Annotated in this window: 102 protein-coding genes and 1 riboswitch (2 of these 103 cut by a window edge); of the genes, 52 read left to right on the top strand and 50 right to left on the bottom strand. The window is 68.4% G+C overall.

Annotated features, from left to right (window positions below):
• From GDJ08_RS00240 to GDJ08_RS00275, 8 genes are all read right to left on the bottom strand, one after another.
• Window positions 1–105, bottom strand: the beginning of a protein-coding gene (locus GDJ08_RS00240) for a TadA family conjugal transfer-associated ATPase (RefSeq protein ID WP_153164025.1). 1,248 nt of this gene lie to the left of the window's left edge; only the first 105 of its 1,353 coding nucleotides appear in the window; its start codon is at window positions 103–105; its stop codon lies beyond the left edge, outside the window.
• On the bottom strand, window positions 90–1,364 hold the full coding sequence (locus GDJ08_RS00245) for a CpaE/TadZ family protein (protein WP_229296403.1): 1,275 nt from the start codon (window positions 1,362–1,364) through the stop codon (window positions 90–92). Before GDJ08_RS00245 ends, GDJ08_RS00240 begins: the two co-directional genes overlap by 16 nt.
• Before the next feature lie 23 nt (window positions 1,365–1,387).
• Window positions 1,388–2,743, bottom strand: a complete 1,356-nt coding sequence (locus GDJ08_RS00250; protein WP_136004901.1) for a type II and III secretion system protein family protein — start codon at window positions 2,741–2,743, stop codon at window positions 1,388–1,390.
• Between the two features lie 20 nt (window positions 2,744–2,763).
• On the bottom strand, window positions 2,764–3,792 hold the full coding sequence (cpaB, locus tag GDJ08_RS00255) for a Flp pilus assembly protein CpaB (RefSeq protein WP_153164026.1): 1,029 nt from the start codon (window positions 3,790–3,792) through the stop codon (window positions 2,764–2,766).
• Window positions 3,793–3,814: 22 nt separating this feature from the next.
• Entirely contained in the window at window positions 3,815–4,231 is a 417-nt protein-coding gene (locus GDJ08_RS00260) for a hypothetical protein (protein WP_051008608.1), read from the bottom strand.
• A 68-nt stretch (window positions 4,232–4,299) separates the two neighbouring features.
• On the bottom strand, window positions 4,300–4,845 hold the full coding sequence (locus GDJ08_RS00265) for an A24 family peptidase (RefSeq protein WP_017356196.1): 546 nt from the start codon (window positions 4,843–4,845) through the stop codon (window positions 4,300–4,302).
• A gap of 104 nt (window positions 4,846–4,949) precedes the next feature.
• Window positions 4,950–5,129, bottom strand: a complete 180-nt coding sequence (locus GDJ08_RS00270) for a Flp family type IVb pilin (RefSeq protein WP_017356197.1) — start codon at window positions 5,127–5,129, stop codon at window positions 4,950–4,952.
• A gap of 317 nt (window positions 5,130–5,446) precedes the next feature.
• Window positions 5,447–5,698 (bottom strand): hypothetical protein, encoded by a 252-nt coding sequence (locus GDJ08_RS00275; protein WP_153164027.1) that lies wholly within the window; start codon window positions 5,696–5,698, stop codon window positions 5,447–5,449.
• 90 nt (window positions 5,699–5,788) lie between these two features.
• Between GDJ08_RS00275 and GDJ08_RS00280 the strand changes: the two genes are divergently transcribed.
• The 3 genes from GDJ08_RS00280 to GDJ08_RS00290 all read left to right on the top strand — a co-directional run bounded on the left by GDJ08_RS00280 (window position 5,789) and on the right by GDJ08_RS00290 (window position 12,507).
• Window positions 5,789–6,775, top strand: coding sequence for an AraC family transcriptional regulator (locus GDJ08_RS00280; protein WP_136004895.1), 987 nt, complete (start codon window positions 5,789–5,791; stop codon window positions 6,773–6,775).
• A 250-nt stretch (window positions 6,776–7,025) separates the two neighbouring features.
• A complete protein-coding gene (locus GDJ08_RS00285; RefSeq protein WP_153164028.1) occupies window positions 7,026–11,588 on the top strand; it encodes a YadA-like family protein in 4,563 nt (1,520 codons plus the stop codon).
• Between the two features lie 88 nt (window positions 11,589–11,676).
• Window positions 11,677–12,507, top strand: coding sequence for an OmpA family protein (locus tag GDJ08_RS00290; RefSeq protein ID WP_153164029.1), 831 nt, complete (start codon window positions 11,677–11,679; stop codon window positions 12,505–12,507).
• Between the two features lie 176 nt (window positions 12,508–12,683).
• Here the strand turns inward: GDJ08_RS00290 and GDJ08_RS00295 are convergent, their stop codons facing one another.
• Together GDJ08_RS00295 and GDJ08_RS00300 are read right to left on the bottom strand one after the other, a co-directional pair.
• Complete coding sequence (locus tag GDJ08_RS00295; protein WP_026070789.1) at window positions 12,684–13,076, bottom strand: OsmC family protein; 393 nt, start codon at window positions 13,074–13,076, stop codon at window positions 12,684–12,686.
• A gap of 247 nt (window positions 13,077–13,323) precedes the next feature.
• On the bottom strand, window positions 13,324–15,108 hold the full coding sequence (locus tag GDJ08_RS00300) for an FAD-binding oxidoreductase (protein WP_153164030.1): 1,785 nt from the start codon (window positions 15,106–15,108) through the stop codon (window positions 13,324–13,326).
• A gap of 189 nt (window positions 15,109–15,297) precedes the next feature.
• On the opposite strand from GDJ08_RS00300, the gene GDJ08_RS00305 reads away from it, so the two are divergent.
• Genes GDJ08_RS00305 through GDJ08_RS00315 form a run of 3 tightly spaced genes read left to right on the top strand, consistent with a single transcriptional unit; the run spans window position 15,298 to window position 18,613 of the window.
• Window positions 15,298–17,820: a heavy metal translocating P-type ATPase gene (locus tag GDJ08_RS00305; protein WP_153164031.1), complete on the top strand. Its 2,523-nt coding sequence runs from the start codon at window positions 15,298–15,300 to the stop codon at window positions 17,818–17,820.
• 23 nt (window positions 17,821–17,843) lie between these two features.
• Window positions 17,844–18,338 carry a Cu(I)-responsive transcriptional regulator gene (gene cueR / locus GDJ08_RS00310; protein ID WP_153164032.1) on the top strand — a complete coding sequence of 165 codons (495 nt, stop codon included), beginning with the start codon at window positions 17,844–17,846 and terminating at the stop codon, window positions 18,336–18,338.
• A gap of 59 nt (window positions 18,339–18,397) precedes the next feature.
• Complete coding sequence (locus tag GDJ08_RS00315) at window positions 18,398–18,613, top strand: heavy-metal-associated domain-containing protein (protein WP_153164033.1); 216 nt, start codon at window positions 18,398–18,400, stop codon at window positions 18,611–18,613.
• 120 nt (window positions 18,614–18,733) lie between these two features.
• On the opposite strand, the gene pnuC is transcribed toward GDJ08_RS00315, so the two are convergent.
• The 4 genes from pnuC to GDJ08_RS00335 all read right to left on the bottom strand — a co-directional run bounded on the left by pnuC (window position 18,734) and on the right by GDJ08_RS00335 (window position 24,306).
• The gene (gene pnuC / locus GDJ08_RS00320) at window positions 18,734–19,312 is read right to left on the bottom strand and encodes a nicotinamide riboside transporter PnuC (protein ID WP_037591263.1); all 579 of its coding nucleotides are present in this window, start codon (window positions 19,310–19,312) and stop codon (window positions 18,734–18,736) included.
• An 8-nt stretch (window positions 19,313–19,320) separates the two neighbouring features.
• On the bottom strand, window positions 19,321–21,492 hold the full coding sequence (locus GDJ08_RS00325) for a TonB-dependent siderophore receptor (protein WP_153164034.1): 2,172 nt from the start codon (window positions 21,490–21,492) through the stop codon (window positions 19,321–19,323).
• 70 nt (window positions 21,493–21,562) lie between these two features.
• Window positions 21,563–21,659, bottom strand: a riboswitch (TPP riboswitch).
• Window positions 21,660–21,698: 39 nt separating this feature from the next.
• Window positions 21,699–22,832, bottom strand: a complete 1,134-nt coding sequence (locus tag GDJ08_RS00330) for a phosphotransferase enzyme family protein (RefSeq protein ID WP_153164035.1) — start codon at window positions 22,830–22,832, stop codon at window positions 21,699–21,701.
• Between the two features lie 91 nt (window positions 22,833–22,923).
• On the bottom strand, window positions 22,924–24,306 hold the full coding sequence (locus GDJ08_RS00335) for an aminotransferase-like domain-containing protein (protein ID WP_153164036.1): 1,383 nt from the start codon (window positions 24,304–24,306) through the stop codon (window positions 22,924–22,926).
• Window positions 24,307–24,497: 191 nt separating this feature from the next.
• Here GDJ08_RS00335 and cyoA point away from each other — a divergent pair, with 191 nt between their 5' ends.
• Genes cyoA through GDJ08_RS00370 form a run of 7 tightly spaced genes read left to right on the top strand, consistent with a single transcriptional unit; the run spans window position 24,498 to window position 30,992 of the window.
• Window positions 24,498–25,472: a ubiquinol oxidase subunit II gene (gene cyoA, locus GDJ08_RS00340; protein WP_153164037.1), complete on the top strand. Its 975-nt coding sequence runs from the start codon at window positions 24,498–24,500 to the stop codon at window positions 25,470–25,472.
• 2 nt (window positions 25,473–25,474) lie between these two features.
• Entirely contained in the window at window positions 25,475–27,454 is a 1,980-nt protein-coding gene (cyoB, locus tag GDJ08_RS00345; protein ID WP_017356211.1) for a cytochrome o ubiquinol oxidase subunit I, read from the top strand.
• A complete protein-coding gene (gene cyoC / locus GDJ08_RS00350; RefSeq protein WP_017356212.1) occupies window positions 27,451–28,089 on the top strand; it encodes a cytochrome o ubiquinol oxidase subunit III in 639 nt (212 codons plus the stop codon). Before cyoB ends, cyoC begins: the two co-directional genes overlap by 4 nt.
• Window positions 28,086–28,424, top strand: a complete 339-nt coding sequence (gene cyoD / locus GDJ08_RS00355; protein ID WP_017356213.1) for a cytochrome o ubiquinol oxidase subunit IV — start codon at window positions 28,086–28,088, stop codon at window positions 28,422–28,424. The genes cyoC and cyoD overlap by 4 nt, the downstream gene beginning before the upstream one ends.
• Window positions 28,421–28,903, top strand: a complete 483-nt coding sequence (locus GDJ08_RS00360; RefSeq protein ID WP_165699743.1) for a copper chaperone PCu(A)C — start codon at window positions 28,421–28,423, stop codon at window positions 28,901–28,903. The genes cyoD and GDJ08_RS00360 overlap by 4 nt, the downstream gene beginning before the upstream one ends.
• Window positions 28,900–29,469, top strand: a complete 570-nt coding sequence (locus GDJ08_RS00365; protein WP_229296405.1) for an SCO family protein — start codon at window positions 28,900–28,902, stop codon at window positions 29,467–29,469. Before GDJ08_RS00360 ends, GDJ08_RS00365 begins: the two co-directional genes overlap by 4 nt.
• Complete coding sequence (locus GDJ08_RS00370; protein ID WP_153164039.1) at window positions 29,466–30,992, top strand: MFS transporter; 1,527 nt, start codon at window positions 29,466–29,468, stop codon at window positions 30,990–30,992. Before GDJ08_RS00365 ends, GDJ08_RS00370 begins: the two co-directional genes overlap by 4 nt.
• Here the strand turns inward: GDJ08_RS00370 and GDJ08_RS00375 are convergent.
• The gene (locus tag GDJ08_RS00375; RefSeq protein WP_153164040.1) at window positions 30,952–31,785 is read right to left on the bottom strand and encodes a class I SAM-dependent methyltransferase; all 834 of its coding nucleotides are present in this window, start codon (window positions 31,783–31,785) and stop codon (window positions 30,952–30,954) included. The two genes, GDJ08_RS00370 and GDJ08_RS00375, sit on opposite strands and share 41 nt — an antisense overlap.
• Window positions 31,786–31,861: 76 nt before the next feature.
• Here GDJ08_RS00375 and GDJ08_RS00380 point away from each other — a divergent pair, with 76 nt between their 5' ends.
• The gene (locus GDJ08_RS00380) at window positions 31,862–32,257 is read left to right on the top strand and encodes a MerR family transcriptional regulator (protein WP_017356448.1); all 396 of its coding nucleotides are present in this window, start codon (window positions 31,862–31,864) and stop codon (window positions 32,255–32,257) included.
• 81 nt (window positions 32,258–32,338) lie between these two features.
• On the opposite strand, the gene GDJ08_RS00385 is transcribed toward GDJ08_RS00380, so the two are convergent.
• Window positions 32,339–33,688 (bottom strand): Nramp family divalent metal transporter, encoded by a 1,350-nt coding sequence (locus GDJ08_RS00385; RefSeq protein WP_153164041.1) that lies wholly within the window; start codon window positions 33,686–33,688, stop codon window positions 32,339–32,341.
• Window positions 33,689–33,850: 162 nt separating this feature from the next.
• Between GDJ08_RS00385 and GDJ08_RS00390 the strand changes: the two genes are divergently transcribed.
• The 3 genes from GDJ08_RS00390 (at window position 33,851) to GDJ08_RS00400 (ending at window position 36,771) form a co-directional block, all read left to right on the top strand.
• Complete coding sequence (locus GDJ08_RS00390) at window positions 33,851–34,624, top strand: hypothetical protein (RefSeq protein ID WP_153164042.1); 774 nt, start codon at window positions 33,851–33,853, stop codon at window positions 34,622–34,624.
• A gap of 108 nt (window positions 34,625–34,732) precedes the next feature.
• On the top strand, window positions 34,733–35,710 hold the full coding sequence (locus tag GDJ08_RS00395; RefSeq protein WP_017356451.1) for a zinc-binding dehydrogenase: 978 nt from the start codon (window positions 34,733–34,735) through the stop codon (window positions 35,708–35,710).
• A gap of 143 nt (window positions 35,711–35,853) precedes the next feature.
• Complete coding sequence (locus GDJ08_RS00400) at window positions 35,854–36,771, top strand: M14 family metallopeptidase (RefSeq protein WP_017356452.1); 918 nt, start codon at window positions 35,854–35,856, stop codon at window positions 36,769–36,771.
• 50 nt (window positions 36,772–36,821) lie between these two features.
• On the opposite strand, the gene GDJ08_RS00405 is transcribed toward GDJ08_RS00400, so the two are convergent.
• Complete coding sequence (locus GDJ08_RS00405) at window positions 36,822–37,688, bottom strand: LysR family transcriptional regulator (RefSeq protein WP_136004991.1); 867 nt, start codon at window positions 37,686–37,688, stop codon at window positions 36,822–36,824.
• Window positions 37,689–37,859: 171 nt separating this feature from the next.
• Between GDJ08_RS00405 and GDJ08_RS00410 the strand changes: the two genes are divergently transcribed.
• Window positions 37,860–38,231, top strand: a complete 372-nt coding sequence (locus GDJ08_RS00410; RefSeq protein WP_017356454.1) for a DMT family transporter — start codon at window positions 37,860–37,862, stop codon at window positions 38,229–38,231.
• Entirely contained in the window at window positions 38,228–38,548 is a 321-nt protein-coding gene (locus GDJ08_RS00415) for a DMT family transporter (protein ID WP_153164043.1), read from the top strand. Before GDJ08_RS00410 ends, GDJ08_RS00415 begins: the two co-directional genes overlap by 4 nt.
• Before the next feature lie 6 nt (window positions 38,549–38,554).
• Here GDJ08_RS00415 and GDJ08_RS00420 read toward each other — a convergent pair whose 3' ends face one another.
• Both GDJ08_RS00420 and GDJ08_RS00425 read right to left on the bottom strand, forming a co-directional pair.
• On the bottom strand, window positions 38,555–39,379 hold the full coding sequence (locus tag GDJ08_RS00420) for an isocitrate lyase/PEP mutase family protein (RefSeq protein WP_153164044.1): 825 nt from the start codon (window positions 39,377–39,379) through the stop codon (window positions 38,555–38,557).
• A gap of 135 nt (window positions 39,380–39,514) precedes the next feature.
• Entirely contained in the window at window positions 39,515–40,441 is a 927-nt protein-coding gene (locus GDJ08_RS00425) for a LysR family transcriptional regulator (RefSeq protein WP_017356457.1), read from the bottom strand.
• Between the two features lie 99 nt (window positions 40,442–40,540).
• Here GDJ08_RS00425 and GDJ08_RS00430 point away from each other — a divergent pair, with 99 nt between their 5' ends.
• Window positions 40,541–41,302, top strand: a complete 762-nt coding sequence (locus tag GDJ08_RS00430; protein ID WP_153164045.1) for an SDR family NAD(P)-dependent oxidoreductase — start codon at window positions 40,541–40,543, stop codon at window positions 41,300–41,302.
• A 121-nt stretch (window positions 41,303–41,423) separates the two neighbouring features.
• Complete coding sequence (locus GDJ08_RS00435) at window positions 41,424–41,735, top strand: DUF3817 domain-containing protein (protein WP_026070831.1); 312 nt, start codon at window positions 41,424–41,426, stop codon at window positions 41,733–41,735.
• Window positions 41,736–41,773: 38 nt separating this feature from the next.
• Here GDJ08_RS00435 and GDJ08_RS00440 read toward each other — a convergent pair whose 3' ends face one another.
• The 5 genes from GDJ08_RS00440 to atpC form a co-directional block, all read right to left on the bottom strand.
• Window positions 41,774–42,109, bottom strand: coding sequence for a thioredoxin family protein (locus GDJ08_RS00440; RefSeq protein WP_017356460.1), 336 nt, complete (start codon window positions 42,107–42,109; stop codon window positions 41,774–41,776).
• Window positions 42,078–42,560, bottom strand: coding sequence for a flavodoxin (locus GDJ08_RS00445; RefSeq protein WP_017356461.1), 483 nt, complete (start codon window positions 42,558–42,560; stop codon window positions 42,078–42,080). Before GDJ08_RS00445 ends, GDJ08_RS00440 begins: the two co-directional genes overlap by 32 nt.
• Window positions 42,561–42,569: 9 nt before the next feature.
• Window positions 42,570–43,610 carry a ribonucleotide-diphosphate reductase subunit beta gene (locus tag GDJ08_RS00450; protein WP_017356462.1) on the bottom strand — a complete coding sequence of 347 codons (1,041 nt, stop codon included), beginning with the start codon at window positions 43,608–43,610 and terminating at the stop codon, window positions 42,570–42,572.
• Between the two features lie 91 nt (window positions 43,611–43,701).
• Complete coding sequence (locus GDJ08_RS00455; protein WP_165699744.1) at window positions 43,702–46,080, bottom strand: ribonucleoside-diphosphate reductase subunit alpha; 2,379 nt, start codon at window positions 46,078–46,080, stop codon at window positions 43,702–43,704.
• A 317-nt stretch (window positions 46,081–46,397) separates the two neighbouring features.
• The gene (gene atpC, locus GDJ08_RS00460) at window positions 46,398–46,859 is read right to left on the bottom strand and encodes an ATP synthase F1 subunit epsilon (protein WP_017356464.1); all 462 of its coding nucleotides are present in this window, start codon (window positions 46,857–46,859) and stop codon (window positions 46,398–46,400) included.
• 214 nt (window positions 46,860–47,073) lie between these two features.
• Between atpC and GDJ08_RS00465 the strand changes: the two genes are divergently transcribed.
• From GDJ08_RS00465 to GDJ08_RS00500, 8 genes are all read left to right on the top strand, one after another.
• Window positions 47,074–48,273 (top strand): MFS transporter, encoded by a 1,200-nt coding sequence (locus GDJ08_RS00465; protein ID WP_153164047.1) that lies wholly within the window; start codon window positions 47,074–47,076, stop codon window positions 48,271–48,273.
• Complete coding sequence (locus tag GDJ08_RS00470; protein WP_153164048.1) at window positions 48,270–49,445, top strand: isochorismate synthase; 1,176 nt, start codon at window positions 48,270–48,272, stop codon at window positions 49,443–49,445. The genes GDJ08_RS00465 and GDJ08_RS00470 overlap by 4 nt, the downstream gene beginning before the upstream one ends.
• Window positions 49,446–49,462: 17 nt before the next feature.
• Window positions 49,463–51,115 (top strand): (2,3-dihydroxybenzoyl)adenylate synthase, encoded by a 1,653-nt coding sequence (locus GDJ08_RS00475; protein WP_136004845.1) that lies wholly within the window; start codon window positions 49,463–49,465, stop codon window positions 51,113–51,115.
• On the top strand, window positions 51,115–51,750 hold the full coding sequence (locus GDJ08_RS00480; protein ID WP_026070973.1) for an isochorismatase family protein: 636 nt from the start codon (window positions 51,115–51,117) through the stop codon (window positions 51,748–51,750). Before GDJ08_RS00475 ends, GDJ08_RS00480 begins: the two co-directional genes overlap by 1 nt.
• On the top strand, window positions 51,747–52,001 hold the full coding sequence (locus GDJ08_RS00485) for a phosphopantetheine-binding protein (RefSeq protein ID WP_017357301.1): 255 nt from the start codon (window positions 51,747–51,749) through the stop codon (window positions 51,999–52,001). Before GDJ08_RS00480 ends, GDJ08_RS00485 begins: the two co-directional genes overlap by 4 nt.
• On the top strand, window positions 51,998–55,909 hold the full coding sequence (locus GDJ08_RS00490; RefSeq protein ID WP_153164049.1) for a non-ribosomal peptide synthetase: 3,912 nt from the start codon (window positions 51,998–52,000) through the stop codon (window positions 55,907–55,909). Before GDJ08_RS00485 ends, GDJ08_RS00490 begins: the two co-directional genes overlap by 4 nt.
• Window positions 55,906–56,670, top strand: a complete 765-nt coding sequence (locus tag GDJ08_RS00495) for a 2,3-dihydro-2,3-dihydroxybenzoate dehydrogenase (RefSeq protein WP_153164050.1) — start codon at window positions 55,906–55,908, stop codon at window positions 56,668–56,670. The genes GDJ08_RS00490 and GDJ08_RS00495 overlap by 4 nt, the downstream gene beginning before the upstream one ends.
• A gap of 191 nt (window positions 56,671–56,861) precedes the next feature.
• The gene (locus GDJ08_RS00500; RefSeq protein WP_153164051.1) at window positions 56,862–57,815 is read left to right on the top strand and encodes a DUF2971 domain-containing protein; all 954 of its coding nucleotides are present in this window, start codon (window positions 56,862–56,864) and stop codon (window positions 57,813–57,815) included.
• A gap of 57 nt (window positions 57,816–57,872) precedes the next feature.
• On the opposite strand, the gene GDJ08_RS00505 is transcribed toward GDJ08_RS00500, so the two are convergent.
• From GDJ08_RS00505 to GDJ08_RS00520, 4 genes are read right to left on the bottom strand one after another with little or no spacing between them, the layout of a single operon-like run.
• Complete coding sequence (locus GDJ08_RS00505) at window positions 57,873–58,526, bottom strand: DUF2894 domain-containing protein (RefSeq protein ID WP_153164052.1); 654 nt, start codon at window positions 58,524–58,526, stop codon at window positions 57,873–57,875.
• Complete coding sequence (locus tag GDJ08_RS00510) at window positions 58,516–59,157, bottom strand: OmpA family protein (RefSeq protein WP_153164053.1); 642 nt, start codon at window positions 59,155–59,157, stop codon at window positions 58,516–58,518. Before GDJ08_RS00510 ends, GDJ08_RS00505 begins: the two co-directional genes overlap by 11 nt.
• A complete protein-coding gene (locus GDJ08_RS00515) occupies window positions 59,154–61,589 on the bottom strand; it encodes a DUF802 domain-containing protein (protein ID WP_153164054.1) in 2,436 nt (811 codons plus the stop codon). Before GDJ08_RS00515 ends, GDJ08_RS00510 begins: the two co-directional genes overlap by 4 nt.
• Before the next feature lie 10 nt (window positions 61,590–61,599).
• A complete protein-coding gene (locus tag GDJ08_RS00520) occupies window positions 61,600–62,292 on the bottom strand; it encodes a DUF3348 domain-containing protein (protein ID WP_136004835.1) in 693 nt (230 codons plus the stop codon).
• A 164-nt stretch (window positions 62,293–62,456) separates the two neighbouring features.
• Between GDJ08_RS00520 and GDJ08_RS00525 the strand changes: the two genes are divergently transcribed.
• Complete coding sequence (locus GDJ08_RS00525; RefSeq protein WP_136004834.1) at window positions 62,457–63,203, top strand: helix-turn-helix domain-containing protein; 747 nt, start codon at window positions 62,457–62,459, stop codon at window positions 63,201–63,203.
• A gap of 19 nt (window positions 63,204–63,222) precedes the next feature.
• Here GDJ08_RS00525 and GDJ08_RS00530 read toward each other — a convergent pair whose 3' ends face one another.
• Together GDJ08_RS00530 and GDJ08_RS00535 are read right to left on the bottom strand one after the other, a co-directional pair.
• Window positions 63,223–64,752, bottom strand: coding sequence for a flavodoxin domain-containing protein (locus GDJ08_RS00530; protein WP_229296407.1), 1,530 nt, complete (start codon window positions 64,750–64,752; stop codon window positions 63,223–63,225).
• Between the two features lie 5 nt (window positions 64,753–64,757).
• Window positions 64,758–65,186, bottom strand: coding sequence for a PAS domain-containing protein (locus GDJ08_RS00535; protein WP_136004830.1), 429 nt, complete (start codon window positions 65,184–65,186; stop codon window positions 64,758–64,760).
• Between the two features lie 281 nt (window positions 65,187–65,467).
• Here GDJ08_RS00535 and GDJ08_RS00540 point away from each other — a divergent pair, with 281 nt between their 5' ends.
• Window positions 65,468–66,934: a helix-turn-helix domain-containing protein gene (locus GDJ08_RS00540; protein ID WP_153164056.1), complete on the top strand. Its 1,467-nt coding sequence runs from the start codon at window positions 65,468–65,470 to the stop codon at window positions 66,932–66,934.
• 7 nt (window positions 66,935–66,941) lie between these two features.
• Here the strand turns inward: GDJ08_RS00540 and GDJ08_RS00545 are convergent, their stop codons facing one another.
• The 10 genes from GDJ08_RS00545 to GDJ08_RS00590 all read right to left on the bottom strand — a co-directional run bounded on the left by GDJ08_RS00545 (window position 66,942) and on the right by GDJ08_RS00590 (window position 72,743).
• Entirely contained in the window at window positions 66,942–68,699 is a 1,758-nt protein-coding gene (locus GDJ08_RS00545; RefSeq protein ID WP_017356495.1) for a hypothetical protein, read from the bottom strand.
• Window positions 68,696–69,238: a hypothetical protein gene (locus GDJ08_RS00550; protein ID WP_153164057.1), complete on the bottom strand. Its 543-nt coding sequence runs from the start codon at window positions 69,236–69,238 to the stop codon at window positions 68,696–68,698. The genes GDJ08_RS00545 and GDJ08_RS00550 overlap by 4 nt, the downstream gene beginning before the upstream one ends.
• Window positions 69,235–70,287, bottom strand: a complete 1,053-nt coding sequence (locus GDJ08_RS00555) for a hypothetical protein (protein ID WP_153164058.1) — start codon at window positions 70,285–70,287, stop codon at window positions 69,235–69,237. Before GDJ08_RS00555 ends, GDJ08_RS00550 begins: the two co-directional genes overlap by 4 nt.
• 17 nt (window positions 70,288–70,304) lie before the next feature.
• The gene (locus GDJ08_RS00560; protein ID WP_136004821.1) at window positions 70,305–70,652 is read right to left on the bottom strand and encodes a hypothetical protein; all 348 of its coding nucleotides are present in this window, start codon (window positions 70,650–70,652) and stop codon (window positions 70,305–70,307) included.
• An 18-nt stretch (window positions 70,653–70,670) separates the two neighbouring features.
• Entirely contained in the window at window positions 70,671–71,225 is a 555-nt protein-coding gene (locus GDJ08_RS00565) for a RebB family R body protein (RefSeq protein WP_153164059.1), read from the bottom strand.
• Window positions 71,222–71,458 carry a RebB family R body protein gene (locus tag GDJ08_RS00570; protein WP_017357379.1) on the bottom strand — a complete coding sequence of 79 codons (237 nt, stop codon included), beginning with the start codon at window positions 71,456–71,458 and terminating at the stop codon, window positions 71,222–71,224. Before GDJ08_RS00570 ends, GDJ08_RS00565 begins: the two co-directional genes overlap by 4 nt.
• 65 nt (window positions 71,459–71,523) lie before the next feature.
• Window positions 71,524–71,796: a RebB family R body protein gene (locus tag GDJ08_RS00575; protein ID WP_017357378.1), complete on the bottom strand. Its 273-nt coding sequence runs from the start codon at window positions 71,794–71,796 to the stop codon at window positions 71,524–71,526.
• Window positions 71,797–71,852: 56 nt separating this feature from the next.
• The gene (locus GDJ08_RS00580) at window positions 71,853–72,119 is read right to left on the bottom strand and encodes a RebB family R body protein (RefSeq protein ID WP_017357377.1); all 267 of its coding nucleotides are present in this window, start codon (window positions 72,117–72,119) and stop codon (window positions 71,853–71,855) included.
• Window positions 72,120–72,147: 28 nt separating this feature from the next.
• Window positions 72,148–72,417 carry a RebB family R body protein gene (locus GDJ08_RS00585; protein ID WP_017357376.1) on the bottom strand — a complete coding sequence of 90 codons (270 nt, stop codon included), beginning with the start codon at window positions 72,415–72,417 and terminating at the stop codon, window positions 72,148–72,150.
• Window positions 72,418–72,455: 38 nt separating this feature from the next.
• Window positions 72,456–72,743, bottom strand: a complete 288-nt coding sequence (locus GDJ08_RS00590; RefSeq protein ID WP_026070992.1) for a RebB family R body protein — start codon at window positions 72,741–72,743, stop codon at window positions 72,456–72,458.
• 332 nt (window positions 72,744–73,075) lie between these two features.
• On the opposite strand from GDJ08_RS00590, the gene GDJ08_RS00595 reads away from it, so the two are divergent.
• The 10 genes from GDJ08_RS00595 (at window position 73,076) to GDJ08_RS00640 (ending at window position 84,196) form a co-directional block, all read left to right on the top strand.
• Window positions 73,076–74,140, top strand: a complete 1,065-nt coding sequence (locus GDJ08_RS00595) for a hypothetical protein (RefSeq protein WP_153164060.1) — start codon at window positions 73,076–73,078, stop codon at window positions 74,138–74,140.
• A 33-nt stretch (window positions 74,141–74,173) separates the two neighbouring features.
• Window positions 74,174–75,295, top strand: coding sequence for an alpha/beta hydrolase fold domain-containing protein (locus GDJ08_RS00600; RefSeq protein WP_153164061.1), 1,122 nt, complete (start codon window positions 74,174–74,176; stop codon window positions 75,293–75,295).
• A gap of 123 nt (window positions 75,296–75,418) precedes the next feature.
• The gene (locus GDJ08_RS00605) at window positions 75,419–75,832 is read left to right on the top strand and encodes a host attachment family protein (protein WP_017357372.1); all 414 of its coding nucleotides are present in this window, start codon (window positions 75,419–75,421) and stop codon (window positions 75,830–75,832) included.
• Window positions 75,833–75,838: 6 nt separating this feature from the next.
• Window positions 75,839–76,165 carry a thioredoxin family protein gene (locus tag GDJ08_RS00610; RefSeq protein WP_136004815.1) on the top strand — a complete coding sequence of 109 codons (327 nt, stop codon included), beginning with the start codon at window positions 75,839–75,841 and terminating at the stop codon, window positions 76,163–76,165.
• A 69-nt stretch (window positions 76,166–76,234) separates the two neighbouring features.
• Window positions 76,235–76,576, top strand: a complete 342-nt coding sequence (locus GDJ08_RS00615) for a type II toxin-antitoxin system prevent-host-death family antitoxin (RefSeq protein WP_017357370.1) — start codon at window positions 76,235–76,237, stop codon at window positions 76,574–76,576.
• Window positions 76,577–76,579: 3 nt separating this feature from the next.
• A complete protein-coding gene (locus tag GDJ08_RS00620) occupies window positions 76,580–77,209 on the top strand; it encodes an ATPase (RefSeq protein WP_153164062.1) in 630 nt (209 codons plus the stop codon).
• A gap of 220 nt (window positions 77,210–77,429) precedes the next feature.
• Complete coding sequence (locus GDJ08_RS00625; RefSeq protein WP_153164063.1) at window positions 77,430–79,784, top strand: GH92 family glycosyl hydrolase; 2,355 nt, start codon at window positions 77,430–77,432, stop codon at window positions 79,782–79,784.
• A gap of 69 nt (window positions 79,785–79,853) precedes the next feature.
• Entirely contained in the window at window positions 79,854–82,163 is a 2,310-nt protein-coding gene (locus GDJ08_RS00630) for a CocE/NonD family hydrolase (RefSeq protein WP_229296408.1), read from the top strand.
• 63 nt (window positions 82,164–82,226) lie between these two features.
• Complete coding sequence (locus tag GDJ08_RS00635; protein ID WP_153164065.1) at window positions 82,227–83,591, top strand: XAC2610-related protein; 1,365 nt, start codon at window positions 82,227–82,229, stop codon at window positions 83,589–83,591.
• Window positions 83,592–83,659: 68 nt separating this feature from the next.
• Complete coding sequence (locus GDJ08_RS00640) at window positions 83,660–84,196, top strand: hypothetical protein (RefSeq protein ID WP_153164066.1); 537 nt, start codon at window positions 83,660–83,662, stop codon at window positions 84,194–84,196.
• Here GDJ08_RS00640 and pip read toward each other — a convergent pair.
• Both pip and GDJ08_RS00650 read right to left on the bottom strand, forming a co-directional pair.
• Window positions 84,180–85,151 (bottom strand): prolyl aminopeptidase, encoded by a 972-nt coding sequence (pip, locus tag GDJ08_RS00645; protein ID WP_017356259.1) that lies wholly within the window; start codon window positions 85,149–85,151, stop codon window positions 84,180–84,182. The two genes, GDJ08_RS00640 and pip, sit on opposite strands and share 17 nt — an antisense overlap.
• A 249-nt stretch (window positions 85,152–85,400) precedes the next feature.
• Complete coding sequence (locus GDJ08_RS00650) at window positions 85,401–86,012, bottom strand: TetR/AcrR family transcriptional regulator (protein WP_136004809.1); 612 nt, start codon at window positions 86,010–86,012, stop codon at window positions 85,401–85,403.
• Between the two features lie 133 nt (window positions 86,013–86,145).
• On the opposite strand from GDJ08_RS00650, the gene GDJ08_RS00655 reads away from it, so the two are divergent.
• From GDJ08_RS00655 to GDJ08_RS20085, 5 genes are all read left to right on the top strand, one after another.
• On the top strand, window positions 86,146–87,351 hold the full coding sequence (locus GDJ08_RS00655; RefSeq protein WP_153164067.1) for an MFS transporter: 1,206 nt from the start codon (window positions 86,146–86,148) through the stop codon (window positions 87,349–87,351).
• A 37-nt stretch (window positions 87,352–87,388) separates the two neighbouring features.
• Window positions 87,389–88,585 carry an MFS transporter gene (locus GDJ08_RS00660; RefSeq protein ID WP_153164068.1) on the top strand — a complete coding sequence of 399 codons (1,197 nt, stop codon included), beginning with the start codon at window positions 87,389–87,391 and terminating at the stop codon, window positions 88,583–88,585.
• Between the two features lie 182 nt (window positions 88,586–88,767).
• Entirely contained in the window at window positions 88,768–90,087 is a 1,320-nt protein-coding gene (locus GDJ08_RS00665; protein WP_153164069.1) for a hypothetical protein, read from the top strand.
• Between the two features lie 62 nt (window positions 90,088–90,149).
• A complete protein-coding gene (locus tag GDJ08_RS00670) occupies window positions 90,150–92,069 on the top strand; it encodes a phospholipase D-like domain-containing protein (RefSeq protein ID WP_153164070.1) in 1,920 nt (639 codons plus the stop codon).
• Window positions 92,066–94,708 carry a helicase-related protein gene (locus GDJ08_RS20085; protein ID WP_153164071.1) on the top strand — a complete coding sequence of 881 codons (2,643 nt, stop codon included), beginning with the start codon at window positions 92,066–92,068 and terminating at the stop codon, window positions 94,706–94,708. The genes GDJ08_RS00670 and GDJ08_RS20085 overlap by 4 nt, the downstream gene beginning before the upstream one ends.
• Before the next feature lie 18 nt (window positions 94,709–94,726).
• Here the strand turns inward: GDJ08_RS20085 and GDJ08_RS00680 are convergent, their stop codons facing one another.
• The 4 genes from GDJ08_RS00680 to GDJ08_RS00695 form a co-directional block, all read right to left on the bottom strand.
• Entirely contained in the window at window positions 94,727–94,975 is a 249-nt protein-coding gene (locus GDJ08_RS00680) for a hypothetical protein (protein ID WP_017356252.1), read from the bottom strand.
• On the bottom strand, window positions 94,972–96,318 hold the full coding sequence (locus GDJ08_RS00685) for a TFIIB-type zinc ribbon-containing protein (RefSeq protein ID WP_153164072.1): 1,347 nt from the start codon (window positions 96,316–96,318) through the stop codon (window positions 94,972–94,974). Before GDJ08_RS00685 ends, GDJ08_RS00680 begins: the two co-directional genes overlap by 4 nt.
• Before the next feature lie 21 nt (window positions 96,319–96,339).
• Window positions 96,340–97,479, bottom strand: a complete 1,140-nt coding sequence (locus tag GDJ08_RS00690; RefSeq protein ID WP_136004799.1) for an SPFH domain-containing protein — start codon at window positions 97,477–97,479, stop codon at window positions 96,340–96,342.
• Between the two features lie 153 nt (window positions 97,480–97,632).
• Window positions 97,633–99,693, bottom strand: coding sequence for a TonB-dependent receptor domain-containing protein (locus tag GDJ08_RS00695; protein WP_206147275.1), 2,061 nt, complete (start codon window positions 99,691–99,693; stop codon window positions 97,633–97,635).
• A gap of 247 nt (window positions 99,694–99,940) precedes the next feature.
• On the opposite strand from GDJ08_RS00695, the gene GDJ08_RS00700 reads away from it, so the two are divergent.
• Window positions 99,941–100,501, top strand: a complete 561-nt coding sequence (locus GDJ08_RS00700) for a M48 family metalloprotease (RefSeq protein WP_026070795.1) — start codon at window positions 99,941–99,943, stop codon at window positions 100,499–100,501.
• 134 nt (window positions 100,502–100,635) lie between these two features.
• Complete coding sequence (locus GDJ08_RS00705; RefSeq protein WP_229296409.1) at window positions 100,636–101,082, top strand: DUF6713 family protein; 447 nt, start codon at window positions 100,636–100,638, stop codon at window positions 101,080–101,082.
• Here GDJ08_RS00705 and GDJ08_RS00710 read toward each other — a convergent pair.
• Window positions 101,028–102,584: an EAL domain-containing protein gene (locus GDJ08_RS00710; RefSeq protein ID WP_165699745.1), complete on the bottom strand. Its 1,557-nt coding sequence runs from the start codon at window positions 102,582–102,584 to the stop codon at window positions 101,028–101,030. The genes GDJ08_RS00705 and GDJ08_RS00710 overlap by 55 nt on opposite strands.
• Before the next feature lie 320 nt (window positions 102,585–102,904).
• Here GDJ08_RS00710 and GDJ08_RS00715 point away from each other — a divergent pair, with 320 nt between their 5' ends.
• The 3 genes from GDJ08_RS00715 to GDJ08_RS00725 all read left to right on the top strand — a co-directional run bounded on the left by GDJ08_RS00715 (window position 102,905) and on the right by GDJ08_RS00725 (window position 108,396).
• Complete coding sequence (locus tag GDJ08_RS00715; RefSeq protein ID WP_017356245.1) at window positions 102,905–105,235, top strand: TonB-dependent receptor; 2,331 nt, start codon at window positions 102,905–102,907, stop codon at window positions 105,233–105,235.
• 92 nt (window positions 105,236–105,327) lie between these two features.
• Complete coding sequence (locus GDJ08_RS00720) at window positions 105,328–106,983, top strand: acetolactate synthase large subunit (RefSeq protein WP_136004795.1); 1,656 nt, start codon at window positions 105,328–105,330, stop codon at window positions 106,981–106,983.
• 30 nt (window positions 106,984–107,013) lie between these two features.
• On the top strand, window positions 107,014–108,396 hold the full coding sequence (locus GDJ08_RS00725) for an aldehyde dehydrogenase family protein (protein ID WP_136004793.1): 1,383 nt from the start codon (window positions 107,014–107,016) through the stop codon (window positions 108,394–108,396).
• Window positions 108,397–108,470: 74 nt separating this feature from the next.
• On the opposite strand, the gene GDJ08_RS00730 is transcribed toward GDJ08_RS00725, so the two are convergent.
• Both GDJ08_RS00730 and GDJ08_RS00735 read right to left on the bottom strand, forming a co-directional pair.
• A complete protein-coding gene (locus tag GDJ08_RS00730) occupies window positions 108,471–110,111 on the bottom strand; it encodes a fatty acid--CoA ligase (protein WP_153164074.1) in 1,641 nt (546 codons plus the stop codon).
• A gap of 24 nt (window positions 110,112–110,135) precedes the next feature.
• Window positions 110,136–111,980, bottom strand: coding sequence for a 3-hydroxybutyrate oligomer hydrolase family protein (locus GDJ08_RS00735; protein ID WP_153164075.1), 1,845 nt, complete (start codon window positions 111,978–111,980; stop codon window positions 110,136–110,138).
• An 88-nt stretch (window positions 111,981–112,068) separates the two neighbouring features.
• Between GDJ08_RS00735 and GDJ08_RS00740 the strand changes: the two genes are divergently transcribed.
• Window positions 112,069–112,743 (top strand): response regulator transcription factor, encoded by a 675-nt coding sequence (locus GDJ08_RS00740; RefSeq protein WP_136004788.1) that lies wholly within the window; start codon window positions 112,069–112,071, stop codon window positions 112,741–112,743.
• 24 nt (window positions 112,744–112,767) lie between these two features.
• Here the strand turns inward: GDJ08_RS00740 and GDJ08_RS00745 are convergent, their stop codons facing one another.
• Window positions 112,768–113,330, bottom strand: partial view of a hybrid sensor histidine kinase/response regulator gene (locus GDJ08_RS00745; protein WP_153164076.1) — the 3' portion only. The gene runs 2,773 nt beyond the window's last position; the window shows 563 of its 3,336 coding nt (coding positions 2,774–3,336); its start codon lies off the right edge, out of view — the gene reads right to left on this strand; the stop codon is at window positions 112,768–112,770.

Below are 113,330 nucleotides of genomic sequence, written 5' to 3' on the forward strand. Positions count from 1 at the left end.
CTGGTACTCCTCGGACTGCTCGAACGGCAGCACCGCCGCGCCCGGATCGGCGGGCGGATCGTGGCGCGCGGCGGGTACCGCGAACGGGGTCACTTTGTCTTCCATTGGCTACCACTCAGACGAAGGGCGAGGTGTTCCCGCCAACTGCGTGCCGCAGGGGCAGCGGCGGGATCCAGTCGGGATAGCAGCGGGGCCAGGGCGCGTAGATACGGATCGCGTGGAGCCTCCTGCAGCAGCAGCCGGCCGTGGCTGGCCGCCGAGCGCAGGCGGGCGCGGTCGGGCAGGGTGGCCAGCAGTGGCAGGCCGAAGCGGGTGGCGATCTGTGCCGGGCTGATGCCACTGGCATCGTCGAAGCGGTTGATCACCAGTTGCAGACGCTTGTCGCGTGCACCGACGCGCTCGAGCTGGGTCAGGGCCTGATCGAGGGAGACCAGGGTGCCGATCGCCTGATCGGCAACCAGCCAGATGTCGTCGGCGCTGTTGAGCAGCGACACCGGAATCTGGCGCACGCAGGCGCCGCCGAGGTCGCACAGCAGGGTGTCGAAGATGCCACGCAGCCGCTGCATCAGTACGGCCGGATCGGCCATCGGCGTGCCGTCGGTGCCGGCCGCCTGACCGAGCAGCGCCAGGCCGGCCGGGTGACGCGTCATGGCCGTGCGGGCAAGCGTGGCATCGATGCGGCTGGCATGGCGCAGGGCATCGTCGTAATGGAAGCTGCTGTCCAGGTTGAGGTACAGCGCCAGGTCGCCGGCCGGTTGCGCGAGGTCGAGCAGCAGCAGATGGTTCGCCACGGGCGGCGGATCCTCCTCCTGTGCCAGCAACGGACTGTGAGCCTGCTGGGCGAGCACGCCCAGATGCGCGGCCAACGTGCTGCAACCGACGCCGGCGCGGACGCCCAGCAGCAGGACCATGCGCGCCTTGTGCGCGACTGCCGCAGGGGCGCGAACCGATGCATCCGTGGCGCTGGCGCGGCGCAGCACCGCCTCGATCTCGTGCGGCGGGGCATCCAGGTCGATCAGATCGCGCAGCCCGGCGCGCAGGGCTGCCACCACCCCGGCGAGCTGGTCGCTTGCCGTGGAGCCCACCGCCACCAGGGGCAGCTCCGGTGCCTGTGCCTGCACCTGGCGCACCAGTGCGGCGGAGAAGGCGGCCTGCTCGTGGCGGAAGTCCAGCAGCAGCACACAACCGGTATCACGCAGGGGTTCAAGCGCGGCGGCAGGCGCGCCACTGTCCTGCCACTGCACGTCGGCGGCGGCGGGCAGCAGCGGCGTCAGCCGCGACACCAGGTCACGATCCCGCGCGTACAGCACCAGCTTCATGGCCGACTCCCGGGGGTGAACCAGATGCATGGTGGCGGTGGACATGGCGGGGGGCGTCCTGGCATGGCTCAGCGTGAGAAGCCGGGGAGCTGGTCCGACGACGCCGGCCCCAGAAGCCACGCGCCCCAGACCGGCTGGTTCGGCGCCGCTTCACGCTGGCCGGGCAGGGGCAGCTCGGTGCCCTTGGCCAGTGGCTGGACCAGCCGCGGCGTGACGATGATGACCAGTTCCTTCTCCTCACGTTTGTAATTGAGGTTGCGGAAGAACGACCCGATGATCGGAAGATCGCCGAGCAGAGGCACTTTGTCCACGTTTGAGCTGACCGCATTGCTCACCAGACCGCCGATGACGAACGACTCCCCGTCGCCGAGTTCCACCGTGGTGTCGGCGCGACGGGTGGTGATGGAGGGAATCAGCACGCCGTTATAGGCGATGCCGGTGCTGTAGTTGAGGTCGCTGGCTTCCGGCGCGACCTTCAGCGCGATACGATCGGCGCTGAGCACGGTTGGCGTGACGGTCAGGCCGATGCCGAACGGTTTGAAGGTGACCGTGGTGGTGCCCAGCCCCTGCGGTTCGAGAATCGGCAGTTCGCCGCCGGCCAGGAAGCTGGCGCTCTGCCCGGACAATGCCACCAGCGTGGGTTCGGCCAGCACGCGCGCCATGCCGTTGCTCTGCAGCAGGTCCAGGTTGGCCAACCAGCCGTGGGTGAGTGAACTGGCGACCAGGTTGAATGCCGACGACAGCGGATTGAGCGTTACCGTGGTCTCGCCGCCGTTGCCTGAGCCGCCGTCGTCAGTGGTGGGCGGAATGCCGCCGGGGCGGGTGAGCCCGTAGGTGAAACCACCATTGCTGTTGTAGAAGCTCACACCGACCTGGCGCAGTGTGGTGCGGTTGAACTCCACGACCTTGACCTCGACCTGCACCACACCGCCGCTGGCGATGGTGGCGACATCGGCGAGCTGTCCTTCCTTGCCGATGGCCATTGCGGCGGCCTTGCGGCTCTGTGCGTGGTCCAGCATCGACGGGCTCACCCCCTGCAGCAGGCCCTGGTCGTCCTGTACGGTCAACCGGGTGCCGGCGCCGTCACCCAGCGCGCCCTGCACGGCGCTGCGCACGTCGATCTGCATGCGCTGCGGCTCGCTGTTGTCGCGTCGCCACAGCAGCAGCGTGGTCGTTCCCGGGGCCTTGCCGACCAGCAGCGCCTGACGCGGGCCGCGCAGCATCACGATATCGGCCACGCCGGGATCGGCGATGGCCACGCGTTCCAGGTCGGTCGGCAGTGTCCACGGCCGCTGCTCGCGGGTCTGCAGCACCAGGTCGGCGTTGGCGTGAGCGGAGGGTGCCAGCATCAGCGCCAGCAGCAGCCACCCGCCCGGGATTCGGGCGTGGAACAGACGGCACGCAGGGGTGGGGCGTTGGGTCATGGGCTGTCTCGGCAGGTGGCTCATGGCGAGCCGCTGGGGGAGGCGGCGTCGCCGCGGATGATCTCCACGCCGCGGTCCAGGCGCGGTGCGCTGCGGCGGGGCGCGCTGCCCGTCGATGCCACCGGCACCGGGCGGGCGCTGCTACGGCCGGCCAGCGCGGCGCTGTCGATACCGGCGTAGGCGTCGTTCTCGGGCGACTGCAGTGCGAGCCGCTGCTCGGGGGTCAGCTCGCGGCGCGGGGCGAGCACCCCTGCAGGTTGCGCGAACAGCGCCAGGTCCGGCTGGCCGACGTCCGCCGGATTGCGCAGGGCCAGGAACAGTTTGCCCTGCTGCGCGCCCAGCAGCAGGCGGCTGGCATCCGCCACCGGCACCGCCAGTACCGCGCTGCGCGCCGCCGCGGTGCTCGAGGCGTCGTTGGCACGGCTGCTGGACGGGCGCTGGGTGATGTCCTGCGCGCGGCTGTCGGCAGGCGAGGGTGTGTCGGTGGTAGCAGACGCGGGGGCGGGCGTGCCGAGATCGTCCGCACCATAGCTGAGCACGCGCAGGCGCGAGAGCAGCAGGCGTGCCTGTGCATCGCCGTCGTCGCGGACACCGGGCGTCGAGCGGAGATTGAGGAAGACATCGACAAAGTCGCCGGGCTGGATGCGGTTGCCCGCAGCCACCAGTTCGTCCACCGGTACTGCGAGCGCGCGCTCGCCCGGATTGAGGCGCAGCGCGTAGCCCTGTGCGATGACCAGGCCATCGAGAGCGGTGCCGGCGGCGATGTCGCGGGTCGGCACGGCGCCAACGACGTCGGCCACGGTGGTGAACCCGCCGGCTACCGGCTGCGCGCGGCCGGCCACGCGCAGGTCCTTGGCCGCGATCGGCAGGCCGGCGGGCAGGGCGTTGACGGCCTCCACCACCGGCCAGGTCTGCGCCTCGGCGGCACGTGTCTGCGCGGGTGCGGCCGGCGCCTCGCCTGCACGCCGGCTGACGCTGAAGGCGACCACCGCCAGGATTGCCGCCAACGCGATCAGCAACACGGCGGCAATGCGGGTCAACTTGAGCATGCGGCGTCTCCTGGAAGTGACATCAGTTGCTGCCCTGGTCCAGCTGGGCCACGGCGGTACTGGTGATGGGCCGGGATACGACCCAGCCATAGACAGTGCCGGTACCCGGCAGGAACGGATTGGCGCGGTAGTCGTAACTGACCCGTACCTGGATGCATTGCGCGCTGGGCAGGTCGGCGCATGGCGCCGGGGCGGACACGATGATCGGCGGCGCGGCGCTGGTGGCGCAGTCCGGATTCTGACCGGCGTAGGCCAGCAGCCACTGCATGGAGCGGCGAGCGGCCACACAGGCAGCCAGTCGGCGCTGGTCCGGCGCGGCGTAGCGCAGCGACGCGCGCGCGCCCTCGGCCGATGCCATCGACAGGGTCTGCTGCACAGCCATCAGCATCACTCCGGAGTAGGTGATCAGCAGCAGCGGCAACAGCCCGAACATCAGCATCAGCGCGAACTCGAGCGTGGCGATCCCGCCTTGGCGGCGCCGGCTGCCGGGCGGATTGCGCGCGGTCGTCACGGCGACACCGCATAGGTGTTCCGGACAACCCAGAGCAGGGCGCCCAGCGACAGATAGGCTGCAAACGGGATTCCCACGCGGCCCTGCCGGGCGCGGCGGATCTGGTCGGCGGCGGGGTGATGCTCTAGGTGCTGCAGGGTGGTATCGCGCAGAAACTGCAGGCGCAGCGGGATCATCGGGCGCACACGGCGAACGGCATAGATGCACAGCGCGTGTCCGCCCGCGCACAGGCTGGCGATGATCCAGACCGGCAGCAGCGCGGTCCAGCCGAGCAGGAGGCCGAGCACCGCGAAGTATTTGACGTCGCCGGCGCCCATCCAGCCGATGGCGTAGAACGGCAACAGCGCGACCAGACCTGCCACAGCGCCCAGTACATGGGCAGTGGGCGCGCCGGTCCGCGTGACCGCCCACTGCACGCACAGCCAGGCCACCGCGGCGGCCGCAGCGAGCAGCAGGGCGCGGTTGGAGACGCGCCGGGCGTACAGGTCGCTGATGGCGACCTGTACGCCGAGCAGCAGCGCCAGTAGGGGAAGAAACGACATGGGCACAATCCCCCTGTGCGGTATCAACATGGACCGCGGGCCAGACGCCACCGTTGCCGCCGGGAAAACGGCAGTCAGGGCAGACCGACGCGCGCTGTTACCGGTCAGGCCGCAGCGGAATCGACCAGTGCGGTCAGGCGGGTGAACAGATTGGTGAAGAAGGCGGTGATCTGGGCGCGGCCGGTAACAACGAGTACGCCGGCGATGACCGCGGCGAGCAGGCCGTATTCCAGTGCGGTGACGCCGTCTTCCTCGACCAGGAACTTGCGGATGGATGCGTTCATGACGGTTATCTCCATTTACCTATCAGGGCCCGGATGGGCAGCAGCTGCCTTGCGATGTAGAAGGTCGTTCCGACTCCGCGGAGGGCCTTCCGCTGGCCTGCGCACGTCCTGGCGCAGGGGAGCGACCCATGCGGGTCGCCGATGCCGGCCGGACTATCCCGGCTGCAACCGTGCCTGGCGGAACGCAAGCGCCTGCAAGGCGCAGCCCGGATGCCGCAGCCGCTGCTGGCTGCCGGCGGAAGCAACGACTACGGTTGCCTGCCTGTCCATGACGTTCCCCCGTGATGCGATGGCGCCGCGCGTGGCGTCATCGAAATTCAACGAAATGCTCGGCGAATGCGAAGGGCTGTGATGCACAAAATCGGCACGGATAATCCGAACTTTAGCCCCGCGTTGCCGGTGACTGAACCGTTCTGCGTTGGCTCCCATTTAATATCCGGAAGGTGAATGAATTGTCGAGATAATGTGATGGCCGGGTGAAAGCGACGTAATTCGCGGAATTTCCGGCCATCGATTTTGTCTTCGTGTGTGGGGATTGATGCATACTCGTCGAAAATGCGCAGCAGCATTTTGCAGTATGCGAGGAGCGCGGGCAGTTCTTGGAGACGGGAAACCGGTGATGCGCGATGCACACCGGGCCAACGGGGGGCATCACTGTCATGGTCGATGGTGTAGTGGGCGACATGGGCGACAACCTCAGGGCGTTCGACCTGGCCACGCTGGGCGGTGTGCTGCGGGTGTGCGACGTCGAGATGGTGCTGCTCGATGGCAATGGTCCCCGCGCCAGCGTCGATGCGGTGGTGCATGACGAGGCACTGTTCTGCACGCTGGCCTGCGGCTTTCACTTTCGTGGGCGTTTCATGTTGCCGCCCGACTGGTGTCTGCTTGGGTATGTCCACGACACCGATGAAGGGGTGAGCTGGTGCCACGGTGTTCCGTTGGCGTCCGGGATGGCGCTGACCGTGTTGCCGGAGGGCATCAGCGAGTTCACGTTCAGTGCCGGCACGCGCCTGACGTTGCTGCTGGCGCCGATGCAGCGGGTGCAGCGAAAACTGACCCAGCTGAGCCTTCTCAGCACGCCACCGGCAGGCCAGGCATTGTCGCTGTTCCATCCAGCCGGCGGGGTCGGTGTGCACCGGCTGGTGCAGCAGTACCGGCACCTGGAGGAATCGCTGGGTGGGCAGGGCGTGGCACTGGCCGATGACGCAGTGGAAACGCTGCTGCACGCGCATGTGCAGGCGTTGCTGGCCGCCGGCCCGGGCGATCGGCCCACCTGCAGCCGGGCGCGGCGCACGCATTATCTGATCGCGCAGCGCGCCGAGCATTTCATGCGTCTCAATCTGCGTCGCTATATCTACATGAATGAAATCTGCGACGCGGCCGGCGTCAGCGAACGCGCACTGCGCTATGCATTTGAAGACCTGTTTGGTACCTCGCCGAACCGGTATCTGTCGATGCTGCGTCTTTGCGCGGCGTGCCGTGGCCTGTCGATGGCCGATTCCAGTCGCAAGTCGGTCAAGGCGATCGCGCTGAGCTGCGGACTGTGGGATCTGTCCCGTTTTGCCGACAATTATCGTCGTGTCTTCGGTGAGCTGCCCCGCGACACCCTGATGCGGGCCCCGGCGCAGATCGGCAGCCCGGCCTGAGTCATCGGCGGGCCGCCGGCCGCCGTCCCCCGCTCACCCACGCAAGCCGCCGCCCTGCAAGGGATTCCGGTGGCTTTCTGCCGTATTTGCGCATTCGCCTGCCGGTTTTCCCCGTTGCTTTGCCGGAACCCGCTGTTGGCGTGCCGGAATGAAGTGCGCGGCGCTCGACGCGGCGACTGTAATGGGTCCCACGTGCCCAGAGGCATGGACGCCGCAGTCCGCATCGATCGTCAAACGGGGGAATACCGTCATGAATCGCATCTTTCGTCTGGTCTGGAACCATCAACTGAAGGCCCTGGTGGTCGTCTCGGAAATCGCCACCTCGCGTGGCAGTCTGGCGGCGGGCCCGGTCCGCGTGCACCTTCGCGTGCCGCTGTCGGCCCTGTCGATCGGCCTGGCGCTTGCGCTGTGCAGCGGCGGCGCATGGGCCGGCGAAAGCCAGACACTCAACGATCTCCAGGCACTGGCCGCCAAGTACGCGCCACTGCCGGTCAAGATCGACGCCGAGGCCGCGCTGGCAGCCGTCACGCATACCCGCGACACCTCGCCTGCGCTCAGCGCCCAGGCCAATGTGAATCTCGCCCTCGGCACCCGCAACGTCGCCGCACCGGATGCTGCCAAGGTGGAGCTGTCCCTGCCCAGGCGCATCGCGCTGCCTGGCAGCGGCGACACGCTGGCCGGGTTGGGCGTGGATGTACGCGTTGACACGCCGGTGGCGAAGGCCACGCTTGGCGTCGCGCCGACGGTCCCGGTGCCGCACCAGGGGCTGGGGGTGCAGGTTGATGCCGCCGCGGGCGTGCAGGCGGCAGGCGTAACGGCGGCTCCCCAGGCGCAGGTCGATGTACAGGCCACGGCCGCCGCAGGCCTGGCACCGCGCGCTGGCGCGGCGGCTGTGACCGCGGCGGTCAACAGCGCTGCCACTGTGAAGGCGTCAACGCCGGTGGCCACTGTCGATGCCGACGTCACGGTGGAGGTGGATGCCCTGGCGCAGGCGGACGCCCCCCCTGCGCATGACACGGTGGCCGCCTCGCTGGCCGCCACCGCCGCGGGCGGCGTCAAGGTGGCTGCACTGGGCCACGGGGTGGATGCGGCCGACCGCAATCCCAAGCTCGTGGACGTCTCGGCCGCCGCGCGACAGACCAGCTCGATGACGCTTGCCCCGACCGGCCTGCTCGGCGGGGTGGGCGATCTGCTCAACGGTGTGGGCACCACCGTCGGCGGCGTCCTCGATGGTGTCGGTGGCACCGTGGGTGACCTGCTGGGCGGCGTGGGCAACACGGTGGGCGGGATTCTCCAGCCGGTGGTGGGCACCGTGCTGCCGGCCCCGACCGCGCTCCCGCCGGGCAGCCCGAAGGGACCGGCGCCCGCCGACCCCAATGCCGGCCTGGTCATCGGTACCGGCGGGCTGGTCGGTTCGCTGTCGCAGCTGGTGGGGCCGACCGCGCAGGGCCTGCTCGGTGGCGATGGCTACGTGCGCAACGGCAACCTGGCGGTCAGCAGCGCCAACGTCATGCAGACGTACTCGGTGACCAACGTGCTGGGCATTCCGACGGTCAATCTGACCCCGGTCGGCACGCTGCTCGACGGACTGGGCACCGCCTCCACCGGCGGTGCCTCGCACCTGACGCTGATCGGCGGTGTCACCTCCGACAGCTACATTTTCAATATCAACAACGGCAAGCCCAACGGTCTGCTCGGACTCCTGCTGCCGGACGGCTCGCCGGCGTGGTCCAACACCTGCGTCAACCTGCTGGTGGCGACCGTGGACTGCTGGGCGGTCAACGCGGCGCAGGACTACCAGGTGCTGGTGGGTGATGGCGCCTACGCCAACGGCTCCAAGGAAGTGGTGATCGGCGCCAACGCACGACATGAGCTGCCGCGCCAGGACGCCAATATTGCTTTCCCCGGGAACGGGGTGAACGACCCGACCGATCCGACCGGCGTACCCACGGCGGACTACGCCGCCCGCATGGGCCATTCGGTGGTGGTGGGCGACAGTGCCCGCGGCACGGCCAACGGGCAGACCATCCTGGGCGCGGAGGCCACCTCCAGCCAGGCCAACAGTGTGGCGCTGGGCTATCGCTCGGCCGCCAACCGTGGCGCGCAGGCCAGTTACAGCGCCTACGGGCTGACCACTGCGCAGGTCTCGGCCGGTGAAGTATCGGTGGGCTTTGCCGGTGGCGAACGGCAGATCACCAACGTGGCCGCCGGCAGCGCGGCCAACGATGCGGTCAACGTGGCCCAGCTGCAGGGCGCGATCTCGCAGATCGATGCGGTCAGTGCGTTTGCGGTCACCTACGACGACGACGGCGCCGGCAATGCCAACTATCGCCGGATCACGCTGGGCGAGGGTACCGGCACCACCACGCTCGGCAACCTGGCCAATGGTGCGGTGGCGGCGGGCAGCACCGAAGCGGTCACGGGCGACCAGCTGTTCGGCACCAACACGGCGATCGTGGACTACTTCGGCGGCCTCACCGCCTATGATCCGGCGACGGGTGCATGGACGGCGCCGAGTTTCCAGATCAGCACCATTTCCAGCACCGGGGCGGTCGCGCAGGGCGTGTATGACAACGCCACCGACGCATTCTCGGCGGTGGACGGTTCGCTGGTGAATCTCAATACGCAGATCACCGATATCCGCAACGGCGCAGGCAGCCGCTACCTGAAGGTCAATTCCACCGGCATCGACGCCAGCGCCGCCGGTCTGGACAGCATCGCGGTGGGCACGGGCGCCACGGCAACGGCGGCCAACGCGATCGCAGTGGGCGCAGGGGCGGTGGCCGACCGCAGCGGTACGGTCTCGGTGGGTGCGGTGGGCAGCGAGCGTCAGGTGGTGAATGTCGCGGCCGGCACGCAGGCCACCGATGCGGTGAACCTGGGGCAGTTGCAGGCGTCCGAGCAGGGTGCCCTGCGCTATGACGAGAATCCGGACGGCAGCCTCAACTTCGCCAGCGCCACGCTCGGCAACGGGACCGGGCCGACCACGCTGCGCAACATCGGCGCCGGTGTGGTGGGTGCCCTCAGCACCGAAGCGATCAATGGCGCCCAGCTGTTCGCGGCCAACCAGGCCGTGGCCACCCACCTGGGCGGCGGTGCCGCGGTGGATGCCAGCGGGGTGCTCACCGCGCCGAGCTATACGATCAACCAGGTCGCCACCAACGGGCAGGTCACCCCGGGCACGTACGACAACGTCGGCAGTGCATTCGATGCGGTCAGCCAGTCGCTGGCCAACGTGGCCGACCAGACCGACACCATCGACAAGCTGGCGGTCAAGTACGACGTGGATGCCTCGGGCAATGCCACCAACCAGATCACCCTGACCGGTGACGGCACCGGTGCGGCGGTGGGCCTGGACAACCTCGCCGACGGCAGCGTGCTGGCCGGCAGCCGCGCGGCGGTGACCGGCAACCAGCTGTTCCAGACCAACAACGCGCTGGTCGGCTACTTCGGCGGCACCACGAGCTTTGACGGCAACACGGGCATCTGGACTGCGCCGACCTTCCGCATCTCCACGATTTCCACCGACGGCAGCGTGGTCGGCAACGATTACAGCAACGTCACAACGGCCTTCGCAGCGGTGGATGCGTCGCTGACCACGCTCAACACGCGCATCGACCAGATCCAGCCGGGTGCCGGCAGCCCGTATGTGCAGGTCAACTCGCTCAAGCGGGGCGCCGCCGCCAGCGGCGCCAACAGCGTGGCGATCGGACCGCTGGCCAGCGCCGGCGGTGCGGGCAGCGTGGCCGTGGGCGATGGCGCCAGCGCTTCGGCAGACAACAGCATCGCTCTGGGCAGCGGCTCGGTGGCAAGCGTGGGGGCGCAGAGCGGCTATACCGGCGCCTACGGTGCCGCCGGCGCCAGCAGCTCGGTGGGTGAAGTGGCGGTGGGCAGCAGCGGCGCGGAGCGCAAGGTCACCCACGTGGCCGATGGCTCCGAGCGCTATGACGCGGTCAACGTCGGCCAGCTGCAGAACGGCGTGAACTACGCCATCGACCAGTCCAAGGCCTACACCGACACGCAGATCACCAACATCAACAATGGCACGTCGGGCATGTTCCAGGTCAACAACACCCAAGGGCTGGCACAGCCGTCGGCCACCGGCGCCAATGCCGCCGCCGGCGGTGCCGGGGCCACGGCAGCAGGCAGCAGCGCTACCGCACTGGGCAACGGGGCCAGCGCGCAGGCGGACAACTCGGTGGCGCTGGGCGCAGGCTCGGTGGCCAACCGGGCCAATACCGTGTCGGTGGGCAGCGTGGGTGCGGAACGGCAGATTGCCAACGTCGCCGATGGCAGCCAGGCCACCGACGCGGTCAACGTGCGCCAGCTGCAGGCCTCGCAGCAGGGCACGCTGCGCTACGACACCAACGTCAACGGCACCACCAACCTCAACAGCGTGACCCTGGGCAGCACCGCTACCGGCCCGACCACCGTGCGCAACGTCGCCGCCGGCACTGCCGGTACCGATGCGGTCAATGTGGACCAGCTGCGCTCGGGGCTGAGCCAGACGCTCGACTGGTCCAAGGCGTATACCGATCAGCGCATGGATTCGTTCGACCGCAACCTGCAGAAGACCGACAACCGTGCCTCGGCCGGTGTCGCCTCGGCGATGGCGGTGGCGGCGCTGCCGCAGCCCTACGAGGCCGGTCGCAGCATGGCTTCGCTGGCCGCCGGCAGCTTCAACGGCGAATCCGGGGTGGCGGTGGGCATCTCGGGCGTCTCCGAAGGCGGCCGCTGGATCTACAAGTTCAGCGGGTCGACCAACAGTCGCGGCGACGGCGGTGTCGCCGTGGGCGCCGGCATCCAGTGGTGATCGCCGTGGGCGCCGGCACCCGCCGGCGCTCAGCGGCTGGCTACCTGCACCTATCCAGGGGGATCGCATGTCCACATCATCCACATCCATGTCACCGCTGCTGCGCTCGCTGTCGCTGGGGCTGGCGGTCCTGCTGTTCAGTGCCTGCGCCAGCCACGGGCGCAAGGCCGACGGTCCGGGCATGCAGGAGGCCGGTAGCGCAGCGCCCGATGCCCCCGCGTTCCCGGACCCGCGAAAGGCCACGTTGAAGGAAGGGCTGTTCGTGGACATCGACAGCCTGCGCCTGTTCGCGCGCGGCATGAGCAAGCGTCAGCTCTACAGCCTGCTCGGCACGCCGCATTTCGGCGAGGGCATGTGGGGGGTGCGCGAATGGAATTACCTGTTCAATTTCCGCAGCACGCCCGGCGGTGACTACTTCACCTGCCAGTTCATGGTCACCTTCGACAACAAGGGCATCGCCCAGGACAGCCACTGGAAACCGGCTGCCTGCGCGACGGTCCTGCAGCCGCCGGCCCCGCCGCCGCCGGCCCCGGTCGTGATGCCCGCCGAGCCACTGCGGTTGTCGGCCGATGCGCTGTTCGCTTTCGACAGCGCGGTGCTCACCGCCGAAGGGCGCCGCAGCATCGAGGGCCTGCTGGCGCAGGTGCGCAGCGCCAGCCAGGTGCAGACCATCCAGGTGCTGGGATACACCGACCGCATCGGCACCGATGCCTACAACCTTGATCTCTCGCAGCGCCGGGCGCAGGCCGTCCGCGATGCACTGGTGCAGGGGGGCGTGCCGGCGGCGGCGATCATCGCCGAAGGCCGTGGCAAGGCCAACCCGCTGGTGCAGTGCGATTCGGCAGGACGCAAGGCCCTGATCGCCTGCCTGGCGCCGAACCGCCGTGTGGAACTGTCGGGGATGGCCACACCGCGCTGATCGCGCTGGCCCAGCGCAGAGACACGTTCCGGTCCCCTTCCTTCCGCGTACCGGCCTGCCTGTGCACGCCGTGCGCACCCCCTTGTCCCGGCCCGCCGCTTTCACAGCGAGATGTCTCCCCCGTCATCGATCTGGGAGCGGCGTGCCGGGCCATTCTTCTCCGCCAAGGCGCGGCGTCAGACGCCGCGTTCGCTGGTGATGGTGGCGCCTTCGCGCATCACTTTCGTGACCGGCGTCTTTTCGACCACCTCCAGCAGCCGCGCCCATTGCGCATCGGTGAGCGGCGCGCTGGCGTGCAGTACCCGGTGCACCACCAGCCGGTCGGCGGCGTCGCGACGCGAGCTCAGTTCGGCACGGAACTCGCCCAGCTCCCAGCCCTTCTTCTCGGCATACATGCGCAGGGTGATCGCGGTGCAGGCCGACAGCGCGGCCAGATACAGGTCGAACGGGGCAAAGCCGGCGCCCTGGCCGCCCAGACTGGCGGGTTCGTCGGCAACCAGTGCATGCGCTCCGCTGTGGATCTGGTGACGGTAGTTGGGGCCGTCTGAAACGATCTGGACCTGGGCCATGATGCGCGACACCTTCCGGTTGGGATGAGGTGCCGAGCATGGCACGTGCCGTTGCGGGGCAGGCCGGCGTATCTGGAATGCACCGGTGCAGGACTGCTCATTGGAGACCGGCAAGGCCCACCTTCAGCGCGGCAGCGGCGGCATCGCACAAAACCCGGGGGCACACTGCAGCGGCGGACGGGAGCGTTGCGAACAAGCGGGCGGCCGGGAACGCTGCAGCGAACGGACCCACCGCGTCCCGCACACGCTACCCCTGCGGGATGAAGCCATCCGGGCTCCAGTCCTCGCTGCCCACACCGTGATGGATCACGAACAGGCCTTCCGGGTCGTAGCGGCGCTTGGCGGCCAGCAACCGTGGGTAGTGCGGCCCCCAGAACGCCTGCTGCCACTGCGGCTGGAAGTAGTCGCACTCGGAGACATAGGTGGCCGGGTCGGGCGTCACGTCGCGCAGGGCGGCGTAGGCACGGCCCACCCGCACGGCGCCCTTGCGCGCGCGGTCCTCGTCCACCTGGCCGCCGCAACCGGGATACACCGGCCCGCCCGCATTGCCGATCAGCGCCAGGGCGAAGGCATCCAGAACGCCCGGATGGGTGGCGGTATCGCGCGCGGCGGCCAGCGCCCCGGCGGGCGCGCCGAACAGCCCCTTGTTGCAGTGCAGTTCCACGTCCATGTGCGCGGCAGCGGCACAGATCGCGGTGGCCGCTGCCGTACGCCGGGCGTCTGACAGCAGGTCAGAGGGCAGCCAGACCGAGGCGTAGCCGTGCAGGAACCAGCCTACCTGGCCCTGGTCGCCCTTCCACAGCATATGCTGCGGTGGCGAGTCGGCGCGGGTGTCCTCTGCGATGAACTGCGGGGCGTGCGCGCGGAAGAACGCCGCGTCCCACATGTGGCGGGCCGGCAGTGACAGCGCCTGCAGGGGCTCGACGATGCGATAGGCCGGACGCGCCTGGAGCCACGCCAGGAACGGCGCCCAGACGGCCTCCGCATCGTCCTTGGCCAGCCCCTGGACCACCATCGAGACGCGCAGCGTGCGTTCGCCGCGGAACGCGATCTGCTCGCCCCAGTGCGGATTGCACAGGGCGTCGCGGTAGAAGCGCAGCATCTCCACGACCAGGTCGTGCCAGGCGCCATCGCTGTCGGCCCGTACCGCCAGCGAAACGCCCCCGAAGGTGTCCGGCAGCGCGTGGGTGCGGAGGGTCAGGCGGGTGACGACGCCGAAGCTCGCGCCGCAGCCCCCCTTCAGTGCCCAGAACAGTTCGGCGTCATTGTCGGCGTTGACCACCCGCACACGGCCGTCGGCGGTCACCACCTCAGCCTCCAGCAGGTGCGAGGCCGCGCTGCCGTACGCCTTGGAGAAACTGCCGAAGCCACCGCCGGTAACCAGACCGGCCACGCCCACCGAGGTGCAGCCACCGCCCTGCACGTAGCGACCGCGCCGGGTGGTGACCGCATCGTAGGCATCGATCCACATCGCGCCGGCGCCCAGGCTCACGGCAGGCTCGGCGGCAGTTCCCGCCCGCGCGTTGTGCGGGATGAACGCGTCGTGCACCTCCACCTGGTTCATCGCCCGGGTCCACACCAGCAGCGAATCGGGGGCGCAGGAGGTACCGTGGTAACTGTGTCCGCCGCCTTTGATCGCCAACCGGAGCCGGTGCCGGCGGGCGAAATTGACCGCTGCGGCAACATCTTCGCTGCTGGTCGCGGCTATCGCCCGGGCACTGGGCACCGAACGCCAGGCGCCGTAGTAGCCGCTGGTCTGGGTCAGTGCCGGCTGGTCGCCGATGTAGAACGGGTTGTGGATCTGGGCCAGGGCCTCGGCGCGCGCGGTTGCGTCCCCAAGGAAGGGCGACTGCGGAAGGGAGAGACGACCGCCGACGGCCCGTGACAGTCGCGCCCACTCGGCATCGCACGGCCAGCCCGCGCTGCCCGGACGCACCCTCGGCAGGCGGGGTGGAAGGGGGGCGGTGGTCTTGGACAACAGGGGGAGCAGCGGCAGTACCAGTCCGGCCTTCAGGCAGTCGCGTCGTTTCATGGCGGTGTGTCCTCGGCCTCCGGGCCATCTGTTCAGGGGCCAGTGTCCGCCCGGCGAGGCCCGCCGTCATTGGGCCGGGGCCGAATGCAGGCCCCTGTGGGACGAGTGGCGGCCGGGCAGGGACGGGCTTGACCTTCCCATGATGGGAATCTTTACCCTTGATCTCCCGAATCCCGTTCCGAGGCCGCCATGTCGCCCAGCGCCACTCCTGCTCCCCCTGTCGACCCGTCCGCGAGCGTGCGCATCAGCGTGCCCGTCGACGGCATGACCTGTGCGTCCTGCGTTGGCCGGGTCGAGCGCGCGCTGGCCGCGGTCGCGGGCGTCCGTCAGGCGTCGGTCAACCTGGCCACCGAACGCGCGGACATCACCTTTGAGGGTGTGCCCGATGCACCGGCGGTTGCGGCGGCGATCGAGCATGCCGGCTACAAGGTGCGCGCCGCCACCACTGAACTGGTGATCCAGGCGATGACCTGCGCGTCGTGCGTGGGTCGCGTCGAGCGTGCGCTGACGGCGGTGCCCGGAGTGCTGGAGGCAAGCGTCAACCTCGCCACCGAGCGTGCGCGGGTGCGCCACCTGGACGGCGCGGTGGCCCTTGCCGACCTGATCGCGGCAGTCGAGCGGGCGGGCTATGTCGCCCAGGCGGTGTCGGCCGGCACCACGCAGTCGGCCGACGAGGACGCCGAACGCCGCGAAGCGGAGGACCGCTCGCTGCGGCGTGCGCTGACAGTGGCAGCGGCATTGACCCTGCCGGTGTTCGTGCTGGAGATGGGCGCCCATCTGATTCCAGCGCTGCACCACTGGGTGCAGCACACCCTGGGCGGACAGACCAACGCGTATGTGCAGTTCGTGCTGACCACGCTGGTGCTGTTCGGGCCGGGCCTGCGCTTCTTCCGCAAGGGCATCCCGGCACTGCTGCGGGGCGCGCCGGACATGAATTCGCTGGTGTCGGTCGGTACGGCGGCCGCGTATGGCTATTCCCTGGTGGCGACATTCGCACCGCAGGTGCTGCCGGCCGGCACCGCGAACATCTATTACGAGGCCGCGGCCGTGATTGTCACGCTGATCCTGCTCGGTCGCGTACTGGAAGCACGCGCGAAAGGGCGTACCTCGCAGGCGATCAAGCGCCTGGTCGGGCTGCAGGCCCGGACCGCACGGGTGGAACGCGATGGCCAGGTGCAGGAGATCGCGCTCGACCAGGTGGTGACCGGCGATGTCGTGCTGGTCCGGCCGGGCGAGAAGGTGCCGGTGGACGGTACGGTGGTCGACGGCAGCTCCTACGTGGATGAGAGCATGATCACCGGCGAACCGGTTCCGGTGGCCAAGCAGGCCGGGGCGAGCGTGGTTGGCGGCACGATCAACACCACCGGTGCGTTCCGCTTCGAGGTCACCCAGGTGGGCGCCGACACCGTGCTGGCGCAGATCATCCGCCTGGTCGAGCAGGCGCAGGGCAGCAAGCTGCCGATCCAGGCGCTGGTGGACAAGGTGACGTTGTGGTTCGTGCCGGCGGTGATGGCCGCCGCCGTGGTGACGTTCGTGGTGTGGCTGCTGTTCGGGCCCGCACCGGCGCTGAGTTTCGCGCTGGTCAACGCGGTGGCGTTGCTGATCATCGCCTGCCCCTGCGCGATGGGGCTGGCCACGCCGACCTCGATCATGGTCGGCACCGGCCGCGCGGCCGAGCTGGGCGTGCTGTTCCGCAAGGGCGAGGCGCTGCAGGCCCTGCGCGATGTGGGCGTGGTCGCGTTGGACAAAACCGGTACGCTGACCAAGGGGCGTCCGGAACTGACCGATCTGGAGATCGCCGACGGCTTCGCCTCCGACGAGGTGCTGGCCCTGGTGGCAGCGGTGGAGACGCAGTCGGAGCATCCGATCGGCGCGGCCATCGTGGCCGCCGCACGGCAGCGCAATCTGGCGCTGGCCGCTGTCGGGAACTTCGATGCGGTGCCGGGCTTTGGTGTCTCGGCCACGGTGGCCGGCCGCAGCGTCGCGGTGGGCGCGGACCGCTACATGACCCGGCTGGGACTGGATGTCACGGCGTTCGTCGCCACCGCCGGGCGCCTGGGCGCGCAGGGCCGCAGTCCGCTGTACGCGGCCATCGACGGCCGCCTCGCGGCGGTGATCGCGGTTGCCGATCCGATCCGTGAGACCACGCCCGAGGCGATCCGCGCGCTGCATGCGATCGGACTCAAGGTCGCGATGATCACCGGTGACAATGCCGCAACCGCTGCCGCCATCGCCGGCCAGCTCGGCATCGACGACGTGGTGGCCGAGGTGCTGCCCGACGGCAAAGTCGCCGCGCTGCAGCAGCTGCGTGCCACCGGCATGCGCGTTGCGTTCGTGGGCGACGGCATCAACGACGCCCCGGCGCTGGCCGCGGCCGATGTCGGGCTGGCGATCGGGTCGGGTACCGACGTGGCGATCGAGGCGGCCGATGTGGTGCTGATCTCCGGCGACCTGCGCGGCGTGGCCAATGCCATCGCGATCAGCAAGGCGACCATCCGCAACATCAAGCAGAACCTGTTCTGGGCGTTCGCCTACAACGCGCTGTTGATTCCGGTGGCCGCCGGTGCGCTGTATCCGATCAGTGGCACCTTGCTCTCGCCGATCTTCGCGGCGGCCGCGATGGCGCTGTCCAGCGTGTTCGTGCTGGGCAACGCGTTGCGTCTCAAACGCTTCCAGGCGCCCCATGTACCGACGCGAGCCGGTACCCTCTGAACGGTCCACGAGAGGGTGAAGCCATGAACATCGGTGAAGCGGCGCAGTTTTCCGGCGTCTCGGCGAAGATGATCCGCTATTACGAACAGATCGGCCTGATTCCGAAGGCGCTGCGCTCGGAGGCCGGCTATCGCCACTACAGTCCCCAGGACGCGCACAGCCTGCGCTTCATCCGGCGTGCGCGCGACCTCGGCTTCTCGGTGGAACAGATCGCCGACCTGCTGGTGCTGTGGCGCGACCGCACCCGCGCCAGCGCCGATGTAAAGGCGATGGCACTCTCGCATGTGGCCGGATTGAAGGCGCGGATTGACGAACTGCAGGCGATGGTCGGCACTCTCGAACACCTCGCCGAGCACTGCCACGGCAATGACCGGCCCGATTGCCCGATCATCGCCGACCTGGCCGAACCGGCCGTCGACGCGGTGGCGCAGACGCCGCCGGCGGCGCGCAGAGCGCCGTTGTTCGGCGTCGATGCGCCGGTGCCGTCACGCCGCACCGGCACACGGAAAAACCGTTGACATTGCCATGCTGTCAGGCCGGAGAGTGATCGGACACCTTCACTCAACAGGTAGACACGATGTTCCAGTTCCACATTCCCAACATGACCTGCGGCGGCTGCGCCCATTCCGTGACCCGCGCGCTGCTCGATGCCGATCCTCGGGCCCGCATCGAAACCGATCCGTCCGCGCGCTCGGTGGAGGTCCGGTCGGAACGCGATGAAAGCGTCCTGCTGGCCGCCCTGCTCGCGGCAGGGTACCCGCACACCGCGCGGCCCGATGCCGCGCGCAGCTGATCGGGGTACCGCAATGCATGCCCGGCATCACCTCCTGGTGATCCTGCCCTCGCTCGCGGCGGAGGCGTCCCTGTGGGGACGCCTGGCCGGGCCGGCCGGCACGGCGCCGCCGGCCCCTGTTCAGCGGTGTCGCGCTGCCAGGGGCGCCGGCGGAACAGCGGCGGCGGACCAGGCCCGCAGGCCCATCACCGCAAGGCCGACGAAGACCAGGTAGAGCACGGCGGTCACGTGCAGCGACTTGACCAGGTACATGCCCACGTACACGACATCGACCAGGATCCACAGCCACCACGCCGCCACGTGCCGGCGCGCCTGCCACCACTGGGCCACCAGGCTCAGTGCGGCCAGCAGCGCATCCAGCCAGGGCAGGGCGGCATCGGTGAAGGTGTGCATTGCCGCACCCAGCGCGATGCCGGACACCACGCCGATGCCCAGGTCGCGCCACGCATGGCGAGCCGACAGCGGCGCAATGACGATCGCACCGTCTTCCACCGCATGCCGGCGCCAGCTGAGCCAGCCGTAGACCAGGAACGCGCCGAAGGCCACCTGCAGCAGCGTGTCCGAGTACAGGCGGGCCTCGATGAAGACCAGCGCATACAGGGCCACCGACAGCAGGCCGACCGGCCAGGCGATCATCCAGCGGCGCCCCATCATGGCGACGCCCGCCATGCTGACGATCGCCGCCGTCCACTCGAGCACGGCGGCGTTCACAGCCCGAACGTCACCGACAGGCGCGCCTGGCGCGGTGCGCCGGCGAACAGGTAGTAGTCGCCGGCGCTGCTGCCGGTATCGCGCCAATAGAAGCGATCGGTGACGTTGTCGACCGTGAGGTTCCAGGTCACCGGCCGCTCGCGCAGCAGATGGCGATAGCGCACGCCCACGTCGAACACGTGGTAGGCCGGTGCACGCACCGCTCCGTCGACCGTGGCCACGTTCGCGCCTGCATAGCGCCAGCCGCCGGTCACGCCCAGACCCGGCACGGACGGCACCTGGTAATCGGCATGCACCGTGGCGCGCACCTTGGGCACGTTGACCAGCTGATGGCCTTCGTGGGCCGCAGTGCCGGTATCGTGCGCGCGCGCCTGCAGCACACTGGCACTGGCGTTCAGTTCAAGCCGCTCGGTCAGGTGGCCCTGTGCGGTGAGTTCCAGTCCGGTGTGGACCTGCTGTCCTGCCTGGACGAACGTGAAGCCGGCGTCGCTCCGGTCCGGCATGGCGTACTGGTAGGGCTGGGTAGTGCGGAACAGGGCCGCGCCGAGGGTCAGCGCATCGGCGGAGGCAAATTTGACGCCCACCTCGACCTGGCGCGACAGCATCGGTGCAAGGAAGGTGCCGTCATTGCTGGTCCAGAAGGGGGCTTCCTGGCCCAGCGCGATGCCACGGACGTAGCTGGCGTACGCACTGACCTCGTCGGTGGCCTTCCACACCAGCGCGGTCTGCGGCAGGAAGCGCGACAGCCGGCTGTGGCGTTCGGGGACGCCGGCCTTGCTGTAGGCGCGCTCGTTGAGACGTACGAAGCGGCCACCCGCCAGCCATTCCCAGTCGTCGCCAAGGCGCATCCGGTCCAGCGCGAACACCGCATTCTGCCGGCTGTCCAGGCGGCGCGCCGAGGCGCCCGGCTGCCGGGGCGACGGCGCGAACTGCGGCACCTGCGCGTCGTTGATGTTGGCCGTGCCCACGTATTCGTTGACGTTGCGGCGTTTGTCCACCGTGCGCCGGAAGGTCTCCGCGCCGAAGGTCAGTGCGTGCTCGACGCGGCCGCTCCGCAGGGTGCCGCGCAGCTCGGCGCGTGCGGCCTGGTTGCGACGGGTGTCGTCCGGGCTGCGGTAGTCGTAGATGTCGTAGGCGCCATCCGGACCAAAGTAGTTGCCCGGCACGCTGCCATCGGCGCAGGACGCGGCGTAGTAGCAGCCGTAGGCGAAGGCGACGTTGTCGTCGATGACCGTGCGGCTGTGGCTGACCGAGACGCGCGACTGCCAGTCCGGGCTGAAGTCATAGGTGTGCAGCGCGGTGATGTTGGTGCTGTCGATGCCCACCGGCTGCTGCCAGGCCTGGTGGCCCAGCATGTGCGACCGGTCCACGCCGCGCGGCAGCACCGTGGCGCCAAGCAGCTGGTAGCCGGAGGCCGAACGCTGCGCGCTGGTCTGGTAGTTGGCGTCCACCTCGAGCTTGCCGCGCTCGCCGATCAGCCAGTCGGCCGCCACCGAATAGAAAATGCGGCGACCGTCGGCATGGTCGATGTAGGAGGCGGTGTCCTCCCAGGCGGCGTTGACCCGCACGCCGAAACGCGGCGTCAGCCACTGGCCCACGTCCACAGCGGCATAGCGCGAGCCTTCGGCATCGGTGCCGAGGGTTGCCGTGCGCACGTCTGCGGCACGCTTGCCGACGTAGTTGATGATGCCGCCGGGCGACATCACGCCGGCGGCGAGGCCGGCTTCGCCCTTGAGTATCTCCACCGTCTGCACGTTCTCCAGCGCCAGCCGCTGCTCGCCGGCAATGGGCAGGCCGTTGAACCGGTACCCGGTGGCGGTATCCAGCGCGAAACCGCGGATGGCGATGTTCTGGTAGTAGCCGACCGGGGCATAGCTGTCGCCCAGCGACGCGTCCTGGGTCCCGATCTCGGACAGGGTGCGCAGGTGGCGGCGTTCGATCTGCGTCCGATCCAGCCGCGTCACCGAGGCCGGGGTGCTCTTCCAGTCGCCGGCGCCGAAACTGGTGGACTGCGCGGTATCGGCGGCCGGCTGGCGGGCCTGCACGCGCACCGCAGCCAGCTCGGTCGGCGAGCGGTCGGCGGAATCCGGGGCAGGTTCGGCCGCGTACAGCGGCAGGGCGGCGCACAATGCGACGGTGAGCAACGCAGGGGAATAGCAGCGGTTCATTCGATTCGTCATCAGCCAGCAAAAGGAGACGAAGCGACGGCGCGCGCGCATCGACCGTCAACGGTCCCTGCGCCCACTGCTCAAAGCTCCCTACGCCGGTGCAAACCGGATCAGGTTCCAAGGGACTCTCTCAGCCTGGTTTTTGCCAGGCACCCCCGCTTCAGCGGCTATTTCACACCAATTGGCGCGCGTTTGCGAGCACGGGTTCAGGCAGCGGCATGCAACGCCGCCAGCAGCGCGGTGCCGCGGGGCGTGCCGAACCACTGCGCATGGCCCAGCAGGAAGGTCCGGTAGGCCACATGTGCGTTGGGCGTGGACCGCGTCACCCCGTGGAAGTACTCCACCTCGGACAGGGCGAAATCCAGGTGCACCAGCGGCAGCAGGTCTGCCAGCAGATGAACGCGTGCCGCCGACAGCGGCAGTACGGCCCGATATCCGTCGACCAGCGCCAGCGCGATATCGGGCCGGACCGGCATCGTGCCGTCCAGGTCCAGCCAGGCGATCGCATTGCGCTCGATCGCGGTGGCGAGGTCGAACAGGGCGCTGGTCGGCGAGGCCAGGCCGAAGTCGAGCACCGTGCCGACCCGGTCGCCGGTGACGTCCTGGTGCCAGAGCAGGTTGGACACGTGCCAGTCGTTGTGTGCCCACAATCGCGGTTCCTGGTCCAGGCGCACGCCCACGCGCGCATGCCAGGGCAGCAGATCGCGCTGCAGATCGTCCTGCCAGGCGGTGCCGGCCAGGTAGTCGGCGAGGGCGGGGCGCTCGTCCAGCTGCGCGGCGAGCGCCGCGAGCGGGTCGCGGGCACGGATCAGGTCGTCGCGGGCCACCAGCAGATGGGTGCCGCGCTGGGCGGCGGTGTAACCGGCAGCGGCCTGGTGCAGTTCTGCGAGGGCGCGGCCGGCTTCACGGGCGTGGCCCACGTCGGTCAGCGGTGTCCAGGACGGTGCGTCGCGATACAGGTCGGCGCCGTGGCCCACACGATGCAGTTCGTACGTCCAGCCGGCATGCTCGACCGCTGTTGCGCCATCCCGGTCACGCAGCAGTGAAGCCACCGGAACGCCCCGAGTGGCGAGGTGGTCGATGAACCCGTGCTCTTCCTGCAGGGTGGCGGCGCTGCGCACGGTGGCGTGGTGCCGCTTGACGAACACCGCATCCGCGCCGCGGCCGACGATGGCCGCAGCGGACAGCGGGCGGGGACTGTGCCACTGCAGCGCTGCATCCCCCTGCAACGCAGGGAAGCGCGTGCGCAGCCAGGCGATCTCGGTCGCGTCGATGGCGGGCCAGTCGGGGGCCACCTCGTCGTTGTCGAGGCCCTGGACGCGGTGGTTGGGAAGGGTCATGGCGTGGCGGTCGGAGACGGTGCTGCGGGGACAGGCCGACGGGCCTGCCGTCGCAGCGGGGGCGCACATGCTACTCCGCCCGGCGCGGTGGTCACACCGTCCATGTCGCTTCCTGGCCCGCAGGCAGGTGCATCAGCTGGTCGAGCTGGCGCAGCGCCCGATGCAGCGCCTGGCGGTCGGCGGCTGCCCCCAGCGAGATCCGTACGGCATCGCTGATTGCCACGCCTTCCGGCGTGAAGGCCGACGACGGCGCGATGCCGAGGCCCTGCAGGCGGGCGGCGTGGGTCAGGCTGACATCGGTCCAGTGCGCGGGCAACCGGCACCAGGCGTGCACGCCGGCGCAGGCCTGCAGAAACCGGGGCGACAGCGCGGAGCGCGCCAGGTAGCGTCGCTCGGCCGCCTCGTCCTGAACCAGCCTGAGCATCGCCTGCGCCGAGCCGTCCAGGATCAACTGGGTGACCAGTGCGTTCATCAGGGGCGGTGCCATCAGATTGACGGCGCGCAGCGCATCCAGCACCGCCTGCCGGGCGACGCCGTCGGGCAGGTGCACGAATGCGGTGTGCAGCCCCGGGCTGAGGCATTTGGACAGGGTGGAGATGTAACAGGTGTGCGCGGGCGCGAGCAGCGCGAGCGGGGCAGGCGCATCCTCGCCAAGCAGCCAGTACGGGTCGTCCTCGATCAGATGCAGGTCCTGCGCGCGCAGCACCTCGGCCAACGCGCGCCGACGGGCGTCGGGCAGCGTGTGTGCGGTAGGATTCTGCGCGGTCGGGTTGAGGTAGACCACGCGCGCGCCGGTGGTGCGGGCAAGCCGGCGCAGCGCGTCCGGGCGCATGCCGTGCTCGTCGCTGTCCACCACCTGCAGACGCCGCTGCAGCACCCGTGCGGCGTGCAGCAGGCCGGGGTACACCAGCGGCTCGCACAGCACCGTATCGCCTGCGTCGGTCAGGGCCAGCAGCAACGCCGACAACGCTGCCTGCGCGCCTTCGGTGACCACCAGCCGTGCCGGCTCGCATCGACCGAGGATGGGTTTCAGCCACTGGGCGGCCGCCAACTGGTCGGCCGCGCTGCCGCCGCCGACGTGGTAGGTCATCAGGTTGCCGGCATCGCTGCGGGTCAGTACCGACGACAGCCCGCGCCGCAGCACCTCGGCCACCTGGCTCCCGCCGGGGCTCGGCGGCAGGTTCATGCTCAGGTCGACCAGCTGCGCCAGCTCGACCTGCGGCGGTGCCACGAACGAACCCAACGGCCCGCGCGCGTCGATCAGCCCGCGCTTGCGTGCCTCGTTGAAGGCGCGGGTGATCGTGGTCAGGTCCACGCCAAGCTCGCTGGCCAGGCTGCGCTGCGCCGGCAGGCGTTGGCCGGGGCGCAGCGTGCCGGACCAGACCGCGCGCTCCAGCGCCTGCACGATGCGCAGGTACACCGGCCCGTGGCCGTCGGCGATGAGGCGCTGCCACTCGGCGGTCGTTGCGTTCATTGCCGCATCTTACCCGCCGCCGCGCAGGCGCCTGCGACAGTGTGTCGCATCATGTATGGATCATGTCGTTGCCTAACGTACGCGGCTGCGGCGGGCACCCCCCATGCATATCGGTCATGCAGGGGGGCGTCCGCCACTTTCCTGTTACGGGCCGCCCCGGCCCGGGTACCGCGTTGGAAGGGCCGTCACGCATGAACCCAGCTATACACACCGCTCGCCGGACGCCATCGTCCGGCCGCCGCAACGCCGGACGATGGTTCGGCCTCGCCGCCCTGCTGCCGCTGCTTTCAGGGTGCAGCAACCTGGAGCTGTTCAATCCCAAGGGCAGTATCGCCGAGCAGGAGATGCAGCTGATCCTGGTCTGTACCGGACTGATGCTGCTGGTGGTAGTGCCGGTGATCCTGCTCACGCTGTACTTCGCGTGGCGCTACCGCGAATCCAACACCCGGGCGACCTACGCACCGGACTGGTCGCACTCCACCGCGATCGAAGTGGTCGTGTGGACCATTCCGTGCCTGATCGTGGTGGTGCTGGGCGTGCTGATCTGGCGCAGCACGCACGCGCTGGACCCGTACCGGCCGATTGCCTCGGACAAGGCGCCGCTGCGCGTGGAAGTGGTGGCACTCAATTGGAAGTGGCTGTTCATCTACCCCGACCACAACGTGGCCACGGTGAACGAGCTGGTGATGCCCGTCGATACGCCGGTGGCGTTCAAGCTGACCTCCGAGTCGATGATGAACGCCTTCTTCGTGCCGCAGCTTGGCAGCATGGTGTACACGATGGCCGGCATGCAGACCCGCCTGCACCTGATCGGTCACACGCCAGGCACCTACGCCGGCATGTCCTCGGCCTACAGCGGCTCGGGCTTCTCGGACATGAAGTTCGATGCACGCGTGGTCACCGAGGCGGACTTCCAACAGTGGCTGGTGCAGGCCCGCGGTACCGGGGAGCACCTGGGCGCGACGCGCCTGGAGGTCCTGGAAACGCCGACCCACGGCGCACCGATGCAGCGCTTCGCCAGCGTCGATGCCGGCCTGTTCTCCAGCGTGGTGCGTCGCTACGGCGGCATGCCCGACGACGAAATCTGCCTGCCGGGCGAGGAGCCTGGCGCCACATCCCAACTGGTGAGCCTGGCCGCGCCTGCCAGCCGTACCGCGGAGAACTGATTGTGCTTGGAAAGTTGAACCTGGAAGCGATTCCCTACCACGACCCGATCATCATGTCGGCACTGGCGGGCTCGGTGCTGCTGGGCGCGGCGATCATCGCGGCCATCACGTACTACAGGAAGTGGGGCTATCTGTGGACCGAGTGGATCACCTCGGTGGACCACAAGAAGATCGGTGTGATGTACATCATCCTGGCGCTGGTCATGCTGGTGCGAGGCTTTGCAGACGCTCTGATGATGCGCGCCCAGCAGGCGATCGCCGCCAACGATGCGGCCGGCTACCTGCCGCCGGAGCATTACGACCAGATCTTCACCGCGCACGGCGTGATCATGATCTTCTTCGTGGCGACCCCGCTCATCGTGGGCCTGATGAACGTGGTGGTGCCGCTGCAGATCGGCGCGCGCGACGTCGCGTTCCCGTTCGTGAACTCGCTCAGTTTCTGGCTGTCGGCGGTGGGCGCGGTGCTGGTGATGGCGTCGATGTTCGTCGGCGACTTCGCCGCCACCGGCTGGGTGGCCTATCCGCCGCTGTCGGGGATCGAGTACAGCCCCACAGTGGGCGTGGACTACTACATCTGGTCGCTGCAGGTGTCGGGTATCGGCACCACGCTGACCGGCCTGAACTTCATCGTGACCATCCTCAAGATGCGTGCGCCGGGCATGGACCTGATGAAGATGCCGGTGTTCACCTGGACCGCGCTGATCACCAACATCCTGATCGTGGCGATCTTCCCGGTGCTGACCGCGACCCTGGCGCTGCTGACGATGGATCGCTACTTCGGCATGCACTTCTTCACCAATGATGCCGGCGGCAACGCCATGATGTACGTCAATCTGATCTGGATCTGGGGCCATCCGGAAGTCTACGTGCTGATCCTGCCGTGCTTCGGCGCGTTCTCCGAGATCATCGCCACCTTCTCCGGCAAGCCGCTGTTCGGCTACCGTTCGATGGTCTACGCGACCTCGTCCATCGGCATCCTGTCGTTCTTCGTGTGGCTGCACCACTTCTTCACGATGGGCTCGGGCGCGAACGTCAATGCGTTCTTCGGCATCATGACCTCGATCATCTCCATTCCTACCGGGGTGAAGCTGTTCAATTGGCTGTTCACCATGTACCGGGGGCGCATCCGCTACCACTCCTCGACGATGTGGACGATCGGCTTCATGGTCACCTTCGCACTGGGTGGCATGACCGGCGTGATGCTCGCCATTCCGGGCGCGGACTTCGTTCTGCACAACAGCCTGTTCCTGATCGCGCATTTCCATAACGTGATCATCGGTGGCGTGGTGTTCGGCTGCCTGGCCGGCATCAGCTTCTGGTTCCCGAAAGCGTTCGGTTTCACCCTCAACGAGCGCTGGGGCAAGATCTCCTTCTGGTGCTGGCTGATCGGCTTCTACCTGGCCTTCATGCCGCTGTACGTGCTTGGCTTCAAGGGCATGACCCGGCGCATGAACCACTACGCGATCGACGGCTACCAGCCGTGGCTGATCGTGGCGGCCATCGGTGCACTGGTGATCGCTGCCGGTATCGCGGCGATGTTCATCCAGTTCTACGTCAGCGTGCGCGACCGCAAGGCCAACCAGGACCTGACCGGCGACCCGTGGAATGCGCGCAGCCTGGAATGGGCGACGTCCTCGCCGCCGCCGTTCTACAACTTCGCCAGGCTGCCGGTGATCACGTCGCTGGAACAGCATTGGGACGACAAGCAGCATGGCCGCGCCTGGCAGCGGCAGGACCACTACGAGGACATCCATATGCCACGCAACACCGCCTCCGGCGTGGTGATCTCGGCGTTCAGTCTGGTGCTGTGCTTCGCGCTGGTCTGGCATATGTGGGTGCTGGCCGGCATCGGTCTGGTCGGTGTGATCGCCACGTTCGTGCTGCGTTCCTATGACCGCGACGTGGACTACTACGTGCCCGCGGCCGAGGTGAAACGCATCGAAGAGGCGCACCTTGCGCAGATGGAAGGAGCCAGGGCATGAGCGGCGATACCCGGAGTGCAGCGCCGCTGCACGAGACACGCGACGTCGGCCGGCACCACGCCGCGCACGAGCACCATGACGACGGCAGCAAGACCGTCGTCGGATTCTGGATGTACCTGATGGGCGACTGCCTGATCTTCGCGGTACTGTTCGCGACGTTCGGGGTGCTGCTCAACGGGACCGCCGACGGCCCCAGCGGCAAGGAGCTGTTCAAGCTGGGGTTCGTGCTGTCCGAGACGGTGGTGCTGCTGCTCAGCAGCTTCACCTTCGGCCTGGCGATGCTTGGCATGCAGGCCGGGCGACGCAACCAGGTGGTCGGCTGGCTCGCCGTAACGGGTGTGCTGGGTGCAGTGTTCATCGGCATGGAACTGTACGAGTTCGCCGAACTGATCCATGAGGGCGCAACCCCGGATGTGAGCGCCTACCTGTCGGCGTACTTCACCCTGGTGGCCACGCACGGCCTGCACGTCACGTTCGGCCTGCTGTGGCTGGCCATCATGATCCACCAGGTCCTGACGTTCGGCCTGGATGGCATCGTGCGCCGCCGCCTGGCCTGCCTGAGCCTGTTCTGGCACTTCCTGGATCTGATCTGGATCTGTGTGTTCACCTTCGTCTACCTGCGGGAGTTCGTATGAGCCACTCTGCTGCCGATGCCGATCACGGCGGTGGCCACGCCACCCTGAAGGGCTACATCGCCGGTCTGGTGCTGTGCCTGGTGCTGACCGGCGCGTCGTTTGGCGTGGTCATGACCGAACTGGTGCCCCAGCCGCTGCGGCTCACCTCCATCGTGGTGCTGTGCGTGGTGCAGCTGGTGGCCCAGCTGGTGCTGTTCCTGCATATCGGGGCTGGCCGCAGCCAGCGGGAGAACACCGGCATCTTCCTGTGCACGGCGTTCCTGATCGCCATCGTGGTGGCCGGCTCGCTATGGGTGATGCACAACGCCATGCTCAACATGATGCCGATGCAATGACGCGCGTGTCTGGCGTCCTGCTCGCGGCCATCCTGACCGGTGCCGGCGTGGTGTGCTCGCCCGGGGATGCGGTTGCCGCACCTGCTGCGGCCCCGGGGATCACCTACGATGCAGCGTGGATCCGGCTGCCGCCGCCGGCGGCGCAGGTCGCGGCGGGCTACATCCAGCTGCACAATACCGGCGCTGACGACCGCCTGGTGGGCGCAACCTGCAAGGACGTCGCGCAGGTGCAGATCCACGCGATGCGCATGGACGGGGATGTGATGCGCATGCACGCATTGCCGGATGGCCTGCCGTTGGCTGCCCGGGCCTCGGCAGCGCTGCAGCCCGGCGGTTACCACCTCATGTTGATGACCCCCAAGCGGCCATTGCAGGAGGGTCAGGTGGTCCGCGTGCTGCTGCAGTTCGAACGCGCGGGAACGCTGCCGGTGGACTTCGTGGTGCGCAACGCTGACGCGATGTCGGGGGGTGCCCGGTGAGCGCGTTGCGGACAGTGGTGCTGGCGGCGTGCGGGGTGCTGGCGGCCTGCCAGGCGGCCGATGCGCCGGTGATGGGGCAGGCCGCGCTGCAGTCGGTGGCATTGCAGAGCAGCGACGGCCGGCGCCTGTCCATCGCCGGGCTGCGGGGCCAGCCGACGCTGTTGTTCTTCGGCTTCACCCACTGCCCCGAGGTGTGCCCGCTGAGCCTGTACAAGGCGGTGCAGTTCAAGCGCCGGCTGGGTCCACTTGGCGACCGCCTGCAGGTGGTATTCGTGACGGTCGATCCGGCACGCGATACGCCGGCGCACCTGCGCGAGTACCTGGCCGCGTTTGATCCCGGCTTCATCGGCCTGTCCGGCGACGAGGCCGGCACCCGTGCCGTGGCTGAAAGCTTGGGCGTGACGTACCGCCGCGTGGGCGAGGGTGACGCGGCGACCTTCGAACACACCGCGTCCTGGTTCCTGCTGGGTGCCGATGGCGCGCTCCAGGACGTGTACGGCTACGCGCTGGACGACCGCGAAATCGAAGCGAGGCTGCGCGCGCGCCTGGCCGTGCCGGGCGAATGAACCCGGCAGCGCCGGCACGCGTGGGCGGACCGGATGCGGTGCTGCTGCTGGCATCCGCGGGCTGCGCACTGACCGTGCTGGACACCAACGTGGTGGGCGTGGTGCTGCCGACCATCGCACGGGATCTGTCGGCCAGCTTCGCCGATATCGAGTGGGTGGTGAGCGCCTACGTCCTGTGCTTCGCCTCGCTGCTGCTGCCGGCCGGAACGCTGGCCGACCGGATCGGTCGCCGGCGGCTGTACGTCATCGGGCTCCTGTTGTTTGCGGCGACCTCGGTGGCCTGCGGGGCGGCCGCGAGCGCGCCGGTGCTGTACCTGGCACGGGGCGGGCAGGGCGCGGCGGCGGCATTCATGCTGGCGCCAGCGCTGTCGCTGATCGGCCATGCGCACCAGGGCGCTGCGTCGCGTGCGCGGGCGTGGGCGGTCTGGGGCGCGATCATGGGCTTGACGATGGTGCTGGCACCGCTGATCGGGGGTGTGATCGCAACCTGGCTGGGCTGGCGTTGGGCCTTCCACCTGAACCTGCCGCTGTGCCTGCTGCTGGCCGCGATGAGCGCGCGCCGCATCGCCGACTCCTGCGATCCGCAGCGACGACCGCTCGATGTGCCGGGCGTGCTGCTGTTCGCCGGCGCGATGCTGGCATGGACGTGGGGGTTGATCCGAGGCCCTGTGGCGGGTTGGTCGAGCGTGACGGTGCTGCCCTGGCTGTTCGCCGCCGCCGCGCTGGCCGGCGCCTTTGTGGTGGTCGAGCGCCGCCGTGCGCAGCCGATGCTCGACCTGGGCCTGTTCCGGTACCCGGCGGTGGTCGGTGCGGTGGTCGCGATGTTCGCCTATGCCGCAGCGGTGCAGGTAATGGCCTCGCTGCTGCCGCTGTTGCTGCAGAACGTACGCGGCGACAGTGTGCTGGAGGCCGCGCTGCACATGCTGCCGTTTGCGCTGGCCATGCTGTTGATGCCCTTCGCTGGGCGTCGTCTCGGCCGCCGCTGGCCGACCGGCAGGCTGCTGGCGCTCGGCCTTGGTGTGGCGGTGCTTGGCAACCTCGGCATCGCACTGGCGCTGTGGCGGCACAGTGACCTGGGCCTGCTGCTGTCAATGGCGGTGCTGGGCAGCGGGGGCGGGCTGCTCAATGGCGAAACGCAGAAGGCGATCATGAGCGTGATGCCGCCCGAGCGCGCGGGCATGGCCTCCGGGATCAGTACGACCGCGCGGTTCTCGGGCATTCTGCTCGGCTTCGCCACGCTGGGCGCGGTGCTGTCGAGCCAGGTACGCGCCACGGCGGCACAGTCCTTTGCCGAGGCCGGTCACGCCGTGTCGCCGGCCCTGCTGGAGCGCGTGGTGGTGGGCGAGCTGTCGATGGCCGCCGATGGCATGGGGCGCCTGGCACGCCAGGCGTATGCAGGCGGCGCGGTGTATGCGTTCCTGACGGCGGCGGGCATCGCACTGGCCGCACTGGCGCTGACCGGGGTATTGATGCGACCACCGGTCAGGGCGCGCGGGCGTGCAGCGCCCAGCAGGCGGCGGTGAAGGCCACTGTGTCGCCATCGATGAAGGGCGCGAACGCCGCGTCCATCGCCGCCAGCACGCGGGTGCGGAGCGCGGCATCGACGTCCGGGTCACGCAGCGCCTGGCCCACCGGACCCAGCAGGGCCACGTAGCGCGTCAGCTCCGCACGCGTGATGCGGCAGACCACGTCCAGCGGTTCAATCCGGATATCGGTCCAGCCGCTCGCTGCCAGCAGGTCCGCGACCGCGTCGCGGGCGGCGAACGCGAACTGCCCCGGGCCGCCCGTGGGGCGCGGCGGCAGCGGGAGCAGCGGTGCCGCCGCGCGTTCGGCGGTGGTCATGAACGGGTTCTCGGCCGCCGCGCGCCAGACGATGGCGTGCAGGGCGCCGCCGGTGCGGGTGGCATCGCGCAGTCCGGCAAAGGCACGCTGCGGATCGTCAAAGAACATCACCCCGAAGCGTGACACCACGCGGTCAAGGCGGGCGGCTGGAAAGGCATGGCGCTGTGCGTCGGCGACCAGGAAGGTTGCCGCCACGGCATCGTCGCGCGCCCTTGCGCGTGCGGTGTCGATCATCGGTGCGGAGATGTCGACGCCCGTACAGTGGCCATCGGTACCCAGCCGGCCGGCAATTGCCAGGCTCACCGCGCCGGTGCCGCAGCCGACATCGAGCACCTGCCAATCCGCGCCCGGCGGGACCGCATCGGCGAGCACCCGCGCCAGGGGCGCGAACATGGCGTCGAGCAGGCACTGCGCCTGCACCCACGCCTGGCCGGCCGGGCCATTCCACAGCGCGTGTTGGGGGGTGTCGGTCATCGCGGACTCGCTTCGGACTTGCCAGCAGGGGAGGGAGCCCGCACTGTGCCACTTCAAGTGCACATGAGGTCAAGCCATGCAGGAAATGGATATCGCCGAGGTCGCTCGCCGCTCGGGACTGGCGGCCTCGGCACTCCGCCACTACGAGAGCGTGGGACTGATCCGCGCGATCGGGCGGCGCGGGCTGCGCCGGGTGTTCGATGCCGGCGTGCTGGAGCAGTTGGCGTTGATCGCACTGGGGCGCGCGGCGGGCATGACCCTGCAGGACATCGGTGCGCTGCTCGGCACGGCAGGGGCGGGCGGCTTCGACCGCGCGCAGCTGAGCGCCAGGGCTGATGCACTCGACCGCAGCATCCAGACCATGATCCGCGTGCGCGATGGTCTGCGCCACGCGGCCGCGTGCCGCGCCTCCAGCCATCTGGCGTGTCCGCGCTTCCGCGCCTTGATGCGGCGCGCGGCGGGACCACGCTGACGCTCTGCTGGCGGATCGGTGTACTCACCACCCGGATCGACAGCGGCGTGGGTTGGCGGCACGGGTACGACCGCACGCTGGTCAGCCTGCCAGCGTATCCACCAGCAGCTTCACGTTGAGCACCACAATCACCGCTGCGATCACCCAGGACAGTGCGATCAGCCAGCGCGGGGCGACCAGCACCCCCATTCGGGTCCTGTCGGATACGAAGCGGACCAGCGGAATCACCGCAAACGGCAGCTGCATGGACAGCAGTACCTGGCTGAGCACCAGCAGCCGCGCGGTGCCCTGGTCGCCGTAGAGGGCGGTCACGACCACCACCGGGACGATGGCGATGCCGCGGGTGATCAGCCGGCGCGCCCACGGCGCGATGCGCAGCCGCAGAAAGCCCTCCATCACGATCTGGCCCGCCAGCGTCGCGGTCACCGTGGAGTTGATGCCCGAGGCGAGCAGGGCAACGGCGAACAGCGTGGAAGCCAGTCCCACGCCCAGCATGGGTGCCAGCAGCTCATGGGCCTGCTCGATGTCCTGCACGTCGGTGCGGCCGTGTGCATGGAACACGGCCGCCGCCAGGATCAGGATCGAGGCATTGATGAGCAAGGCCAGCATCAGCGCCAGGGTGCTGTCGGCCACCGCCCAGCGCAGCGCACTGCGGCGGCCGGGGTCGGTGCGTGGATACGCGCGGGTCTGCACGATCGAGGAATGCAGATACAGGTTGTGCGGCATCACCGTGGCGCCGATGATGCCGATGGCCAGGTACAGCGCCTGCGGGTTGGTCACCACCTCGGCATGCGGGATGAAGCCGGCCAGCACGGCCTGCAGCGGCGGCGCGGCCAGCACGATCTGGACCGCGAAGCAGCCGAAAATCACCAGCAGCAGCGCGATGACGAACGCTTCCAGTGCGCGGAAACCGCGATGCATCAGCAGCAGCACCAGCACGACGTCCACGGCCGTGATGACCGCGCCGGCAAGGAGCGGAATGCCGAACAGCAGCTTCAGTGCAATGGCGGTACCGATGACTTCGGCCAGGTCACAGGCGATGATCGCCATCTCGCACAGCAGCCACAGGCCCAGGTTCACCGGCCGACTGAAATGGTCGCGGCAGGCTTGGGCGAGGTCGCGGCCGGTGGCGATGCCCAGCCGCGCTGACAGGCCCTGCAACACGATCGCCATCAGGTTGGACAGCAGGATCACCGACAGCAGCAGGTAGCCGAACTGCGCGCCACCGGCGATGTCGGTCGCCCAGTTGCCCGGATCCATGTAGCCCACCGACACCATGTAGCCCGGGCCGAGGAAGGCCAGCAGGCGGAACCACCAATGGCCCCCACTCGGCACGGCCACGCTGGCGTTCATCTCACCCAGGCTCGGGCTGTGTCCGGGCGTCGCCGGCCAGGCGGGGTCTGCAGGAGCGGGGAGGCGAGGGCGGTCCATGCCTCAATATAGCAAAGGCTATATTAGTAAGTAATTGCAATATCAGGCCGTATCGCCTCGTGAACCGGCCACGCCGGAGAGGGGGTGGGCTCTGGCGGGCAATGCCACCGTCTTAACCGCAGACCGCGTATCGTCATCGCTCTTTCGTTGAGCAGGTGATGCATGCGCTGGATTGTGTTGTTGGCCGCAATGGCCATGCCGGTCGTCTCGTGGTTTTCGCAGTCCGGCATGTTCGGTCCGACCAATGGCGCCATCTCCGACCGCTATCCCACCCTGCTGGTGGCGGCCGGTTACGCCTTTGCGATCTGGGGCCTGATCTTCCTGTGGGATGTGGTGTTCGGGCTGTGGCAGCTGCGTCGGCGCAAGCCCGATCTCGATGGCGTGCGCGGCTGGGCGGCCGCCGGTTTCGCGCTGACCGCCGCGTGGATGCCGGTGTTCTCCAACCAGTGGTTCCTGCCGGCGCTGGCCATCATCTGGGCTGCCTTGATCTGCCTGCTGGTGGCTGCGTTCCGCGCGTCGCCGCTCAACGCCAGCGGCGCCCAGCGCGCCTGGGCCGCCTACCCCCTGGCGCTGCATGCGGGTTGGTTGAGCATGGCCGCCTTCCTCAACACCGCGCAGGTCATCGTGGCCTACCAGTGGTTGCCCACCCGGAACATGTTCGGCTGGAGCGTGGTGCTGCTGGTGATGGCCACGCTGCTGGCGTGGTGGGCCAACCATCGCCTGCGCGGTCATTTCGCCTATCCGGCCGCCGTGGTCTGGGCGCTGGTGGGCGTACACATCAAGCAGTCCGGCTGGACCCTGCCGGGTGCGGACAGCATCGCCGTGCTTGCGTTGGCAGCCGGTGCGCTGCTGGTCCTGCAGACCCTGCTGCTGCGGTCACGCGCCTGGCGCCATCCGGTGCCGGCGGTCGTCGCAGCGCACCGTCACCGGCGCTGAGCGCAGCGCCGTCTTCCATCCTTTCAGGAGATCCCCCATGACGATCCCGCTCCGTGTTGCACCGTTCCCCACCCCGCGCGACGCCGCCTGCCGCGTCGGGAGCCGCTGATGCGGGCGGCCCTGCATGACCGTTTCGGCGAGCCGGCCGATGTGCTGCGCTGCGACCAGGCCCGCCTGCCCGAGCCGGACACGGGCGAGGTACGCATCCGCACCGTCCTGGCCCCCATCCACAACCACGACCTGTGGACCGTGCGCGGGCGCTACGGCTACAAGCCGCCGCTGCCCGCCATTGGCGGCAGCGAGGCAACCGGCGTCATTGATGCCCTCGGCGCCGGTGTGGAAGGACTGCAGGTTGGGCAGCGGGTCAGCGCGGCCTCGGTGCACGGCACCTGGGCCGAGGCCTTCATCGCTCCGGCACGCATGGTCATTCCGATGCCCGACGCGATCGGGGACGAGGTGGCCGCGCAATTGATCGCCATGCCGCTGAGCGCGCTGATGCTGCTGGAGTTCCTGCAGGTGCGGCCGGGTCAATGGATCCTGCAGAACGCGGCCAACGGCGCGGTGGGCAAGGCGCTGGCGATGCTGGCCAAGGCGCGCGGGGTGCACTGCGTGAACCTGGTGCGTCGCGATGACGGCGTGGCCGACATGGCGGCGCTGGGCATCGAGCACACCGTCTCCACCGCACGCTCGGACTGGATGGCCCAGCTGCAGACGCTGGTGGGCGAGCAGTCCATCGCCGCGGCGGTCGACTCGGTCGGCGGCCGGGCCAGCAGCGAGCTGATGACCCTGCTCGGCGACGGCGGCACGCTGGTGTCGTTCGGGTCGATGAGCGGCGAGCCCATGCAGCTCAATTCGGGCGACGTGATCTTCAAGCAGGCCACGGTCAAGGGCTTCTGGGGCAGCAAAGTCAGCCAGGCGATGGCACCGGACGACAAACGGCGTCTGGTCGGCGAGCTGCTGCAGCTGGCGGCCAACGGCGGCCTGAGCCTGCCCGTTGAAGGGGTGTACGGTCTGGAGGACGTGGCCGCCGCGGCGCGTGCCAGCCTCGAAGCGGGTCGCAGCGGCAAGGTGCTGCTGCGGCCCTGAGTCGGGCCGCGGACGGGGGTGAGGAAAGTGTTCGTGACCGCGCGCGCGTTGGGGTTCCGTGGCTGGCTCGCCCGCGCCTGTGCCGGCCGCTGCGGTGACGATGATAAAATCCGCGTTTTCCCGCCACCCGACGCGAGCACGCCATGAACGACGCCACCTTCTACCCGATCGGCACCCCCGGCCAGCCGTGGGGGGCCGCGGAGAAGGCGCAGTGGCGTGCGCGCCAGGTGCCGCAGCGGCGCTATGCCGATGACGTGCTGCCGGCGGTGGAGGCCCTGCGCGATACGTTCGATGTCAGCCAGTACGGCACGCTCGAGTACGCGCCGGACCAGTACCCGCTGTTCGCCGTGCGCAGCCGCGACTGGAACCCGTCGTTGCCCACCATGCTGGTCACCGGGGGCATTCATGGGTACGAAACCAGCGGCGTGCAGGGCGCGCTGCAGTTCCTGCAGACGCGTGCTGCCGGGTACGCAGGCCGTGCCAATCTGCTGGTGGTGCCGTGTGTGAGCCCGTGGGGCTATGAGCGCATCCAGCGCTGGAACGCCGATGCGATCGATCCGAACCGCTCCTTCGTGCCCAACAGCCCGGCCGCCGAATCGGCGGCGTTGACCGCTCTGGTCGCGCCGCTGCGCGGCAGTATCGTGATGCACATCGATCTGCACGAGACCACCGACACCGATGAAACCGAGTTCCGCCCGGCGCTGGCCGCGCGCGACGGCAAACCGTTCGAGCCGGGCCTGATCCCGGACGGCTTCTATCTGGTCGATGACACCGAAAACCCGCAGCCGGCCTTCCAGACTGCGGTGAATGCAGCGGTGGAGCAGGTGACCCATATCGCACCGGCCGACGACAAGGGCGAGATCATCGGCTCGCCGGTGGTGGCGCCGGGGGTGATCGAGTACCCCCTGAAGAAGCTGGGCCTGTGCGCCAGCGTGAGCGGCGCCCGCTACACCACCACGACCGAGGTGTACCCGGACAGCCCGCGTGCCACCCCGCAGCAGTGCAACGATGCGCAGGTGGCGGCGATCTGCGCGGCGATCGACTACGCGCTGACGCACTGAAGGCACCGCTGCGTCGCCGTGGGTGCGATCCAGCCGCCTTTGCGACCCGGTCACGCCTCGCGTGTGGCCCGGAACTGGTCCAGCAGCCACAGGGCTGCCGGCCCCAGCGGCGCATCCCTGGACCACACGGCATCGCAGGCGACCAGCCGCGGCCAGCCGGGCAGGGCGAGTTCGCGAAGCTGGCCGCGCCCGTAGCGGGCCACCAGCGCACGCGGCAGTTCGGCCCAGCCGAAGCCGTCTTCGGCCATCTCCAGCACCATCAGATAGTCCGAGGCGGCCCATGTCCGGCCGCGTGGCTGGCCGTTGCGTCGTTCATTGCCGCTCAGGCAGATCTGCCGGTGGCCGGCCAGATCTGCCTCATCGATGGCAGGGCGCTGCGCCAGAGCATGGCCGTGGGCAACGAACACGGCCATCTCGGCGCGCAGCGGCACCGCCCGTACCGCCAGACCGGCGGGATAGGCGGCCTGCTGCGGCAGCAACCCCAGATGGGCGCGGCCGCGCTGCACCGCGTCCAGCACATCCTCGCCCTCGGCATCCAGCCACTCCAGCTCGATGTCCGGAAAGCGCTGCTCGAAGCGCCGCAACAGGTGATGGGCGGGGTCGATCTGGTAAATGTCGGAGAACACCAGGCTCAAGCGCGGCTCCACCACATCGGCGAGGCGGATGCTGAGCTGCTCCAGGCGGTCGGCCGCGGCCAGCACGTCCTGCACATGGCCGAGTACCTTGCAACCGTCGTTGGTCAGTACGGGGTAGCGGCCACTGCGATCGAACAGGGTCAGCCCGAGGTCGGCTTCCAGCGTGGCGATCGCGGTGCTGATGGTGGACTGGGTCTTCTTCAGGCGGCGTGCTGCGGCGGAGAACGAGCCCAGCGCGGCGGCTTCGACGAACGCATGCAGGGATTCCGGGCTGTAGCGCATTGACGTATCGCCTTTTACGATGGAATCCATCTTTGATGTGATGGAATTGACGATGATAATAGGCGCCTCACCCGGGCGCCATCGCCCGTTCCGCGCATCCGCCGTTCCGGCCGATGCCCCGGTACCCGCGCGTCAGCAGGGCGCGCGCCGGCTGACATCAAGGAGCTCTCCATGCACACACAGGTGCATTCCCCGTCCCGTGCCCGTGGCGGCCTGACCGCCTGGTCCTGTCTGGTCGTGGCGATCATCGCCGAAGTGGTCGGCACCTCGTTCATGGCCCATGCCGCCCGTCATGGCGGCTACCTCGGCTATGCCGTGATGGCGGCCGCACTGGCCGTGTCGTACTACTTTCTGGCGCTGTCGGTGCGCGGCATCGCGGTCGGTGTGGCCTATGCGGTGTGGGAGGGCCTTGGCCTGACCCTGCTGACCCTGGTGGGCATCCTGGTGTTCAAGGACAGTCTGTCGCTGCAGCAGGCGCTCGGCCTGGCAATGGCGGCCGTCGGCATCGTCTGCGTCACGCTGGGCGAGGAGCACGGGCCGTGAACCTCACCGCATTCCTGTTCGTGCTGTGCTCGGCACTGATCGATATCGCCGCCAACATGATGGTCGCCAAGTCCGATGGCTTCCGCAGGCCGGGATGGGGCATCGGCGCCATCGTGCTGGTCTGGGTCGCGTTTGCGCTGCTCGGCCAGGCGGTCAGAACGCTCGACCTGGCCACGGCCTATGCGATGTGGGGCGCCATCGGCGTGATCGGCACCGCCGTGTGCGACCGGGTGCTGTTCGGCAATCGCCTGCGCCCGATCGGCTGGGTGGGCATCGCTCTGGTCACCGGTGCCGTCGTGGTGCTGACCAGCCACTGATCGGGGTCAGCGGAACAGCTGGTTCAATACAGCGCCGGAGGCCGCATCGGCGAACCCGTCGAAGCGGCCTTCGTCCCTCAGCAGCTGCGAGGCCCGCATCATCCCGCCCCACGCGGTCCGTGCCATCGCACCCCCCACGCTGACCCGGCGTACGCCCATGTCGGCGATGTCCTGCAGGGTGTAGGGTACCGCGCTGCCCACCAGCAGGTTGACCGGTCGCGGTGCCACCGCGGCGACCACGGCCTGGATCTGCCCGGCGGTGGTGATGCCGGGGGCATACAGGCAGTCCGCACCGGCGGCCGCGTAGGCGCGCAGGCGGGTGATGGCATCGTCCAGGTCGGGGCGGCCTACGAAGAAGTTCTCCGCGCGGCCGACCAGAATCACGTCTTCACCGGACGCGTCGATCGCATCGCGCGCTGCGCGTACCCGTGCCACCGCCTCATCCAGCGTGCGCAGCGGGTGTGCCGGGTCCGGTCCGGCATCCTCGATGGAAATGCCGGCCACGCCGGTGGCGATGGCGCGCGCCACGTTGTGGCCCACCGCCTCGAGACTGCCGAAGCCGTCGCCGAAGTCCGCGTTCACCGGCAGCGGCGTGGCCGCTGCCAGCGCGTGCAGGTGCTCCAACGTAGCCTCCAGTGACAGCTCGCCGTCGGCGTTGCCCTGGCTCCACGCGACCCCCGAACTGGTGCTGGCCAGCGCCGGGAAGCCGAGGCTGTGCAGGTAGCGCGCGCTTCCCACGTCCCACGGGTTGGGCAGCACGAAGCAGCCGTGGTCGTGCAACGTGCGGAAGGCCGCGCGGCGCGGGCGCGGATCGAAGGAAAGTGCCGTCATCGTGCGCATCCGGTAAGCAGGGGGCGATGGTAGCGCCAGCGCGGGCCGTTCAGAACGCGAGCGTGCCACCGTTGTTGTCGGAGGAGCGCGTGCAGCCGCCGCGGTCGAGCAGATTCTCGACGCCGATCCCCAGCATCAGGTCGTGCCGTCCGGGCCCGACGTCGCAGCCAGCTCGGGCTGCAGCAGCGCTGCCATCCAGTCCATGAACGCCGCCGCCCGACGCGGCAGGTGGCGCCGCTGGGCGTAGAGCAGGCTCACCGGCATGGGTTCGGCCACGCACTGCGGAAGAATCTCCACCAGCGCGCCACTGGCCAGCGCCTGTCGGGCACCCAGACGGGGTACCTGGATGATGCCGAGCCCGGCCAGCGCCGCGGCGGTATAGCTCTCGCCACTGTTGACCGTTACCGCGCCGTGCATCGGCAGGGTCCGGTAGCGCTGCCCGTCGTGGTACTCGAAGCCGGGCGGGCGCTGGCCCAGCGTGCCCACATAGTGGACCAGCGCGTGAGCGGACAGATCGGCCAGCGCATGCGGCACGCCTCTCGCCGCGAGGTAGGCCGGGCTGGCGCAGTTGACGATGTGCATCCAGCCCAGCGGCCGTGCGACCAGGGTGTTGTCGTCGAGCGGTCCGACCCGGACCACGCAGTCGAAGCCTTCGCGGATCAGATCGACGCGGCGGTCGGTGCCGCTCAGTTCGATCTCGATCCCCGGGTGCCGGGCCAGGAAGTCAGGCAGGTGCGGGATCACCAGGTGCCGGGCCAGGCCGCTGGACATGTCCACCCGCAGCCGGCCCGTCAGTTGGCCGGTATCGCGGCGGAACATGCCCTGCAGCTCTTCGATGTCATCGAGCAGGTCGCGGGCGCGCTGCTGGAACCGGGCGCCGTCGGCGGTGAGTTGGACCCGGCGCGTGGTCCGGTGCAGCAACTGCACACCGACCTCGGCCTCCAGCCGCTGGACCGCCAGCGACACCGAGGCCTTGGGCAGGCCGAGCGTATCGGCGGCGCCGGTGAACGAGCCCAGTTCGGCGACACGCAGGAAGCTGCGGAGCTGGTCGAGGCGATCCACGGATTGTTCGCTCTGGTTGGACAGTAAAATCAGGATCGCGCGATTTATCCAGCCCGGCAACACCAATACGCTGCACCTCTACCCACGCAGGAGAGTGAGATGAGCGTTCAGAACCGTATCGTGCTGGTGACTGGCGGGAGCCGTGGCCTCGGGCGCAATGCCGCATTGGCCCTGGCCGCCGACGGCGCCGATGTGATCCTGACCTACCGCAGCCAGGCCGATGCCGCCCACCGGGTGGTGGCGGATGTCCAGGCGCTGGGTCGCCGCGCGGCGGCCCTGCCGCTGGACATGGCCAGCAGCGCCAGCTTCGGCGACTTCGCCGGACGCGTGCGTGACACGCTGCAGGGCTGGGGCGCGTCCCACCTGCAGGGCCTGCTCAACAACGCAGGCGAAGGTCTCTACGCGCCCATCGCCGAGACCACGCCGGACCAGTTCGATCATCTGGTGGCCGTGCATCTGAAAGGGCCGTACTTCCTGACCCAGGCGTTGTTGCCGTTGATTGCCGATGGCGGTCGCATCCTCAATGTCTCCAGTGGCCTGGCCCGCTTCTCGCTGTCAGGCAGCTCAGCCTACGCCATGATGAAGGGCGGGGTGGAGGTGTTCACCCGTTACCTGGCCAAGGAGCTGGGCGAACGTGGCATCAGCGCCAATACGCTGGCACCGGGCGCGATCGAGACCGATTTCGGTGGCGGCCGCGTGCGTGACAACGCGCAGACCAATGCGATGGTCGCCTCGATCACCGCACTTGGCCGCGCCGGGCAGCCCGATGACATCGGGCCTGTCGCGGCAATGCTGTTGTCGCCCGGTACCGGCTGGATCAATGCACAGCGGGTGGAAGCGTCCGGCGGCATGTTCGTGTGAGCGCGGCGGACGTGCGGCCGCCGGTCGCACGTCCGCAAACGGGTCGTATTCTCAGCAAGCCGCTATCATGGTGGGTTCCGATGACTGCGACGCCGAGTGTGACGTGAACGCAAAACCTCCGATGCACCCGATGGGCCGTGTGTTCGCCACCGTCGCCTTCATCGAAGCCCTGACCTGGGCCGGCCTGCTGATCGGCATGTACTTCAAGTACCAGGCGGCCGATCCGAGCCCGGTCGGCGTGCGCCTGTTCGGGCCGCTGCACGGGATCGCCTTCCTGGCGTATGTCGTGGTTACCGTGCTGGCTGCAGTGAAACTGCGCTGGCCGTGGTGGGCCGCGTTGGTGGCGTTGGCCGCCGCCATCCCGCCGCTGGTCACCCTGCCGCTGGAGGGGTGGTTCAAGCGCCGCGGCCTGCTGGCCGCCCGCGCCCGGTAACCAGGTCGGCGCGCCGGGGAAGCGGCTGGAAACCGGCGCTACATCCCGGTGCCGCCCGCCGCCACTGCAGCGCGGATCTGCTGCGGTGTCTGGAAGCCAGGCAGCCGGGACACTTCGTGCCCGTCACGCACCAGTTGCAGCGTCGGGGTCTGGCGCAGCCCAAGGCTGCGGAAGAATGCCTCGCCGAGCGTTTCCAGCTTCACGTTGAGCAGTACCACGCCCTCGGCCTGTGGGGTGGCGGCGAACGCGGCCAGCGACAGCGCCAGCATCCGGCAGCCGGGGCAGTTGTCCTTGTGGAAATCGACCAGCACGGTCGGGTGCGCGCGCAGCGCGGCGTGGTAATCATCCGGCGTGGTGGCGTGCAGGGTCAGCATGGCGCAGGGCCTCGATGGCGGCCGATACGTGATCGGCCCAGTGGTGGATGGTGCGGGTGTCGGCATCGCCGTGCGGCATCTGCTCGATCTCCAGAACCGGGTGCGGGGAACCGAAGAACCGCGCCAGCCGATGCGCCGCACCGCAGTAATACTCCTGGCCCCATTGGGTCTCGCCGGTACCAAACACCGCCACGCGCGCTGCCGGCGGCATTCCGGGGCCGTCGCGCAGCGTGGCGACGAACTGCTTCATCTCGGCCGGCGTGCGGCCGGCATTGTCGGTCCAGCAGCCCAGCAGCAGCGCATCGCGCGGCTGTCCAATGTCCGCTGCGTGCGCACCGTCCACCTCCACGCACCGCACCACATGCCCGTGCATGCGCAGCCGTGCCGTCACGATGCGCGCGACCTCGCGGGTGTTGCCACTCAGGGAGGCATAGGCGAGCAGTACATGCATCGGCGTGGCCTACAGATCGTCGAAACCGTTGTCCGAACTGGTCTTCTTGTAGCTGGCATTGCGCATCTCGAAGAAGTCCGTCTTGGTCTCGGTGAAATTGTCGGCGTAGGCCTTGATCCACGGCATCACGTTGACAGTGGTATCGCTGTAGAGCTTCTCGATGCCGAGCATGCCGGCCATTTTGTTGGCGCGGTACTTCACGTAGCGGATCATCTCGTCCACGTCGATGCCGTCGATACCGTCCAGCACTTCGCCGGTCCAGCGTGTTTCCAGCGCGATGGCGTGCTCGAACGCGTCGTGTACGTAGGCGGTGAGCTGTTCGCCCTGCAGTTGCTGGTTCTCGCCGACGATGGCGCGGATCAGCTCGCTGATGAACTTGGTGTGCGCCAGTTCGTCGCGGTTGATGAAGCTGATGATCTTGCCGGTACCGGTCATGCGGTTCTGCCGCACCAGGTTGTAGAAGAACGCGAACCCGGAATAGAAATTGATGCCCTCCAGGATCGACGACTGGATCAGCGCGCGGATCAGCGTCTCGGCGGTCTTCCCGCGCATGAAGTCGTCGTAGGACTGCATGATCGGCGCGTTGCGCGCCAGGATCGTCGGATGGGTCCGCGCCAGCTCGAACACCCGGTTCTGATCGGCCAACCCGGCAATGGAGGCCAGTACATAGCTGTAGCTCTCGTTGTGGATCACCTCCTGCTGGCCGATGATCGCCGCGTTGGCGTGGGCGGCCGGGTCGGTGATGTACTCGGCCACGTTGTAGATGAAGCGGGTCTGCGGCGAATCCAGCGTGGCCAGCAGACCGATGATCGAGTCGTACGCATTCTTTTCGCGGGCCGACAGCTCGCCGTACTGGCGGGCGTCGCCCTTCATGTCCACTTCGTCGGGAATCCAGAAGTTGGTCGACAGCTCCTTGTACGCCCGGTAGAAGGACGGGTAGGGGATGTCGTTCCAGTTGAGGATGCCACTGGTGCGGCCGTTGATGATCCCGGTGGAGCGGTTGGGATGGCGCGGTTCGAGGATCCTGATGCGTTCGAGCGGCGTTGCCATGAGGTGTCCGGAGTTGATCCCCCTGCGGCAGGGGGGGCCGCGAAGCGGCGGGGTGTGGGTACCGGTGGGGAGGCGGTGCGGAGGCGCCGTGCTAGCTCCCGCACCATTCGCATTCGTCGATATCGATATCGTTCGAGCGCACGTAGTACGTCGTCTTGAGGCCTTCGCGCCACGCGCTCATGTGCAGCGCGAGCAGGGTGCTGGCGCGGATGGTGCTGGGCACATACAGGTTGAAGCTGATCGACTGGTCCACGTGGCGCTGGCGGCGCGCGTTCTGCCGGATGCTGGCGAACTGGTCCAGCCGGTAGGCCCCTTTTTCGTAGTAAGGGTAGGTGTCCAGCGACAGGCCCGGCGCGGCCACCGGGCGCCGGAAGTCCTTCTTTTCCTCGTAGTAGAACGCCCCGTACACCGGGTCGATCGAGGCGCTGGAGCCGGCGATCTGCGCGGTGCTCATATTGGGGGCCACAGCCATCAGCCAGCCGTTGCGCAGCCCGTGCACGCCGACCTGCGCGGCCAGCTCCTGCCAGGCCGGGCTGTCGTAACCACGGGCGCGGAAGTACTCGCCGTTGTGCCAGTCGCTGCCGAGGAAGGCGCTGTAGCGTCCCTTTTCCTCGGCCAGGCGCATGCTGGCCTGGATGGCCAGGTAATTGATGCGCTCGTACAGCGTGTCGGCGTAGTCCTCGGCCTGGCGCGCGTCCCACGCGATGTGCTGCTGGGCCAGCAGATGGTGCCAGCCGAAGGTCCCCAGCCCGATCGCACGGTACTTGCGGTTGGTGATGGTGGCCTGCGGCACCGGCAACTGGTTGAGGTCGATGACGTTGTCGAGCATGCGCACCTGGATCGGTACCAGCCGCTCCAGGACATCGCTGGACAACAGGTCCGGCGCCGCAGTCACCGCGCGGCCGAGGTTGATCGAAGACAGGTTGCACACCACGAAATCGCCGGCCTGGCGCGTGGTGACGATCTGGTCGCCGCTGATCATTTCCTGGATCAGCCGCGTCGGGCTCATATTCTGCAGAATCTCGGTGCACAGGTTGCTGGAGTACACCTTGCCGGCATGCTTGTTGGGGTTCATCCGGTTCACTTCGTCCCGGTAGAACATGAAGGGGTTGCCGGTCTCCAGCTGGCTGACCATGATCCGCTTGAACAGATCGATCGCCTTGATCGTGCGCCGCCCGATGCGCTCGTCGGCCACCACCTCGGCGTAGCGGTCGCGGAAACTGCCCTGGCCGCGCTGTTCGTCGTGGAAGTCCTGCAGGTACCAGCCCTTGATCCGCTTGACCTCGTGCGGATCGAACAGATACCAGTCGCCGCGCCGCTCGACGGCCTCCATGAACAGATCCGGCAGGCATACCGAGGTGAACACATCGTGCGCGCGCAGGCGCTGATCGCCGTTGTTCAGGCGCAGGTCGAGGAAGTTCTCGATATCGCGGTGCCACACATCCAGGTACACCGCGATGGCGCCCTTGCGCTGGCCAAGCTGATCCACGCTGACGGCCGTGTTGTTGAGCTGTTTGATCCACGGCACCACGCCGCCGGAGGAATTGGCGACGCCGCGGATCGATGCGCCGGCCGAGCGCACATAGCCCAGGTACGCGCCCACGCCGCCGCCGTGCTTGGAGACCCGCGCCACGTCGGTATTGGAGTCGTAGATGCCCTGCAGGCTGTCGTCGACAGTATCGATGAAGCACGACGACAACTGGCCAGCCACCTTGCCGGCATTGGCCAGGGTCGGGGTGGCCACTGTCATGTACAGGTGCGACAGCGCCCAGTACGCTTCGCGCACCAGCAGCATGCGCCGGCGCCGGCTGCGGTCGCCACTGCGGTGCTCGTGCTGCATCAGGTACAGCGCGATGGTCAGCCAACGCTCCTGCGGCAGCTCGTACACGGCGCGCGAGTGATCGGTGGCCAGGTAGCGGGTGGCCAGCAGATACAGCCCGTTGTAGGCGAACAGCAGGTCGCGGTCCGGCTCGATCATCCGGCCGGCTTCCTCCAGTTCTTCCTTGGAATATGCCTTGAGGATGTCGATGGAATACACATTGCGGTCGGCCAGGCTCTCCTGGAGACCCACGTAGGAGCCGTATCTGAGAGCCGCATCGTAGAACCGGTTCTTGCTGGCGCGCTTGTACAGTCGGCGCAGGTACAGGCGTGCGGCGAAGTGCTCCCATTCCGGCGCGGTGAGATCCACGCGCGATTCCGCTTCGCGGATCAGCAGGTCCACCATCTCATCGGCGCTCAGCTGCTGCCGGCGCGCGAGCAGGGCCAACACGCCGTCCCGATAGTCGGCCAGGTCCAGCTGCGGGAACTCGGCGTGTACGGTCTGCAGCGTCCGCTCCAGGCGCTGCCGGTCGAACGGCATGCGGCGGTTGCCGCCTTCCTTGGTAATCCACAGGGCCGTATCGGCCGCTGGCAGGGCCGGGTCCGGCAGCGTGCAGCTGTCGGCGGCGGCGGAGGTGTCTTCGTTGCTCATCGGAATTCCATGCAGGACGCGGTTGTCGTGGCGCGATGCGCGCATCGCGGCGGCCGGTCGGGCGTCATGGAGGCGGTGTCCTGCGGGGGCAGGTGGTCGGAACCGGTGCGGACCGGCGACCTCGGGTGTGCTTCCAGACGTCGTTCGCGGGGTCACGCCGTGCGGGGTGCAGGGACGTGACGGAACACCGGGCCTGGCGGAAGCGGGGAGCCGATGAACACAACATAGTGTGGGTCTGCCTCATCGTCAACATCATATGTTGGGCTGTCGCCCAACAAGAGGTGACCAAATGCCGCAGTCCAACGCTGCGGCGGCGCCTACCGCCAGCGGCGCCTTTCCAGGATCACGGTGCGGTCGTGAACCAGTTGGGCGTGCAGCCGTGCGTAGGCCATGTCGGTGAACGCGGCGGCCATCGGCGAGGCCGCCGCATCGCGTGCGGTCTGCGCCCGTGCGGCATCCAGGTTGTCGCTGCGCAGTGCGAGGTCGGCCAGCACGATCACCCGGCCCGGCTGCACCTCCACATAGCCGCCCGATACGTAGATGTGCATCGGATGCGCCTCGGCGACCGGATGGATCGTGAGCATGCCTTCGCGCAGCGTGCTGAGCAGGGGCGTGTGCTGTGCCATGACCCCGAACTCGCCCTGGCTGCCGGGCAGTCGCACCTCGCGCACGTCGCCGGACCACAGTTCGCCGGTCAGGCTGATCACCTGCAGCGCGACAGGGTGCGTCGTCGTCGCGATGAACGCCGGCAGCGCCGTGGTCGGGCGGGGGGTAGCCATGATGGTGCACCAGGTCCAGGTGCACCGAGCTTAGCCGCGTGCCTGTGTGCGCGAATTGATGACTGAACGTCCGCCATCGTCATCGCCATTTCGCGAATGCGAACTGTTATCATTTGATCCGATAGCCACATTGATCACCGATCAGTGAAGCCGATCAATCAACGCGCGTGGGCGGATCCGCGCGCGCCATCCATTCTGATTGGCAGTGGTCCTCATGCACGCACGCTCCACGGTTTCTGGACTTCCCGCGCTGGTATTCGCCGCGCTCGTCGGCACGATGGCGATGATGTCCTTCGTCGCGGTGATCGGTCCGGTGGTGCGCCTGCTTGGCCTCGCCGAATGGCACGCCGGTCTTTCCGTGACGGCTGCGGGAGTGCTGTGGATGCTGTCGGCACGACGCTGGGGCATGCTCAGCGACCGGATCGGCCGGAAGCGGGTGCTGTTGATCGCGCTGGCCGCCTACGCGGCGATCTACGTGTTGATGGCGGTCTTTGTCGACAACGCGTTGCAGTCCCCGCCCGCGTTGTGGGTGTCGGTGCTTGCGCTGGTCGGCACACGGGCACTGGTGGGCCTGTTCTACGCCGCTGTGCCGCCGACCGCGGCCGCGCTGGTTGCTGACGAGGCCGCGCCCGGCCAGCGGGCAGGGGCGATGGCCAAACTGGGGTCGGCCAATGCACTGGGCATGGTGGTCGGCCCTGCCGTCGCAGGCTGGATCGCATTCCAGCATCTGTCGCTGACGCTGTACATCGCCGCACTGCTGCCGGTGCTCGCGTTTGCGGTGATCGCGTGGCGGTTGCCTGCCCACGGGCCCGCAGCACCCCGCCAGGACGGGCCGCGACCACGCCTGGCCTGGTGCGATGCGCGCCTGCGACTGCCCGTGCTGGCGGTCTTCGCTGCAATGATCTCGGTCACCATCGCGCAGGTCACAGTGGGCTTCTTTGCGATCGACCGGCTGCAGCTGTCGCCGGCCGATGGCGCCCGTGTGGCGGGGTTGGCGCTGACGGCCGTGGGCGTGGGCCTGATCCTCGCGCAGGTGCTGGTGATGAAGCTGTCGCATATTCCGCCGCGACGCTGGATTGCGGTGGGCGCATTGATCGCCGCGATCGGTTTCGCATCGGTCGCGGCGGTGGCAACGTCGTGGCAGCTGCTGCTGGCCTACGCTGTCGCCGCGTTCGGCATGGGCTTCGTGTTCCCCAATTTCCAGGCGCTTGCCGCCGACTCGGTCGAGGCCGGCGAGCAGGGCGCAGCGGCCGGCACAGTGGCCGCCGTGCAGGGCCTGGGCATGGTGATCGGACCGATGGTGGGTACCCTGATGTATCAGTGGTCGCCCAGCGCGCCGTATCTGCTGGTCGGCGTCCTGCTCCTGCTGCTGGCGACGACGGCAGCCCTGCACGGCCGCGGCGGTGCCGCATGAGCGGGACGCTCGCCGCCGGGGCACTCCGGGATGACGTGGCCGAGGCGGTCGGCCCGGCGCAGGACGCACCACTGTTCCTGCTGCGCGCTCCCCGGCGCAGCCTCGCCGCGCACGGCTGCCGCGCCCGGCTGCCGGCCGGCACCACTGCGACGCTGGCAGAACGCGTCGCCCGGTTCTTCGCCAGCGCCAGGCCTGGCCCTGCGCTGCTGGTGGGTGCGCTGCCGTTCGACCCGGATGGGGACGACGCACTGTTCCAGCCCGGCAGCATGACGGACACGCTGCCGCCCGCGCCGCCCGCTGCGCCGGCCACGGTTGCCGACCTGCGGGCCGAGCCCGGCGGGGCCGCGTATGCGCAGGCGGTAGCAGACGCCGTCACGGTACTGCGCAGCCCCGGTGCCATGCTGCAGAAGGTGGTGCTGGCGCGCAGCCTGCGCGTGGCCAGCATCCAGCCGGTCGTGCCGACCGCGCTGGCCGCGCGACTGGGCCGTGACCCGAGCGTGGCGACGTACGTGGTGCCGCTGCCCGATCCCGGGGACGCGCCGGCCTGGCTGGTCGGCGCCACGCCCGAGCTGCTGGTGTCCCGCCGCGGGCCGCTGGTGTACTCGCATCCGCTGGCCGGCTCCGCGCGCCGCTGCGCCGATCCCGACGAGGACGCGCGCGCGGCCGAGGCGCTGCTGGCATCGACCAAGGACCATGACGAGCACCGCCATGTGGTCGAGGCGATCGTGGCCGCGCTGGCGCCGGTGTGCGAACACGTCGAGGCAACCGCGCAGCCATCGTTGCATGCCACGGCCAGCATGTGGCACCTCGGCACACGCATCCAGGCCCGGTTGAAGGACCCGTCCACGACGGTTGCCTCGCTGGTCGCGCGCCTGCACCCCACGCCGGCGGTCTGTGGCACGCCGCAGCGCCTGGCACTGGACACGATCCGTTCGCTGGAGCCGGTGCCCCGCGGGTTCTACGCGGGCGCGGTTGGCTGGACCGATGCGCAGGGCGATGGCGACTGGTATGTCGCCATCCGCTGCGCGCGGGTGCAGGGCCGCCAGGTGCGGCTGTATGCCGGCGCCGGCGTGGTGGCCGGTTCGGACCCCGCTGACGAGCTGGCTGAGACCGCTGCCAAGTTCACCGCACTGCTGACCGCGCTCGGTGTCAGCGATGCCCCAACGACATGAAGCACCCGGAGCCTGCGATGACCGCCGCCCCCCCTTCTGGCAGACCCCCGCTGCGGCAGACCTGGCCGCCGGCCTTGGTGGCCCGCTACCGCGCTGCCGGCTACTGGCGCGGCGAGACCTTTCCAGGTTTCCTGCGCGAGCGGGCGCAGCAGCATCCCGACCGCATTGCGGTAGTGGGCGGTGACCTCCGTCTGACCTATGCGCAGCTGTGGCAGGAGGCAGGGCGCATCGGTGCCGGCCTCCTCGCGCTGGGCCTGCAGCCGGGTGACCGCGTGCTGGTGCAGCTCGGCAACGAGCCGGCATTCATCAGCGTCGTGTGCGCCCTGTTCCGCGCCGGCCTGGTGCCGGTGTATGCCCTGCCGGCACACCGCATCGGCGAAGTGGCGCACCTGGCCGCCAAGGCCGACGCAGGTGCATTCATCACCTCGGCCGTGCGCGATGGTTTTGACCACCGCAGCCTCGCGCGCGACGTGCAGGCGCAGGTGCCGTCGGTCCGCCATGTGGTCATCGCCGGAGAGGCCGAAGACTATTCTGCGCTGGATGACCTGGCCGGTGACCCGGCGCAATTGCCCGGCGATCCGGACCCGCAGTCCGTGGCGTTCCTGCAGATCTCCGGCGGCAGTACCGGCCTGCCCAAGCTGATCCCGCGTACCCACGACGATTACATCTATTCGTTCCGGGCCAGCAACGGCATCTGCGGCATCAACCAGGACAGCGTGTACCTGGTGGCACTGCCGGCCGCGCACAACTTCCCGATGAGTTCGCCCGGCTTCTTCGGCGCGCTGTATGCCGGTGCGCGGGTGGTGCTCAGCGCCGGTGCCGGGCCGGACGTGGCGTTTCCGCTGATCGCCCGCGAGGGAGTCACCTGCGTTGGGCTGGTGCCGCCGCTGGCACTGCTGTGGGCGCAGGCCGCGCAGACCACCGTGCATGACCTGTCCAGCCTGCAGGTGGTGCAGGTGGGCGGTGCCAAGCTGGTGCCGGAGGCGGCGCGGCGCGTGGTTGCAGGCCTCGGCTGCCAGCTGCAGCAGGTGTTCGGCATGGCCGAAGGACTGGTCAACTACACCCGCCTGCACGATCCCGAGGACCGTGTGCTCACCACCCAGGGTCGGCCGATCAGCCCTGACGACGAGGTGCTGGTGGTGGACGGGGAGGGCCGTCCGGTTGCCGACGGCGAGACCGGCGATCTGCTGACCCGCGGCCCCTACACGATCCGTGCGTACCACAACGATCCGGTCGCCAATGCGCGCAGCTTCACCGAGGACGGCTTCTACCGCACCGGCGACCGTGTGCAGCGCGTCGACGGCGGGTACCTGGTGGTACAGGGCAGGGCCAGCGACCATATCAACCGGGCCGGCGAGAAGGTGTCTGCCGAAGAGATCGAGGACCACCTTCTCGCCCATGCGGGCGTCTTCGATGCGGCGGTGGTGTCCCTGCCGGACCCTCACCTTGGCGAGCGCAGCTGCGCATTCGTGATCGCGCGTGGCGCGCCGTTGACCGGGCCGGCGCTGAAAGCGTGGGTGCGGGGGCGCGGACTGGCGGCGTTCAAGGTGCCGGACCAGATCGTGTTCGTCGACGCATTCGATACCACAGCGGTGGGCAAGGTCAGCCGCCGCGAACTGCGCGCTCACCTGCGCGCGCGTTTCCTGCAACCCGATGGAGTTTCGCCCTGATGGCACTGCCGACAATTCACGCGTATCCCTTGCCGCAGGCCGACGAGCTGCCGGCAGCTCGAGGCCCCTGGCGGCCAGACGCCGCGCGCGTGGCACTGCTGGTGCACGACATGCAGCAGTATTTCCTGGCCGCGTTCGCGCCGGACGCATCGCCGTTGGCACCGGCGGTGGCCAATATCGAGCGCCTGCTGGTGCAGTGCCGTGCACGCGGCATCCCGGTCTTCTACACGGCACAGCGCGGGCAGCAGGATCGACGCGACCGGGGCCTGCAGGCCGATCTCTGGGGGCCGGGCATGTCCGCCACCGCCGCGCACGAGACCATTCTCGACGCGGTCGCGCCCGCCGCCGGGGACCACGTGCTGGTCAAGCACCGCTACAGCGCCTTCCAGCGCAGCAATCTGCAGACGCTGATGCGTGCACGCGGCCGCGACCAGCTGCTGGTCACCGGGGTGTATGCGCACATCGGCTGTACCGCTACCGTGCTGGAGGCGTTCCAGCACGACATCGAGGCCTTCATTGCCGCCGACGCGGTCGCTGACTTCTCGCGCGATGACCACGACATGGCGATGCGCTGGATCGCGCGCACCTGCGGCGTGCCGATGACCACCGCGCAGCTGCTGGAGGCATTGGCATGAGCGTGCCGTCGCCATTGACGCTGGAACGGATGCGTGCGGATATCGCGGGCATGCTGCATGAAGCCCCCGACGCCGTGGGCGACGACGACCACCTGATCGACCTCGGGCTGGATTCGATGCGCGTGCTTGGCCTGGTGCTGGCCTGGAGCAACACCGGCATCGCGCTGGAGTTCAGCCACCTCGCCGAACACACCACGCTGCGCGCATGGTGGGCCGTGGTGCAGCGCCTGCAGGGCGCCGCCACGGCATGAACGCTCCGCACGCACCGGAGCGCCACGCGCTGACCGAGGCGCAGACCGGGCTGTGGTATGCCCAGGCAGTAGCGGCCGAAGCGGCGGCGTTCAACACCGCCCACGTAGTGTGGATTGACGGTGCGCTGGACGAGCCGGCCTTCGCCGCCGCTGTGGGCGTGGCCCTCGCCGAGACCGATGCGCTGGCGCTGAGATTCGCCGAGACCGACGATGGCGTGCCGGTGCAATGGGTGGATCCCGCCCAGCGTCCGCGCCTGGAATACGTGGATGTGTCGGCGCATGAAGAACCCGAGCAGGCCGCGCGCCAGGGCATGGACGACGACCGTCTGCGCGCGGTGGACCCGCGGCGCGACCGCCTGGCCGTGCAACGCCTGTATCGTCTCGGGCCGGCACGCTTCGCCTGGTACCTGCGGGCTCACCACCTGGCGACCGATGGCTATGGCATGGCGCTGTTCTGCGAACGGGTCAGCGCGCTGTATGCCGCCAGCAGGACGGCAGCGCCGGCGCCGGTGCCGCTCGCACCGCTGCGGCCGGTGCTGGACGAGGATATCGACTACCGCGACAGCCAGCGACGGGGCGACGACGCGGCGTATTGGCATGCCTACCTGCAGGCGGCTCCGCCGGTGGATGGCCCGGGCGGTCGGACTGCCGCAGCCTGCGCGGACGCGCTGCGGATCGAGCGCGAGGTCGAGCCGGCATGGTTGGTACGGGTGCAGGCCGCGTCCACCCGGACCGGCGTGCCGTGGCCGGACCTGCTGACCGCGCTTGTGGCGGCGTATTGCCAGCGCATGGCCGGTGCGGATGAAACCGTCGTGGGCGTGCCCTATATGGGACGGCTGGGCAGCGCCTCGGCGCGCGTTCCGGCGATGGTGATGAACGTGCTGCCCCTGCGCGTTGCCGGGGGCGCCGAGCCGGTGGCGACCTTCATCGCCGGCGTTGCCCGCGACCTGACCCGCGCACGTCGGCATGGCCGCTATCGCGGTGAGCAGCTGCGCCGTGATCTCGGGCGTGTGGGTGCACAGCGCCGCCTGCATGGACCGCTGGTGAACCTGCAGCCGTTCTATCGCCCGCTGCCACTCGCGGGCGTGGCTACCCGGCTGCAGGTGCTGGGGACCGGGCCGGTGGACGATCTCACCCTCGGGTTCCGCGGCGATGGTGGTAGCCGGCTGACGCTGGAAGTCGAGGCAAATCCCGCGTTGTACAGCCCGCTCCAGGCGCAGGCGCATGCCACGCGCCTGCTGCATTTCGTGACCCGCGCTCTGGATGCCCTGGACGCCCACGGTGCAATGGACGATATCGCCCTGGCCACGCCGGCGGAAGCACACTGGGGCGTGGTGGAGACCAACGCCACCGCCCATCCGCTGCCCGACACCCCCTTGGCGGCGCTGCTGGACGCTGGCATGGCGCTCCAGCCCGACGCCCCCGCCGTTGTCTTCGGCGCAACCAGGCTCAGCCATGCCGTGCTTGAGCAGCGCAGCCGCGCACTGGCGCTGCAGTTGCGTGCCCTCGGGGCCGGCCCTGGTACCCACGTGGCGATCGCCTTGCCGCGCTCGCTGGATCTGGTGGTGGCGCTGGTGGCCGTCGTGCGGGCCGGCGCTGCGTACCTGCCGTTGGACCTGGACCACCCGCCGGAGCGTCTCGCGCGCATCCTGCGCTCGGCCGCGCCGATCTGTGTGCTCGCCGAGGCCGAGGCGGCCATTCGCCTCGACGGCGCGGCCGTGGTTTCGCCCGCGCAATGGGCACGGGAGCCAGGCGCCGCTCTTGCGCCGCTGGCCGGACCGGCAGATGCGGCCTACGTGATCTATACCTCCGGCTCCACCGGCGAGCCCAAGGGCGTGGTGATCGAACACCGCGCCATCGTCAATCGCCTGCTGTGGATGCGTGACCACTACGGCATCAGCGCCGACGACCGCATTCTGCAGAAGACCCCCGCCACCTTTGACGTGTCGGTCTGGGAGTTCTTCCTGCCGGTGCTTTGCGGTGCGGTGCTGGTCGTGGCGCCGCCCGACGCGCACCGCGATCCGATACTGCTCGCCGACCTCGTGCGCACCCACGCCATCACTACGCTGCATTTCGTGCCGTCGATGCTGGCGGCATGGCTGGCTACCCCGGCCGTACATGGGCTGGCGCTTCGCCGCGTGTTCACCAGTGGCGAAGCGCTCGATGCCGAGCTGCGCGACCGCTTCCACGCCACGCTCAACGCCGAGCTGCACAACCTTTACGGGCCCACGGAGGCCGCAGTGGATGTGAGCTGGTGGCCCGCCGGGCCAACCGATGCCGCGCGCCCCGTGCCGATCGGTTTCCCGGTCTGGAACACCCGCCTGTACGTGTTGGACGCGCGCCTGCGTCCGCTGCCACCGGGCGTGACCGGCGAGCTGTACCTGGGCGGCGTGCAACTCGCCCGCGGCTACCTCGGCCGTGACGACCTCACCAACGAACGCTTTCTTGCCGACCCGTTCCTGCCGGGCGAGCGCATCTACCGCACCGGCGATCTCGCGCGCCGGCGCGAGGATGGCGCGGTGGACTATCTCGGCCGCACCGACAACCAGATCAAACTGCGCGGGCTGCGCATCGAACTGGGCGAGATCCAGTCCGCGTTGTGCAGCGCGCCGGGCGTCGAGCGGGCCGAAGTCCTGCTGCGCGAAGACCGTCCGGGCGAACGGCGACTGGTTGCCTACGTGGGCGGTGCGCCGCTGGACGTCACGGCGCTGCGCGCCCACGTGGCCGGTCTGGTACCGGACTACATGCTGCCCGCCGCGTTCGTACACATGGCCCAATGGCCGGTGACCGCCAACGGCAAGCTCGATCGCGCGGCGCTGCCGGCGCCGGCCGGCCCCGACAGCCACGGTTGTCCGTCGCGCACCCCGACGGAGCACGCGCTGGTGGCGCTGTTCGCGCAGGTGCTGCGCCACGACGCGCCGATCGGGATCGACGCCGACTTCTTCGCGCTGGGGGGGGATTCGCTCAGCGCGGTCCACCTGCTGCTGGCGATCCAGGCGCGTTGGCGCTGCGACCTGGGCCTGGGCGCAGTGTTCGCCACACCGACCGTGGCCGGGCTGGCGGCCCGGATCGACGCGCCGCCACAGACGGCCGATCACGGCCTTGCACCGTTGATCCGCTTGGCCACGGGCACCGACGCGCGCGCACCGCTGTTCGTGGTCCATCCTGCAGGCGGCATTGCCTGGAACTACCGCGACCTGGCGCGCAGCCTGGACCCGACCCGCGATGTATTCGGCCTGCAATCGCCGGCGCTGGACCCGGCGCGGGACCTTCCGGACAGCATCGAGGCGCTGGCGGACGCGTACGTGGCGCGGGTGCAGGCGCAGGCTCCGGAAGGCCCGGTGCACCTGCTGGGCTGGTCGGTGGGCGGCATCGTCGCCCAGGCGATGGCCGTCGCACTGCAGGCGCAGGGCAGGGCGGTGGGCATGCTGGCCTTGCTGGATGCCTATCCCAGCGACTGCTGGCGCGCGGAGCCCGAACCCGACCCGGTGGCAGCGCTGCGTGCGCTGCTGGCCATCGCCGGTCATGACCCGGACGCGCATCCCGAGCTGGACAGTCGCGAGCGCATTCTCGCCTTCCTGCGCCGCAGCGACAGCGCGCTCGGCAACCTGCCGGGCGTGGTGCTCGATGGCGTGGTGCGTGCGGTGACCGGCACCAACCAGCTGATCCGCGCCCATCACCATGCCCGCTATGATGGCCCGCTGCTGCACGTGCGCGCAGGGCTGGACCACGCCCATCGGCCGCATCTGCAGTCCAGCCTGTGGGCGCCGCATGCGGCCGTCGTCGAAACGATCGAGCTGCCGTTCCTGCATGCCGAGCTGACCGGTCGCGATGCGGTGGCGCAGTTGGCCCCCGCGCTGTCGGCACGTCTGCAGCAGTGGGACGCCACACAGGAGACATCCAGGTGAAACTGACGGGATTTGAAGGGACTGTGGCCGTGGTTACCGGCGCCGCAGGCGGCATCGGCGCAGCACTGGTGAGGCTGCTGCTGGACAGCGGCTGCATCGTGGTGGCCACCGACCGCGACGCGACGATGCTGCCGGCGTCGACGGGCACGCTGCACACGCGGACGCTGGACGTGGCCGATGCCCGCGCTGTCGACGCGCTGGTCGCGTGGACCGAGACCACGCTCGGGCCGATCGGGTTCGGCGTCAACGTGGCCGGTGTGCTCCAGGTGGGAACCGTTGCCGACACCGACGATGCACAGTGGCGGCACGTATTCGCGGTCAACACCGACGGCGTATTCCATCTGGGCCGGGCGTTGGCGCGGGTGATGACGCCGCGTCGTCGCGGCGCCATTGTCACGGTCAGTTCCAATGCGGCCGGCGTACCGCGTCACGGTATGGCGGCCTACGCCGCATCGAAGGCTGCCGCTACCATGTTCACCCGCTGCCTGGGTCTGGAGCTGGCGCCGCTCGGCATCCGCTGCAACATCGTCGCGCCCGGCTCGACCCTGACGCCGATGCAGACCGGCATGTGGGCCGAGGAAAGTGGCGCCCAGGCCGTGATCGATGGCAATCCCGGTGCGTACAAGGCCGGCATCCCGCTGCGCAAGCTGGCCACGCCGGACGACATCGCGCAGGCCGTGATGTTCCTGTTGTCCGACCAGGCCGGCCACATTGCCATGAGCGATCTGTACGTGGACGGCGGCGCTACCCTGCGCGGCTGAGGGTTTGACAATGAGCAGGGATCGGGAAGCGGACGCGCTACCGCGGTGCCACACCGTGGCTGTTTGCACGGGTGACACTTGCCGCCTGCAGCTTTCATCTCCTCCCAGTGCGTAACAGAGGTCGTGAAGCACGTCGGATGACACCGTAGAATTGGCGTCCAGACGCAATTGCGAAGGACTCGAGCTGAGGAATGGATTGGATTACCGAACAGTTGGAGTTTTCACCGAAGGCCGGTGACGTGATTCATGACTATTGCAGTGCTGAAACCTTCCTTTCCATCCTCACTCACCGCACCATTCGCTTGTCCGACATTCAGTGCATGAATGATCGTGGTGAGCGGATCTGGGGAAGAGAGATCATCGGGCAGGTGGCGCTGGCGGTGTCCGCCGGCAAGGCCTACGCGGCCGATTTCGTCCGAGGTCTCGCAGCTGCGATCGATTTCTGGCAGATCAATTCCATTGCCGCCGCCGCCTGCTTCTCTCTACATCCGGATTCACTCGGTCAGTGGCGAGGTTACGCGGAGGATGGAAGCGGATTCTCGATTGGATTCGACGCATGCGCAATGACGGCTGTTGACCGTCTAAGTTCAGTGCATTGCGTCTACGATCCCGAGGATATTCGGAAGAAGATCGAGTTCAGTGTCAACGCGATCTATCAGCGCTTTGCAGGCAACCTTGCAAGGAGTGGCTGCCAATGGGCTGACGGAACGGAGGTTCTTGATCTCGGTTCTGAGGTGAAGGAATCCGCCGGAGCTTACGCAACGCCGTGGCACGATAGAGACACGATGTTTCTATGCGTAAGCCTGACCCGAGCATTGGAATCCTTCAAACATCCGGCTTTCGAGCAGGAGGGCGAAATCCGACTTACCCACATCGTACATCGCGTTGAATCGGGAGCGGGGTTCCGCCTGGAGTCTGCCAACAAGAAGATGACCGAGCCAAGAATTCAGTTCCGGCTCCGGAACGGGGTACCTGCGCCATTCCTTGATTTTCCGCTACCCGGCAATGACGAGCGTGGGCACCCGATAAGAGACGTCATTCTCGGCCCAAAGAACCCTGCCTCGCCCGAGCAGATTTCGGTCATGCTGGAAACAATGCGCTTCCCGGACGTCCGGGTACGTCGATCCAGTGCGCCGTACTGCTAGGTCGAACGGTGCCGTGCCGGTAGAGCGCGCCGGTGCGGGCGCGCGCTTAGGAGAACATCACCCGGGCTTGCGTGCACGCGGCCGACGCGGCTTGCCAGGTGAGGGCCTGGGGCCCTCCTTTCCGCCCAGCAGGCCGCCCTGCTGCAGGTGTTCCATCCAGGCCAGCGCGTCGACGTAGGCCATGAAGTGGCGCAGATAGCCGGGGGCCAATTCGCCCATGCGGGTCATCGCGCGGTGAATGAGCACGGCCGAGTTCAGCGGTCCGCCGTCGCCCGGTCCCTGCGCCAGCGACTGCCGGACCTGGCTGCGCGTGCGCACCGCCGTCCACAGGGCCTGGAACTCGGCAACGGCCGGCATCGCCGGAAAGGCCGTGGGTGTTGATGATGGAGCTGCGGACAGCCGATCGGCGCCCGGGGCGCCGGCGGCCTGCGCCCGCAGCGCCCCGCGCAGGGCGTGCAGCGCGGCCTGGCCAGGCCGTGTGCCGGGGGCCGTAGCAGGGGCGGCAGGTACTGGGATGGTCAGCGCCTGCGCATACGCGGCAACGCGGGTGGCCAGCGTCTGCTCCAGCTGCGCGCGCGCCGCGCCGTCATGGTCCTGCGCACGCTCTGCCAGCGACTGCATCGCCTGCAGCCGCCACGGCGTGTGGCCGGCGGCGGGCTGCGCCAGCCACTCGGCCAGTTGCGCGCGTGGATCGGTCCGATCAGTGCGCATCGCGCGGTGCCGACGGGCGGGGCATCGGGGCGATCTCCACCCGGCGATTGCGCGCGCGGCCTTCCTCGTCGGCGTTGGAGCCCACCGGCTGCTCCGCGCCGAATGCCGCCGCGAAGACCGCATTGGCCGGCACGCCCTCGGCAATCAACGCGCGTGTCACGGTCAACGCACGTTCGGCCGACAGCGCCCAGTTGTCGGCGAACTGGCGGTTGCCTTCGCGCACCTGGCGGTCGTCGGTGAAGCCGCTCACCATCAGGATCTCCTCGCGCGAGGCGAGGTAGCCGGCCAGCGGCGCCGCCAGGCTGTGCAGCAGTTCGCGGCCTTCAGGCTGCAACTGGTCGGAGTTCAACGCGAACAGCACGCTGCCGCGGATGCCGATGCGACCATCCACCAGCGTGACGCGGCCAGCCGCCAACGGCACCGCCAGTGCCTGTTCCAGGCTCTGGCGACGCTGGGCCTCGGCCTGGCGTTGTTTGACCTCCTGGTCCAGCCGGTCGGACAGCTCCACCTGCAGCACCACCACGCCGACCAGAATCAGCACGAATGCGCCCAGCAGCACCGACATCAGGTCGCCGAAGGCGGCCCAGATCGGCGCACCGGACTCGCCGTCGGACTCGATCTCTCCGCTCATGCGGTTTCCGTTTCCGCGGCGGTGCCGCGACCGGCGAGGGCCTGCAGCTCCTCGATGATCTGCTTCTGGGAAAGCACGCTGAGATCGATCACTTCACGCGCCTGCGCCACGTAGTAGGCCAACTGGTCGTCGCTGCGCGCCAGCGTGGTCTCCAGCGCGCCGGCGATCTGCTCCAGGCGTTCGCCCAGGCCCTGGCTGGAACTGCCGAAGGTATGCATCGCCGCACCGAACGCATCGGCCAGGCTGGCCACGTCCACGGCACTGCCGGCGACCTGTGCCGCCACCGCGTCGAGTTTGCCGGTTTCGGCGGCGATGTGGTCGGTGAAACGGCTGCCCACGCGTTCCATCAGCTCGGCGGAGGTGCTGACCAGCGCATCGACCGCGCCACGCTGCTCTGTGGACGCGTGGTTGACGGCATCGAGCAGCGTCCCCAGCGTGGCCAGCAGATGGCTGCGTTCCTCCAGCATCGCGGTGTCGTGGACCATGCTGTCGGAGAGCTTCTGACGCAGTTCGGCCACCACGTCGGCCGCCGCCTTCGGCGCTTCCGACGCGGCCTGCACGAGGCGCGAGATTTCGCTGATGGTGTCGCTGGCGTGCGCCTGGGCCTGCGCGGTGATGCGCTCGGCGGTGACGGCCAGGGTGTCGCAGATCGCCTGCTGGCGCTGCGCGATCTGATCCCCGGTACGCTCCCAGCGGTCGCCCAGGCGGGCCGACAGCGTGTCGAAGGCGGCAGTCCAGGTGGTCAGGCGCAGCGCGTCGCGCGACTCCAGCGCTGCCTGCAGGCCGGCGTGGGACTGCTGCATCGCCTCGATCAACGACAGGCTGCGCGCCTCCAGCGCGTCCGCAGCGGCGGCCAGCGCCTGCTGGTTGCGCTCCACCAGTGCCGCGTTGACGCTGTCCTGGCGCGCCAGTGCGTCCTGCCAGGCAGTGGCGGCGCCGGCAGCACCCGCGTCCAGTCGCAGTGCAAGCGCATCCAGCAGGTCGGTCGCACGTTGATCGTGGCGCTCGCCGAACCGGGCCAGTGCCGTGGCGAGCTGGGAGAGCAACGCGGCCTGGGTCTGCGACTGTGCGTCCAGACCGGCCTGCCAGGTGTCGGCCGAGGCCTGCAGGCGCGTGGACACCGCATCGAGCAGCGCGACGCTGCGGGCGTCGTCACGCGTTGCCGCTGCGGCGAGGTCGGCGCGCAGGGCGCTGGCCAGTGCCGCGCCGGCGTCCTGCTGTTCGCTGGCAAGCGCGTGCTGCGCTGCCTGCTGGGCGGCTACGCCGCGTTCCCACTGCTGCACCGTGTCCTGCAGGCGGGCGGACACCGACTCCACCAGCGTGCCGATCCGGCCATCGTGGTGCTCGGCGAAGGCGCCCAAGGCGTCACGCAGATCGCTGGCCAAGGCCGACTGGGCGTCACGTTGCGCGCCGAGCGCAGTGCGCCACTGGTCCGCCGCCTCTGTGCGGCTGGCCTCGAAACCTGCGCTGAGGCCATCCAGTTGACGTTGCACGGCGTCGCGCACCGCTGTCTGCAGCGCCGTGTTCTCGCGGACGATGCCGGTGAGCGTGCCTTCCAGCAGCGGCTGCAGCACATCGCCGATGGCCCGGGCGCTGTCGGCGACGCCGGTCTGCAGCGTGGCCTGTACCGCGTCGGCGAAGCGGGCGTGGTCGGCGTCCATGCGGGCATGGAAGGCCTCCTGGCTGGCGAGCAGCCGCTCGCTCGCCGCCGTACTGCTCTGTTCAATGGCCTGCGTCATCGCCTGCAGGCGCTCGACCAGGGTGGGCAGCACGCCGGCCTGCTGCTCCAGCAGGCGCAGGGTTTCGCTGCGCTGGTGCGCCTGCGAATGCACGTGCAGCGTAGTCGCGATCTGGCCATCGAGCCCCTGCACGGCGAGCAGACGCTCGCGTCGGCACAGCGCGGACAGCAGGCCGAGCATGGCCGAGGTGGCCACGCCGGCGATCGACGTGCCGAATGCAACGGCCAGCCCCTCCGCCGGTGCGCCAAGCGACCCGCGGATGGCCTGCAGGTCGGTGGCGTGGGCCAGCGCCAGGCCGGTGCCACGCAGGGTGGCCATCATGCCCACCAGCGTGCCGAGCATGCCGAGCAGCACCAGCAGGCCGACCAGGTACGGGGTGAGCGTGGGTGCCGGCAGCGCGATGCGCTCGCCTTCCACCCGCAGACGGACCGCATGGCGCAGGGCCGGCGGCACGCGCTGCAGCCAGCCGGCCAGGCCCTCGTTGGCCGCCGACACGTCACGCACGGCCGCCTCCAGCGCCCGCGTGCCCTGCCGGTAGCGGTACAGTTCCACACCGCCGGCGAGATAACACGCGCCGATCAACAGGGCGACCGCCGCACCGACCGGGTTGGAACCGACATAGCCGGCGCCGATCCAGCAGACCGCAGTCAGGCCGAGGAGGAAGACAACAACGTAGAGGCTGTTCTTGAACATGGGGTCCCAGTTATCGGGGCCGAAGCGCTGCAAGCAGGCCTTCGATCGGTTGGAAACGAACGTCCAGCTCGGCCATCGCGACGTTCTGCATATCGATGCGGAACGCGGTGCGCCAGGTGGAAACGAGGGGTGGGGCAGTGGCCGGTTCCGCCGTCGGCGCAGGCTCGGCCGCGTCCTGCAGACGCTGGAAGTGCGCAGCGAGCAGGTCGGGGATGCCGGCCAGCAGGGCGTTCTCGCGCGGGCTCAGGGTCTGTTCCATGACCGCGTCGATCTCCGCCAGCCGCGCCAGCGCCGGCGACCGTGCCGCAAGCATGTCGCGCAGGCGGCCACGCAGCCGCCCGGTCGCGGCCATCATCGCCCGCTGCTGGGCCTGGTAGCGCCGGCTGAACACGGCCGCGTCCGCGCCTTCGGCCACCGCGCGCTCCGTCTCGGCGTCCTGCTGCAGCGAGGCCATCAACGTCGCGCGGACACGGACGCACGCCGCGTCCTCGGCGGCGTCGAACACCGAGGCAGGCGCGGGGGCAGGGGGCAGGCGGCCGTCGAGCGCGCGCGACAACGCCACCGCCCGGGTCCAGTCCACCCATTGGCTCAGGCGGTCGGACAGGTCGGGGCTGGACAGCGCGATCCCGCCGTCCATGAGCCCGGACAGCAGGCGGATGAAGGCCGGGCCCGCTACAGGCGTCCGGTGCGGCGTAATGGGCATGATCCCGCGTAAAAACGGCGAATTTTACACGTGATCGGCAGGGGGCGCCGGTTTCGGGCGTTCAGCCGGCAGCGCTGGGTGCGGCCTTGCGCCGCAGGGGCCGGCGGCGCATCGCGTATCATCGGCCCTCGTTTTTCCTGTGCCTCCGGTCGCCGCTCCTGGCCATGTCGTCTTCACCGTCCACCCCGAACCCGGCCGCCGCCGATGATGGCGATGCGCTGCGGTTCTGCAGCACCTGCGCCTTCTCCGACGCCTGTGCGTCGCAGGGCTACGACAAGAGCGCGCTCTCCGAGCTGCATGTGCTGGTGGACCATGTGGGCCCGTTCCATGCCGGCGAGCCGGTGTTCCGCGCAGGGGAACCGTTCGACGCCATCGCCGCGGTCCGTGCCGGCATGGTCAAGACCACCGTCATTGACAGCCAGGGCCACGAGCAGGTGCTGGGGTTCAGCCTGCCGGGCGAGGTGATCGGCCTCAATGCCATTCATGACGGGCGCTATCCCTGCGATGCGGTAGCACTGGACACCGTCTACCTGTGCCGGTTCTCGTTTCCGCGCATGAGCCTGCTGGCGACCCGCATGCCCGGCCTGCAGGCGCGGCTGTTCAGCCTGCTCAGCGCCGAAATCGGCAAGGTGGCGATGCTGGCGGCCAATCACCGCACCGACGCGCGGGTGGCGGCGTTCCTGCTGGACCTGTCCGGCCGCTATGCGCGTCGGGGTTTCTCGGCCACCCGCTTCACGCTGATGATGGCTCGTACCGACATCGCCAACTACCTGCGCATGGCGCCGGAGACCACCACACGTGTGCTGCGGCGCCTGCAGGACGATGGTCTGATCGAAATCCGGCAGCGCGACGTGCTGCTGCGGCGGCCGGATCGACTTGCCGCGCTGGTGGCGTCGGCCGACGCCGGATGAGCCTGGGTTACCGCCGGGGTCAGTACAGCTCGCAGTGCAGCCGCCCCTGCGCGGCCAGCGCCTCCCAGCCGTGCGGCGACCCGGTAGCCGCCACGACGCCGTCGATGGCGCCGCGTACTGCTGCCTCAAGGTGCCGGCGGTTGCCGCACAGATACAGGTGGGCGCCCCGGTCGAGCCATGCAGCGATGGGCGCAGCGTGGTCGCCGATCGCATCCTGCACGTAGTACTTGGCCTGCCCGTCACGGGAGAACGCGGTCAACAGCGCCGTCAGGTGTCCGGCCTGCTGCCAGGCCAGCAACTGCGCGCGGTACAGGAAATCATCCGCGCGGCGCTTCTCGCCGAACACCAGGCAGATCTCGCGCCGCCGGTCGCCGGCCGCCATCTCCTGGACCAGGCCCATCAACGGCGCGATGCCCGTACCGGTACCGATCAGCAGCAGCGGGCACTCCGGGTCATCGGGCAGGCGGAAACCGGGATTGGCGCGGCAGTAGACCCGAACCGAACCGGTGCCCTGCAGCAGCGTTCCGGTGCCGGCCCCGCGCCGTTCGCGGCCACGCCGGGTGTAACGGACCTCGCGTACACACAGCGCGACCTGTGCCTGCCCACCGGCCGAAGCGATGGAGTACGCGCGGGGCAGACAGGGCGACAGCAGGGCCGCAAGCCGCTGCAGCGGAACGGTGTCCGGATGGGCGTGGTCCTGCAGGATATCCAGCAGGTCATGTCCGTGCAGGTAGGCCTCCAGCGCGGCACGCTGGCTGCTCTTGAGCAGCTGCCTGAGCGGCTCGCTGCCGCCCAGCCGGGCGATCTCGCGCAGCACGGCGCGTCCGGGCAACCGCATTTCACGGTCGGCCAGGACGAGAGCCGCCCGGGAGTCGCGGTACCACGCCGCCAGCGCCTGCAACAGCGCCGGGTCGTTGTCGGGGATCACATGCAGCGTGTCGCCTGCCTGATGGACGATGCCGCTGCCGGTGAGGTCCAGGGTGATGTGCCACGCCGCGGGATCGGACCGGCTCAGGCGTTCGCGCGCCACGATCGGGGCGTTGAACGCATGGTCCTGTCCGTACGCCGTCACCTGCAGGCAGAGATCCTGCGCCGCCGTGCCGTTGCCGGCCAGCACCTCTCCCAGTGCCGGGGCCCAGCGGTCAAAAAACGCCGGATAGCATGCATCGGCGTCCACCCGCTGCAGCAGGGGAAGGGCGTTGCGCTTGCCCAGCAACGCATCGAGCGCCTTGCTGAAACCGCAGAAGCGCGGGTAGCCGGTGTCGCCCAGCCCGAACACGGCATAGCGCAGACCCTGCAGGCTGTGCGCCTGGCGCAGTGCCGCGACGAAGCGCTCGCCGTTGGCCGGCGGCTCTCCATCGCCGAATGAACTGGCTACAGCCACCAGCACATCGCCCTGGCCAAGCTGCGCCACGTCGATATCATTCAGCGCCAGCACCTCGGGCGAGTGGCCGTGCAGTGCAGGGTGGTCCGCCAGGCGCCGGGCCAAAGCACGCGCCGTCCCCGACTCGGAGCCGTAGCCGAGCAGAACGCGCTGGATCGGCGCCATCGCGTTCATGCAGCGGCGTAGGCGTCGTCGAACTTCTCCTTGCTGAACTCGACGGCGTCGAAATCAGCCATGAGATCGTTCACCACGCGCCGGATGCTGATGTAGGCGGTGATGTTCCCTTCCGGGTCGAACAGCGGCTGCACGGTCGTATCGACGACATAGAGGACGCCGCCCTTGCCCAGATTCGGCACGATGCCGGTCCAGATGCCGCCGGCCTTGATGGTGTCCCACATGTCCTTGTAGACGGCCTTGGGCACGTCGGGGTGCCGCACGATGCTGTGCGGCTGCCCGATCAGTTCTTCGCGCCGGAAGCCGGTGAGCGTGCAGAACAGGTCGTTGGCGTAGGTGATGGTGCCCTGCAGGTCGGTGGTGGAGATCACCATGACATTGTCGAGGGCCTGCAGCAGCTGGGTGGAGTCGGGACGGTAGTGCATGACGGGTTCCTGTTGCGGGTGTCGTTGGGGCCGCGCGGCCGGCGATCGGTGCGGCGACGTCGTGTCCTGCATAGAAATACGGCAGCGCCAGGACGCCCGCGTTGACATTGGTCAAGCGACTGCCGCATGGGTGTGCGACATGGCGTCGCAGGGCAGCGGAACGGCAGTGTCGAGCCGCGCTGGATGGCTGCACCGCAGGTTGCAACACACGGTCGTACGCACTGTCTGCCGCTCGCGTACATCTTCGTCTGCACCGCCGCCTGCGGCCTGGAGGAGACGACATGGAGGACGAGGTCACCGCGGCCGTGCATCGCGCGTATCGCGCCGGACTGCCGCTCGAGGAGCAGATGCGGGCATTGGTCGGCGAGCTGGCGCTGCACGTGCGGGCGGTGGAGGCAACCGTGATTGTTCCGGCCGCGCACCCGGTGCATCTGCGTGCCGCGTCGCCTCGCCTGCGGGCGGGCGCGACCGTGCAGCGCTGCTTCCCGCTCGCCTATGCGGGTGTCCCGCTGGGCGAGTTTCGGCTGGGCTGGACGGGCGCGGCGCCCGGCCCCGACGTCCTGCGCTTCTGCGTGCTGTTCGCCCATCGCTGCGCGCTGCTGGTCAAACGCCATGAGCTGCAGGCGTGGGCCGTGTCGCGGTTGTCGCGACCGTTGCTGCTGGTCGGCGTCTGCGCGGCGCGCACCCGTCTTGATGCCTTCGTGGAGAAGGCCGCCTGCAGCCGCCTGCCGGTGATCCTGCACGGTGAATTCGGCACTGACACTGCCGAACTGGCCGCGGCGATCCATGCAGCCGGGCCCTGCCACGATGCGCCTTTCGTGGAGATCCAGTGCGCCGATCCGTCCGGCGTGCCGGCGCAGTGGTTCGAACAGGCACAGGACGGCAGCCTGTTCCTCAACGGTGTCGACGCGCTGCCGCTGGCCGTGCAGGTGCAGTTGCCGCACCGCATCCATTGCCTGCAGAGCCAGCGCCTGCAGGGACCTGCCGGCAGGCGGTGCCGGGTTATCGCCTCGTGCAGCAGCGACCTGTCGCAGCGCGTGCGGGAGGGAAGGTTCTCGCAGACCCTGTTGGCCGAACTGAACTTTCTGGTGGCTGACGTGCCGCCCCTGCGCGAGCGACCGGGCGAACTGGATGGCCTGGTGCACATGCTGCTCGCCCGGCATGGCTTCGATCCTGCGGCGCTGGTCACCGACGCACTGCTCGCCACGCTGCGCGGGCACACCTGGCCGGAAAACCTCTTCGAGCTGGAACGGGTGGTGGTTCGCCGGGCCGCGCTGGGCGAGGGGGAGCCGCTGCGCGGCAGTGGGCCGCCCGCACCCCCTGCTGATGCCGTCGCCGGTTTCGTGACGCCGCGCCTGGGGCGCCCGGCCGCCCATTGGGCCGGCATCGCACTGCAGGGCGATGCGGCGGCGTTGTACCCGCTGCACGATGCCGTGCGGCGTGCCGTGCTGTTTCTCGGCGAACACCATGCCGAGCCGCTGTCGTTGGGGCTGCTCGCCCGCGAGGTGCACGTCAGTCCGTCGCACCTGGGCTACCTGCTGCGCACCGAGCTGGGCACCTCGTTCAAACCGCTGCTGCAATGCCTGCGCATCGAGCAGGCCAAGCGACTGCTGTGCGAGCAGCCGCGTCTGCGCATCACCGAGATCGCACAGCGTGTGGGCTTTGGCGACCTCAGCCACTTCGAGCGCAGCTTCCGCCGCCAGGTCGGCGCCTGCCCCCGCGCGTACCGACGCGGTGGGCAGGCGTGACGGTGAATCAGTCGACGACGAGAAGACTGCGGATCGCGTCGTGCTGACGGCTCAACGCGGTTCGCACCAGATAGTCTTCGATCAGCGCTGCAGCGGCTTTGCGCTGCGCGTCCATGTCAAGCAACGAGGCATATTCAATGCCAGCGTGATCAGGATCCCGCTGGAACGGCGCCTGCAACGCGGAGGCACTGGTCAGCGTAAGGAACGTGGTCGCTTTGTGCCCGTCGAACACCACGAAGGTGCACTCATAGCTGGGTCCACCCGGTCGCGGCGTGTTGTGGGATTGCCACTCAACCTTGATTCCCTTTCCCGGCACGTCATCCTGGCTCGACTTGCGCTTGGATGCGCCCAACGCCCGTGCGAACTCCGCGGTATCGAATCCAATGATGTCTTCGTAACTGGCCCGAATCACGGCGGCAGCATCGATTCCGCAAAAACCGATTCGATCGATGGCCAGATACGGATTCTCAGCCAATGCCCTGAACATCGCCAGGTCGTCACTGTATGCAACGGAGAGCAGTACAGTGTCACCAAATGTCCGCCTCATCGTTTCCAGCGTCCTCCGCAGGCGTTGCCGGCCCTGGGTGATGCGCTCGGCCGACGCCGTGCTGACATGTCCCTTCCAGAAGTTCCCGTCGCTCGCGGCGGTACGCTGGGCGATGGAATCCATCAGCGCCTTGCACATGTCTTCAGCGCTGTCGCCTTCGGCGGCAACGGTATCACCTGCCATCGCGTTCACCGTGTCGCGGAAGCCAGCCTGGCGCTCAGGCGTTGTATAGCTCTGGTATATCTGCCCGATGCGCTGGAGGCGTTTTGGCAGCTTGTCCGCATGGTGTGAGGATTTGTCTGCCACCTCACAGATCATGGTCAGGTTCTCGCGCAGGTGGTAGTCCAGGTCCGGCAGGGGCAACGTGACGCCCATATCGGTGCCCGGGACGATCCTGAGTCGATTGCGCTCCAGGTCGGACCAGGTGGCCACCGCTTCGATGGTGTCCCGGCGGGGCAGGGTGACGTCGATCAGCTCCATCAGGATGGGACGCGAGCTCAGGTTCGGGTCCGGCCCTGCGCCTGCGCCGTTCTGACGCTCGCCGTGCCAGGTGTATCCCAGGCGGTGAAGCGCAAACGGTTTGATTCCGTCGTTGAGAAGGATGCCGGGCAGGAGCGTGGGCGAAGGGATCGTTTCGTCGCTGAGCTGGCGCCGGTCATCGGTCCACAGCCCGAGACGATCGCGATCGAAGACCCGTCTCAACGTTTGCGGTGAATCACAGGCAAGCGTGTAGTTGACGGTCGCGTCGGCGGGCAGGGCTTCAGTGACGGGACGCAGTGGCGATACATCCTGTGGCCGCGCATTGATCGCGGTTGCAACCTTGAGCCCTGCAGTCCGCAGTGCATCGATCAGGATGTCTTCGATGTCACCGTACAGGCTGTTCTGGATTGTCGCAGGCAACCACGGATCGATGATGGCCTGGGTGTCCCAGTCCGACTTTCCCACGCCGAAAAGATCATGGTCACCGCGCGATATCGCCATGATCGCATCGAACGCATTGCCGCCCTTGATGTAGAACCGTACGGCGCGGGGCGCTTTCCGCAGGGGGAACTTTTCGCGCACGGATGCGTCGAGCTGATCGATCCTGTCGGCGATCTCGGCGAGCGATTCCACCAGTGCTTTGCGGATGCCGGGATGGTTGGCCGCGTTGTTGATCAGTGCGGTGAGGCGACGACTGAACTCGCGACGCACCTCGCGCTGGGCGCTTGTCTCTTTCATTGGGGATCCTCCTTGCCCGACGCCGCCCCCATCGCCTGGTCGGCCTCGCGGATGGCGGCCTCCATCGCGGCGTCGGCGGCGCTGTCGGCCTGCTGCATCGCGCGGGTGGCGGCGTCCATCGCCTGCACCATTGCATCCGTCGCGCCAGGCAGGCCCTGCATCGCCCTCTGCACAGCGGCATCGCTCTCGGCCATCGCCTTGTCCACCAGGGTCTGGGCCATCAGCAGGGTGTCCTGCATCAGCGCAGGGCCGCTGGGGGGCGCAGGCGTGGTTGGCGCACCTGGCGCCGGGGTAGGGGTGTCGTCGACCATGTTCGGTTCTCCTTGGCGGCGGGATGCGGAGCGAAAGGAACGGGCAGGTGATGCCGGCGTGGCGGCCTGCAGGGTGGCCAACGCGTCGCGCAGCGCCTGTTCGGCATCGGCCAGCGCACGGCTGGCGCCATCCACTGCAGCGCGCCGCCCCTGTTGCACGGCCTCCTGGGCGGCGGCCGTTGCGGTGGCCAGCCGCTCGGCCTGTGCGTCGCGCGCGACGGCGCTCATGCGGGGGGTGCCTCGGGCGCGACACCTGCGGTGGGCGCGGGGCCGAAGAACTGCAGCGAAACCACACCGTGGTCCACCTGCAGCACGGCGCGCACGCCATCGGCATCGATCTGGAACGTGCCGCGGCGTCCGTCCTGCGCGAGGCGGCCCTGGGTGGGGCGATGCGCGGTGAGGAAGGCCCGCGCGCGGTCCAGGTACGCGGTGGCTGCAGCCGCAGCCACCGGGGGATCGGCAAGGTCGCCGGACGTGTTCGCCGCCACCTGCTGTGCGGCCAGGGAAATGCGGTCGAAGCCCACGGGGCGATCCTGCAGCCAGGTGGCCAGGCTGGCCGCCACCTCGGCCGGAGACGGCAGGCCATCCACCTGCGGGCAGTCCAGCGCGCCGAGCAGCGCCGGCAGCAGCGCCTGCATCGTCGCCGTGGCGGCCTGTTCGCGCCCCTCCGGCGTGGAGGCCGACGATGCGCAGCGCGCATACAGGCGCAGGTAATCGCCGAATTCCACCGGCGTGCGTGCCTGCGCCGCCGCAAAGGCGCCGGCCTCCTTGATCACATCCAGCGGGATCCCCAGCGTCGGGCAGGCGATGACGGTCTCCGCCAGCGCCAGCGATTCACCGAAGTCCATGCACTGGAACAGCGGCGATGTCTCCAGCTGGAACTCGCGCAGCCCCAGCGTGCCGGTCATCAGATAGGCCATGTCGGCCAGGTAGTGATCGGTGCGGATACGGTGGATCTGCGCGTCCAGCACGTCGTCGTGCTCCCCGGCCTCATAGCGCGCCAACAGGTCCAGATCGTTTGGCCCCAGGGTCATCAGCTTGACCGGGCTGATCCGGGTCATCAGCCGCGGCAACAGGGTGAGCGGCGAGGCGTGCAGGCCGCTCTGGACGGTCTCCAGCAACAGCGTTTCATCGGCGAACGCATAGCGGCGGCTGGTCGATGCAAGCGCCCACGCCAGCCATTCGGGACCGCCGTCGATGAAGCGCAGCACCTGCTGGCAGCGTGGCGAGAGCTGTGCGGGGTCGGTAATGGTGCGGCCTGCCAGTGTCACGGTCATGGCGGTTCTCCTGGGACTCAGCCGGCCGGGAAATCTTTGAGCACGGTCGCGGCGGCGGTGCCGACGCGCGCGAAGTCGTCGGTGGCGCCCTGCATCAGCGACTGGGCCTGGGTCAGCGCCTTGGCGTACTTGTCTTCCCCGGTGGCCAGGTACTGCGCCATTGCGACGCCGGCCGCCGTGGTGGCGATGGTGGAGACATTGCGCAGCGCATCGGCTGCATCCTGCACGGCGATGGCCGCCGACTGCGCCACCGACTGGTACGCCTTGCCAGCGCCACTGGTGAGCACCACCTGTGGACTCATGGTGGCGAGCTGCACCTGGTTGATGACATCGATGACCTGGGCATTGACCTTGGTCGGGTCCATGAGAGTTCCTTGCTGGCGTCAGGAGGACGGGGTGTCGTTCGGATCGGACGCCGGCGCGGCAGGTGCCGGCGGAGGCGACGGCGGCGGCGGCGAAGGCGGAGTGGCTGCGGCCGAGAGGTCGTGCAGGGTCTGCAGGTCTGCCTGCGCGGCGCTCGCGTTGGCGCTGCTCCCGGTGGCCTGCGCCTTGAGTGCGCCGATGGCGGCCTTGCCTTCCGCCGTGGCGGCGGCGATCACGGCGGCCGGCGGTGGCGGGATCGGCGGCGGGCCCGGCAGCGCAGCCACATTCGGCGGCGGCGGCGGTACGGGCGGCGGCGGTACGGGCGGCGGCGGTGGCGGCGGCACCGGGAACGGCGCGGAGATCATCTTGGCGCAGGCGGCGGTGATCGCCGCCGCGCTGATCATGCTCGCGCTCTGCTGGCGGTTGACCGCGTTGTGCATCGCATTGCCAAGTGTTTCCAGCAGTACGATGTCGAGCATCGCATGCGCCTGGCCGGGCGCCTGGCCGGCCGCGAGCGTCACGATGCCATTGACCGTATCGACGATCTGGCTGTTCATGGTTCCTGGGTCGCTCATGTCGACGTCGCTCCTTTCTGGATGATCATGGCAAGGGTCTGTGCGAGTGCGGCACCGGCCATGACCTGTCCGCGTTGCTGGTTGGCGATGGCGTTCTGCATGGCCAGGCCGAGCGAATCGGCCATCGTCAGGTAGGTCGCCACCATCGCGAAGGCGGGCGCCTGGCCAAGGGCCATCGCCGACCCTGCGTCGGTGATATCGACCAGGGCGGCGATGGCGGGGACGTCGGCCATGCCGTACGTTCCAGACCGGGATGGTCCGGCACGTCAGGCGCGATCCCCCGCGCCTGCGGGCCGGATCAGCCCAGGCCCAGGATTTCCCGCGTGGCCACGCCGTTGGACGCGGTGTCGATCGCATACAGGGTGGACACCCCCTGCGTGGTCGACGCCTGCATGGTCACGTAGGACTGCTGCTGGTTGTTGGTCGCGTTGTGCGCGGCGTTGGACAACGCCTGGCTGGTGGCGACGAACAGGTTGCCCATCGCGATCGCCGGCGAATCGCCGAGGACCTTGGTGTTCACCTGCGAAACCGAATCGGTGATCTGGTTGTTGACGGCAGTGGGAAATGCCATGGTGGTTGCTCCTTGTGGGACGACTGCGGAATGGAAGGGTCCAGCGGCGGGTCACATCAGCCGAGGATCTTCCGGGTGGCGGCGCCGGTAGCGCCGGTATCGAGCGAGTAGAGCAGCGACACGCCCATCGTGGTCGCCGCCTGCGCGGTGACGTACATCTGCTGCTGCGCCAGCGTGGCGTTGTGCGCGGCGTTGGCCAGCGCCTGCGCGGTGGCCTGGTACAGGTTGCCCATCGCAGTGGCCGGGGCAGTGCCCAGCACCTGCAGGTTGGCCTGGGAGACCGAATCGGTGATCTGGTCGTTGACGGCGGTCGGGAATGCCATGTGCGCGACTCCTTGGCGTCAGGCGGGATTACGCGCCCAGGATCTGCTTGGTGGCCACGCCGGTGCTGGCGGTGTCCACGGCATACAGGGTGGCAACACCCATCGTGGTGGCGGCCTGGGCGGTCACATAGCTCTGCTGCTGCGCGTTGGTGGCGTTGTGCGCGGCATTGGCCAGCGCCTGGGCGGTTGCCTGGTACAGATTGCCCATCGCGATGGCCGGGGCGTCGCCCAGCACCTTGGTGTTGACCTGGGTCACCGAGTCGGTGATCTGGTTGTTGACGGCGGTCGGAAATGCCATGTAATGCTCCTTGTTATGCAGCGGTCAGTGATGCGCGATCAGCCCAGGCCACGAACGCCGGTGCTGAGGATTTCCTTGGTGGCCACGGCGGTGGAGGCGGTATCGATGGAGTACAGCGTGGCCACCCCCATCGTGGTGGCCGACTGCGCGGTCACGTAGCTCTGCTGCTGGGCGTTGGTGGCGTTGTGGGCAGCGTTGGCCAGCGCCTGCGCGGTGGCCTGGTACAGGTTGCCCATCGCGATCGCCGGCGCATCGCCGAGGACCTTGGTGTTGGCCTGGGTGACGGAATCGGTGATCTGGTCGTTGACGGCGGTCGGGAATGCCATGTGAATCTCCTGCGGTTGTGGGTAGGCAAGACGGCGGAACTTCACGGCGTCCGGGTCCTGCCGATCATTGGCCACCGGTCTGTCGCTGTGCCGGGGAGCGTCACGTGGCGGAAGGTCGTTGCACCGTGGGGTCACAGTAGGCCGACGACCGAAACGCCGATACGCGCCAATGACGGAAAATGCGGCGCCGATGACGGCAAAGCAGGGCGGTGCTGTCGGGAGAATCCCGACACTGATGCGCGATTGCGCTGTATTCACGCGATTGCGTACCGCCACAGTGGTGCGGCAGGAGCGGATATGGAAGGATTGGGGCCACTACCCAGGGAATGGAGATGGCTGTGAAGCAGGAGAGTCTGGTGCAGGCGGCCATCATGGCGTCGCTGGAGGTCTACGGCGACCGCAACGCCGTGCATACCGATGTCTTTGCGCCCTACGCCAATCAGCAGGGCTACACGGGCGGCAAGTATCCGGGGGACATCATTGGCCTGCTCGACGGTGCGCGGATCCTGCTGCTGGAGGTCAAAGAGCTGGACTATAAGGCGGCCGTCCCCGTTCTGAAGCAGTTTGATCTCCTCCAGCACCTTCACTACTGCTGGCTGGAGCAGTGTGGGGTTGATGTGCAGTACGCCTACGCCGCCCGCGCAACGATGGCGTACTTCGCGCCTTTGCGGCGCCGCGAGTGGCCGTATTCCACGCTACATGTCACGCATGTCGCGCCGCCGGGAAAGTTGATGGATTCGATGGCAGGCATCAGTGCGAAGCGACCTGCGATTGAAGCGCACAAGAATCTACTTGACTGGCTGCTTTCCCCTTCATCTGTATCGACGGCGTCTGCAGCCGCGCACGTGATGCTTCTTGCATCAAGCGCGGCGGATCTGACCGCGTCCGTACTGATCGTTCATACCCGGGCTGGCGCGTTGATTGCGATGCCGGCGGTTGGAGTACGTGCTGCGCTGAAGAAGGTGTTGAAGAAGCCATTGGAGGACAAAGATCTCCAGCGCAGGGTTGAAGCTGTACGGGATGAAATCCGGGCCCAGAAAGAAGAATATGAGGAGAAGCAGAAGCATCTGGATCAGCGGATCGATGCGCTGGCGCACGAACTCGAGCGGAAGAGCGGAGGCCCCTCGGGCCCCAAGCCCACCAAAAAGGCGCGGAAGGAGTTCAGGAAGCAGGCTCGCGAGCAGATCCTGAAGGGAATATTGAGTGACATGTTCCCTGAGGCAGTCAGTGATCCGGACAGCGATCCGAGCAATGATCCGAGCAATGATCCGAGCAATGATCCGAGCAATGATCCGAGCAGTGATCCGAGCAGTGATCCGAGTAGTGATCCGGACAATCCGAGTGGCACTGCGGGCCGCGCTTTCCCTAGCACTACGCGCCGGAAGCCAGGGCCTTAAGGCCACGCTGCTTCTGCAACGAGAGGGAACGAAATGCACCAACCATCGTTGAAACGCGCCTTCTTCCTGGCGGCGGGGCTGCTATGCACAGGTCTTTCAGTGGCCGCCGAGCCACCACCGCCTGCCACGCCCACCACTGGCATCCGCCACGTGCAGGCGTTCGATCTGCCGGTGTCGCCGTATCTGAGTGCCGAGGCCACGGCCAGCGTCATCAACGCCATCAGTCGCGGCGATCCCACCGCGAAGATGGACAACCCAACCCTGCTCAAGGCGCTGCCGGAGCTTCGGCGGGGCACGGAAGCGTGGGCGGAAGCCGAAGTAGCCGCATTGCAGGAACGGTATCCGGTCACCCTGCACCCGGAAAACTGGAACGGCGTGCGCGTGGTGCGCGTGCAACCGCGCAGCGCGCCGACCTCGCCGGCGCGGCAACGCCTGCTGATCGAGCTGCACGGCGGCGCATTCGTGTTCGGCAGCGCCAACGGCCTGGGCCTGATGGAGGCGATCCCACTGGCCGCGATGACCGGTGCCACGGTGGTGGCGGTGGAGTATCGGATGGGGCCGGAACATCGGTTCCCCGCCGCCAGCGAAGACGTGGCGGCGGTGTACCGCGCCGCGCTGGAACGGTTCCCGGCACGCCATATCGGCCTGTTCGGCTGCTCGGCGGGCGGTGTGCTGACCGGCGAATCGCTGGCCTGGTTTGCCAGGGAGACGCTGCCGATGCCGGGGGCGGCGGGGCTGTTCTGCGCCGGCGGCGACGCGCGCTACGGCGGTGATACCCGCTATGTGGCGGCTGCGCTCAACGATGCGCTGCTGCCGCACGCCGACGGCACCTTGCCGATTGCGGAAGACCTGTACTACGGCGAGGTGGATTTCCATGACCCGCTGGTGTCGCCGGTGTTCTCCGATGCGGTGCTCGCACAGTTCCCGCCAACGTTGTTTATCACCGCCACGCGCGCGGCCGAGCTCAGCAACGTGGCCTACACCCATTCGCGCCTGGTCGATCTGGGGCGCACCTCGGATCTGCATGTCTGGGACGGGCTGGGGCACGCCTTCCACCTGGACGCCCGGCTGCCCGAGAGCCAGCAGGCCTATCGGGTGATGGCGCGCTTTTTTGCGCGCCACCTGGATATGACGCTGCCGGAGCCGGAGCCGTAGCCGCCCGCTACCGACCGCCGTGCATACGGAGTGCACACAGTCGTATGCACGGCGCTTACATGGCATTGCCTACGGTGGGACACGGGCGCTACGGCAGCCCGTTTCCCGCAGAAGGAGTCAACCATGAACCCCAACATCCCCGAAGGCACCCTGATCATCGTCGCTGACGGCGGCTCTGCCCGCGTGTTCACCAACGTGGGCACCCGCCACGCGCCGGTACTCAAGCAGCAGGACGAACTGAAGGTGCAGGACATCAGTGAACACGGGGTATCGGGGCAGGGCCCGTCCGGCTCGATGCCGCAGGACATGAGCATTGCCCAGCTCAACGAGGCCACGTTCGCCAAGCAGCTGGCCGCGCAGTTGAACGAGGATGCGCTGAAGAACCGCTATGCGCACCTGATTCTGATCGCCGACCCGCAGACGCTGGGCCGGATCCGCCCGCAGCTGCACAAGGAGACCCAGGCGCGGCTGCTTCAGGACATCGCCAAGGACCTCACCAATGCGCCGCTGGAAGACATCCAGCGCGCACTCGGGTAATCACTGATGGCTTTCGCGCGCGACGCCGTCGCCGTCGAGCCCGAGGCGGCCAGCATTGCGGCCAGCGAAGGCTGGCTGCTGCTGGAGTTCGGGGCGCCGTGGTGTGGGCACTGCATCGCGGCGCAACCGGCGCTGCAGGCGTTGGCTGATGGCCAGGCGCTTGCCCACGTGAAGGTCGAAGACGGCAAGGGGCGTCCGCTGGGGCGCGCCTTCCGGGTAACGCTCTGGCCCACGGTGGTTCTGCTCCACGATGGGCAGGAGCGGGCGCGGGTGGTGCGGCCTCGCGACAGCGACGATCTGGGCCCGCTGCTGGCGGCACTGGCACGGGGGTGAATTGGCATTTATCCCCAATTTGGCCAAAAGGGGTATAGTGACCCCAAGACCCGCCTGCTGGAGCCTGCCATGACCCTTCCCCTGGATGTCCCTGGCCTGGAAAAGGCCACCGCCTCGTCGGTCAAAACCCGTGGCTGGCCGAGCCTGATGCGCACCGTCCGCGAGAAGCAGGCGCTGGTGATCACCAACCACAACCACCCCGAAGCGGTGATCGTGGACATCAAGGCATACCAGGAGCTGCTGGCGAAGGCGGCCGGTGCCGATGGTGATGAACGTCCGGGAGAGCTGGAACGGTTGCGGGCCGAATTTGACACCCGCCTGGCCAGCCTGGGCCGCGACGGGGGCCTGGGCAAGGTGATGGGCCAGCCGATCCGCCGCGGCCGCAAGGTCACGCTCGGCCCGTCTCTCTGACCCGTGGGGCGGATCCTGGTGCTGGCCGGCGTCAATGGCGCCGGCAAGAGCTCGCTGCTGGGCACGTGGCTTGAGGAAGACGGGTTGTCCTGGTTCAACCCGGACACCTTCACCCGCTGCCTGGTCGACCAGGGCTGGGCGCTCGACGCGGCCAATGCGGCGGCCTGGAACGAAGGCGCGCGCCGCCTGCGCGAGGCGATGGCGGACGGCAGCGACTTCGCCTTCGAGACCACCCTCGGCGGCAATACCATTCCGCGCCTGCTGCGCGACGCCTGCACCACCCACGAGGTGGAAATCTGGTTCTGCGGGCTGGACAGCGTGGCGCTGCACATCGAGCGGGTGGCGGCACGGGTCAGCGCAGGGGGGCACGATATCCCGCACGACAAGATCCGTGCGCGGTTCGATTCCGCGCGCGAGAACCTGCTGGACCTGCTGCCCCACCTGGCCACGCTGCACGTGTACGACAACAGTGCACCCCCCGATGCGCAGGGCAGGGTGGAGCCACTTCCGTTGCTGCAGATGGACCGCAGCGGGCTGCACTACCCGGTCTCGGTGATCGAACTGCTGCAGACGCCGGACTGGGCCAAGCCGATCGTGATGCGCGCAATGGAACTGCACGCCGCAGGCGATTGATGCGCTGAGAGAACCGTGAGAAACCGCTGAAAATCCAGCGGTTTCCTGTAATGCATGCCCGTCACTCGGTCACCCTTCCTGCCGTGACCTCGGATGCTTCCCGGCCGCACACACGGCCGGCGTGAGTCCCGCACAGGCGGCGCCCCATGCACTGCAGCATGCGGGCGTCGCCAGCCGGTGCTAGGATCGGATCAACTTGAATCGATCTAAATTCAACACCATGACAAAGACGGGGACGGTGCGGTGGTGGGGGCTCGCGGTCGGAGCGATGCTGGTGGCCGGAGCGGCAGGGGCAGCACCGTCGACAGTGGGCGAACGCGCCTACGCGGCGGTCGATCCCTTCATCGGCACGGGCGGAGAAGGGCACACGTATCCCGGCGCCACGGTGCCGTTTGGCATGGTCCAGCTCAGCCCGGATACGCGCATCCAGCCGCGTGAGAAAGCCTATGGCTGGGCCGCAGGGTACCGCTACGACGACACCAGCATCGTCGGCTTCTCGCACACGCACTTTTCCGGCAGCGGCCACTCCGACCTGGGCGATGTTCTGGTGATGCCGTTCACCGGTGACCCCGGTCTCGAGCGCGGCGACCCGGACAAACCCCGCAGCGGCTACGCCTCGCGCTTCCATCACGACAACGAAAAGGCCGAGCCCGGCTACTACGCGGTCACCCTGGACGACTACGGGGTGCGAGCCGAGCTGACCGCCAGTGCGCGCACCGGCGTGCACCGTTACACCTACCCGCGCGGTGCGCAGGCGCGCGTGCTGCTCGACCTGCGTACCAGCCTGTACGACTACCCGGGCAAGATCCTGTGGTCGCGCCTGCGTCTGCGCGCCGATGGCACCCTGACCGGCTTCCGTGAAACCCGCGGCTGGGCACCCGGGCGGCAGCTGTACTTCGCGATGCGCTTCTCGCGGCCGCTGACCGGCCATGCGCTGCACAACACCGAGACGGACATCGCCTACAAGGGCTTCCCGCCGCCGGGTCACACCGATCCCACCCAGCGCCCGCAGATCGAAGGCCGCCAGCTGGTCGGCACTTTCGATTTCGGCAGACTCGATGCGCCGCTGGTGGTCAGCGTGGCGATCTCGTCGGTGAGCGAGGACGGCGCCATCGCCAATCTCGATAGCGAAGCAGGCGACCAGAATTTCGACCGTGTCCGTGCCGAGGCGAAACAGCAGTGGACCCAGGCACTGTCGGCCATCGAGATAGACGCCCCGGAACATGACCGGCGCAGCGCCTACACCGCGCTGTATCACAGCCTGCTCGGCCCGACCCTGTTCATGGACGTGGATGGCCAGTACCGCGGTGCCGACAATGCGGTGCACCGCGCCGAAGGGTATACGAACTACTCGACCTTCTCGCTGTGGGATACCTACCGGGCGCTGCACCCGCTGCTCACGCTGGTGCAGCCGGAGAAGCGCAACAGCGACGTCGTCAACTCGCTGCTGGCGCACCAGCAGCACAGCCCGTATGGCATGTTGCCGGTGTGGGCGTTCCACGGCCAGGAAACGTGGTGCATGATCGGCTACCACGCTGTACCGGTGATCGCCGACGCCTACATCAAGGGCATCCGCGGCTTTGACGCCGACAAGGCGCTCGCCGCGATGGTGGCCACCGCCAACTACGGCCCCTACGACGGCATCGCGCAGTACCGCGAACTGGGCTGGGTGCCGATCGACGAGGAGGGCGAGGCCGCCAGCAAGACCCTCGAGTACGCCTTCGACGACTGGACCATCGCACGCATGGCGCAGGCAATGGGCCGCAAGGATGTGCAGACCACCTTCGATGCACGCGCCGGCAACTGGCGGCACGCCTTCGATCCGGACACCGGCTTCATGCGCGCCCGCAAGCGCGACGGCAGTTTCCGTACCCCGTTCGATCCCAGCGCCAGCGGCTATGGCACCGACTACACCGAAGGCAACGCCTGGCAGTATTCCTGGTACGTACCGCAGGACGTCGCCGGACTGGCCGCTGCGCATGGCGGCAGCGAAAAGCTGCTTGCCCGGCTGGACCAGGTGTTCGACGCCAAGGTGGACCCGTCCATCTTCGAGCACATGGAAGACATCACCGGGTTGATCGGCTGGTACGCGCACGGCAACGAACCCAGCCATCACGTCGCCTATCTCTACGCGTATGCCGGCCAGCCGTGGCGTACCCAGGCCCGCCTGAAGCAGATCATGGACACCCAGTACGCCGACCGCCCGGATGGGCTGGCCGGCAACGACGATCTCGGCCAGATGTCGGCGTGGTACGTGTTCACTGCGCTGGGCTTCTACCCGGTGGCACCCGGCAGTGGCGAGTACATCATCGGCCGCCCGTTCCTGCCGAAGGCGGCACTTCACCTGCCCAACGGCCGTACCTTCACCGTCATTGCCGATGGATTGGACCCGGCGCACGGCTACGTGGGCGCGGTGACCCTGAATGGTGCACCGCTGCAGCGCACCTTCCTGCGCCACGACGAGATCATGGCGGGCGGGGAACTGCGCTTCACCCTGCAGGCCGCGCCGAACACCGCGTGGCCGGCACAGGGCAGCGAGCAGCCGTACTCGATGTCCACCACCCGGGCGCAGTGAACCGCGCGGCCGTATGATCGGAGGATGGCGGCAGCGCAGCGCCATCCTCCCGATCAGCAAGGACGCCCCGTGGCCATCGCCCGTCGTAGTTCCGCCTGGCTGTGCGCGCTGCTGCTCGCGCTGCCCGCCCTTTCTGCCGCCGCTCACGCAGATCCGCTGGCATGGCCGGTCGCGGCCGACACCCCGGCCAACCCCGAGGACGGCCTGGCGCCACTCGCGCAGGCACTGCTCGATCCATCTGACCCGGCAGCGACCCTCACGCCCGCGCAGCGGATCCACCTGCTGATCGTCGCCGGCCGGCCGGCGCAGGCGGTCACGGAAATCGACGCGTTGCTGGCCACGCTCGACGCCCCCGAGCGTGCGGCACGCGCCCCGCGCTGGGCGCCGTTCCTGCTGTATGCCCACGCCCGTGCGCAGGCGCCGGCCGGCGGCGACGCCGTGGCTGGGGCCGCGTACGCGGCGGCGTTCCAAGCGCGGGTGGCGACGTTGGACGACCTGGCTGCGGTGCAGACCCATCCTTGGCTCAGCGCCGATCTGGCGGCCGCCAATACGCGCCTGCGCGAGGCGCGGGCGATGCACGCGGGTGCCGCCACGATCGGCCGCGACGACGCGCTGGAACTGGTCCGCCAAGCCGCGTTCGTGCAGGCCTACCGCGCTGCGGATGCCCACGCCCCAGCGCTGGTCCGTGCGGACGAGAGGCGGCGTTTCGTAATCGACGATGCCGTGTTGATTCCGGTCGGGGAGGGCGTAACGCTGTCGGCGCATCTGGCCCGGCGCCGTGGGGCCGAACCGCGCCTGCCGACCGCCATGCTGTTCACCATCTACACCCAGCCCGCGCGCAACCGCAGCCAGGCATTGCAGGCGGCGGCGCGCGGTTATGCCGGGATCGTGGTGGATGCCCGTGGCAAGCGCCTCGGTACCGGCACTGCGGCGCCGTACGAAACCGAAGGCCGCGACGCGCATGCCGTGATCGACTGGATCAGCCGGCAGCCCTGGAGCGATGGCCGGGTCGGCATGTACGGCGGCAGCTACTCCGGCTTCGCGGCTTGGGCCGCAGCAGGCCATCGGCACCCGGCACTGAAGACCATCGTGCCGTATGTGGCGGCCATCCCCGGCCTTGGCCTGCCGATGGAGAACAACGTGTTTCTCAGCGCCAACTACGCCTGGCCGTTCTATGTCGCCAACACACGCCTGCTGGATGACGCCACTTACGACCAGCACGAGCGCTGGTCGCACCTGGCCGATGCCTGGTATACCTCCGGCCGGCCCTACCGGGACATCGACCAGATCGACGGCACGCCCAACCCGTGGCTGCAGCGCTGGCTGCGCCACCCCGACTACGACGCTTACTGGCAGGACATGGTCCCGTACGGCGCACAGTTCGCCGAGATCGCCATCCCCGTGCTGAGCATCACCGGCTATTACGACGATGGGCAGATCTCCGCGCTGCAGTACCTCAAGGAGCACTACCGCCACCGGCCGAACGCGGACCACACGCTGTTGATCGGCCCGTACGACCATTTCGGTGCGCAGTCCGCGACCAAGGCACTGGAGCTGCGCGGGTACACGGTGGACCCTGTGGCGCAGTTCGATACCCCGGCGATCACCTTCCAATGGCTGGACCACGTGCTGCGCGGGGCGCCGCGGCCCGCGCTGCTGGCCGACCGCATCAACTACCAGCTGATGGGTGCCAACCAGTGGGGGCATGCGCCGTCGCTGGACGCTGCCGCCGACGCGCCGATGACGCTGTACCTGTCCACATCAACCGACGGTGACGGCACCCGGCACCGGCTCAGCCAGACGCTCCCAGCCGCCGGCACCTTCCTCAGCCAGCAGGTGGATCTTGCCGACCGCAGCACACGCCAGGGTGCGTACTACCCCAGCCCGATCGTGCGCGATGCGCTTGAACCTGGGCCCGGCCTGGTGTTCGCCAGCGCGCCCTTCGCGCAGCCGGTCGATATCGTCGGCACGTTCTCCGGCGTGCTGAGCCTGCGCATCAACAAGCGCGACGTCGATCTGAGCGTGGTGCTGCATGAGCAGTTGGCGGATGGCCGCCTGATGCAGTTGTCCTACTTCGTGGGCCGAGCCAGCCATGCCCGCGACATGACCACCCGCACGCTGCTGGTGCCGGGCGACTGGACCGAGGTCCCGTTCGAACGGACCCGCATGACCGCGCGGCGCACCGCACCCGGCAGCCGCCTTGTCGTGGTCGTGGACGTGCTCAAGGACCCGATGCACCAGGTCAACCACGGTACCGGCCGCGACGTCAGCGACGAGTCGGTGGCCGATGCCGGCGAGCCGCTGCGGATCGACTGGCGGTCGGACAGCCTGATCCGCATACCGGTGCACAGCACCGGTGAAGGCCCGGCAATGCCCTGACGGGGCTGCATCGCAGGCGGGTACAATCCGCGCCTGGACAGGCGATGCGGAACGGATCATTCGATGAAGTCAGGCAAGGGAGCAGCCATTGCAGCCGCCGTCATTGCACTGTTGGGGGTCAACCACGTCGCTGCCGCCGACCTGCTCCCGCCGGGCCTGTACCGGCTCGTCGAGGGCGCTTATCGCGAGGCGGAACCGCTGCCGCCGGTGCAGGGCGAGTCCCATCAGGACCGCTTCGAGCACGCCGTCCCTGACGCCGCCCGGGTACGCTACGCGCTGGTCGCGCGCGACGATGCCGCAGGCCTGAACACGCTGGTGTTCCTCTCCGATGCGGCAGGCGCTTACGGCGATACGCCGGGCCGCCGTACCTGCCAGGCCTACGCGTTCCCGGACTGGAACGACTACACCACCGCGCGGCCATTCTGCCGCATCGCCATCGGCGCGGACGACGCCCGCGTCGCATCGACGGACGACGGGTTCACGATCAGCTACGAGAACGTCAAGCGCCATGTCGGCGCCACCCGGGTGCCTGCGGTGCGCGCACCGACGGCGGAAGAGGCGGGCATCTGCGCCATCGCCGATGTCTGCGCGCGCGAGGCCTATGGCAGCACGATCAACCAGTACGAGGTGACCCACTATCATGATCGGTTCGTGCTCCTCGCGCCGCACGCCTACCGTGACCTTCTGTTCGTGCCGCGCCCGGTGCCGATGCTCGCGTCTGCGCGATCGGTCACCGCGATCGCTGAGATCGACGCCGGCAGCTTCGTCGCGGTGATCGACCGCGATGGCGAGGGGTATGCCATCGAACGCATCGCAGCGGACGGCACGCGCGCGGGCGGCTGGCTGGATCGCGACGTGCTCGAGCCGCTGCAGTGGATCGAACAATCGGTGACGCTGCCGGGCATGCGCTTCCGGGTGGGTGTGCTTCCCGGTGAGGACGAGGAGGGCGCGGTGCTGCCGACAGCCCTGGAGGTGCTGGACGCCACCACGGGCGCGCGCCGCCAGGTGCTGCGTGACCTCGACGCAGACGCAACCCGGGCGTCGCCGGACCTGCTGCAGGTGGTGGATGCGAACTTCGATGGCGCCCCCGACCTGCAACTGCCTGGGCTGTCCGGCGGCGCCGGCCCGAATGCCACCAGCAACATCATCCTGTTCGACCGGGCGCAGCAGCGATTCGTACTGGACCCGGAATTGTCCGCGCTGCCGCAGCTGGAGATCGACCCGGCCAGCAGATCCATCCTGTCATTCCAGCGCGGCGGCTGCTGCGCGCATTCGGTGGAGACCTACCGCTACATCGACGGCCACCTGGTGCTCGCCGAACAGACCACCACCAGCCTGTCGGCCGATGGACGCCATGAAGAAACGTCGACCGGCCGGTTGATAAACGGGAAGATGGTCTACCGGACCCATCGCGCGCGCGCGCGATAGGCAGCCGCAGGCGCATGCCGGGCCTGTGCGGTAGCATCGGCCCACCATTGGAAGGTGCAGGGCAGGTCATGGACAGTCGTCATCTGTTTCCGAATCATCTCCGCCGGGCATGGCTGACCGGGGCCGTTGCCGCCGCGATGAGCTTCGGCGCCGCGGCCGCACCCCCGGCGTCGGTCGAAACCATCGCCGACGGGCTGCTGCGCGACAACGCGTTGCCCGACATCCCGACACTGGAAGCGGCCTACGGCGCCTTCGCCGCCACCGATCCGGCGTGGCAACGCACCTTCCGCAGTGCGGCCTTCGGCTCGGCCGACGGCTACCGGGTTGCATTCGTCGAGTACCAGATGCACCCGAGTACGGCCGGTGCCACACGGCTGATCGTGCTGCAGATGGCGCCCGGGAGCTGCTATCCGGTGCAGCGCCTGGAGGCTGCGCATGGCCCCCTCACGTCACTGACCTTCATGCCGGCGGGTGGCAAGCGGCCGCCCAAGGGCTGGAAACCGGCAACCTCGCTGCAGAAGGACGTCGGCGACTACACGGTGTTCATCGAGGGCAGCAGGGACCAGCCCGACTGCCTCGACACCCTCATCAAACGCCAGCGCTGACCCGGCCGTCGAGGCGATCGGCAAACGCATCGGTCGCCCGCACCAGCGCATCGGCGGTGGCCGGCTCGGTAGCGCTGTGGCCGGACAGCACCATCTCCAGGCGCGCCTCGGGCCACGCACAGGCCAGGTCCCAGGCGCTGCGTGGCGGGCAGATCACATCGTAACGTCCCTGTACGATCACGCCCGGCAGGTGCCGGATGCGGTCGATGTCGCGCAGCAGCTGGCCGTGCGCGAGGAAGGCGTTGTTGCGGAAGTAGTGCGCCTCGATGCGCGCCTTGGCCAGCGTGTGCAGCGGGTCGTCGGTGGATACGGCATCGACGTCGTGCACCAGCGTGGCCGCGTTGTCTTCCCAGCCCAGCCACGCCTGTGCGGCGGCGATGCGGGTAGCCATGTCATCGGCATCCAGGCGTTGCCAGTAGGCCTCGATCAGATGGCCGCGCTCGGCTTGCGGAATATGCGCTTCGTAGCGCGCCCAGCGTTCCGGGAACAGCCAGCGTGCGCCGCCGTCGGCTTCATTGAACCAGCGGTTCTCCTCTCTGCGCCCGAGGTAAACACCGCGCACGATGAGGCCGGTGGCCCGCTCTGGATGCGCCTGCGCGTAGGCGAGCGCCAGCGTTGACCCCCACGAACCGCCGAACACCAGCCAGCGGTCGATCCCCAGCAGGGTGCGGATACGCTCGATGTCGGCGACCAGGTGCGGTGTGGTGTTGTCCTGCAGCGCACCGAACGGCGTGGAGCGTCCGCTGCCGCGCTGGTCCAGCAGCACGATGCGATAGCGCGCAGGATCGAAGAACCGCCGATGCGTCGGCGACGCGCCCGCGCCCGGGCCGCCATGCAGGAACACCACGGGAATGCCCTCGGGATCGCCGCACTCTTCAACGAACAGGGTATGCAGGTCGTCCACTGCAACCTGGTGCGTGCGGTACGGGGTGATCTCCGGGTAGAGCGTGCGCATGGGCGTGTCTCGTCTAAGCAGGCTGCGAGCATACGCCTTGGCCCTTCATCCATACAGCGAAGCAGGCGACGCCAACACAATTTCGCCATATCTCGCCCGCATCTTGAAATCGCCCTGCAACGAGTGCGGTTGGTATGCGTGCAGACTGGAGCGAAAATCTGTCGCACCGATAGGATGGTTTCCCTTCTTTCGATGCCGCAATCCAGCTACGTTCAAATGCAGGCTCAGGGGTTGAACCCGTGCGCTGTTCTATGCGGGCTGTGCAGTACCCGCGTGTGTATCGGCGCGCAGCCCACGCAGCAGCAGGTCGAGCGCAGTGCCGGCCTGCAGCAGCCGCGCCGCCGGCGCTTCGCCGTCCGCGATCCAGAACGCGGCCTCTTCCAGACTGCCGTAGATCAGTGCGGCCAGCGCCTGCGGGTCAGCGTGTGCAACCACGCCGTCGCGCATCAGCCTGTCCAGGAGCCCTTCCATCGAGGCGATGCAGTGGTGCTGTGCATCCGGTGACGCGCCCCCGAGCACCGCGCGGGCATCACGCAGGACGATGCGTTGGATCTCGGGTTCCAGTGCCATCTCCAGGTAGGCGCGGCAGCGTGACCGGAACCCGTCCCACGGATCGGCTGCGGAATCACTGATCGCCTGGAGACGTGCGTCCATCTCCGCGTCCAATTGCGCCACCACGGCGGCGAGCAGGCCTGTCTTGTCGCCGAAGTGGTGGTAAAGCGCGCCGCGGGTCAGTCCCGCGTGGGCAGTCAGGTCATCCATCGACGTCTCGGCGTAGCCGCGCTCGCTGAAGGCCGCGCGGGCGGAAGCCAGCAGGGCGGCACGGGTCTGTTCCATCTCGATGCGGGTACGACGGGCCATCACGGTTCCTCGGGTGGCAGCGGCAGGGCATTTACATACGTCGCGTATGTATCTATCCTTTTATACATACGCAATGTATGTATTGTCTGTCGCGGCCTCCTGGGAGGCAAGCGGCCTGATCTCGGAGACGGACATGTCCACCTCTTACCGGGCGCTGTTCAGCGCCCGCGGCACCCGCGCATTCGCCCTGGCGGGGCTGCTGGCGCGGCTGCCGCTCCCCATGACCGGCATCGGCATCATCACGCTGCTGTCCCGGACGCACGGCAGTTATGCGCTCGCCGGCGCCGTCTCCGCCACCTTCGTGCTGGCCTACGCGCTGCTGTCCCCGCCTATCTCCGCGCGGGTGGACCGGTATGGCCAGGCACGGGTGCTGCCTGCGGCGGCCGCGTTGAGTGCACTCGGCATGCTGGCGCTGGTTGCGAACACCCACTGGCACGCGCCGGACTGGAGTCTGTTCGTCTGGGCCGCGCTGGCGGGCACCATGCCGAGCATGTCGGCGATGGTGCGGGCGCGCTGGACGGCGATGTTCCGTGGGCAGCCGCACCTGCAGACCGCGTACTCGCTGGAAACCGTACTGGATGAATTGACCTTCATTGGCGGTCCGCCCGTGTCGGTAGGGCTGTCGGTGGTGGCATTTCCCCAGGCAGGGCTGCTGCTGGCGGCGCTGCTGCTGATACTGGGCGTGTCCGCCCTGGTGGTGCAGCGGTCTACCGAGCCTCCGCCGTCATCGGATGCACGTTCCCACGGCAACGGCAGTGTGCTGCGTTCCTCCCGTGTGCGGCTGCTTGCCGGCCTGATGGTGGCGATGGGCGTCATCGTCGGCACGGTGGACATCGCCAGCGTGGCCCTCGCTGCGCACCTGGGCAGGCCGGCAGCGGCCAGCCTGGCGCTGTCGGCCTACGCGGCCGGTTCGTGTGCGGCCGGCCTGCTGTTCGGGGCGGTTGCGTGGCGCATCCCGCTGCACCGTCTGCTGCTGTTCGGCGGCATCGCAACTGCGGCCACCACCTCGCCGCTGCTGCTGGCGGGGAGCATCCCGGCGTTGTCTGCCGCTCTCCTGCTGGCTGGTGCGTTCTTCGCGCCGACCATGATCGTGGCGATGTCGCTGGTCGAGCGCCTCGTCCCGGCGGCGCGCCTGACCGAAGGCATGACCTGGCTGCTGGCAGGGCTGAACATCGGTGTGGCGATGGGCGCGGCGATCGCCGGGCAGGTGGTGGACGGGCAGGGCGCGCGGGCGGGATTCGCGGTGGCGCTCGCCGGCGGTGCGGCCGTGTTGCTGCTGGCCGGTATCGCGCATCACCGCCTGCGCGCCAGTTCAGTCAACACCGACGCGGCTGCATGACACCGCCCTTCGTTCCTCCCACGTACGGACCCTCCGCATGAACGATGCTTCCTCCCTCAACGCGCCGGCCGTGCGCCATCCGTGGGCTGCGGTCATGGCCGTCGGCCTGGCCACGTTCTCCGTGGTCACCACCGAGATGCTGCCGGTCGGCCTGCTCACGCCGATCGCCACTGCCCTCGACAGCAGCCCCGGCACCGCTGCGCTGATGATCTCGGTGCCGGCGCTGCTGGCGGCCGTGCTCGCGCCGGTGGTGGTGCTCGGCGCGGGGCGCGTGGATCGGCGCCACATCCTGTGCGCGTTGCTTGGCTTGCTGGCGCTGGCCAACGTGGCGTGCGCGCTGGCGCCCGACATGGCCTGGATGCTCGCGGCACGTGCATTGGTCGGGTTCTGCATGGGCGGCATCTGGGCCATCGCCGGCGGACTGGCGGCGCGCCTGGTACCGGCTGCGTCCATCGGGCTGGCGACCTCGCTCATCTTCGGCGGGGTGGCGGCGGCATCGGTACTCGGGGTTCCGCTGGGCGCGCTGATCGGCGGGATGGCGGGGTGGCGCTGGGCCTTCGGCGGCATGGCCATCGTGAGTGCGCTGGTGCTGGCCCTGCATATGATCGTCCTGCCTGCATTGCCGGTCAGCCACTCCACCTCGCTGCGTCACGTTGCCGCGCAGTTGCGCAACCGCCCCCTGCAGATCGGCCTGCTGCTGACGTTGCTGCTGGTGGGAGGACACTTCGCTGCCTTCACCTTCGTGCGCCCGCTGCTGGTGAGCGGGTCCGGCGTCGCGGCCGAATGGGTCGGTGCGCTGCTGTTCGGTTATGGCCTGGCGGGCATTGCCGGCAACTTCCTGGCCGGCACGGTCGCAGCGCGGCACACCACGCGCACCATCATTGCGATCGCACTCGGTCTGCTGCTCACGCCTGTGCTGTTCCTGACCCTTGGCGGCACGCCGGCCGGCGGTGGCGCGGCCTTGATCGCCTGGGGTCTGGCGTATGGCGGCGTATCGGTGGGGCTGATGACCTGGATGATGCGCGCGACCCCGCACGCGATGGAGATTGCGGCGGCGTTCTATGTGTCTGTCTTCAACGTCGGCATTGCACTCGGCGCTTGGACGGGCGGGCAGCTCGTGGACCGCCACGGCATCACCGCGGTGCTGTGGGCCGTGGGGACATGCGCTGCACTGGCGGTTGTGGTGGCGCTTGCCTGTCGCCTGACGGAGACACGCGCACGCGTCGTATCGTGACGCACGCAATGCGCTGCGACGCAGTCTGTCGCACCGCGCGACCACGCGCCTCCCGCGGCCCAGGATCCGGCGTCCCAGCGCGTTTAGTTTGTGTGACGTAATGCTCATAATGCTGGGATGCGCCTGTGACGCTGCGTTACGTACTGGAACGGACGCCGGCAGGCCATTGCCAAGGAGCGCGCGTGACGGAACGTCTGTGGGGATTGTTGGGACCGGAGAAGCTGGCAACGACGCGTCGTACGCGCACGCTGGACCTGGGCAGGGTGGTGCGGCGGTTCAACGAACGCGCTGTTCCCGGTACCGGTGGTCTGTGGTTTGGCCGGCAGGCCTACCTGACCGCGCTCAGCGTGGTGGTGGCCGAACGCGTGACCGTCCGTGGCCAGCGCTGCAGCAACATCGAAATGGCCAATGCCATCGAGGCCGTCGCCTGCATGATCGGCTATGCGTCCAACGGACGGGCGGCGGACCCGCGCCTGCGCGGCCGCAACAAGCTGCCGGCCGGTGGGGCGCCCTCCTTCGCCGTCGCGCGGCAACGCGGCTTCCATGTCGCCCAGCCCATGCGCATGTCCACTGCACAGGCGCTGCCCTCGCTGGGCCTGGCGCATGCGGCGGGATCGCGCTTCAACGCGTTCAGCAGCAGCGATGCCGCCGTGGCCTTCATCGACGCCTGCGCCGATGGCGCGAAGGTGGGCAGGAACAATAGTGTGGTCGAGCACCTGGAGTACTGGGCCGACGGGAGTGGGCTGAGTCTGGGCAGCGGGGGGCTGCGGGCTGCGCTCGATCCCACCCGGCCGCTGCCGGTCAGCGCCTGCAAGCTGCTGCAGCGTGCGTTGGAGGAGGGCGGCAGCCTGGACCCCGCCGACCGCGCCCGCCGCCAGAACGCCTGGCGCTGGGTGGCGCGCCTGCAGCAGTCGGCGTCCGCCGCCGACCGCATCGACCATCACGCCGGGCCGGCCGAGCTCGACGCCGATCACTGGCATGACGTGCGCGCGGGTGCATACCTGTTCCGCGTGCGCGACGCCGCCAATGCCGTCCTCGACTGTGTCGAAGGCATCCTGGCAACACGCCAGGGCAAGACGCGTCTGCCGTTGGATGGCCCGTTGCACAAGGACGTCGCCGTGCACCTCGCCCAGCTTGCCGGCCATGCCCGCGCCTTCCTGGCACTCGGCCACGGCGATGATGAGGCGAACCGCTTCAGCCGCGAATGCGAGGCCGGAGACGCGGACACGCTGCGGGCCCTGCTGCGCCGCGACGACCACGTGCTGCGCCTGCTCGATGACGGCGCGCAGCCGGGCCCGGCCTACACGGGCCACCCGCCGGCGCTGTCGCAGGACAACGGCGATCCGCAGGAAGAGACCGGCCTGGGTGCATACGTGACCTCACTCCCCGACGGTTGTTCGTACCGCCTGCGCAATCTGTATCTGCTGCATATGGACGTGCACGGCCTGCTGGGCCCGAAGATCGATGCCAGCCGCGTCGCCGGTGCAGGAGCGTCGGCATGAGCCGCGCGCCTGGACTGCAGCTGCCCTCGCTGCTCGATCACTTCACCGCGCCCGAAGGCTTTGTGGGTGAGTTCGGCTGGATCTGTGGCTTCTCGGCCGATGCCGGTTTCATCAATCAGGCCGCAGAACGCTTCACCACGTACGCTGCCGCGCAGCGCGCTGCCGCCGGACAGATCCGCCTCGCACTGATGCTGGACCCCAGCCAGCCAGTGCTGCTTCCCACCGTGGTCCCCGGTGTCGCGCATCTGCCGCTGCAGGACCTGTCGCGCAAGCCGTTCCGCCTGCTGCACGCCAAGGTGGCCCTGCTGGGGTTCCGGGATGCTGCGACGGCAGACCGACATCATCTGCGGCTGGTCGTCTCCACCGGCAACTGGACGCGGCAGACTCTCGAGGAAAGCCTGGACCTGGCATGGCGCGTCGATCTGGAGGTGGCGCCCGACGTCGCGGACGACGCGGTCAGTCGTGCGGACATGATGGCCGCGCAGGGCTTGTTCGCGTGGCTGCTGGACCTGCACGACACCCGACTGCTGGAAGCGGACACGCCGCTGTCGGGCCGGGACGCTGCCGATCGTGTAGATCAGTGGATTGCCCGCTGCAACCGCGCTCCCCGGGCGCGGCCGCGGTTGTTGGACACGCGCAGCCGATCGCTGCTCGACCAGATCATCGCCGGGCTCAAGCGCGAAGGCGGTGTGGCACGCAGCCACCTGTGCATGGGCTCGGGCTTCTATGAAGCAGCGACCGTGCGCAAGGGCGGCACTGGGACGCCCGTGCTGCCGCACAAGATCGTCAAACGCCTGAAGGCAAGCCAGGCGCTGTCCCCGCGCGCGCGCGTCGATCTGTATGTGAATCCGCAGGCCTGCCAGGCCATCGCCGGGGCGGTGGATCACCTGCGGCTCGATGCGGATCACCCCATCCATGTCAGGGCGGCGGCAGCGCCTGCAGCGGTGTTTGGTGCAGGACATGAGCGTACGCTGCATGCCAAGTTCCTCTTCTCGTCCAACCGCAGCACGACCACCGGCGCGTGCAACAGCGCCTGGCTCTATCTGGGCTCGGGCAACCTGACCACCGCCGGCCTGCTCAATGCGGCCTCGCAGGCGGGAGGCAATCTCGAAGCCGGTATCCTGGAGTTCCCCGAAGGCCTGTCCTGGAAAAAGAGCCCCGACCCGTCGCGGTGGATCGAAAATCTGCTGCCGATCGGCGGAAACACCCTGGACGATCTGCCTTCACTCCAGCCCGGCGATCCGTGGGCGCCACCCCCACCGCAGCATGTGGCCGCGCCCATCGCCTACCTGGTCTGGACGGCCGACGGCCGGCTGACCCGTCCCGATTCGACGGCAGGAGACGTGGAGGTACTCGACGAGGCAGGTACTCCCTGCGCGATCACGGCGGACGGCTACACCTGGTCCGGTCCTGCGCCGCGCCTGGTGCGCGTGCGCTGGGTGGCGGGCGCGGAAGCCCGGCTGGCCTGGGTGCCGGTGATCGACGCGCACGGGCGCGTGGCCGCCACGCCGCTACCGGCCATCGATCTCGATCACGCCTGGACGCAGCTTGCCGCGTTCCCGGGCCTGCCCGACGAGGAGGAGGGCGAAAGGGAGGGGGATCCGGGGATTTTCCCGGACGACCGACACACGGGTCCGAAGCGGCGCACGCCGCGAAACCTGACGCCGGGCACGGCGATCCGCCAGATGATGATGCTCATTGAACAGATTGCCGCGCAGCAGACCGCTGTCGACGCCGTGGACTGGACAGCCTGGTGCAACCGGCTCGAGCAGTCCCTGTTCCAGGCGCGGCAGTGTCCTGCCGTGACCTGCTTCGTGCAGATGCAGCTCAACCCGCTCAGCCCGCTGCGCGCGCCTGCGTTCCGCCCGGACTTCGCCGAAGACGCCGGCACTGCGGCTGGGCGGCACTACGAGCAGACCCTGCGCCGGATCGAGCTGGCGTGGGAAACACACGACTACGCGCCCCTGGAGGGCAGGCAATGAGCACCCGGTTCCGTGGATGGCAGGACGTGGACACGTATGCGCACGACGTCGTCCGCGACAAGCGGATCGAACTCAACCCCGGCCAGGCCGCGAGCCTGTTGCAGTTGACCACGCGCCTGAAAGAGCACGGTGCGATCCTCGCCGACGAAGTCGGCATGGGCAAGACGCGCATTGCCGTGGCGTTGGCCCATTGCGTCGTACAGGCCGGCGGGCGCGTGGCGATCGTGGCGCCGCCGGGCCTGGATGACCAGTGGCGACGCGAACTCCAGCGTGGCGGTCTTCCGGCGCGACCGCTGCTGCGCAGCGTCTACCAGTACCTGCAGGCATGGGAGCACCCGCATGCGCCGGCCCCCTGGTTCGACGAGCCGGTCGTCCTGCTCTCGCACTACTTCGCCCGCTGGCGGCTCGGCAGCGCATCGCACGCCTGGCGCTGGGCGCTGCTGCCGGAGTTGATCGCCTGCTGGCGCAAGCACGAGACGGGCGCTGCACCGTGGGGCTACAAGGACCACCCGCTGCTGACCGACCCGTGGGTCAACCACGCCGCCGCGTCCATCGTGGAGCGCCTCGCCGCCCCGGGGCATCGGGCGGAACGAGCCGCCCTGCGCAGACTGGCGGACATCCACGACCCGTGGGTACACGCCCTTGCACCGGACGGCTACGGCAACGACACGCCGCTGCGCCAGTCCCTGCAGCGCGCCACCGGTCTTGGGCTGGGCAGCGTCGATCTGATCATCATCGATGAGGCGCACAAGAGCCGCAGCGACAGCAGTCTGCTCAACCAGCTGTTGAACGACGTACTGCTTGCGCCGGGGGGCAGCAGCCGGCGCCTGGCCATGAGCGCCACGCCGGTCGAGCTGGACGCCTCGCAATGGACGCAGACGCTGCAGCGCATCGGCCTTCCCGACGAGGACGCAAAACGCATCCAGAAGGCCATCGACGGCTACGTCGCTGCGGTGGCCAACGTACGCCGCTTCCCGTTCAAGGAAGGCATGGTCGAGGCCTTCACCACGGCATCGCAGACCTACCAGACCGCGCTGGCACCCTACGTCCTGCGCCGCGACAAACGCGAAGATGCCGCCGTACAGTCGTTCAGGCAACACGCCGGAGGCGACATCAGCGCCTATCGCCGCATCGAAGACATCCGTGTCACCCTCGACACCCTGCCCAGCGAATGGAAGCGGGCGGTATGCGCCGCCGAAGCCCTTTCGCTCGCCAGCCGGCAACGCGAGGACGCCCACGCCAAGCGGCAGCGCCTGACCATTGGGAACGGGCATGGCATCGCCGAGATGATCGATCGGGCCGTCGATCCGGCTGAATGCGCTGCCGCTGCGGACGCGGTGGAAGACGACACGTCTGCATCGCCCGCCCACACCAAGCGCATCGCGCGCACCGCGTGGTGGACCACCGCGCTGCGCAACGCGGTGCGCCCGCCGCGCGATGCCGGCGGCGCGTTGTACCAGCACCCGGCGATCCTCGCGGCGGCGCAGGCCATCGAAGCCATCTGCGACCAGGGCGAGAAGGTGCTGGTGTTCGCACGCTACCGGGCGCCGATGGACGCGCTGGCACACCTGCTCAATGCGCGCCGCCTGCTGCGTGCGCTCGACGCCGGCCTGCCGTGGCCGCAACAACGCATTCACCAGGACGAATGGCCGGCGGTCCAGGCGGTCCACGCGACCCTCCATCCAGACCGGCCGCTCGACCGCACGGCGCTCGACGCGCAGCTGGCGGCCAACTACCAGCAGCTGGAGAACAGCCGCCAGCGTTTCCGCACCGCATTGGTGGCCACGATCGGGGAGGGCATGCGTCTGCTCGACGCACCGCTGCGCAGGCGTTTCATGCCCACGTTCCACGCGTTCCAGGAGGCGCAGCACGCCCAGCACGTGGACACCGACGGCGCCGCAGTCAGTGTGCTCGCCGCCGTTGCGCGCGCGCTTGCCGACCACCTCGGCGAACAGCTCGATGCCGTGCCGCCCGAGGAGGTGGCACGGGCATTCATCGAACTGGTGCAGGCTGCCACGAACCTGGACCCCGGCAGCGATGACGAAGACGAACGCGCCGACAAGGCCGACGACGAAGGGGTGGGTGCCGACACATGGTCAGTCACCGCGCAGCGCGTCACGGAAGACTACGCGCACAATCGCGGCGGCTTCGCCCGGCTGATGCACGGTGGTACCGGAGCGGGCACCCGGCGGCTGCTGCAGTTGGCGTTCAACCGCGAACATGCATTCCCGCGCGTGCTGATTGCCCAGTCGATGGTGGGCCGCGAAGGGCTGAACCTGCATCTGGCGTGCCGGACCGTGGTGCTGCTGCACTCGGAATGGAACCCGGCCGTGGTGGAACAGCAGATCGGCCGCGTGGACCGGCTGGGCAGCCTGTGGGAGCGCAAGCTCGCCGACGCGATCCGTGACAATGTTGCGCCCGACCAGCTGCCGCGGATCGAGATCCGGCCCGTAGTGTTCGAGGGGACCTACGACGAAACACACTGGGCCGTGCTGACCCGGCGCTGGGACAACCTGCGGGCGCAGCTGCACGGCGACATCCTGCCGCCGTGCGCGGCCGGGGACGAGGAAGGCATTGCACTGCGCAGACGCATCGCCGAGGCCGCGCCACAGTTCTCGCCGTCGAAGGCGGCGCGGTGAGCGACGCGGGAGACCGGCTCAGGTCTCCCGTTTCACCCGCGCCCGGTAGGCCCCGACGTTGTTGCCGGGGATCTGCCGTTCCTGCGTCCCCGTCACGGTATCCACCAGCCGGTCCGAGCCGGTCACCGGCTTGGCCTCGACCGTGGTTTCGCGCTCGAACGCGTGTGACTTGTCGGTATTGCGGTAGTACCGGTACAAGGCCCAGTACAGCGCCGTGGCGCCGGCGGGGCCGGCGGCCAGCAACCAGAGACCACTGTCATCGCTCATGAGGAGGCCACCAGGAAGAAGAGGACGAGGGCTTCGATGATCGTGCCGGTGGTGAGCGCTGCCAGCAGCAGCTTCCACTGCTGGACCGGCACGCTGCCCATCGTCTCACCGGTACGGCCGTTCACCGCGATGTAGTGCAGCATGCCACCGTTGCGGCCGGGCTGGTGGTACGAGTACAGCCACACCGGCAGATACATGGACACCCAGCGCGACCCGTGCACGTCCAGCCGCTCCTGTTCCCAGCGCACGCCACGGTCGTAGCGACGCACCGATCCTTCGACCTGCGCGCGGGCGATCGACAGCAGCTGATCCTCCAGGCGCGGACGCAGCTGCTCCACATCGACGTTGCGCTTTTCCGAGGTGAAGCCGTTCAGATACGAGGCGTTCCACTTGAGCGCGTTCTTGGTGTCGAACGGCAGAATCGTGTTGATGATGTTGTTGGTATTGGCGCGGGTATCGAGGTTGCCGCGCTCGGTGGACGACTCCAGCGGCAGATCGTCCACGGTGAAGTCCACGTGCCGCTCGACCTGGTACACATCGGCGTCGTAGTAGGTCTGCTTGTTCTTCTCGGTGCCGCGGGTGTACTCGCGGGTCTTGATTTCGCCCTTGCCGGCCACGCTGGCGCTGACATTGCTGTCCACGATCATGTAGGGCAGGTACACGCCCACCACGTTCTCCGGCGTGAACTGCTCCTTGAACGCCTTCAGCGCGAACAGGCGGCGCTTGTCCACGAACTGGCGGATGCGCGCCACCGCGTCGTCCTTGGTGATGTGGAACGGGAGCACCGCATCCGGCACCGCACCGTTGGCCACCTGCTCATTGACGCCGAACACATGGCGGCACCAGTGGCAGCGTGCCGTCATCGTGCTCTCGGTATTGATCGTCACCTCGGCACCGCAGCCGGTGCACTTGAAGCTCATCAGGCTGGCGGCATCGGCCGCGATGTCCCGCGCGCCCGAGGCGATGATCGTGCCGCGAAGCTGGTCCAGGCCCTCGCCGAGCCCGAACGCATCCTCCACCGTGGTGCCATGCCACTCGTTGCGGCAGAACTGGCAGACCAGGATATCGGTACCGAGCTTGGGCCGGATGTCGGTCGAGCCGCACTTCGGGCAGCGGTTGAGGCCGTCCTTCAGCTCGGCGGCCGAGGTATCGATGGCCACCGGATCGGGCGCCTGGATTTCTTCGCGGATCGGATCGGGCAGCGTGGCAGGATCGACCGGGAAGCTGCCGGGCAACGGCGGAACGTCCCGGGGCGAACCGGGACCGGTCACCGGTGCCGCCGGCGAGGGCGGCAACGGAGGGGGGGCTGCCGGCAGCGGCGGCGGAATGCGGGAGTCGGACATGGTCGCAGCGTATCCCCGGCCTTACAGGCCCAGCGCCTTGGCCTTGAGTGCGTCGTAGTCGTCCTGGGTGATCAGGCCCAGATCGAGCATCTCCTTGGCCTTCTTCAGCTTGGCGACCGGATCATCGGCGGCCGGTGCGACCGGCTGCTGCATCCCGCCGACACCGAACATCCCCGATGCCATGCCCACGCCGACCAGGCCCGCCGCACCGCCGTTCTCGCCGGCGGACTGGATGCCCTGGGCAACGCTGGCCTGCAGGTTCGAGTTGCCGCGGGCGCCGGCCAATGCGTCGGCGCGCTGCACGGTCTTGAGCAGCTCGCGGGTGTTGGCGTCGTACTCGATCGACACGATGGCCGTCTTGACGATGGCCAGGCCGCGATCGGACTTCCACTGGTAACCCTGTTCGACCGCATCGGACAGGCTCCTGGCGAAGCCCAGCGAATCCTGCTGCAGCTTGGTGATGCGGTTGCCCTTGGCCGGATCGTTCGTGTACAGGCTGAACGCCGGTGCAAGCGAGCCCACCACCTCGTTGAAGAGCTGGCTGGCCGCGGCATTGTCCAGGTCGGTGAAGTCGAACACCTGGCCCGGCTGCAGGTAGCTGGCCGGGACGAAGTTCTTCACGAACAGGATCGGATCGACGATTTTCAGCGTGTACGAGCCGCGCGTGATCGCGCCCACCTGGGTGCCCAGGAAGCCGTCGTCCCAGTAGATCTCGGATTGCGTGCCGAAGCGGTTGTCGGGCAGTTCCTTCAGCGACACGAAGAAGGCCGCCTGCTGGGCACCCGGCTGGCCGCCGAACTTGAAACGCTCCCAGCTCTGCTTGATCAGCGGGCCGACCAGGCCGTCGCCGGCGAAGATCGACTGCGAGTTGGTGTCGTCCGAACGCCATTCATAGCCGCCGGGCTCGGCGACGAAACCGGTGATCGCGCCATCCTGGAACAGCAGCAGGCCGTAGCCTTCAGGCACGACGATCTTCGAGCCGTTGGTGATGATGTTCGACGATGCGCTGGTATTCGACCCGCGCCCGGCATTGGTGCCGCGCGGGACGGCGGCGAACAGCGCGGCCGTCGACGGCAGGCCGGCCGGCACGGTGAAAAAGTCTTTCCACTGGTCGGCCAACACGCCGCCCACTGCACCCTTCACTGCCTGTACAAGACCCATGTTGCGCTCCCTGTGATCGACGGACGGGCACCGCGCCCGTCATTGAATCGCACTATATCAGCAGGTGAGGGCGGTCCATCGATGCCCGCGTGGCCCGGAAGTTGCCGGCCGGCAACTTCCGGGAATGCCAGCCGCTCGCCGGCACCGCGCAGCTCAGAACCGCGCGGTTGCTCCGACGAAGAAGGTGCGCGCACCGCCGTCGTAATTGTTGCCCTCGTCCACGGTGGAGACGTCGCCCAGGTTGAGCACGCCTGCACGCAGGGTCAGGCTCTCATTGACGTCGTAGCCGGTGACCAGATCCCAGGTGGTGTACGCCTTGGCGAAGGTGGGGCTGGTGCTGGACACCAGCTGCTTGCCGATATGCTGCGCACTCAGGTTGAGCGACCACGCGTCGGTCACCTGCCAGTCCAGCGAGGTGTTGGCGGTCAGCTTGGGCACCACCAGCAGGTTGGCGCCGGTGGTGCGGTTCTTCGATTCAAGCATGCGGGTGGCGTTGGTGGTCCAGCGCAGCCGCTCGTGCAGGGGAACCGTCACGCTCGCCTCCACGCCGCGGGTGCGCGCCTCCTGGATGTTCTGCGCCACCGTCCACCAGAACCCGTTGACGAAGCTGGAGCTGTAGCCCGGGATGTCACGCAGCGGCACCTGTTCGATCTTGTCGTCGAAGTCGGTCAGGAAGTAGGTCGCCGACGCGGACCAGCCGTCGCGGTCGAAGCCGGCACCCAGCTCGTAGTTGGTGCTGGTTTCCGGCTCCAGGTTCGGGTTGCCCGCCATGTAGCAGCCGGTGGTGCCGTCGGCGCTGACCGAACGGCTGGTCCAGCCTTCCACGGTCAGGCTGCGGCAGCCGTTGCCGCCCGACTGCGTGGCCGCGCCGGCACTGCCCTGCTTGAGGTTGGGCGCGCGGAAGCCCTGCGACACGCCGCCCCGGATCGTCCACGCATCCGACGGGTGCCACACGCCGTAGATGCGCGGGCTCAGGTTGTCGTCGTAGTTCTCGGTGTTGTCCCAGCGCAGGCCCACGGTGAGGGTGAAGCGCTCGTGCAGGGCAATATGGTCTTCAGCGAACAGGGCCCAGGCATCGGCTTCGTTGGTTGGGCTGATGCGGCCACTGCCGCTCCACGTCACCGGCACCGTGCCGATGGTGTCGCTGTTCGTCAGCGCCTCGCGCTTCCACTGGCCGCCCACGTTCAGACGATGCTCGACGCCCCACTCGAAGCCGGTCGAGAACGCCGTGTCGAACACGGTTTCCCTGGAGTGGTTGCCCACCTGGCTGCCCTTGTCCTTGTAGTCGTTCCAGGTCAAGGTGCTTTTGGACGTGCTGGCATCGCCGTAGCGGCCATCATGGGTGGCCGCATAGCCGGTGTGCACCAGCTTGGACAGGCCCCAGGCGCCGAGCGTGCCGGCGCCCTTGTTGCGCTGCACGCCGCGCGATGCCTCCACGCCCACGGTGTGGTCGTCATTGATCGCCCAGTTGAGCAGCGCGTTGGCGTTCTCGGCCTTGTTGCCCGGCGTCTGCCCACGGACCCGATCGGACGCGCGATCGGTCACGTTGGCACCCACGCGCAGGCCCAGGCTCTCGGTCAACGGGCCGCTGAAGAGCGCGCCCGCCTGTACCGTATCGCCTCGGGTGGACGAATCCGGCGCGCTGTAGTTGTAGGTCACCGAACCGCCCCATTCGGGGGCGATCTTGCGGGTGATGATGTTGATCACCCCGCCCATCGCATCGGAGCCATACAGCGAGGACATCGGACCGCGGACCACCTCGATGCGCTCGATCATGTCCGGCGACAGCCAGTTCAGATCCTGCGGACCGAGATCGTCGCGGTAGTTCACGCCGGAGGAATTGCCCTGGCGACGCCCGTCGATGAGAATCAGCGTGTATTGCTCGGGCAGTCCGCGCAGGCGGATTTTGGACTGGGCACCGGACAGCGCGTAGCCGCCGGTCACGCCGGGCACCGTGCTCAACAGCTGGCCGATGCTGGAGACCGGCTTGCGCTCGATCTCCTCGCGGGAGATGACGGTGATGCTGGCCGGGGCATCTTTGATCCACTGCTGGGCACCGGTCGCGGTGACTACGACGGTATCCATGTCCTTGGCAGCGGCTGACGCGGACGCATCGCCGTTGACGGCCGCCTGCGCCGGGCTGCACAGGGCAAGGGCAATCGCGGTGGCAAGCGTGGCGGCGGTGTGGGCAAGCGTGGGGGAAGCAACGCGCATCGGGCAAACTCCTGAAAAATAAGGGTCCGCTGGCGATGGCTGGGACGTCCGTGTAACGAGGGCTTTAGATAACGTTAACAATGGTATCACGACGCATTCGCATTTGACACACGACGACACATGGCGCGCTGCGGATGCGTGCGGCAAACATCCTGCAACGACACGCCAAACCGCCGCCGCCACCACGACGTAGAAAGAACGCTCCGCAGTCCCGCACGCGCAGGGCTGCATCACCCGGGAGCATTCCATGTCCATGACCACCGACCAGGCGGGCGCCTTCGTCACCGCCGCGCTGTCGAAGATCTCCGAACTGTTCTATGCCGGCGCCACCCCAACTGCCTTCGATATGCCGATGGTGGGCAAGGTCATCACCGAGGAGGGTGAGCAGCCCAATGGCAACCTGACCCCGATCGACGAAGAGATGGGTCTGGTGGTCAGCAAGGGCCTGCTGGCGCTGCACGACGATCTCACCATCAAGTTCGCCCTCGGCCATGAGCTCGGGCATGGCACCAGCCTGCATATCCTCAGCCAGGTGGGATTGGAAGGCATCAGCGGGCAGGCCACCGAGGTGATCGCCGATCTGAGCGCGGCCTATATCCTCGTGCAGCTCGGCAGCACCTGGGACGCGGTGATCGGATCGATCAGCACCTGGCGCGACACGGATATTTTCGATGCCCATGCCAGCGGCCACCATCCGCCGGGCGACGAGCGCGTCGCCCATGTGCGGGCGCTGCAGGGTCTGATCGGGAAGAAAGTGGCGTTCAAGGATGCCGCTTACCAGATCTGCAACCCGCTGCCGCGTTCCTGAGAACAGCGCGGTGCGCAGGGAGAACAGGACACCGATGCGCTGAAGCCAGGTCGCAGGGATCGCGATCCGTATCGCGCATGGCGGGTCGCCGCTATCATTCCCCCTCGCAAGGAATGCTCCGGGGGAATGATGTAATGGACACCAAGGCACCACCACGCGCTGCAATGGAACACCTGTACTTCGGCACCGCCCTCGCACTCGTGCTGCATCAGATCGATGCCGCGTTCTGGCACGAATGGGACATGTTCGCCGTCCCCGGCGGCATCCAGGGCTTTCTGGTGTTCAATCTCGTCGCGGTCGGTGCCGTGCTGTGGGGCTACCGCAGCGTGACACTCGGCCTGCGCTCCGCGCGACGGTGGTCAATGGGCTGCGGTGCGCTTGGCATTGGCACGGCGGCACTGCACACCGCGTTTGCCGTGGCCGGGCATCCGGCGTTCGGCCTGCCGCTGTCGATGCTGACGTTGCTGCTGTGTTTTGCGCTGGGGGTGGCGCTGGTGGCCGTGGCGTACCGCCGCACGGGTCGTGATCACCCCAGTGGCAGGCGGTCCGACGCCACCGGCCGCCCAAGCAGCCAACCCTGACCGATCCCACCCGGCACCAGTGACAGCATGTGCGATGCCTGCTCCTCGGTCTCGACTCCTTCAACGATCAGGTCCAGATCCAGGGCGGCGGCCATCGCCGCGATGGACTGCACCACCTGGGTCACCGCCGAGGCCGTGCCGATCGCCCGGGTGAAGCGGCGGTCCATCTTGATGGCGGTGATCGGCAGTTCGGTCAGATACGCGAAGTTGGAGTAGCCGGTGCCGAAGTCATCCACGTAGAAGCGATACCCGAGTGACTTGAGCTCAAGCATGCAGCCGGCAAGGTCGTGATGGTCGGCCGTCGCGCGTTCGGTCAGCTCCAGCACGATCTGGTGCGGGCGCAGGCCCAGGCGGCGCACCTCATCGTGCACATAGCGCCGGAAGTTACGGTCCAGGAGGTCCTGCGAGGTAAGGTTGATGCTCAGGTAGAAGGCGGCGTTGCCGCGCAGCCGCCCGGCCATCTCGCCCAGTGCGATGCGCACCAGCCGCTTGGCCATGCAGGTGCCAAGGCCGTCGCGTTCGGCCAGCGGAACGAACCGGTCAGGCGGAATCTCGCGCCCATCCTCGGTTCGCCACCGCGCCAGTGCCTCCACGCCCAGCAGCTGCCGGTCCGACAGTGCGCGGATCGGCTGATACACCATCGACAGCCCCTGGCCATCGATCGCGCGCCGGAGCTGGGCGAGCAGGGAGCGACGACGCTCCCGATACTCGTGGACCGCCAGCGCGATGCCTGCACCCGCCAGGGCGCCCAGCACTGCAAGCGACAGGGAGAACCACCACGGTTCCACCAGCACGCTCGATCCGGATTTTCGGGCCGACACGCAGATATCGAACGCGGTACTGCAGCGCCACGCCAGACGCGTTGCTCCGACGTCCAGCGCGGACGCCGCCTCACCGACGGTCACGCCCTGCGAGTCGCCAAAGCGCTGGAACAGGTGCTTGCCGTCGCGCGTGGCAACCACCACGCCCATGCCAGCCGGCGCACGGCTGACCCGATCGAATGCAATGGGTGATGTTGTCACCACCACGCCGTCGCGGGCGGCCATATCAGCGGCGATATCGGCACCGAAGACCCCCGGCAACGCGTGCCAGAGGGCGAAACCGCGTACGCGCCGGTCTGGCGGGGGCAACGGCGAGGGCACGGCAAAGACGCCCCAGGAGGCCGTGCAGCGAACCGCGCCGTCCGCCACGCGTCCGACATCGCGCACGTAGTGCGACTGGATCGCCAGTTGCCGGAGATCCGACAAATCTTCCTCGGTGCACGCCGGGCCCGGCAGTGCCGCAGCACGGTCCAGTGCCTTCACCGATGCCGATGCGACCAGCTCTGCATGGTCCAGCACGAGGTCCGCATAGGCATTGAGCGCGCGATCATCGCGCTGCACCACCACCACCTGCGCGCCCACCAGGGTCACCGCCGCCCCGAGCGCGGCGGCACACAGAATGCGACCGATACCGGCACCTGGCGCCAAGCTGCCCCACCGCGAACGCACTGTCTGGCGCATCTGTACTTCCCTGTCTGGATGCCAATCTGCCTCGGATGAGACCGTATCAGTAACCGGTGTCATCTGCGTCGTTCTTATCGGCGACGGCGCCGCTCGCCTTGAGCCCTGCGGGGCATGGCCGCGTGCAGGCTGGACGCGGGAACTCTTCCTGCCTGCGCCGCCGGTCATGCGCCCCGTGGCAAGTCGGTTGTCGGCGGACGGACCGCCGACCGAGCGGCCGCCGCATTGCGCCGGCCATCCGCGTCTTGCGACGCTGCACACGCCAATTGCCGCCGTGAATGTGATGTTATAACATCCCGCCTCTTTCAAAAGGGGGATGTATGCGTCGTCAGGTACTTGCAGTCGCCATTCTTTTATCCATCCACAGTGCCTACGCGGCGGAGGACATCACGCTAGCCACGGTCCGCGTCAACGCCGATGGCCCGTCACGCATCGACAGCATCGTGGTGGTCCAGAACCGCCAGGCGCAGAACCGTACGCTCGGCACTCTGCTTGAGCATGTGTCCGGGGTGCAGAGCAGCGCCTTCGGACCGAACGCGGGCGCTCCGGTAATCCGCAGCCTGAGCGGCAACCGGGTGCAGATACTGGAGGATGGCCAGTCCATCCTCGGCCTGAACGCATTGAGCGGCGACATCAACATTCCCTTCGACCCGCTGTTTGTCCGCAGCGTCACGGTCAACAAGTCATCGGACACCGTCCGTTATGGCGGCAACGCGCTGGGCGGCAGCGTCAACATCGATTCCGGCCTGATCTCCCGGACGATGGAAGACCAGGACCAGGCGATGGAACTGGTACTGCGAAAAGGGTTCAACGCCGCCGACGCCCAGGGCTTCCGCATGAATTTCAACAACCGGCGCAACCTGTCCACGAACCTGCAGATGTCGGTCCAGCGGATCTCGCACTACGACATTCCGGGCAACAGCAAGGCCGCGGTGTGCGACAGCCAGCTTTTCCCGGCCACAGGCGGGGTCAACAGCGCGCTCGCCGACGCGTGCCAGAAAGAGGCGAGGGTGCAGCAGATCTACAACAAAGCCTCGCAGCCCTACATCGATCAGTTCATGACGGAAAATCCCGACTGGGCCGACGGTGACTTCTCCTTCTACACCAACGCACCCCGTTCGGTGTGGATGGGCAAGACCTATGTCAATCCGGTGAACCCTGCGTATCAGAAGGGCACGCCGTCGTATGTGACAAGCAGGATCAACCGCGATGTGACGCCCAACTACCACGGCACGCTCGGCAACAGCTACGCAAAGAACACGCATCTCGGCGTGGGCTCCACGTACTTCTTCGACCGTGGCCATGTGGGCGTCAGCCTGGATGCCACGGACAGCACCTACGGCGTGCCCGGCTTCTCGATGGAGAACCAGTCCTTCGGGGCGGACGCCACCCGCGACCGTCCGGTAGGCGTCAAGCTCACGCAGGACAAAGTGGCGATCGAAGGCCGGCTGCTGGACCCGCTGCCCTTCCTCGACAGCGCCGAGCTGCGGGCCTCCCGGTTAAGCAATACGTCGGGCGAGTACCTGGGCACCTCCAAGGCCAATGCGTACCGATTCGACACCACCCAGGCCGAACTGCTGCTGGCGCAGCGGCCACGTGGGCCGCTCAGCGGTGTGCTCGGCCTGAGTCATCGCACCCGCGACGTGGACGGCGAGGGCAAAGATCGCTACCTGCCAGACGTCATCACCGACAGCAGCGCGGTATTCGTCAAACAGACCCTGGCGTTCGATCGCGCCACCTTCGATGCCGGATACCGGCACGAACGTGTGGCGCACGACATCAGGGAAAGCCGCTTCACCCCCTCACGCAATTCCCCCAACATGCGACTGGCGGGCCGGTCCTACGCGCTCAACAGCTACAACGTCGGCAGCTATGTGAGGCTTGGCCCTCTCTTCGGTGCCAAGGTCCGCTATGCGTCCTCGCAACGGGCACCCGACATCAACGAGCTGTACGCCAGCAACCGCCACTACTCGATCATGACCCAGGAGGAGGGCAACCAGAACCTCCTGCCGGAACGTGCCCGGACCACCGAACTGACCCTGCTGTTCAACAGCGGTGGGCTGCAGGCCACGGCGACCGCGTATCGGATGAAGGTCGACGACTTCCTCTACCAGGGCTACGCGGGCCTGCAGACCGCCAACCGCTTGCCGCTGAAGTACTGGAAGCAGACCGATACCACCGTCAAAGGGTTCGAGGTGGACCTGGCGCAGTCGCTGGCGCTTGGACACGCCGGCACGCTCACGCTGGCTGCCTTTGCCGACCTGGTGAAGAACCGGGCCGACCATCCCGACCGTCTGCGCGCACACAACGACGGTGCGTACCTGCCCAACATGCCGACCAACCGCTACGGTGCGAACCTGGCGTGGGAGCGCGAGGGCTGGACCGCGCGGCTGTCCAGTACCTACTACGACACGCAGCGCTACCTGGGCAAGAACGTCAGCCAGGAAGTGCCGCTGGATGCGTTCAACCTGGTGGACCTGCAGCTCAGCCGTGCATTCGCCGTGCGCAACGCGTTCGCGTCATCCGTCGAGGTATTCCTCAATGGCTCCAACCTCCTCAATGAGGATGCGCGTCCACACAATTCACCGCTGAAGTACATCGCCCCGTTGCCCGGCCGTGGGTTCCAGGTCGGGGTAACGGTACGGATGTAGCCTGGATTGCGCCCCCCTGGGGGGGCGCAGCCACGGCGTCTTCGCATCGCCAGGGGTATAGTCGGAGCATCCTCAGCACAGGGATCGACGCGATGCAGAAGGGCTCGGATCTACTGGTCAAGGCGCTCGAGAACGAAGGCGTGGACCGCATCTTTGGCGTGCCGGGTGAGGAGAACCTGGACTTCCTGGAATCGCTGCGCGGCTCGCGCATCGAACTGGTTCTCACACGCCACGAACAGGCGGCCGCGTTCATGGCCGCCACGCATGGCAGGCTCACCGGCCGGCCCGGCGTCTGCCTCGCGACGCTGGGTCCCGGCGCGCTGAACTTCTCGACCGGCGCGGCCTACGCCCACCTCGGCGCGTGGCCGATGATCCTCATCACCGGCCAGAAGGCAGTGATGAGCGCCAAACAGGCGCGGTTCCAGATCGTGGATATCGTGGCGTCGATGAAGCCGCTCACGAAAATGACACGTCAGATCGTCAGCCCGGCCTCCATTCCGGCCACGGTGCGCGATGCGTTCCGCGTGGCGATGGAAGACCGCCCCGGGCCCGTCCACCTGGAACTGCCGGAGGACATCGCCGGTGAGGAAGTGGAGGATGTCGCGGTCATACCGGTGCACCCGCTGGAGCGTCCCATCGCGCCGCCGGCCGCACTCGACCGTGCCGAAGCGGCCATTCTTGCAGCCAGGCGGCCACTGGTGATGATCGGCGCGGCGTGCAGCCGGCCGTGGCTGGCCGAGGCGTTGTCCGCGTTTGTGGCGCGCACGCGCCTGCCGTTCTTCAACACGCAGATGGGCAAGGGCGCCGTCACCGGCGGCTCCAACCTGTACGTGGGAACGGCCGCCCTCTCGGAGGGTGACTATGTGCACGAGGCCATCGCCCGGGCCGACCTGATCATCGCCATCGGCCACGACACCGTCGAAAAGCCGCCGTTCCTGATGAAGAGCAGCGGTGGGCCCAAGGTCATCCATATCAGCTTCCAGTCCGCCACGGTCGAACAGGTCTACCACCCGGATATCGAGGTGCTGGGCGACATCGGCGCCTCGGTCGACGCACTGGCCGGCCGGCTGGAAGGACGCCTGCCCACCGATGAAGGCATGGTCGACCTGCGACAGAAGATCCTCGCCCGTCTCAACGACCGCGCCGAGGAAGATCGCTTCCCGGTCACCCCGCAACGTCTGGTGCATGACGTGCGCCAGTCCATGCCGGACGACGGCATCGTCTGCCTCGACAACGGCATGTACAAGATCTGGTTCGCCCGCAATTACCGCACGCATGTGGCCAACACACTGCTGCTCGACAACGCGCTCGCCACGATGGGCGCCGGCCTGCCGTCGGCCATGATGGCGGCGATGCTGTACCCGCAGCGTCGCGTCATGGCGGTGTGCGGAGACGGCGGGTTCATGATGAATTCGCAGGAGATGGAAACCGCCGTGCGGCTGGGGCTCAACCTGGTGGTGGTGATCCTCAATGACAGCGCTTACGGCATGATCCGCTGGAAGCAGGCGGTGGATGGTTTCGAGGACTTCGGCATGCGGTTTGGCAATCCGGATTTCGTAAAGTACGCCGAAGCCTACGGCGCCAAGGGCTCCCGGGTGACAGCCGTCGACCAGCTGGTGCCGATGATCGAGGCCGCCTTCGTCGGTGGCGGCGTTCACGTGGTGGATGTGCCGATCGACTATTCCGAGAACACCCGCGTACTGGTGGATGAGCTGCGCAATCGCACGCCGGTGGTCGGCTGCGCGTAGGCACGCTCTCCCTTTGGCAAGGAATTCAACATGCTGACCGTCGTACAGGCTTTCGACCGCGCGCCCATCGCAGAGATCGGCGTTGACAGTGCCGCCGCGCTGGAACGCAAGCTCAGCGCCGCCGAGCGGGTGTTCAAGGACCGCGACGGCTGGCTCCACCCTCATCAGCGCGTCGCGATCCTGCGCAGGCTCGCCGCCCTGATGGACGCAAGGCGCGAGCACCTGGCCCTGCAGATCGCCCGCGAGGGTGGCAAGCCGCTGCCGGATGCCATCGTCGAGACCACCCGTGCCATCGACGGCGTTCACAACGCCGCCGACGAACTGCGCAACTTTGCCGGCCGCGAGATCCCGATGGGCCTGTCGGCGGCCGCCGAGAATCGCTGGGCGTTCACCACCCGGGAACCCATCGGCATCGTGGCGGCCATCTCGGCGTTCAATCATCCGCTGAACCTGATCGTCCACCAGGTCGCCCCGGCCATCGCCGTTGGTTGCCCGGTCATCATCAAGCCGGCCTCCTCAACCCCGCTGTCATGCCTGGAGTTCGTGGCGATGGTGCACGAGGCGGGGCTGCCCGAACCGTGGTGCCAGAGTTTTCTGCCGGAAGGCAACGACCTGGCCGAGGCGCTCGCCACGGACAGACGCATTGCCTTCCTGAGCTTCATCGGCTCGGCGAGGGTAGGGTGGTCGCTGCATGCCAAGCTCGCCCACGGCGCACGCGCGGCGCTGGAGCACGGCGGGGTCGCGCCGGCCATTGTCGACCGCAGTGCCGACCTGCCCGGCATCATCGAGCCGATCGTCAAGGGCGGCTACTACCACGCCGGCCAGGTGTGCGTGTCCACGCAGCGCATCTTCGTTCACGACGCCATCGCCGAGGACTTCACCCAGGCCCTGATCGCCCGGGTGGAGCGCCTCCGCACCGGCGACCCGACGCTGCAGACCACCGAGGTGGGCCCGCTGATCCAGCCACGCGAGGCCGACCGCGTGGCTGAATGGATCGACGAAGCGGTGCGCGGCGGCGCGCAGTTGGTTGCTGGCGGGAGGCGGCTCTCCGACACCACACTGCAGCCCACCGTGCTGCTCAATCCGCCCGGCGACGCGCGGATCACCACGCAGGAGGTGTTCGGACCGGTGGTGGCGGTATACCGCTACGCCGGGCTCGACGAGGCGATAGCGCGCGCCAACGCGCTGCCCACCGCGTTCCAGGCCAGCGTGTTCGCGCAGGATATCGATATCGCCCTGCGCGCCGCGAACCGGCTGGACGCCTCGGCCGTGATGATCAACGATCCCACCGCATTCCGCACCGACTGGATGCCCTTCGCGGGCCGCCGCGAGTCGGGCTACGGCACCGGTGGCATTCCGTACACCATGCGGGACATGTCGCAGGAGAAGATGATCCTGATGCGGCGGCGCTGAACGCTGCCAGCCGCCAACGTTTGCCCGCCTCTCGTCAGTTCCTATGCTCGGTGTGGATACCTGCGGCGTCGACCTCAGCCGGCGTCCGTGGCCGTGCCCACGTCATGCAGGCTGCGCAGCTTCTTCTTGTTGATCTTGCCCACGCTGGTGCGCTCGATGGCGTCAACGAAGCGGACCCGGTCCGGGATCGCGTAGCGGGAGATGTCGCCCGAGCGGCTGCGTGCGGCGACCAGCTCGATGATCTCCGCTTCGCTGACCTCGCTGCCGGCACGCCGGACCACCAGCGGCAAGGGGCGTTCGCCCCATTTCGTGTCGCTGATGCCGATGACGGCCACCTCGCTCACTGCCGGGTGCAGCGCAATGATGTCTTCCAGCGCAAGCGAGGAGATCCACTCGCCACCGGTTTTGATCACATCCTTGATGCGGTCGGCCACGCGCAGGTAGCCGCCCGGATCGATATTGCCGATGTCCCCGGTATGGAGGTAACCACCTGCCCATAGCGCTGCCGAGGCGTCCGGATTGTGCAGATAGCCCTGCGTGAGCCAGGGCGCACGTACCACCACCTCGCCGGTCGCAATGCCATCGTGGGCAACGTCATGCATGTCTTCGTCGACGATGCGCAGGTCCACCAGCGGCACCGGGATGCCCGCCTTGGTCCGCAGCGAAAGCGCCTCGTCCGCATCGGTCAGGGCATCGACATCGATCTGGGCGAGGGTGAGCAGGGGGCAGGTCTCGGACATGCCGTAGCCGCCGAAAATGTCGATGCCAGCGGCCAGCGCCTGCTGCGCCAGCGCCCGCGGCAGTGCGGCGCCGCCGATGACCACTTTCCAGCGTCGAAGATCGGTCGTCGCGGCAGCGGGGTGGCCCAGCAGCATGTGCAGAATGGTCGGCACACAATGCGAGAACGTGACCTTTTCGCGGGCGATCAATCCCAGCAACCGCTCGGGCAGATAGCGTCCGGGGTACACCTGCTTGATGCCCATCAGCGTGGCCACATAGGGCAGGCCCCATGCGTGGACATGGAACATCGGCGTGATCGGCATGTACACGTCATCGCGGTGCAGGCGCCCCTGGCTGGCCGCACTGCCCAGCGCGGCCATCGCCGCCAGGGAATGCAGCACCAGTTGCCGGTGAGTGAAGTACACGCCTTTGGGCAGGCCGGTGGTGCCGGTCGTATAGAACGTGGTGGCGCGGGTGTTTTCATCGAAGTCCGGGAAGGCGGTGACCGCTGTGGCCTCCCGCAGACCGGCTTCATACTCGGTCACGAAACCCGTTGGCAGCGGGCCATCGCCATCGTCCAGCAGAATCCGCGTGCGCAGGTCCGGCAGCTGTTCCTCGATGCTCTCCAGCATCGGCAGGAACTCACGGTTGACCAGCAGCACCCGCGCCCCGCTGTGATTGAGCGTATAGGCGATCTGCTCGGGGGCCAGACGGATGTTCACCATCATCAGCACCGCACCGATCATCGGCACGGCGAAGTAGCTTTCCAGATAGCGGTTGCTGTCCCAGTCCATCACCGCCACGGTATCGCCGTGCTTGACTCCCAGCGATGTCAGCAGCCCGGCCAGTTGGCCGATGCGTGCCTGCAGGGTGCGGTAGTCGAAGCGCACCGTGTCGCCGTAGACGATCTCCTGTGCCGGATGGACCGCCAGTGGCGTGTGCAGGAGCTGCCTGATCAGCAGCGGGTAGGCATGGGCGTCGGGGGCATGGGACATGGGATCTTCCTGGAGGGCAACGCGTCAGCGGCTGACGGCTGTGGGGATGGACAGGTGGTCATGCCGCAGTGGCGCTTCGGCCCGAGGCGTCGGTTGGATGAGCGCATCCTGCGGCAGGGCGAGGGCGGCATCTTCAAGGTGATTCCACACCTGGTCCAGCGCGGCGAAGACGTAGGGCAGCAGCGGCACATAGCGCTTCCGGTAGTCCGGGAAGGCCAGCAACGAGTCGAAATGCTGTGCGTGATTCACCCGCCAATAGGCGATCCGGGCCCCGGCGCTGCGGGCAAGCGCAACATAGCGGTCACTGGTCAGGTCGATGGGCACCAGTCCGTCGTCAACGCCGTGGATGACCACGATCGGCAGCCCGCGACGCGGTGCCTTCGCGGCGGCCTCGGCAATGCCGGCACGCACCCGGCGGGCATCGGCGCTGTCGCCCCTGCCAAGCCCGCGCAGACACTCAAGGCCGCGCAACGGCTGCTCTGCCGACGATGCCGCGCTGCCATCCACCAGCACCACGCCGTTGCCCGGCGGGATGCCGCTGCCCTCGCTCCACCAGGTGGCACGCAGGCCGGCCGCTGCCGGGCCGGGCCTGCCGTCCGCGCCGGCAGCCGAGAAGCCGTAGCCGCAGGGATGCGCGCCCACGCTGTAGCGTCCATAGGATGAGGAATAGGTTGCCGCGATGGCACGCCACAGATCGAACCCTGCTGCGAACGCGCCGGCACGCAGGGCGCCGTCGCTCAGGCCCGCCTCGGCAAGCTGCTGCCGCGCCGACCGTGCCTGTGCCGCCGTGTCGTCGCCCTGAACCTCCCCGGCGGCGCGCAACTGTGCGCAGCGCATCGTGCCGGCCTGCGTTGCCTGTGCCTGCGGCGGCGGTTGTGGCAGATCCTCAAGGGCGAGCAGCGCGCACGGCATCAGCAGCGCGGACTGGGTCACGACCTCGTACAGCGGCGGGGCGCCGGCCACCGAGACATTGGGCTCACCGGCCACCATCGCATCAAACGCATCTACGTCGAGCTCCGCTGCCCGCAGCACGGCGCCGCCGCCATTGGACACGCCCACGCCCAGCGTGCGGGTGTTGGCGTTGGTGAAGGGAGCGGCGCGGGGGTAGGCGCGGTCCAGCGCCTGCTGGCCAAACTGCAGCGCCTGCAGCAGATGCCGGCCCCAATCCGCTTCCGGGTTGTCGCCCGAATGCGCGTGCTTGACGGCGATGCCGCGCGTGGCCATTGCATCGGCGGGGACGAATGCCAATGCGCCCTCGGTGGCGGGCGTGCCGTCCGCCTGGACGCCGGCGCGGGCGTCCAGATCGTAGTAGTCGCTGCCGGCACCCTTGTCGGTGTAGGCGACCGCGCACCCGCGCGCCAGTCCCCAGCTCCCGGCCACCGCAACGGCCCCATAGATGCCTCGCGAACCGGAGGAGGCGGCCACCACCAGGCAGCGCCGCGCACCATCGAAGGTGTCGGGCACCTGCACCAGCACGCGATGCGGGTGGCGCGCGCCGGGCACCCGCGCATACGCCGAGAACTCGCGGCCCGGCACCCCCTGCAATGACCCATACACCTCGCCAAAGCCACCGCCGGGGGTGAGGTCGGCGATGCCGCGCCAGCTGCTCCAGATCGCGCGGCGACGGGCCTCGTCCGCCGTCGGCTGGGCCGCGGTGGCGAACGGCGGCGCGTTGTTGGAACGCAGGGCGTCGATCCCCAGTCCTGCGGTCAGCAGATCATCACTGCCGCGGTGCAGCGTTTCCCGCCACTGCTCGAACACGGGCGATGCCGCGAGGGGGCGGGGCGGGGCCGCATCGGCAACGGACGCGCAGGCCGACAGCAGCGGCAGCGCGGCGCACAACAGGGACGCAGGACGGAGGTGGCTCATCGCACTACCGTAGCAAGCCCGACCGGTTCCGCCAGCGTACCTAGGTACCAGTGCCGCGCAGCGGACGATTTGCTAACCTCGGACGGACATGCCGACCCTCCTGATCGCCGATGACCACCCCCTGTTCCGCGCGGCGCTGCACCGCGCGGCAGAGGAGGCGGTGGCCGATCTGCAGATCAGCGAGGCCGATTCACTGCACGGCGTGCTCGAAGCGATCGAGGCGCAGCCGATCGACCTGATGCTGCTGGACCTGCACATGCCTGGCAATCACGGCCTCGCCGGATTGGCCACCATCCGTGCACTGCAGCCTGGCCTGGCGATCATCATCGTCTCGGCCAATGAGGAACCGCACGTGATCCGACGCGCCATCGACCTCGGTGCAGCAGGCTATCTCCCCAAGAGTTCCGGGCTGACCGACCTGCAGGCCGCGTTGCAGACGGTGCTCGATGGCGAGCGCTGGATACCGGCGTTGCTGCGCGAGCCGGTGGCGCGGGTAGCGCCCTTCAGCAGGGACATCGACCTGGCTGCGCGCCTGTCCAGCCTGTCCGCGCATCAGTACAAGGTGTTGAGCCTGGTGGCCGAAGGGCTGCTCAACAAGCAGATCGCCGATCGGCTGGGTGTGCAGTTGCGCACGGTCAAGGCGCATATGACCCGCATCATGGGCCGGCTCGGTGTGCGCAATCGTGCGCAGGCCATCCGCGTTCTGCACGAAATGGGCCTGGCCGATCCGTCCCGGCAGATCGACGAGGCGCAGGACACCTGATCCACCGCGCGGCAGGTTGCCCGCTCAGGCCTTGGCCGTGGCGGGCGCTGCCAGCAGATGGTTGATCGCCCAGCGCAGCGCCAGAGGCTTGAACGGCTTGTTCAGCAGCGACAGGCCCGCCTCGCGTACGGCATCACGCGTGTCGCTGCCGGTATCGGCACTGAGGATCACCGTCGGCCGCGGCCCATGCACGGCGACCAGCCGCTTCCAGAGCGCGACACCGGTATCGCCCTCGTCTAGGTGGTAGTCGAACAGCCACAGAGCGGCTTCATGTGCCGAGGCATCCAGCGCCCCGGCATCGCGTACCGCGACGACATCGCAGCCCCACGCAAGCAGCATCTGCCGCATCGCGTCCAGCGCGTCGGGATCATTGTCCACCACCAGTACACGGGCGCCCTTGAGCGTGCCGGTGCCACCGGTGGCAACCTCGGCGCGGGGGGCAGCCGGCGGTGCCGCCCGCGCCACGGCAATGGAGAAGGCCGCGCCGCGGTCGAGCACGCTGTGCAGTTCCAGCGGCGCGTGCAGCAGGTCGGCAATCCGGTGCGCGATGGTCAGCCCCAACCCCAGCCCCTGGCCATTGCTGCGGT

Origin of the sequence: Stenotrophomonas nematodicola (assembly GCF_009467805.1) — a bacterium.
Taxonomy (GTDB): domain Bacteria; phylum Pseudomonadota; class Gammaproteobacteria; order Xanthomonadales; family Xanthomonadaceae; genus Stenotrophomonas; species Stenotrophomonas nematodicola.

Excerpts from the sequence above, each read along its gene's own strand:
- GDJ08_RS00245 (WP_229296403.1), bottom strand. The coding sequence starts at position 1,364 with ATGTCCACCGCCACCATGCATCTGGTTCACCCCCGGGAGTCGGCCATG.
- GDJ08_RS00250 (WP_136004901.1), bottom strand. The coding sequence starts at position 2,743 with ATGACCCAACGCCCCACCCCTGCGTGCCGTCTGTTCCACGCCCGAATC.
- cpaB (WP_153164026.1), bottom strand. The coding sequence starts at position 3,792 with ATGCTCAAGTTGACCCGCATTGCCGCCGTGTTGCTGATCGCGTTGGCG.
- GDJ08_RS00260 (WP_051008608.1), bottom strand. The coding sequence starts at position 4,231 with ATGCTGATGTTCGGGCTGTTGCCGCTGCTGCTGATCACCTACTCCGGA.
- GDJ08_RS00265 (WP_017356196.1), bottom strand. The coding sequence starts at position 4,845 with ATGTCGTTTCTTCCCCTACTGGCGCTGCTGCTCGGCGTACAGGTCGCC.
- GDJ08_RS00270 (WP_017356197.1), bottom strand. The coding sequence starts at position 5,129 with ATGAACGCATCCATCCGCAAGTTCCTGGTCGAGGAAGACGGCGTCACC.
- GDJ08_RS00275 (WP_153164027.1), bottom strand. The coding sequence starts at position 5,698 with ATGCTGCTGCGCATTTTCGACGAGTATGCATCAATCCCCACACACGAA.
- GDJ08_RS00280 (WP_136004895.1), top strand. The coding sequence starts at position 5,789 with ATGGTCGATGGTGTAGTGGGCGACATGGGCGACAACCTCAGGGCGTTC.
- GDJ08_RS00285 (WP_153164028.1), top strand. The coding sequence starts at position 7,026 with ATGAATCGCATCTTTCGTCTGGTCTGGAACCATCAACTGAAGGCCCTG.
- GDJ08_RS00290 (WP_153164029.1), top strand. The coding sequence starts at position 11,677 with ATGTCACCGCTGCTGCGCTCGCTGTCGCTGGGGCTGGCGGTCCTGCTG.
- GDJ08_RS00295 (WP_026070789.1), bottom strand. The coding sequence starts at position 13,076 with ATGGCCCAGGTCCAGATCGTTTCAGACGGCCCCAACTACCGTCACCAG.
- GDJ08_RS00300 (WP_153164030.1), bottom strand. The coding sequence starts at position 15,108 with ATGAAACGACGCGACTGCCTGAAGGCCGGACTGGTACTGCCGCTGCTC.
- GDJ08_RS00305 (WP_153164031.1), top strand. The coding sequence starts at position 15,298 with ATGTCGCCCAGCGCCACTCCTGCTCCCCCTGTCGACCCGTCCGCGAGC.
- cueR (WP_153164032.1), top strand. The coding sequence starts at position 17,844 with ATGAACATCGGTGAAGCGGCGCAGTTTTCCGGCGTCTCGGCGAAGATG.
- GDJ08_RS00315 (WP_153164033.1), top strand. The coding sequence starts at position 18,398 with ATGTTCCAGTTCCACATTCCCAACATGACCTGCGGCGGCTGCGCCCAT.
- GDJ08_RS00325 (WP_153164034.1), bottom strand. The coding sequence starts at position 21,492 with ATGAACCGCTGCTATTCCCCTGCGTTGCTCACCGTCGCATTGTGCGCC.
- GDJ08_RS00330 (WP_153164035.1), bottom strand. The coding sequence starts at position 22,832 with ATGACCCTTCCCAACCACCGCGTCCAGGGCCTCGACAACGACGAGGTG.
- GDJ08_RS00335 (WP_153164036.1), bottom strand. The coding sequence starts at position 24,306 with ATGAACGCAACGACCGCCGAGTGGCAGCGCCTCATCGCCGACGGCCAC.
- cyoA (WP_153164037.1), top strand. The coding sequence starts at position 24,498 with ATGAACCCAGCTATACACACCGCTCGCCGGACGCCATCGTCCGGCCGC.
- cyoC (WP_017356212.1), top strand. The coding sequence starts at position 27,451 with ATGAGCGGCGATACCCGGAGTGCAGCGCCGCTGCACGAGACACGCGAC.
- cyoD (WP_017356213.1), top strand. The coding sequence starts at position 28,086 with ATGAGCCACTCTGCTGCCGATGCCGATCACGGCGGTGGCCACGCCACC.
- GDJ08_RS00360 (WP_165699743.1), top strand. The coding sequence starts at position 28,421 with ATGACGCGCGTGTCTGGCGTCCTGCTCGCGGCCATCCTGACCGGTGCC.
- GDJ08_RS00370 (WP_153164039.1), top strand. The coding sequence starts at position 29,466 with ATGAACCCGGCAGCGCCGGCACGCGTGGGCGGACCGGATGCGGTGCTG.
- GDJ08_RS00375 (WP_153164040.1), bottom strand. The coding sequence starts at position 31,785 with ATGACCGACACCCCCCAACACGCGCTGTGGAATGGCCCGGCCGGCCAG.
- GDJ08_RS00380 (WP_017356448.1), top strand. The coding sequence starts at position 31,862 with ATGCAGGAAATGGATATCGCCGAGGTCGCTCGCCGCTCGGGACTGGCG.
- GDJ08_RS00385 (WP_153164041.1), bottom strand. The coding sequence starts at position 33,688 with ATGGACCGCCCTCGCCTCCCCGCTCCTGCAGACCCCGCCTGGCCGGCG.
- GDJ08_RS00390 (WP_153164042.1), top strand. The coding sequence starts at position 33,851 with ATGCGCTGGATTGTGTTGTTGGCCGCAATGGCCATGCCGGTCGTCTCG.
- GDJ08_RS00395 (WP_017356451.1), top strand. The coding sequence starts at position 34,733 with ATGCGGGCGGCCCTGCATGACCGTTTCGGCGAGCCGGCCGATGTGCTG.
- GDJ08_RS00400 (WP_017356452.1), top strand. The coding sequence starts at position 35,854 with ATGAACGACGCCACCTTCTACCCGATCGGCACCCCCGGCCAGCCGTGG.
- GDJ08_RS00405 (WP_136004991.1), bottom strand. The coding sequence starts at position 37,688 with ATGCGCTACAGCCCGGAATCCCTGCATGCGTTCGTCGAAGCCGCCGCG.
- GDJ08_RS00410 (WP_017356454.1), top strand. The coding sequence starts at position 37,860 with ATGCACACACAGGTGCATTCCCCGTCCCGTGCCCGTGGCGGCCTGACC.
- GDJ08_RS00420 (WP_153164044.1), bottom strand. The coding sequence starts at position 39,379 with ATGACGGCACTTTCCTTCGATCCGCGCCCGCGCCGCGCGGCCTTCCGC.
- GDJ08_RS00430 (WP_153164045.1), top strand. The coding sequence starts at position 40,541 with ATGAGCGTTCAGAACCGTATCGTGCTGGTGACTGGCGGGAGCCGTGGC.
- GDJ08_RS00435 (WP_026070831.1), top strand. The coding sequence starts at position 41,424 with ATGCACCCGATGGGCCGTGTGTTCGCCACCGTCGCCTTCATCGAAGCC.
- GDJ08_RS00440 (WP_017356460.1), bottom strand. The coding sequence starts at position 42,109 with ATGCTGACCCTGCACGCCACCACGCCGGATGATTACCACGCCGCGCTG.
- GDJ08_RS00445 (WP_017356461.1), bottom strand. The coding sequence starts at position 42,560 with ATGCATGTACTGCTCGCCTATGCCTCCCTGAGTGGCAACACCCGCGAG.
- GDJ08_RS00450 (WP_017356462.1), bottom strand. The coding sequence starts at position 43,610 with ATGGCAACGCCGCTCGAACGCATCAGGATCCTCGAACCGCGCCATCCC.
- GDJ08_RS00455 (WP_165699744.1), bottom strand. The coding sequence starts at position 46,080 with ATGAGCAACGAAGACACCTCCGCCGCCGCCGACAGCTGCACGCTGCCG.
- atpC (WP_017356464.1), bottom strand. The coding sequence starts at position 46,859 with ATGGCTACCCCCCGCCCGACCACGGCGCTGCCGGCGTTCATCGCGACG.
- GDJ08_RS00465 (WP_153164047.1), top strand. The coding sequence starts at position 47,074 with ATGCACGCACGCTCCACGGTTTCTGGACTTCCCGCGCTGGTATTCGCC.
- GDJ08_RS00470 (WP_153164048.1), top strand. The coding sequence starts at position 48,270 with ATGAGCGGGACGCTCGCCGCCGGGGCACTCCGGGATGACGTGGCCGAG.
- GDJ08_RS00475 (WP_136004845.1), top strand. The coding sequence starts at position 49,463 with ATGACCGCCGCCCCCCCTTCTGGCAGACCCCCGCTGCGGCAGACCTGG.
- GDJ08_RS00480 (WP_026070973.1), top strand. The coding sequence starts at position 51,115 with ATGGCACTGCCGACAATTCACGCGTATCCCTTGCCGCAGGCCGACGAG.
- GDJ08_RS00485 (WP_017357301.1), top strand. The coding sequence starts at position 51,747 with ATGAGCGTGCCGTCGCCATTGACGCTGGAACGGATGCGTGCGGATATC.
- GDJ08_RS00490 (WP_153164049.1), top strand. The coding sequence starts at position 51,998 with ATGAACGCTCCGCACGCACCGGAGCGCCACGCGCTGACCGAGGCGCAG.
- GDJ08_RS00500 (WP_153164051.1), top strand. The coding sequence starts at position 56,862 with ATGGATTGGATTACCGAACAGTTGGAGTTTTCACCGAAGGCCGGTGAC.
- GDJ08_RS00505 (WP_153164052.1), bottom strand. The coding sequence starts at position 58,526 with ATGCGCACTGATCGGACCGATCCACGCGCGCAACTGGCCGAGTGGCTG.
- GDJ08_RS00510 (WP_153164053.1), bottom strand. The coding sequence starts at position 59,157 with ATGAGCGGAGAGATCGAGTCCGACGGCGAGTCCGGTGCGCCGATCTGG.
- GDJ08_RS00515 (WP_153164054.1), bottom strand. The coding sequence starts at position 61,589 with ATGTTCAAGAACAGCCTCTACGTTGTTGTCTTCCTCCTCGGCCTGACT.
- GDJ08_RS00520 (WP_136004835.1), bottom strand. The coding sequence starts at position 62,292 with ATGCCCATTACGCCGCACCGGACGCCTGTAGCGGGCCCGGCCTTCATC.
- GDJ08_RS00525 (WP_136004834.1), top strand. The coding sequence starts at position 62,457 with ATGTCGTCTTCACCGTCCACCCCGAACCCGGCCGCCGCCGATGATGGC.
- GDJ08_RS00530 (WP_229296407.1), bottom strand. The coding sequence starts at position 64,752 with ATGGCGCCGATCCAGCGCGTTCTGCTCGGCTACGGCTCCGAGTCGGGG.
- GDJ08_RS00535 (WP_136004830.1), bottom strand. The coding sequence starts at position 65,186 with ATGCACTACCGTCCCGACTCCACCCAGCTGCTGCAGGCCCTCGACAAT.
- GDJ08_RS00540 (WP_153164056.1), top strand. The coding sequence starts at position 65,468 with ATGGAGGACGAGGTCACCGCGGCCGTGCATCGCGCGTATCGCGCCGGA.
- GDJ08_RS00545 (WP_017356495.1), bottom strand. The coding sequence starts at position 68,699 with ATGAAAGAGACAAGCGCCCAGCGCGAGGTGCGTCGCGAGTTCAGTCGT.
- GDJ08_RS00550 (WP_153164057.1), bottom strand. The coding sequence starts at position 69,238 with ATGAGCGCCGTCGCGCGCGACGCACAGGCCGAGCGGCTGGCCACCGCA.
- GDJ08_RS00555 (WP_153164058.1), bottom strand. The coding sequence starts at position 70,287 with ATGACCGTGACACTGGCAGGCCGCACCATTACCGACCCCGCACAGCTC.
- GDJ08_RS00560 (WP_136004821.1), bottom strand. The coding sequence starts at position 70,652 with ATGGACCCGACCAAGGTCAATGCCCAGGTCATCGATGTCATCAACCAG.
- GDJ08_RS00565 (WP_153164059.1), bottom strand. The coding sequence starts at position 71,225 with ATGAGCGACCCAGGAACCATGAACAGCCAGATCGTCGATACGGTCAAT.
- GDJ08_RS00570 (WP_017357379.1), bottom strand. The coding sequence starts at position 71,458 with ATGGCCGACGTCCCCGCCATCGCCGCCCTGGTCGATATCACCGACGCA.
- GDJ08_RS00575 (WP_017357378.1), bottom strand. The coding sequence starts at position 71,796 with ATGGCATTTCCCACTGCCGTCAACAACCAGATCACCGATTCGGTTTCG.
- GDJ08_RS00580 (WP_017357377.1), bottom strand. The coding sequence starts at position 72,119 with ATGGCATTCCCGACCGCCGTCAACGACCAGATCACCGATTCGGTCTCC.
- GDJ08_RS00585 (WP_017357376.1), bottom strand. The coding sequence starts at position 72,417 with ATGGCATTTCCGACCGCCGTCAACAACCAGATCACCGACTCGGTGACC.
- GDJ08_RS00590 (WP_026070992.1), bottom strand. The coding sequence starts at position 72,743 with ATGGCATTCCCGACCGCCGTCAACGACCAGATCACCGATTCCGTCACC.
- GDJ08_RS00595 (WP_153164060.1), top strand. The coding sequence starts at position 73,076 with ATGGCTGTGAAGCAGGAGAGTCTGGTGCAGGCGGCCATCATGGCGTCG.
- GDJ08_RS00600 (WP_153164061.1), top strand. The coding sequence starts at position 74,174 with ATGCACCAACCATCGTTGAAACGCGCCTTCTTCCTGGCGGCGGGGCTG.
- GDJ08_RS00605 (WP_017357372.1), top strand. The coding sequence starts at position 75,419 with ATGAACCCCAACATCCCCGAAGGCACCCTGATCATCGTCGCTGACGGC.
- GDJ08_RS00610 (WP_136004815.1), top strand. The coding sequence starts at position 75,839 with ATGGCTTTCGCGCGCGACGCCGTCGCCGTCGAGCCCGAGGCGGCCAGC.
- GDJ08_RS00615 (WP_017357370.1), top strand. The coding sequence starts at position 76,235 with ATGACCCTTCCCCTGGATGTCCCTGGCCTGGAAAAGGCCACCGCCTCG.
- GDJ08_RS00625 (WP_153164063.1), top strand. The coding sequence starts at position 77,430 with ATGACAAAGACGGGGACGGTGCGGTGGTGGGGGCTCGCGGTCGGAGCG.
- GDJ08_RS00635 (WP_153164065.1), top strand. The coding sequence starts at position 82,227 with ATGAAGTCAGGCAAGGGAGCAGCCATTGCAGCCGCCGTCATTGCACTG.
- GDJ08_RS00640 (WP_153164066.1), top strand. The coding sequence starts at position 83,660 with ATGGACAGTCGTCATCTGTTTCCGAATCATCTCCGCCGGGCATGGCTG.
- pip (WP_017356259.1), bottom strand. The coding sequence starts at position 85,151 with ATGCGCACGCTCTACCCGGAGATCACCCCGTACCGCACGCACCAGGTT.
- GDJ08_RS00650 (WP_136004809.1), bottom strand. The coding sequence starts at position 86,012 with ATGGCCCGTCGTACCCGCATCGAGATGGAACAGACCCGTGCCGCCCTG.
- GDJ08_RS00655 (WP_153164067.1), top strand. The coding sequence starts at position 86,146 with ATGTCCACCTCTTACCGGGCGCTGTTCAGCGCCCGCGGCACCCGCGCA.
- GDJ08_RS00660 (WP_153164068.1), top strand. The coding sequence starts at position 87,389 with ATGAACGATGCTTCCTCCCTCAACGCGCCGGCCGTGCGCCATCCGTGG.
- GDJ08_RS20085 (WP_153164071.1), top strand. The coding sequence starts at position 92,066 with ATGAGCACCCGGTTCCGTGGATGGCAGGACGTGGACACGTATGCGCAC.
- GDJ08_RS00680 (WP_017356252.1), bottom strand. The coding sequence starts at position 94,975 with ATGAGCGATGACAGTGGTCTCTGGTTGCTGGCCGCCGGCCCCGCCGGC.
- GDJ08_RS00685 (WP_153164072.1), bottom strand. The coding sequence starts at position 96,318 with ATGTCCGACTCCCGCATTCCGCCGCCGCTGCCGGCAGCCCCCCCTCCG.
- GDJ08_RS00690 (WP_136004799.1), bottom strand. The coding sequence starts at position 97,479 with ATGGGTCTTGTACAGGCAGTGAAGGGTGCAGTGGGCGGCGTGTTGGCC.
- GDJ08_RS00695 (WP_206147275.1), bottom strand. The coding sequence starts at position 99,693 with ATGCGCGTTGCTTCCCCCACGCTTGCCCACACCGCCGCCACGCTTGCC.
- GDJ08_RS00700 (WP_026070795.1), top strand. The coding sequence starts at position 99,941 with ATGTCCATGACCACCGACCAGGCGGGCGCCTTCGTCACCGCCGCGCTG.
- GDJ08_RS00705 (WP_229296409.1), top strand. The coding sequence starts at position 100,636 with ATGGACACCAAGGCACCACCACGCGCTGCAATGGAACACCTGTACTTC.
- GDJ08_RS00710 (WP_165699745.1), bottom strand. The coding sequence starts at position 102,584 with ATGCGCCAGACAGTGCGTTCGCGGTGGGGCAGCTTGGCGCCAGGTGCC.
- GDJ08_RS00715 (WP_017356245.1), top strand. The coding sequence starts at position 102,905 with ATGCGTCGTCAGGTACTTGCAGTCGCCATTCTTTTATCCATCCACAGT.
- GDJ08_RS00720 (WP_136004795.1), top strand. The coding sequence starts at position 105,328 with ATGCAGAAGGGCTCGGATCTACTGGTCAAGGCGCTCGAGAACGAAGGC.
- GDJ08_RS00725 (WP_136004793.1), top strand. The coding sequence starts at position 107,014 with ATGCTGACCGTCGTACAGGCTTTCGACCGCGCGCCCATCGCAGAGATC.
- GDJ08_RS00730 (WP_153164074.1), bottom strand. The coding sequence starts at position 110,111 with ATGTCCCATGCCCCCGACGCCCATGCCTACCCGCTGCTGATCAGGCAG.
- GDJ08_RS00735 (WP_153164075.1), bottom strand. The coding sequence starts at position 111,980 with ATGAGCCACCTCCGTCCTGCGTCCCTGTTGTGCGCCGCGCTGCCGCTG.
- GDJ08_RS00740 (WP_136004788.1), top strand. The coding sequence starts at position 112,069 with ATGCCGACCCTCCTGATCGCCGATGACCACCCCCTGTTCCGCGCGGCG.